The following is a 103,070-nucleotide window of genomic DNA, read 5'->3' on the forward strand; positions in this document are numbered from 1 at the left end:
GCCGGGGCATGGGCTGGCGGGCGGCTGTCGAGAGCTCGCGGACCATGCGGTAGAGCTGTGGTGCCTCGAATTCGCTGACGGGGCGGGCGCGCATGGCCCTGAGCGCCAGTTTGTCGCTGTTCCAGTACGCGTAGGCGTTGGTGCCGACGGCTACGAGGAGCGCGACGATCAGGCCCGTACGTCCGAAGAAGCTTCCGATGACGATGATGAGTGCGGACAGTCCCCCGAGGAGTACGGCGGTTTTCAGCCCGTTGTGCCGGCGGTGCACGGTACGCCCTCCAAGTGGTGCGGCAGGGGAACCCTTTGCTTGGTGGTCTCCACTCCCTCAGTGGAGCCTCCCGTACAGGTCAACGCCAGGCGAGGAGAGCTAGTTCCCCGGTGTGCGCGGCCGTGGGGCAGGGCCTGTCCGGCCAGGACGGCCCGATGGGACTCTGGGCCGAACGGGTCAGGGCCTGCCCGGGCGTGATGCGCCGGGCAGGCCCTGAGGGGCTGCGCACAGGGCCGTCCCTGCCGGACGGCTCAGCGCTGGGCAGGAAGTCCGGCGATGGCGAGGGCCTCGGGGTCCGGCTTGATCTCGCTGGTGCAGTGGGCGCAACGGGAGGCGATGGCCGGGATCTCGGTGTAGCAGCGGGGGCAGTCGCGCAGGGCGGCCTTGATGTCGACCTTCTCCTCCGTCCTGGAGAAGCGGTTCTGGACCTTCGCCATGGGGACGACGACGCCGAAGTAGAGCACCGCGGCCGTGATCAGGAAGGCGATGGCGGCGGCCAGGAACTTCCCGTACGGGAAGATGGCCCCCTCGATCGAGAACTGCGCCGAGCTGAAGTCGCCGACGGAACCGGTGGCGAGGCCGATCAGCGGGGTGATGAAGGCGGTGCTGAAACCGGTGACGACTGCGGTGAAAGCGGCTCCGACGGCCAGACCGATGGCCATGGAGATGACGTTTCCGCGCAGGATGAAGTCCTTGAACCCGTTCAGCACTGCTCTGGCTCCTCTGGGATAGGGGTGCGTGTGTGGGGATGTGCGGGCATGACCTTGCCCTGTGCGGACCGTCCCCGGCAAACCGATCTTGAGTACGTCAGAAGAGATTCACGGCGGCGAACCTGAGGATCGTCTGCGGAGCGCCGGAGAGCACGACACCGACGACGGCGGTGAGGGCGATCGCGAGCGTGACGGGTGCCGGGGCACGGTGCCCGGCGGGTGCGGGTACGGCGGCGTCCGCGGGTGCGGCCTCGTCCGCCGGGGCCTGGGCCGGGGCCTCTTCGGGGGCCCGGAAGAGCGCCGCGGTCCACTGCAGGTAGTAGTAGAGCGCGATCACCACATTGACGGCCATGACGACCGCGAGCCAGCCGAGTCCCGCGTCGACGGCCGCGGAGAAGACCGTGACCTTGGCGAAGAGGCCGACGATGCCGGGCGGCAGGCCGGCCAGGCAGAGCAGGAAGAACGCCATCGCGAGGGCGGCGAGGGGGCGGGTGGCGTACAGGCCGCGGTAGTCGGAGAGCCGGTTCCCGGGGTTCGTACGGGCGACGAGGGCGGCCACCGCGAAGGCGCCCAGGTTCACGACGGCGTACATGAGGGCGTACGCGACCGTCGAACCGATGTGCTCGTCGCTGGAGTACGCGGCGGCGGCGATCGGCACCAGGAGGTAGCCGGCCTGGGCGACGGACGACCAGGCGAGCAGGCGTACGGCGCTGCGGACGCGGGTGGCGTTCTGGCGCAGGGCAGCGACGTTGCCGATCGTCATGGTGAGCGCCGCGAGGACGGCGAGGGCCGGTCCCCAGACGTCCGCGTGCGCCGGGAACGCGATCACGGTGACGAGGATGAGGCCGGAGAAGCCGACTGCCTTCCCGACGACCGAGAGGTAGGCGGCGACCGGCAGGGGCGCGCCGACGTAGGTATCGGGCACCCAGAAGTGGAAGGGTGCGGCGGCTGTCTTGAAGGCGAAGCCGACCAGAGTGAGGACGACACCCGTCCGGGCGAGGGTGTCGAGCTGTCCCGGTACGTCGTCGAGCCGGGCGGCAATCTCCGTGAGGTGCAGGGTGCCGGTGGCCGCGTACACGAAACTGACACCGAGCAGCATGACGGCGGTGGCGACGACGGAGGAGAGGAAGAACTTCAGCGCGGCCTCGGAGGAGCGCCGGTCGCCGCGCTTGATGCCGACGAGGGCGAAGGCGGGCAGCGAGGCTACTTCGAGGGCGACGACGAGGGTGGCGAGGTCGCGGGCGGCCGGCAGGAGCGCGGCGCCCGACGCGGAGGAGAGCAGCAGGAACCAGAACTCGCCCGCGGGGAGTCTGCGTGTCTCGCCGAGGGAGAGCAGGGCGGTCAGCAGGGCGCCGCCGAGCACGAGGGCCTGGATGACGAGGGCGAAGTGGTCGGCGGTGTAGCTGCAGGGCCCGGTGGCTCCCGTGCCGGTGGTGGCCGCGGTCAGGCAGAAGGTGGAGCGGTCGCCGTCGCGCAGCGGGACGAGGAGGGCGAGTCCGGCGGCGAGTCCGGCCATGGTGACCCAGCCGAGGAGCGGTTTGCGTTCCGCGGGGAGAAAGAGGTCGGCGACCAGGACGATCAGGGCGGCGGCCGCCACGACGACCGGGGGCGCGATCGCGAGCCAGTCGATGGTCTGGACGAGGCTGGTGGTGCTGTCGGCCGCTGTGGTGACGACGGCTGAGGTCACGACTTGCCTCCTGCGAGAAGCTTCTGCACGGCCGGGTCGGTGAGGCCGAGGAGGACGGCGGGCCACAGGCCGGCGAGGACGGTGAGGGCGACGAGCGGGGTCCAGGCGGCGAATTCGTACGTCTGGACGTCGGCGAGCCGCTGCGGCTCCTCCGGCTTCTCGCCCATGCAGACGCGGCGTACGACGATCAGCATGTACGCGGCGGTGAGCAGGGTGCCGAACGCGGCGATCGACATGAAGGTGAGGAAGGCGGGGCGGCTGAGCCCGTCGGCGGGGTCGAAGGAGCCGAACAGGGCGAGCATCTCGCCCCAGAACCCGGCGAGCCCGGGCAGGCCCAGCGAGGCGACGGCCGCGAACGCGAGGAGGCCGCCCAGGCGGGGGGCCCGGCCGTAGAGCGCGGCTCCGGTGGCGCCGGAGAGGGTGTCGAGGTCTGCGGTGCCGTACCGGTCCTTGACCGCGCCGACCAGGAAGAACAGCAGGCCGGTGATGAGGCCGTGGGCGATGTTGGCGAAGAGCGCGCCGTTGACTCCGGTGGGGGTCATGCTCGCGATGCCGAGGAGTACGAAGCCCATGTGGCCGACGGAGGAGTACGCGATCAGGCGCTTGAGGTCGCCCTTGGAGCCGGGGCGTGCCAGTGCCAGGCAGGCGAGAGATCCGTAGACGATGCCGACCACCGCGAAGGCGGCGAGGTAGGGCGCGAAGGTGTGCATCCCGTCGGGGGCGATGGGCAGCAGGATGCGGACGAATCCGTATGTCCCCATCTTCAGCAGGACACCCGCCAGCAGGACCGAGCCGACGGTCGGGGCGGCGGTGTGGGCGTCCGGGAGCCAGCTGTGCAGTGGCCACATCGGGGTCTTCACAGCGAGCCCGAGGCCGATCGCCAGAACCGCGATGACCTGCACGGACGAGGTGAGCCCACGGCCGTTGTCAGTGGCGAGTGCCACCATGTCGAAGGTGCCGCTCTTCAGTCCGATGAGGAGCAGGCCCAGCAGCATGATCACCGAGCCGAGCAGTGTGTAGAGGATGAACTTCCAGGCGGCGGCCTGCTTCTGCGCACCGCCCCAGCGGGCGATGAGGAAGTACATCGGGATGAGCACCATCTCGAACGCCAGGAAGAACAGCAGCAGATCGAGGACGGCGAAGGTCGCGAGGGTGCCGGACTCCAGGACGAGGACGAGTGCGACGAAGGCCTTCGGGGAGGGGCCCGCGGGCGGCTTGAAGTAGCTGTGGAGCGCGCAGAGGAAGGTCAGCAGCGCGGTCAGCACGAGAAGGGGGAGCGAGATGCCGTCGATGCCGAGGTGGATGCGGACGCCGAGTGCCGGGATCCAGCTGATGTCCGTGGTGGCCTGCATCTTCGCCGGGTGGTCGTGGTCGAAGCCGGCGGCCAGCACGATCGCGGCGAGGAGGACCGCTCCGGTGACGGTCACGCCGTGGCGGAGCACGGCCTGGTCGGGGCTGCTGCCCTTCAGCCCGGGAGGGGCGGGCAGCAGAGCGGCGACGGCCCCGATGAGCGGGACGACGACGATGAACGCGAGAAGGAACTGCATCACGGATTCACTGATATCGATCACGGCTCACGACCCGGCGTTGACGTTGGCAAGAACGACGGCGGCGATCGCCAGGACCAGGGAACCCGCGAGCAGTGCGCCGAGGTAGGTCTGCACGTTGCCCGTCTGGGCGCGGCGGACGGCGGTGCCGAGCCAGCGCGCGCCGGTGCCGGAGCCGCGTACGTAGGTGTCGACGACCTCTCGGTCCAGGAAGCGGACGAGGCTCGCCGCGGCCCGGACGGGGCGGACGAACAGCGTCGTGTACAGGGCGTCGAGGTGGAAGCCCGCGGCGGCGTGGCGGTGGAGCGGGCCGAGCAGCAGGCGGCCGGGGTCGGCCGGGTCGGGGGCGTCCCCGTACGCGCCGTAGGCGGCGGTGTGCGCCGACATGGCCTGGGCCTCGACGAGGGCGGGTTCGGCGTCGGGGTGGGCGACGACCGTGCCCACGGGCGTACGGGCGGCGAGGGCCGAGGTGTGGCGCCAGGCACCGTAGGTGACGAGGCCGCCGACGAGGCCGGCGCCTGTGGAGAGGACGGCGGTGGTCAGGGACGGGGCGAGGCTGTGGCCGTCGAACCAGTCGGTGATCGCACCGACGGTCAGTCCGAAGGCGATGGTGGGGACGGCGAGGACCCAGAGGACCGCGGTCATCGCGACGGGCTGCCTGCCGTGGTCGGGGGCCTCGGCGCCGCGGCCCCGGAAGGCGAGGAGCCACAGCCGGGTGGCGTACGCGGCGGTGAGGACGGCGGCCAGCAGTCCGGCGACGAGGACGGTCCAGCCGGCGGCGGCCGGGGCGACGTGCCGGTCCCCGAGTGCGGTGTGCTCGGCGGCGACGAGGACGGCTTCCTTGGAGAAGAAGCCGGCGAACGGCGGGATGGCGGCGAGCGCGAGGAGGGCGACGGTCATCGTCCAGTAGGCGTCCGGGATGCGCTTCGTCAGGCCGCCCATGCGGGACATGGCGGCCAGCGAGTTGGTTCCGGCGGCGTGGATGACGACGCCCGCCGCGAGGAAGAGGACGGCCTTGAACGCACCGTGGGAGAGGAGATGGAAGACGGCGGCCCCGCGGTCGCCGACGGCGAGGGCGCCGGACATGTAGCCGAGCTGGCCGATCGTCGAGTACGCGAGGACGCGCTTGATGTCGTCCTGGGCGAGGGCGGCGATTGCCGACCCGATCATCGTGACCGCCGCCATCACGGCGAGGACGACGAGGGCCGCGCCCGACTGGGCGAAGACGGGAAAGAGCCGGGCCACGAAGTAGATACCGGCGGCCACCATCGTCGCGGCGTGGATCAGCGCGGAGACGGGGGTGGGGCCGGCCATGGCGTCGGGCAGCCAGGTGTGCAGGGGGAACTGCGCGGACTTGCCCGCGACACCCGCGAGGAGCAGCAGGGCGATGAGCGTGGGGTGGTCCAGGCCGCCGTTGGCGACGGCGCCCAGGATGCGGGTGATGCGGAACGAGCCGGTGTCGGCGGCGAGGGCGAACAGTCCGATCAGAAAGGGGATGTCGCCGAGCTTGGTGACCAGGAAGGCCTTGAGGGAGGCGGCGCGGGCCTCAGCCGTCTCCCAGTAGTGGCCGACGAGGAAGTACGAGCAGATGCCCATGATCTCCCAGCCGACCAGGAGCACCATCAGGTCGCCGGAGTAGACGACGAGGAGCATCGCGGAGGTGAAGAGGGAGACGAGGGCCGCGTACGAGGGGTAGCGGGGGTCGTCGCGCAGATAGGCGATCGAGTAGATCTGCACACAGGTCGCGACGAGCCCGACCAGGACGGCCACGAGGACCCCGAAGCCGTCGAGGTGCAGGGCGAGGTCGATCGGGACGGAACCGGTGGGGGTGAGCCGGGTGGCCGCGTCGATGGCCCGTCCGCCGCCCTGGCGGGAGGCGACGAGGACGGCGAGCACGAAGGCGGTGAAGGTCGGCAGTACGGCGAGGGGGCGTACGTAACCGGGAGCAAAGCGGAGCGCGCGAAGCCCCGTCCCGGGGCGGTGGCGGGAGACGGGTGGGCCCAGGAGGAGGCCTGCCGCGGCGCCCAGGAACGGAAGGAGGGGGACGAGGACGGCGAGGGTCGTGGTGGTCACGTGGTGGCCTCTGCCTTCTTTGCCTTCCCTGCCGGAGCAGTGGCCTGGTCTTCGGTGGCCTCGGTGACTTCGGCGCCTTCGGCCTCGTCGCCGGGGAGGGTTTCGGCGGCGTCGGTCTCGGCGGTGTCGCGGAGGCGGTCGACGTCCGAGCTGCCTCGGTTGCGGTAGACGGCGAGGACGATGGCCAGGCCGATGCCGATCTCGGCCGCCGCGATGGCGATGGTGAAGAGGGTGAGGGCCTGGCCGGAGTGCAGGGTGTCGCGGAGCCAGACGTCGAAGGCGACCAGGTTGAGGTTGACGGCGTTGAGCATCAGCTCGACGGACATCAGGACCAGGATCGCGTTGCGGCGGGCGAGCACTCCGTACAGCCCGGTGCAGAAGAGGAGGACGGCGAGCACGGCCGGATAGGCGAGGTGCATCAGCTCTGCTCCTTACCGCGCTTGCGGGACAGGACGATCGCCCCGACGAGGGCGGCGAGCAGCAGGACGGAGAGCGCCTCGAACGGCAGCACCCAGTGCCGGAAGAGGAAGGCGCCGGTCACCTCCGTGGAGCCCTGGGCCGGTCCGCCCAGGTCGATCCAGGTGGTGCGGAAGGCGTCGACGACGACCCAGACGAGCGTGCCGGCGGAGGCGGCCGCCACGCCGAGGGCCACCCAGCGGTTGCCCGAGTCGGCGTCCGGGGAGCGGCCGATGGGGGCCTTGGTGAGCATCAGTCCGAAGAGGAGGAGGACGACCACGGAACCGACGTAGATCAGTACCTGCACCCAGGCGATGAACTCCGCGGTGAGCAGGAGGTACTCGACGGCGAGCCCGCCGAGCGCCGCGACCAGCCAGAGGGCGGCATGCACCAGTTGCCTGGTCGTGACGGTGACGAGGGCCGCGCCGAGGGTGGCGATGCCGACGAGGACGAAAGCGATCTCGATGCCGGTCGGGGAGAGGAAGCCGGAGGGGGCGGAGTGGGCTGCGGCGGTTGCGAGTGTCACTCCTTCCCCTCTTCCTTCCGGTCCTGCTGGATCTGCTGGGCCGCTCGGGCCTGCTGGGCTTCCTGCGCCTCCTCGGCGCGCTGGGCTTCGAGCTTCTCCGCCGTCTTGCGGGCGGCGGCGATCTCCTTCGGCTCCTCGGCGCCCGGGTCGAGCGCGGGCGGTTCCGGCACCGTCCACATCCATGCGCGGAGCTTGTCGCGCTCATGGGTGAGTTCGAGGATGTCCGTCTCCGCGTACTCGAACTCCGGTGACCAGAACAGTGCGTCGAAGGGGCACACCTCGATGCAGATACCGCAGTACATGCAGAGCGAGAAGTCGATCGCGAAGCGGTCGAGGACGTTGCGGCTGCGCTCCCGGCCGCCCGGGACGGCGGCGGGCACCGTCTCCTTGTGGGAGTCGATGTAGATGCACCAGTCCGGGCACTCACGGGCGCAGAGCATGCAGACCGTGCAGTTCTCCTCGAACAGGGCGATGACTCCGCGGGACCGGGGCGGGAGCTCCGGCTGGACGTCCGGGTACTGGGCGGTGACCGTCTTCCTCGTCATCGTGCGCAGGGTGACGGCCAGGCCCTTGGCCAGACCGGAGCCGGGGATGCGGGGCCGGGAGGGCGGGAGCGACGCGGTCATCAGTTGATCGCCACCTTCACGATGCCGGTGAGCGCGATCTGCGCGAGAGCGAGCGGGATGAGCGTGGTCCAGGCGAGCTTCTGGAGCTGGTCCTCGCGGAGCCGGGGGTAGCTCACGCGCAGCCAGATGACGACGAAGGCGAGGACCGCGGTCTTGAGGAGCGTCCAGACCCAGCCGAGTCCGTCGGCGCCGAACGGGCCGTGCCAGCCGCCGAGGAAGAGGACGGTGGTCAGTCCGCTGAGCACGACGATGCCCGCGTACTCGGCGAGCAGGAACAGCGCGAAGCGGAGGCCGGTGTACTCGGTGTACGCACCGAAGATGATCTCCGAGTCGGCGACCGGCATGTCGAACGGCGGGCGTTGCAGCTCGGCGAGTCCGGCCACGAAGAAGACCAGGGCGCCGACGATCTGCCAGGGCAGCCACCACCACTCGAAGGCGTTGAGGATGCCCGGGAGGGAGACGGTGCCGGCCGCCATCGCGACGGAGGCGGCGGCAAGCAGCATCGGCAGTTCGTACGCGAGGAGCTGGGCGGCCGTACGGAGGCCGCCGAGGAGGGAGAACTTGTTGGCCGAGGCCCAGCCCGCCATGAGCGAGCCGAGCACGCCGACGCCCATCACCGCGAGCACGAAGAAGATGCCCGCGTCGACGACCTGGCCGACCGCGCCCTCGCTCGGGCCGATCGGAATGGCGACGAGCACGAGCAGGTACGGGAGCAGCGCGACGGCCGGTGCGAGCTGGAAGATACGGCGGTCGGCCCCGGCCGGGACGATGTCCTCCTTCTGCGCGAACTTCACGCCGTCGGCGACGAGCTGGGCCCAGCCGTGGAAGCCGCCCGCGTACATGGGTCCGAGGCGGCCCTGCATATGGGCCATCACCTTGTGCTCGGTCTGTCCCACGACGAGGGGGAGGACCATGAACACGGCGAAGACGATGACGAGCCGGAGGGCGACGTCGAGTACGTCGTTCACGCGGTATCGCCTCCGGCGGGACGGTCGGGGGTTTCGGTTTCGGGCCGCTCGGGGGCGGGGGGCGAGGGCGGAGTGCCGGGCTGTTCCGGGGCCTCCGGGGCTTCCGGGGCTTCCGGGGCTTCCGGAGTGTCTGGAACGTCCGGGGTGCCGGAGGCGCCGGGGGTACCCCGGTCCGCGGGCGGCTCGGGGGTGGTGTCGAAGGCCGGGCGGGCGTGGTGCCAGGGAGCGTCGGTGCTTCCGGTGCCCGGCTCCGCCGCCCCCGCCCCGGCGCTCGTCCCGGCCCCGGCGCTCGTCCCGGTACCTGTCGTCGGCTTCGTCGCTTCGCGCTGCTGGCTCGCCGAGCCCTGGGAGGCGCTGCGGGTGCGGCGCGGGGGTGCGGGAGGCGTGGTCCCGGCTCCGGCCGCCGGTGCGGCTGTCTCCGACCGCTGCCCGGCCGAGCCCTCGCTCGCGCTCCGGCTTCGGCGTACCGGACGGTCGCCCGCCGCGCGTGCGGCGCGCGCCGGGCGGGACGGGGCGGGCGGGAGCTGGCCCTTCAGCGGGCCCCACTCGTTCGGGTCGGGGACGCCGGGCGGCAGCATCGTGCGCCGCTTCGGGCCGCCGTGCTCCGACTCGCCCGGCTCCTTCGCGCCCGGCCAGGCCTTCGCGACGCGGGCCGCCAGGACGAAGTCCTTGCGCAGCGGGTGGCCCTCGAAGCCCTCGGGCAGCAGCAGCGGCACCAGATGCGGGTGGCCTTCGAAGCCGATGCCGAACATCTCGTGCGTCTCGCGTTCGTGCCAGGCGGCGCCCGCGTATATCCCGATGGCGGTGGGAAGGACGGCCGCCTCGTACGGAACGGTCGTACGGATCAGGAGACGGCGGATCCGGCCCTCGGCCAGGGCCGCGACGTGGACGCAGACCCGGAAGCCGGTGCCCGGTTCGTCGACCGCGCTCAGCCAGTCGAAATAGGTGCAGCCCAGCCGGTCGCGGGCCGTTTCGAGGGCGGCGGTCCAGGAGGCGGCCGGTACGTCGACGGTCAGCAGGTCGTACGCGTACGCGGCCGTCGCCTCCGCGCCGAAGAACTCACCGGCGGCGTCCGGCAGACGGTCGTAGGCGTCGGCGGCGTCGACAGGGGTGCCGGTCATGCGCGGTCCTCCCCCGGTGCCGGCGGGGCGGCGACCAGGCCGCTGCGCAGTGCGGTGGTGGAGGGACGGCTGCCGCCGCCCGTCGCGTACCGGTCGCCCAGCGACTCGCGGGCGATCTTCTCCTGGAGCTTGAGGATGCCCTGGAGGAGCGCCTCCGGCCGGGGCGGGCAGCCGGGCACGTAGACATCGACCGGAATGATCTGGTCGACGCCCTTCGTCACGGAGTACGAGTCCCAGTAGGGGCCGCCGCAGTTGGAGCAGGCGCCGAAGGAGATGACGTACTTGGGCTCGGGCATCTGCTCGTACAGCCGCTTGACGGCGGGAGCCATCTTGTCCGTCACCGTGCCGGAGACGATCATGAGGTCGGCCTGGCGCGGGCCGGGGGCGAACGGGATCACACCGAGCCGGATGAAGTCGTGCCGCGCCATGGAGGCGGCGATGAATTCGATGGCGCAGCAGGCGAGTCCGAAGTTGAAGACCCAGAGGCTGTAGCGGCGGCCCCAGTTCAGGACCACCTTCATCGGCTCGGGAGCCAGGCGCGACAGGACGCCGAGCCGCTTGGGCTCCGGCAGGAACGTCGGAACGGGCTGCGGTTCGGATCCCGCCGCGGGCTCCTGCACCGGTCCCGGCTGCGTCGTGGGCCGGTGCTCGGGGGGCGGAGCGCTCGTCACGTCCATTCGAGGACGCCCTTCTTCCATGCGTAAAGCAGTCCTACGGCCAGGAAACCGAGGAAGATGAACATCTCCACCAGAGTCGTCGCCCCGTATCCGGGTGCGGCGAATACGGTCGCCCACGGGAACAGGAAGATCGAGTCGACGGCGAAGATCACGTACAGGAAGGCATAAACGTAATAACGAACCTGGGTATGTGCCCATCCTTCACCCACCGGGTCCACGCCGCATTCGTACGTCAGGAGCTTCTCCGGTGTGGGAACCACGGGGCGCAGCAGCCGGCCCGCCCCGAAGGCGACGGCGACGAACAGCACACCGATCACGGCGAGCAGTCCGACCACGGAATAACTGTGGAAGTAGTCCGACGCGAGAACGGTCGATTCCGGCAGGTCCGCCACGTCCGTCCCTCGCTCCCTCAAACCCGTTCGACGATCTGTACGCACGGGAGTCTAGGCCCTGTTAAAGAGAGGGTAAGCAGCCGCGTCGGGCAACGGGTGGGGTTATCCCTACTTCACGCCACCCACGAGCCCCATGGCGTGCGCTGGGCACACCCGGCAGGCTGGGGCATATGACCATGAGCCCCCTGCCCGACAACGACCGTCCGCCGTCCGCCCGCTTCGCCCTCGATCGGTGGACGTGGAAGGAGATCGCCTATCTCCTGGCCAACTTCCCCATGGCTGCGGCCGGGTTTCTTTACGCAGTGTTCATGATCGGCGTCGGTGTGGCGCTCTCGGTCACGGTGGTCGGTCTGCCCTTCCTCGCCGCCGGGCTGCACGGTGCGCGGCTGATCGGCAGGGCCGAGCGGGGCCGGGCGCGGGCGATGCTCGGGGTGCAGATCGACGAACCCAGCCCGATGGAGCTGTCCCGCCGGGCACAGGGCTTCTTCCCCTGGCTGTGGTCGAGCCTCAAGGACCCGGTGGGCTGGCGGGCGGTGCTGTACTCCTTCATCCGGCTGCCCTGGGGGGTGCTGACCTGCGCCGTGACGTTGGTGAGCTTCTTCGTGCTGTGGCCGGTGCTCCCCTTCATCACGCGGTTCCTCTCGCATGCCGACCGGGCGATGGTGCGCGGGCTGCTCTCCCCCTCCGACGAGCTGGAGCGCAGGATCGCCGAGCTGGAGTCGGGCCGGGGGGTGGTCGTCGACACGGCCGCCGCCGACCTGCGCCGCATCGAACGCGACCTGCACGACGGCGCACAGGCCCGGCTCGTCGCCCTCGCCATGGGCCTGGGCCTGGCGAAGGAGAAGCTGACGGACGACCCCGAGGCCGCGGCCCGCATGGTCGACGAGGCCCACGGCGAGGTCAAGGTCGCCCTCCAGGAACTCCGCGACCTCGCCCGCGGCATCCACCCCGCCGTCCTCACCGACCGCGGACTCGACGCCGCGCTCTCCGCCATCGCCTCCCGCTGCACCGTCCCCGTCACGGTGGGGGTGGATCTGCCGACGCGTCCGGCGGAGGCGATCGAGGGGATCGCGTACTTCACGGTCTCGGAGCTGCTGCAGAATGTGAGCAAGCACAGCGGGGCGCGCTCGGCGTCCGTGGAGGTGTGGCGGTCGGCGGACCGGCTGCTGCTCCAGGTCACCGACGACGGGCGGGGCGGGGCCCGGATGGACGGCGGTACGGGCATGGCCGGGCTGGCCGAACGGCTGGGCGCCGTCGACGGCCTGTTCGTCCTGGACTCGCCGGCCGGCGGCCCCACGACCGTCACCGCGGAACTGCCCTGGCGGGACCGGGACGCCGACCGGACCACCCAGCACCCCTGAGAGCCTGTCGAGTGACCTCTGATCGGGCGGCCACGCCCTGGCACGCACGCACCAGACCGCGTCCGCTACCCGATCGAAGGTCACCCGACAGGCTCTGAGGGCTGCCCCGCGGGCCCGGCGGCACGTCCATCTGCCGGAGCCGTCCGGGCCCCTCGGGGGTGGGGAAAACCCCCGGTCGAAGAGTGATACCGCCCTCATGGTGCGCGGGCCCGCGCACCGACACCCTTGATGTACCAGCCGAACCCCCGGAACCCGGAACCGCGAAGCCGCCCCCGGAATCCGGAACCGTGAAACCGCCGGAGAAACCGGCTCCCCGAGACGAAACGGACAGCATCCATGGCCACGGCGTACGGACCGGACACTCGGGATCACCAGGGGTCCGGAGCCGGTTTCGGGGACCGTCCCCCGGTGAAGCACTTCTTCCCCGCCGCGCTGCGCGCGCCGCTGGAGGGCAGGACCTGGCGCGAGTTCGGCTATCTGCTGCTGAGCCTGCCGATCAGCGTGATCCTGTTCGGTCTCTCGATCGCCCTGACGGCGCTGGGTACCGGCCTGCTGATCACCTTTCTCGGCGTCCCGGTCCTGGCCGGCACGCTGGCGATGTGCCGCGGTTTCGGCGTACTGGAGCGGGCCCGGGCACGCGGGCTGCTGGGGCTGACCGTGGCCGAGCCGGCGCCGGTGCGCGGCAGGACCGGCGGTCTGATGCCCTGGGTGGGCGCGGTCCTGAAGAGCGGGGTGTCCTGGCGGCATCTGCTCTACGCGCTGCTGCACTTCCCGTGGGCGGTTTTCGCCTTCACCGTGTCGCTGACCTTCTGGTCGTGCGGGTGGGCCACCTTCACCTACCCGCTGTGGCAGTGGATCTTCCCGGCGGCCATCGGGACCGGCGGCATCCAGCTGTACGGCGACGACCACCACCAGATCTACCTCGACTCCCCCGTCGAGCTGGCCGCGACCAGCGTGTGCGGTCTGGTGGTCGTCCTCATCACCCCGTGGATCATCCGTGGCCTGACGAGCGTGGACCGGGTGATGGTGGCCGGGCTGCTCGGGCCGTCCCGGCTGGCGACGCGCGTCTCGGAGCTGGAGTCGGACCGGGGGGTGGTCGTCGACACGGCCGCCGCCGACCTGCGCCGCATCGAACGCGACCTGCACGACGGCGCACAGGCCCGGCTCGTCGCCCTCGCCATGGATCTGGGCCTGGCGAAGGAGAAGCTGACGGACGACCCCGAGGCCGCGGCCCGCATGGTCGACGAGGCCCACGGCGAGGTCAAGGTCGCCCTCCAGGAACTCCGCGACCTCGCCCGCGGCATCCACCCCGCCGTCCTCACCGACCGCGGACTCGACGCCGCGCTCTCCGCCATCGCCTCCCGCTGCACCGTCCCCGTCACGGTCGAGGTGGACCTGGCGTCCCGGCCCGCCCAGGCGATCGAGGGGATCGCGTACTTCACGGTCTCGGAGCTGCTGCAGAACGTGAGCAAGCACGCGCGCGCGACCAGTGCGTCGGTCGACGTGTGGCGGGTCGCGGACCGGCTGATGCTCCAGGTCACCGACAACGGACGCGGCGGCGCCGACATGTCGTCGGGCAGCGGGCTGGCCGGGCTGGCCGAACGGCTGGGCGCGGTGGACGGCGTCCTCGTCGTGGATTCCCCGCAGGGCGGTCCGACGCGGATCACGGCCGAGCTGCCGTGGCGCGGCTGACCGCACCCGCACGGGACCGCGACCGGAACCCCCAGGTCCGCGGCCCTCTCCACGCTCTCTCGTCCCCGGCCGCCGTACCGGCTCGAAATCGAGCCGGTACGGCGGCCGGGGACACAGCACTGCCGATACTGGGATGCTGGAGACGTACGAGCGGGACCAGCGAGCAGTGGGGGATAGAGCGTCATGGTGGAGGACAGGGTGCGAGTAGTCATCGCCGAGGATTCGGTACTGCTTCGGGAAGGGCTCACCCGGCTGCTGACCGATCTCGGGCATGACGTCGTCGCCGGAGTCGGGGACGCCGAGGCGCTGATCAAGACGGTGCACGATCTCGCGGGACAGGACGCGCTGCCCGATGTGGTGGTCGCCGACGTACGGATGCCGCCCACCCACACCGACGAGGGTGTGCGGGCGGCGGTGCGGCTGCGCAAGGACTATCCCGGGATCGGGGTCCTGGTCCTTTCGCAGTACGTCGAGGAGCAGTACGCCACCGAGCTGCTGGCCGGATCCAGCCGGGGTGTCGGGTATCTGCTCAAGGACCGGGTCGCCGAGGTCCGGGAGTTCGTGGACGCGGTGGTCCGGGTGGCGCAGGGCGGCACGGCGCTGGACCCGGAGGTCGTGGCCCAGCTGCTGGGCCGGAGCCGTAAGCAGGACGTCCTGGCCGGGCTGACGCCGCGCGAGCGCGAGGTGCTCGGCCTGATGGCGGAGGGGCGGACCAACTCCGCGGTGGCCAGGCAGCTGGTGGTGAGCGACGGTGCCGTGGAGAAGCACGTCAGCAATATCTTCCTGAAGCTCGGCCTGTCCCCCAGTGACGGGGATCACCGCCGGGTACTGGCGGTACTGACCTATCTGAACTCCTGATCGACTGACACTCTGTCAGGTACCTGGTGAGGGCCGGTGCGGAAGCGCCATGCCCCCCTGGCCGGCCGCCGCGGCGGCCGGCCAGGGGGCCTAGAACCAAAGAATGAGCGCACAGCGTCATCGTCGAACGGCTGGGGGGCTTGCAAAGCATGACAAACCGGTATCGAATCGCGTCTCAAAACGACGTCCACCATATGACCGGTCCAGGGAAGGCGACCCTTACCGTCGTAGGGTGGGCCTTGGGACCGTCGGCGGGCCGGCCGGTCCCGAGCCGCCGCCCCGAGGGAGGTCCAGTTCAGTGACCAGCCAGGTCAGTAGCCCAGCCGGACAGGCCGATGAGGCCAGCGAGGCGCTCGTCGGGGGACAGCGTGCCCCCGGTCCCGGTCATGCGGGCGCCGGCGAGAAGGAGATCCGCCGTCTCGACCGGGTGATCATCCGTTTCGCGGGTGACTCCGGAGACGGTATGCAGCTCACCGGTGACCGGTTCACCTCGGAGACCGCGTCCTTCGGGAACGATCTCTCCACGCTGCCGAACTTCCCCGCCGAGATCCGCGCCCCCGCAGGCACCCTGCCGGGGGTTTCGTCGTTCCAGCTGCATTTCGCCGATCACGACATCCTGACCCCGGGCGACGCACCGAACGTCCTGGTCGCGATGAACCCGGCCGCCCTCAAGGCCAACATCGGCGATGTGCCGCGCGGTGCCGAAATCATCGTGAACACCGATGAGTTCACCAAGCGCCCGATGGCGAAGGTCGGCTACGCGACCAGTCCGCTGGAGGACGGCTCGCTGGAGGCGTACAGCGTCCATCCGGTGCCGCTGACCACGCTCACGATCGAGGCGCTGAAGGAGTTCGGGCTCTCCCGCAAGGAGGCCGGGCGCTCGAAGAACATGTTCGCGCTCGGGCTGCTGTCCTGGATGTACCACCGCCCGACCGAGGGGACCGAGGCATTCCTTCGCGCCAAGTTCGCGAAGATGCCGCAGATCGCCGAGGCGAACGTGACCGCGTTCCGGGCCGGGTGGAATTTCGGGGAGACGACGGAGGACTTCGCCGTCAGCTACGAGGTGGCACCCGCCTCGCAGACCTTCCCGACGGGTACGTACCGCAACATCTCCGGGAACCTGGCGCTGTCCTACGGGCTGATCGCGGCGAGCCGGCAGGCGGATCTGCCGCTCTACCTGGGCTCCTACCCGATCACCCCGGCCTCCGACATCCTGCACGAGCTCAGCAGGCACAAGAACTTCGGCGTACGCACCTTCCAGGCCGAGGACGAGATCGCGGGCATCGGCGCCGCGCTGGGCGCCGCGTTCGGCGGGTCGCTCGCGGTGACGACGACGTCCGGGCCCGGGGTGGCCCTGAAGTCGGAGACCATCGGGCTGGCCGTCTCCCTGGAACTGCCGCTGATCGTCATCGACATCCAGCGCGGCGGCCCGTCCACCGGTCTGCCCACCAAGACCGAGCAGGCCGACCTGCTCCAGGCGATGTACGGGCGCAACGGCGAGGCCCCGGTCCCGGTCGTGGCCCCCAGGACCCCGGCGGACTGCTTCGACGCCGCGCTCGACGCCGCCCGGATCGCGCTGACGTACCGCACCCCGGTCTTCCTTCTCTCCGACGGCTATCTCGCCAACGGCTCCGAGCCGTGGAAGATCCCCGAGGTCGACGAACTCCCCGACCTGCGCGTCCGGTTCGCCACCGGCCCGAATCACGAACTGGCCGACGGCACCGAGGTGTTCTGGCCGTACAAGCGCGACCCGGAGACCCTGGCCCGCCCGTGGGCGATCCCCGGCACCCCCGGCCTCGAACACCGCATCGGCGGCATCGAGAAGCAGGACGGCAGCGGCAACATCTCCTACGACCCCGCCAACCACGACTTCATGGTCCGCACCCGGCAGGCCAAGATCGACGGCATCGAGGTCCCGGACATCGAGGCCGACGACCCCGACCAGGCGCGCACCCTCGTCCTGGGCTGGGGCTCCACCTACGGCCCCATCACCGCCGCCGTCCGCCGGCTGCGCGCCGCCGGACAGCCCATCGCCCAGGCCCATCTGCGCAACCTCAACCCCTTCCCGAGGAACCTCGGCGAGGTGCTGAAGCGTTACGAGAAGGTCATCGTGCCCGAGATGAACCTCGGCCAGCTGGCCACGCTCATCCGGGCCAAGTACCTGATCGACGCGCGCAGTTACAACCAGGTCAACGGTATGCCGTTCAAGGCCGAACAGCTGGCGACGGCTCTGAAGGAGGCCATCGATGCCTGACACCAACGAACTCCTCCAGCTGGTGCCCAAGGCCGAGGCCGAGCAGTCCATGAAGGACTTCAAGTCCGACCAGGAAGTCCGCTGGTGCCCCGGCTGCGGCGACTACGCGGTCCTCGCCGCCGTCCAGGGCTTCATGCCCGAGCTCGGCCTGGCGAAGGAGAACATCGTCTTCGTCTCCGGCATCGGCTGCTCATCCCGCTTCCCGTACTACATGAACACCTACGGGATGCACTCCATCCACGGCCGCGCGCCGGCCATCGCGACCGGACTCGCCTCCTCCCGCCGCGACCTGTCCGTCTGGGTCGTCACGGGCGACGGCGACGCCCTGTCCATCGGCGGCAACCACCTCATCCACGCCCTGCGCCGCAACGTGAACCTCAAGATCCTCCTCTTCAACAACCGGATCTACGGGCTCACCAAGGGGCAGTACTCCCCCACCTCCGAAGTCGGCAAGATCACCAAGTCGACGCCGATGGGCTCGCTCGACGCCCCCTTCAACCCGGTGTCCCTGGCCATCGGCGCGGAGGCGTCCTTCGTCGCCCGCACCATCGACTCCGACCGCAAGCACCTCACCGGTGTGCTGCGAGCGGCGGCCGACCACCCGGGCACGGCACTGGTGGAGATCTACCAGAACTGCAACATCTTCAACGACGGCGCCTTCGAGGTCCTCAAGGACAAGGACCAGGCACAGAACGCGGTGATCCGGCTGGAGCACGGGCAGCCGATCCGCTTCGGCGCGGACAACGACAAGGGAGTCGTACGCGACCCGGCCACCGGCGACCTCGAGGTCGTCGCGGTCACCGAGGAGAACCAGTCGCAGATCCTCGTCCACGACGCGCACGCCGCCAGCCCCACCACGGCCTTCGCACTGTCCCGCCTCGCCGACCCCGACACCCTGCACCAGACCCCCATCGGGGTGCTGCGCAGCGTCGAGCGGCCCGTCTACGACGCGCAGATGGCCGAGCAGCTCGACACCGCCGTCGAGAGAGACGGCAAGGGCGACCTGGCCGCGCTCCTCGCGGGCAACGACAACTGGACCGTCGTCGGCTGAACACTGCGGCTGCCCGATGCTTTCTCCGTCGCCGGACGGGCTGATTTTCGGCCCGTCCGGCGATTGCGTCCGGGGGCGTGGCCGGCCACCGCGCACCATGTGGCCATGACCCTGGACCGCCCCGCGTACCGCATCAAGACGCGTCTGCTCGGCAAGGCACTCACCACCGAGCGCATCAGCGAGGAGAAGCTGAACAACCGGACGGCGCTCGGGGTGCTCGCCTCCGACTGCGTCAGTTCGACCGCGTACGGCTCCGAGGAGATGCTCCGGGTCCTCGTACCCGTCGTCGGTGCCGCGGCCTTCACCCTGCTCATGCCGGTGACCGGCGCGATCCTGCTGGTGCTGCTGCTCCTGACGCTCTGCTACAGCGATGTCGTGATGATCTACACCCGGGCGGGCGGGTCGTACGTCGTCGCCCGGGAGAACTTCGGGCCGAACGTCGCGCAGATCGCCGCCGTGGCGCTGCTCGTCGACTACATCGTCACCGTCGCCGTGCAGGTCTCGGCCGGTACCAACGCCCTGATCTCGCTCGCCCATCTGGCCGGCGGCAGCTTCACCGGCCTGGACCATCTCCAGCTCCCGGTCTCCGTCGCCGTCATCGTGCTGCTCGCGTACGGGAATCTGCGCGGGGTCCGCGAGGCGGGCCGGGCCTTCGCGCTGCCCGCCTACCTCTTCATGGCCGCGGTCGGCCTCGTCCTCCTCGTCGCCGCGCTGCGCGGGCTCACCGGCGAACTGCCGCGCGCCGATCTGCACGCCGACGGGGTCGTGCCGCTCGGCACCCCGGGCAGCGGCTGGCTCTACGGCGCCTCGCTCTTCATCGTGCTGCGCTCGTTCGCCAACGGCGGCTCGTCCCTCACCGGGCTCGAAGCGATCTCCAACGGCATCTCCGCGTTCCGCGAACCCCAGGGCCGCAACGCCCGGCGCACCCTCATCGCCATGAGCGCGGTCCTCGGCACCCTGGTGCTGGGCGTCTCCACGCTGGCGCACTTCACCCACGCGGTCCCGTACATCGACGGCACCCCGACCGTGATCGCGCAGGAGGCCCATCTCGCGTTCGGCGACGGACCGGTCGGCACGGCCGGGCTGGTCTTCGTACAGCTGGCGACCGCGCTGATCCTCTACACCGGCGCCAACACCCCCTTCACCGGCTTCCCCTATCTCGCCAGCTTCGTCGCCGAGGACCGGTTCCTGCCCCGGGTGCTGACCCGGCGCGGGCACCGACTGGCGTTCTCCAACGGCATCATCTCGCTGACCGTCGTCTCGCTGGCGCTGCTGCTGGCGACCGGCGCCAGCGTGGACAGGCTGGTGGCGCTGTACGCGATCGGCGTGTTCACCGCGTTCACCATGGCCGGGGCCGGCCTCACCGCGTACCACCTGCGGCGCCGGGAACCGCACCGCAGGCTGAAGATCGCGGTCAACGGGCTCACCGCGGTCATCTCGGCCGCCGTGGTGCTGATCTTCGCCGTCACGAAGTTCACCGAGGGAGCCTGGCTGGTCGTGGTGGTCTTCCCGCTCGGGGTCTGGGCGCTGACGCGGATCAACCGCGAGTACCGGCACGAGGCGGCGGCGCTGCAGAGCATCCAGGCCCCGGGCGCCGACCGGCCGCGGTTCCGCCGCCATCTGGTCTTCGTGCTGGTCGAGACGCTCGACCTGGCGGCGCTGAAGGCCCTGCGGTACGCCCATGAGCTGCGCCCGGACGAGATCCGGGCGGTGCACTTCGCGATCGACGAGGCGTACGGCAGGCGGCTGGCCGCCCGGTGGGAGGCGACGGCCGCCACCTCCGTCTCCCTGGAGCTGGTGGAGTGCCCGGACCGTCGGCTGCGCCACGCGATGAAGGAGCTCGCGTCCCGCACGACGGAGGACGGGAACACCTGGCTGACGGTGCTGGTACCCCGGCGCACGTACAGCAACGTGCTCGGGAAGCTGCTGCACCGGGGCACGGGCGAGCAGATGGCGAAGACGCTGGCGCAGCTGCCGCACGTGGCGGTGACGATCCTGCCGTTCGACGTCTCACGGGCGCTGCGGACGCTGGAGGAGGGGCGAGCACCTCAGCCGGACTGACCGCCCGCCGGCTGTTCTCCGCCGGCCGGCCGTACGCCGGCGACCTGGCCCGGCCGATCGGCCGGCCGACGACGACGCTCGCCGAGACCGTCGCCACCGCGGTGGCCGGAGCGTGACTCCGGCCCCTCCTCCCCCTCACGCCTCAGAGGCCCTCTTGTCATGACCGTATGACGATACGGCTATGACATCGGGCCCTCCCGGCGCTACCGTCGTGCAGTCGACGGAGCGAGGGACGCGGAGCGCCGACACAGACACACCAGGAGGGGCCCGTGAAAGGGACGAATGAACAGCGGGCCGGACTGCTGTCCGGTATCGGCGCCTACGGCCTGTGGGGCATCGTCCCCCTGTTCTGGCCGCTGCTGAAACCCGGCGGCGCGATCGAGATCCTCGCCCACCGCATGGTCTGGTCCCTCGGGGTCGTCGGCATCGCGCTGCTGGTGCTGCGCCGCTGGTCCTGGATCGGCGAGCTGATCCGGCAGCCGAAGAAACTCGGCCTGATATCGGTCGCGGCGGCCGTGATCACGGTCAACTGGGGCCTGTACATCTGGTCCGTGAACAGCGGTCACGTGGTCGAGGCGTCGCTCGGCTACTTCATCAACCCGCTGGTCACCATCGGCATGGGCGTGCTCCTCCTCGGCGAACGGCTGCGCCCCACGCAGTGGGTGGCGGTCGGCACCGGTGTCGCGGCGGTGCTGGTCCTGGCGATCGGTTACGGACGGCCGCCCTGGATCTCGTTGACGCTGGCGTTCTCCTTCGCGACGTACGGCCTGGTGAAGAAGAAGGTCGACATGGGCGGCCTGGAGTCGCTCACCGCCGAGACCGCCGTGCTGTTCGTGCCCGCGCTCGGCTATCTGCTGTGGCTGGGCGCGCGGGGCGAGTCGACGTTCACCTCCGAGGGCCCCGGCCATGCGCTGCTGCTGGCCTCGACGGGCATCGTCACGGCCATACCGCTCGTCCTGTTCGGGGCGGCGGCGATCCGCGTGCCGCTCTCCACGCTGGGCCTGTTGCAGTATCTGGCGCCGGTCTTCCAGTTCGTCCTCGGCATCCTGTACTTCCACGAGGCGATGCCGCCGGAGAGGTGGGCCGGCTTCGCCCTGGTGTGGCTGGCGCTCACCCTGCTGACGTGGGACGCGTTCCGGACGGCGCGGCGGACGAGGGCTCGGGCGCAGACCGCCGCGGCACGGCTGGCGACCCGGCCGACGCGGCAGACACCACCGGCCGGGGATTCCGCTTCGGCCTCCCCCGGCGCAGCCCCGAGGCAGTGACCAGCACCCCGGCCGCCACCATCACCACCGGCACGACGAGCGCCGCCCGATAGGCCGCCAGGGCGGCTCCGGGCGAGCCGTCCGCACCTGCCGACGCGATCCCGTACACCGCCGTCACCGCCGAGATCCCGACGGGAGCACCGACACGAGATCGCTGCGGCCCGCGCCACCTACGACGCCCGCGAGACCGCCGCAGATATTTAGTTACCAGGTTGCTTTTTTAACTTGGTTGCGTTTCCCTGGAGATCCACGGAACGCAACCGAGGAGTCCGCATGTCCACACCCCCGCCCACCGCCCAGGTACTGATCGTCGGCTCGGGCCCGACCGGCCTGACCCTGGCCTGCGACCTGGCCCGCCGCTCCGTCGACGTACGGATCATCGACAAGTCACCGGAATTTCCGCGCAGTTCGCGGGGCAAGGGCCCCAACCCCCGCTCCCTGGAGGTCCTGGCGGATCTCGGGGTCGTGGACCGGGTCCTGGCGGCGGGCTCGGCTCCGCTGCCCATGCGCAAGTACCGCGACGGGCTGCCGGTCGCCGACGCCGACCCGTTCGAGGCGTCGCACCCGACGCCGGACGCCCCGTACGACCGGCCGTGGCTGATCGCCCAGTGGCGGCTGGAGGAGATCCTGCGGGACCGCCTGGCGGAGTACGGCGTGCAGGTCGAACTGGGCGCGGAGGCAACCGGGCTGGCGACGGGGCCCGACTCTGTGACGGTCGCCCTCGCCGACGGCCGGAGCCTCGCGGCGCGGTACGTGGTGGGGTGCGACGGCGGCCACAGCGCGGTACGCAAGCTGCTCGGTGTCCCGTTCGAGGGGAAGACGGCCGAGGAGCAGATGATGGTCTGCGGGGACGTGGAGGCGGACGGCCTCGACCGCGGCTACTGGCACCAGTGGTTCGACGAGGACGGCGCCGTGCTGCTGTGCCCGATCCCGGGTACGCGGTCGGGCTGGTGGTTCCAGGCCGGGCCGGAACGGGACCGGACGGGAGCGCCCGTACCGCCCTCTCTGGAGAGCTTCCGCCGGCTCTTCGCCAAGCACACCGGACTGCCGGGCAGCCACCTGTCGCGGGCCGACCTGCTGTCCACGTACCGGGTCAACGAGCGCCTGGCCGACCGCTACCGGGTGGGTCGCGTCCTGCTGGCCGGCGACGCGGCCCATGTGCACTCCATCGCGGGCGGGCTGGGCATGAACACCGGGATCCAGGACGCGTTCAACCTGGGCTGGAAGCTCGCCCGGGTCGTCACTGGCGCGGCGGATCCGGCCCTGCTGGACACGTACGAGGAGGAGCGGCTGCCGGTGGCCTCCTGGACGCTGGACATCACCTCCGAGCGCCTGCGGGCCACCCTCGAAGCGATCAGGCGGCCGGGCGGCGGCCTGGACACGGCGGTCACCGCGGAAACCACGGGCCTGACCCGCGGCTACCACTGGAGCTCGCTCTCCCCCGCGGGCTCCACCACCCGCCTGCGGGCGGGCGACCGCGCCCCGGACGCCCCCTGCCACGACGCCGGAACGGGCGCACCGGTCCGCCTCTTCGAGGCGTTCGCCGGACCGCACTTCACCCTGCTGGGCTTCGGCCCGGGCACGGCGGACGCGCTACGGGCGACGGAGGCGGCGTACGGCGACGCGGTGCGGGTGTACGGGGTGGGCGCGGACGGCCCCGCCGGCCTGACCGACGAGGCGGGCCATGCCCGTACGGCGTACGGCATCGAGCCGGGCACCGACACCCTCGTCCTAGTCCGTCCGGACAACCATGTGGGACTGATCGCACCGGCGGCGGACAGCCGGGCGGTCGGGGCCTACCTGGACCACCTGAGCGATACGGCATTCAGGCGGCTCTGAGCGCGTCGCGCCGGGCAATCCCGGAACTACTACCCGCTTATATTTTCCTGATATTTATGAGCCGATCCACGCACACGTCCGGGAACTCCCGCGTGCTCCTGCGCACCGCCGTCGCGGCCCTGTCCACGCTGTCCTTCCTCGCGTTCGGGACCTCACCCACCGCCCACGCGAACGCCGGCGTGGACCGGGCCCGCCCGCCCGGCCCCGATTCCCCGCACCGCGTCCACGTCATCGAGGCATGCCCGCAGCCCCACTCCCCCGGCCCCTGGTCCATGGCCTCGTGACCACGGGGATGGCCCTCCTCAGTCAGTCGCGGAGTGCCGGGCGCGGTGGGCCCGTACCTTGTGGAGGTTTCCGCAGCGCTCCATCGCGCACCAACGCCGCCTGCCCGGCCGGGAGGTGTCGACGAAGAGCAGCTTGCACATCTCGGAGCCGCATTCGCGGACACGGTCGGCGTACGGACCGGTGAACAGCTCCACCGCGTCACGGGCGACGGTCGACAGAAGGGCGCTCCCGGTGGCGTCAGGGGCCCACGCGAGGCGGCCGGAGCCGATGTCGACCCGGGGGACGAGCGGGGGCCCGGCCGCCACATCGTTCACCGTGGCGAGGTGGGCCGGGGCGAGGGGGCGGCCGTGCGCACGGGCGACGGCCAGAGTCCACAGGGCGGCGCGCAGTTCGTGCGCGCGGCGCAGCTCCGCCGCGCTCACCGAGAGGCACAGGCCATCCGGCAGCCGGCTCTCGCCCGCCCATCTCACCAGGTCGGCGGGGGTGTGCAGCACTTCGTACGCGGCGTACCGGGTGCGCACCACCTCGTGCGCCCGGTCCGACGCATACCCGCCGGTGGGCAGCAGCTCCAGGCACAGGGCGCCGGGATCGAAGCGGTAGGGGCGGCCCTCCGGTGTATGGAGGATCAGGCCCGGTGTGCCCTGCGCCGACTCGATCACGTAACCACTGTAGAAGGTTTCCATGACCCCGGAACAGAAGGGTGACAGCACGGAGCCCCGCCCTGAGCCACGGGGGCAAACCCGGCCTGGCATCAAGGACTTGGTGTGGGTCAGGATGGCCGGGTGAACGATGACATCGCACAGCCCGCTCTGCGTCCGGTCCGGGGAGCGGCGCGTTGCGCGGTCGCCGGCCTCGTCCTCGCCGGCGCCGCCTGGGCGGCGCGGGCCGTATGGCAGGTCCGGCTTGCCACTGCGGGGCTGCCGCCTTCCGGGCCGCCGGACCAGGGCGACGGCTGGCACCGCCCGCTGACCGGGCTGGAGGACGCCTACCACAGCGTCAGCACCCTGGGGGATGCGTCAACGCTCCTGTGCGCCGCCGCCTTCCTCGTATGGCTGTCGCGCATGAGGGACAACGCGCGCGTCCTTTCGGGCCAGGCGCCGCGCTACGCCTGGCCATGGGTCTACGCGGGCTGGATCGTCCCCGTCATGAACCTGTGGGTGCCCCGCGGGATCGTCGCGGACGTCCACCACCAGAGCGCCCCGGGCGAACCGCTGCCGCGGGCCGTGAACTGGTGGTGGGGGCTGTGGCTGGCCGGAATGGTGAGCGGACTGGGGCTGATGTCCACCGGCTCCACGGACGACATCATCGAGCGCGCCTACACGTCCGTGCGGCTCCTGTTGCTGGTCGACGCAGCCGTCGTGGCCGCGGCCGTGGCAGGCATCGTCGTGGTCCGTGCACTCACCGCCGTGCAGCAGGAACGCATGGCTGCGGCAACAGGGCACTGAGAAAGCCCTGCGGCACGGCACTGACCCGGCACTCCGGCGGAGACCACGGCGCTTCACCCGCCGCCGGACGGCGCCGCTCTCTTACTGAAGGAGCCTCAACTCTGTTCGCCTCCGGGGAGGTTGCGCAGACAGGCGTGCTCCGCGACGAAAGGCTCCCGGTGCCCGGGGAACTCCGGCGAACGGACCTACGGGTGAGGGCATGAGGCATCAGGCGGATACCTGACACCCGTACACCTCCCTGGTAGCGTCCACGGCATGTCTGCTGCTTCGTGCGCGGCCGCTTGCGCCGCGGTGACCAGGACGTCCCGCTAGCGGCGGGGCGTTCGACTCACCCACTCCTCCTGGACGTCCAGCCGCTTCGTGATCAGACCGGAGCGGCACATTCGTGCTGCTCGGAGCTTCCTCTGAGCAACGGAGCACCTGATGCTTCCAGGCATCCTTTCTTCACGCGGGCACAGCCCGTCCCCTGCACGCGCATGGCTGGTGCTGTGCGCGCTGTCCATGCTGCAGTTCTTCGTCGCGGTCGACGTGACCGTGGTCAACATCGCCCTGCCCTCGATCGGCGCCGACTTCGACGTCGACGGGCACGCTCTGACCTGGGTCGTGGTCGGGTACACGGTCGCCGGTGGCGGGATGCTGATGCTCGGTGGCCGACTGGGCGACCTGCTCGGGCGCAGGCGCGTACTGCTGCTCGGCAGCGGCCTGTTCGGCATCGCGTCGCTACTGGCGGGCCTGGCCCCCACGTTTGCGCTGCTGGTGGTCGCGCGCCTGCTGCAGGGCGCCGGTGAGGCCATCGCGCTGCCTGCCGCGATGGCCACCATCGTCCTGATGTTCCCCGAAGGTCCGCGCCGGTCGCGGGCCCTGAGCGTGTGGGCGGCGGTGGCCAGCTGCGGTCTCGTGCTCGGATTCTTCCTGTCCGGAATCATCACCGCCCACCTGGGATGGCGGTGGATCTTCCTGGCCTCGGTCCCGTTCCTCCTGGTCGTGCTGCCGGCAGCCGTCCTCCTGGTCGGGGGTGGCCGGCCCGTGGCCGAGGACGCCCCGCCGCTGGACCTTCCCGGCGCGCTGCTGCTGACCGCCTGCCCGCTGCTGTTCGCCTTCGGCGTGGTCGAGGCCGGTGAACCCGGAACGCCCGCATGGGTGGTCCCGGGGGCGCTGGCCGGGGCGGTGGCCGCCGGGGCCGGGTACGTGCGGGTCGAGGCACGCTCACGCAACCCGCTGCTGCCACGGCGCTTCTTCGCCAACCGCACGCGTGTGGCGGCCAACCTGGCCACGATGCTGCTGAGCGGGGCGTTGTCGACCTCGTTCCTGCTGTTCACCTTCTATCTGCAGGACCGGTTGGGCATCGGCCCGCTGGGAGCGGGCCTGACGATGCTGCCTCTGGCGGTCTCGCTGATCACGTTCTCCATGCTCGTGCCTCGTCTGCTGGGCCGCTGGGGAGCACGCGCATGTGTGCTTGCCGGCATCGGGTTCACCGCGGCCGCGATGGCCGCGATCGCGCTCGTCTCGGCCCTTGAGGCAGGCGGGGTGGCGATGGTCCCGGCCATGCTCCTGATCGCGGCCGGGATGGGGTTCGGCATCGTGGGGCTGCAGTACGTCGCGGTCAGCGGCGTCACCGAGGACGACGCCGGGATCGCCTCGGGCGTCCAGCGCGCGGCTGACCAGCTGGGCGGTGCGACCGGGGTGGCAGTCTGCGTCGGGATCGGGTTCGCTCCGGCCCTGCATTCCCTCGATCCGTTCCTGGTTGCCACCCTGCTGGCCTTCGTGGGGCTCGCGGCCGGTGCGGTCGTGGCCTGGCGCATGCCCGCGCCCACCCCCGCAGCGGACCTGCGGGAACAGACCGGGTGATCTACGCCCCGCCGGGGTGTGCCGCCCCGATTGCCACGGCGGCGCACCCCGGCGGGACTTGCCGGCGTTCGCCGTCGACGGCCCACGCACGCAACTCGGCCGGTGCGTCAGCCATGGACGGTCAACTGCCCGTCACCCGCGTGCACCTCGGCGAGGTACTGATCCGGGGCCGGTTTCACTCACACTCCGCCCCGGCTGCTTCTGAGGTTCCGTAAGGCGTTCTCGGCACTCAGCCGCTCGGCGGGGGTGAGCGCGCGGACCCACTCGGGTTCGGCTTCCCACTCGGGACCGCCACCGACCGGCCGCAGGGACCAGTACGGGCCGGCGAGCCCGCGGAACTCTCTCTCCCCGGTCACCGTTGCTCGCGTCTTTCACGAGCGTGCCGGGGTCCGGAACGTGGGGGGATTCCTGTCCGTTCGGGGGGGCCGGTCGGCGCGGCAGGGGCGGCTCTCCGGCGTACGGCGGATCAGGTCCGGTGTGCCCATTGCCGACTCGATCACGTAACCACTATAAAAGGTTTCCATGACCCTGCACTGGAAACTCGTCATCGACTCGTCCGACCCGCACGCCCAGGCCGCCTTCTGGGCCGAGGCCCTCGGCTACCTGGTCGAGGACAACAGCGAGCTGATCGACCGGCTGCTCGGCCTCGGGGCGGCCCCGGAGGCGGCCACGCTCCTGGTCGACGGCCGCCGGGTCTGGCGCGATCTCATCGCGGTCCGGCACCCGGACGATCCGTACGAGAAGGAGAGCGGAATGGGGCTCGGACGACGGCTGCTCTTCCAGCGCGTACCGGAGGCAAAGACCGTGAAGAACCGCCTCCACCTGGACGTGCACGCGGGACCGGACCGGCGCGAGGCCGAGGTGGAGCGGCTGGAACAGCTGGGCGCGACGGAGCTCCGCAGGGTGGCGGAGCCGGGGGGCACCTGGGCCGTACTCGCCGACCCCGAGGGCAACGAGTTCTGCGTCCAGTGACCGGCCCGGCCGGGTGAGCCGAGCGGGACGTACCACCGTCCGCGAAGATTCGGGGAATCCGGTCCGGCTCGCCGAGTACGGGCCCTGGCCACCAGGCCGGGGTCTCCCCGATGGCTCCGCTACCCGGCCATGGCCGCGCGCCTCACCGTCCAGAAGCGGTGGACAGCCCAGCCGATACCCAGCGCGGCGGCCGTCCAGACGATGACCTCGGCGACAACGCTCGCCGGGGTCGAGGCGAGATGCGGCCGGGACGGCAGCACGGCCATCTGCACGGCGGCACCCACCGGCACGGTCGACGCGGCGAGCAGGCCGATCAGTCCCGGCCGTCCGATGGCTGTACCCACCACACCCAGGACCGGCCCGAACAGCACACTCGCCGCCCACCACCTGACCATCTCCGTCGTGTACAAGGCCAGCGGTTCATCCTGGGCGAAGGCGTCCGTCACGTAGTACGCCCCCGTGGCCGCGATCAGCGCCAGGGCCCCGACCGACGCGCCCCGGACGCGCGTCCCGGCCAGTCGGCCCAACGCCACAGGCAGCGCGGCCCATGCCCAGCCGGCATCCATCAGCAGACTGAGCACCTTGGCGGCACCGGCCCAGACGGTGCCCACGAGCGGGGCGCCGAGCTCTGCGTACGGGGAGGAGAGCGCGTTGACGAGCGATGTGGCCGCCCCGAATCCCAACCCGACCAGGACACCACCAAACATCATTTTCATACTGATGGATTATTCAGCGTGTCCGGCGGCCTCCCGATCGGCGTGACGAACCATAGGGGCGAGCGGCAGGGCTTCCGCCCCGCACCCGCCCCCGCCGGGTTCAGTCACTTCAGGGAATCGCGGGGGCCGGAGGAGCCGGGGGCCATGGGATCCCGGCCAGCAGGGGCAGGATCTGCTCCTCCTCGTAATCCAGATGCGCGTTCAGTTCCCTGGACATCCTGTCCAGCTCCGTGCGGAAGCGCTCAGGATCCGCGATGCCGATGTCCGCCAGGAGTGCCGCCACCTCGCCCTGGATGCGCGCGACCGTGCGGTGTTCGTCGGCGAGGCGGGCGAACGTGTCGGTCAAGTGCGGGTGATGGCGGGCGATTTCGGGGAACAGGTGCGCGTCCTCACTGGTGTGGTGGAACTCCAGCGCATGGCAGAACGCCAGGCAGCGCTGCCTGATCTGGAGCCCCAGGTCCGGGGCCGGTGGTTCACCGGGGCCCCGGTGGGCCGCCCGTACGGCGAAGTGGGCGTCGGCCTCCGCCTTCACCTGACGCAACTGGCCCCGCAGCCAGGTGTGGACCTCCATGACCTTGTCGGCGAGGCTGTCGACCTCACCGGGAGCCTCCCAGCCGTCGGGGTCGGCGCGCTCCAGGACCACGACCGGCAGGGGCCGGGCGGTCCGGGCCTGGTAGTCGCCGTATCCGGGCGCCGCTCCCACGGCGTGCGCGAACAGTTCCTCGCGCCGCGCTCCCTCGGCCGGGACCGCGAGGGCCTCGAAGGTACGGGTGCCGAGCTCCACCCGTACCACGGGGTGGGCGAGCAGGTTGTGGTACCAGTCGGGGTGGGCCGGGGCCCCGAGGTTGGAACCAACGATCAGCAGTGAATCGCCGTGCCGGACGTAGCCGAGAGGGATGGTGGTCTCCCTCCCCGACCTCGCGCCCGTGGTCGTCAGCAGGAGGAGGTCGCCGCCCTCGAAGGGGCCACCGACCTTTCCTCCATTGGCGCGGAACTCCTCGATGACCAATTGATTGAAGGATGTGGGCATACGGATCTGTGTCTCCATGGGTCGCGGGTGCGGCCGGAGCCGCGGTGATCTGCGGGAACGGGTGATCGTGGTGCGCGTCCACGCTCCGGTTACGCGGGGCGGACGGCGCGGGGCGGTTGCGCACGGCGTGGGGCGGACGGCGCAGGGCGCGCGAGAGAGTGCGCAGCGCTGGAGGATCTGACGGCCGGCGACGACGTGCGGCGGCCGTGCTGTCGTTGCGTCAGATGCAGGGTGCGGAGCTGGAACTCATCGCGGACCCCTTGAATGAAGGGTGTTCGCCCGATCACCGGCCGGCCCACTGCTCTTTGGCCGGCGTCACGCGACACCGTTTTCATTACACGCAGTCGGCCGTCGCCTGTCAACGCGGACGTGTGCGCACCGGGCCGACCTTAGGCTTGATCCATGCCGATCCCACCCGCGTACGCCCTCGTCGCCACGGACCTGGACGGCACCCTGTTGCGCCGCGACGACACCGTGAGCCCCCGCACCCGTGCGGCGCTCGCGCTGGCCGCACGAGCGGGGGCCCGGCATCTCGTGGTCACCGGGCGGCCCGTGCCCGGCATACGGGGGCTGCTCGCCGGGCTGGGCTACCGGGGGCCGGCGGTCTGCGGGCAGGGGACCCAGTTGTACGACGCCGGGACCGGCCGCATCGTGCGTGCGGTCACCCTGGACCGGGAGGCCGCGGACACCGCACTCGGCAAGATCGAGGCCCGGGTGGGGCCGGTCCACGCGGCCGTCGACCAGGACGGTGCCGAGGGCCGGACGCTGATCGAGCCGGGATATCTGATGCCCCATCCCACCCTCCCCGCCCAACGCACCCGCCATCGCCGCGAGTTGTGGTCCGCTCCGGTCATCAAGGTGCTCATCCGGCACCCGGAGCTCACCGACGACGCGCTGGCCGAGGCCGCCCGTACGGCGGTCGGTGATCTCGTCTCCGTCACGCTCTCCGGCCCCGGCACCGTCGAATTGCAGCCGTACGGCGTCGACAAGGGCAGCGGGCTCGCGCTGGCCGCCGGGTTCCTGGGCGTGGACGCGGGTACGGCGATCGCCTTCGGGGACATGCCCAACGACCTGCCGATGTTCCGCGCGGCCGGGTACGGCGTCGCGATGGCCAACGCCCATCCGGACCTGCGGGCCGCGGCGGACGAGGTGACGTCGTCGAACGAGGGCGACGGGGTCGCCGAGGTGCTTGAGCGGGTGTTCGGCCGAGCGGGTGTCGGACCGGGCGGAGGTCCGACCGCGCAGAGGGCGGCCCGGCGGGCGTGACCGTACGGATCACGCCCTCGTTCCGTGGACGCCCCCCGCCTGCTGCCGCCCTCGGGCCGCCTTCCCGCCTCAGAGTCTGTCGGGTGGCCTCTGACCGGGCGGCCACGCCCTGGCACGCACGCTTCCCGCGTTGCCGCCCTCCGAAGAGCGCGGCTCCGGCGCCCCGAGCGCCCGCAGCACATGCGCGACCAGGGCCGCGATCGTCTCCTCGTCCTGCACGGGCTTGCGCAGCACATGGCGGTAGTAGACCGGGCCGTACAGCATCTCCACCGCCAGCGGAAGGTCGGCGCCCGGCGGAATCTGGCCTTGTTCCTGAGCCCGGCGCAGGCGGGCCACCGCCTCCTCGAACCGGGGATCGATCAGCTTCGAACGAACAGTTTCCGCCAATGCGTCGTCGTGGTGAACCTCGGAGAGGATCCCGGCGTACGCGGGCCCGAAGGGCGGCGTGGAGAGCAGCTTCACCGCGCCCGTCACATTGGCCCGCAGGTCGGCAGCGATGTCACCGGTGTCGACGAACGGCGTCGTACCGACCAGCGCGTCGGTGAACGCCTCCAGCATCACCGCGCTCTTTGACGGCCACCAGCGGTAGATCGTCTTCTTGCTGACGCCCGCTCTGGCCGCGATGGCCTCGACCGTGACCCGGCCGTACCCCTTCTCCGTGCACAGTTCGAGGGCGGCTGCCAGGGTCGCGCGCCGTGATCTCTCACTGCGGCGCAGTGAACTCGGCGATGTGATCATTCGGTGAGCATAGGTGTGTTTGAGCCAATCGTTATTGACAGTCCGTCGCCAAAAGTCGAACAATACTGAGGCGGAAACGGAACGTGCCGTGTCGTATCGTTCCTGTCATTCGCACCGGTCGTGCCGTTCGTGCCGCGACGAGCCGATCGGGGGACGGTTCGCCCGGCCGACGGCACGAGGGCGATGCGCCGTACATCAGGCGGTGATGTCCTTCGCCGTGAAACGCGCCCACGCCGCCGAGCCGAACACCGCCGCGTACAAACCTTGAAGTCCCAGGTTCTTGACCACCTCGTCCCAGTGGAGCGGGTCGCGCAGCAGGTCCGCGTACGACATCCAGTAGTGCGGGAAGAGATACGGATGGATGCCGCTCAGCTGCGGAATCGTGTCCACGATCTGCACGGTGATCAGCAGTCCGACGGTGGCGGCCATAGCCGCGATCCCGCTGCTGGTGAGGGTCGAGACGAACAGCCCGACCGCCGCGAATCCGATCAGTGACGCCGCGACCACCACCGCGATCAGCCCGGCCCGCAGCAGCCCCTCGCCGAAGCCGATCCGGGTGCCCGAGATCGTGGTGACCTCGCCGACGGGAAACAGCAGCGCACCCACGGCCAGCGCCGAGACCGCCACCGCCAGGGTCGCGGCCAGGCAGAACGTGAGGACGGAGACGTACTTCGTCAGCAGCAGCCGGGTCCGGCCCGCCGGGGCGACCAGCAGATAGCGCAGGGTTCCGGCGTTGGCCTCACCCGCGATCGAGTCGCCCGCCACGACCCCGACGGCCATCGGGAGGAAGACCGGGAGCGTCACCGCGAGGGCCGCGAAGACCAGGAAGAGGCCGTTGTTGGTGACCTGGGAGAGGAACGCGGGGCCTCCTCCGCCACCGGGCGGTCCGGGCGACGAGCCGTGGTTCGTCTCGATCCTCACCGCGATCCCGATCAGCACGGGAACGGCGGCCAGCACCCCGAGCAGCGCGAGAGTGCGCCAGCGGCGGAGTGTGGTGGTCAGTTCGGAGCGGAGGATGCCGAACGTCCAGAGCCGGCTGCGCGCCCTGCCCGGTCCGGTCGTCCCGGCCGCCCTGCCCGACCCACCGGACCCGCCCGGTCCGCCAGGCCCGCCCGGTCCACCAGGCCCGTCCGATCCGCCAGGCCCATCCGCCGCTGCGCGTGCAACCTCAGCCTGCGACATCGAAACCTTCTCCCGTGAGTGCGACAAAGGCGTCCTCCAGCGAGGCCCGTTCGACGCCGAAGAACCGCAGGCGTACTCCGGCGTGCACGAGCGCCGCGCTGAGATCCGCGAGTTCGACGTCGCCCGCCGGGGCCTCGGCGCTCACCCGGTCGCCGTCGACCGTGATGCCGGTGACGCCCCGTTCCTTGAGGACGCGGGCGGCGTCACCCGGGTCGGGGGTGGTGACGGCCAGCCGGCCGCGGGCGCCCGCGGCCAGCTCCGCGACCGGGCCCTGGGTGATCAGCCGCCCCCTGGCCATCACCGCGGCATGGGTGCAGACCTGCTCGATCTCGTCGAGGAGATGGGAGGAGAGGAAGACGGTGGTGCCCTCGGCCGCCAGTTCCCGGACCAGGGTGCGGATCTCGCGCATCCCTTGCGGGTCCAGGCCGTTGGTCGGCTCGTCCAGGACGAGCAGCCGGCGCGGCTGGAGCAGGGCGGCGGCGAGACCGAGGCGCTGCTTCATGCCGAGGGAGTACGCCTTGGCCTTCTTGCCGGCCGCCGCGGCCAGCCCGACCCGGTCCAGGGCCTGTCCGACGCGGGCCCGGCGGGTGCGCGGATCGGCGGCCGGGTCGGCGGAGTCGTAGCGCAGCAGATTGTCCCGGCCGCTCAGGAAGCCGTACAGGGCGGGCCCCTCGATCAGCGCCCCGACCTGTGGGAGCACGGAGCGGGCCGCGCCTGGCATGGTGTGGCCGAGGACCCGTGCGGTGCCGGAGGTCGGATCGATCAGACCCATCAGCATCCGGATGGTCGTGGTCTTCCCGGAGCCGTTGGGGCCGAGGAATCCGAAGACGCTGCCGCCGGGGACATCGAGGTCGAGACCGTCGACGGCGAGCTGGCCGCCGCGGTACCGCTTGGTGAGGCCCCGTGTCTCGATCACGGCACCGTCCCCGGCCACCGCCGCCGGTTCGGTCATGGTCCCGGGCTCTGTCATACGTACTCCCCTCGGTCGGGCAGGGACTGCGGGCCGCCCCGCCGTACGAAGGGTACGGCGGGGCGGCCGGGCGGTACCTGGAAGCGCGCGCGGCGCGCCCCGGCGTCAGGAGGCGCCGTCGGCCGCCTTCACCAGCGCGTCCGGCGTGACGGCACCGACGTACACCCTGCCGTCGTCCGTCATCAGCGCGTTGACCACGCGGGTCTTGAAGACCCGGCCCGAGCCGAACTTGCCGGAGACCTTGTCGCCCAGCGAGTCCAGGAACTGCTGCGCCTCGGCCGGAACGTCACCCGACTCCTTCGAGGGGAGCCCGGTGCCGCCCGGGGTCCTGATCTCGGCGATCGCGTTCCAGCCCTCGCCGATGACCTTCGCGTCCTTGGCACCGGAGCCCCCGGCGCCCAGTCCGTCGGCGCCCGGGAACATGCCCAGCCCCTCCGGCCCGTCGGCCTCCCGCTGCGCCTTCGCGTCGTCGCCCTCGGTCACCTCGGCGCCCTTGGGCGGGGTGAACGTGAACGAGGAGGCGGCCGGCTTCGCAAAGTCGACCTTGGTGAATCCGGCGTCGACGACGGCCTTGCCACCGCTGCTCGAAAGCAGCGTGAACTTCAGCGGCACACCGTTCTGCGCGTCGACCGCGACCGTGACCGAGCCGATCGTGGAGCCGCTCTCCTTGGGCTTGATGACCAGCTTGTACGCGTCGCGTCCGGCGACCCTCGCCGTGCCGTCGACCGTCACCGACGTGGTGGGACCCGCGGCCTTCAGCGCCTGCTCGGCGAACGCCTTCGGCGTCGTCGGCACGGACTCGGGGGCCGGGGCCGAGTGCTCGGCCTTCTTCCCGGAGTCCTGCCCGGCCCGGCCCCCGGTGGTGTGGTAGGCCTGGTTCGACTTGCTGTCGTACGCCCAGACCTGGTCCCCGTTGTGGATCAGGCTGTACTCCGCCGCGTTCTCCAGAATCGACACCCGCTGCTTGTCGGGGCCGTCGACGGCCACCCGCAGCGTGTGCGTGCCGGACGCCAGCTCCGTCATCTTCGCCTGCGGGTCGGCGGTCGAGCCGCCCTTGCCGCCGTCGTCGCCGCCCTGGGCGAAGGAGCCGGCCAGACCGCCGAGCGACGGAATGCCGAGGTCCGTGCTGATCTTCACCGTGCCGGAGAGCCGCTCGGTGTCCGAGGCGGCAATCTTCTCGATGAGCTGCTGCGCGGTGATCTTCGGCAGATCGGGGTCACCGGTGCTCGCGAGCGCCGGGACGAGCCCGATGGTCGCGGCCGCCACCCCCGCCACCGAGACCGGGACGATGTAGCGCGCCGCCCTGCGGCGGCCGCCGGCGGTGCCCCTGGTCCCGCCGTTGCTCTCCACGCTGTCGTTCGGTGCCATATGTGCCCTACCTCCGTGGTCGGCGGCTTCCGTCCGGATGCACTCGTCCACTCCGTGCCGCCGTTCTCACCGTTTTGTTCAGGAGTGGTTGTTCTCCATCTGACCAAAACGGCGGCCCGGAATCGTCACCCCCGGGGAGCAACTCCGCCTACCTCTCCGGGATGACACCACGCGGGCAGACCCCTCCCGTTCGTAGGGGTACCGCCCGGAGGGGCTCAGCCCGCCCGGTGCACCACCGCGTCGCACATCTCCTCCAGCGCGGCCTTCGCGTAGCACTCGGGCAGCGGTGCCAGCGTCGCGCGGGCCTCCTCCGCGTACCGGACGGTGTCCCGCCGGGCCTGGTCCAGCGCCGGGTGGGCACGCAGCCTGCGCAGCGCCTCGGCGTGCCGGGCGTCGTCGCTCAGGTCGCCCTTGAGCAGCTCGACGAGTTCCAGGTCGTCCGGCTTGCCGTCGGCCGCCGCCCGGGCCCGCAGATGGAGCACGGGGAGCGTCGGGATGCCTTCGCGCAGGTCGGTGCCGGGGGTCTTGCCGGACTCGTGGGAGTCGGAGGCGATGTCGAGCACGTCGTCGGCGAGCTGGAAGGCGACGCCGAGCCGCTCCCCGTACTGGGTGAGGATGTCGACGGCCGGTTCGTCCGCACCGGCCATCATCGCGCCGAACCGGCAGGCCACGGCGATCAGCGAGCCGGTCTTGCCGCGCATCACGTCGAGGTAGTGCTCGACCGGGTCGCGCCCGTCGCCCGGACCCGCGGTCTCCAGGATCTGGCCGGTGACCAGACGCTCGAACGCCTCCGCCTGGATGCGTACGGCCTCCGGGCCGAGATCGGCCAGTATGTGCGAGGCGCGGGCGAAGAGGAAGTCGCCGGTCAGGACGGCCACCGAGTTGCCCCAGCGGGTGTTGGCGCTGTCGACGCCCCGGCGTACGTCCGCCTCGTCCATCACATCGTCGTGGTAGAGCGTCGCGAGGTGCGTCAGCTCGACGACGACGGCAGCGGGCACGACGCCCGGCGCGTCGGGGTCGCCGAACTGGGCAGCCAGCATCGCCAGCAGCGGCCGGAAGCGCTTGCCCCCGGCGCGCACGAGATGCTGCGCGGCCTCCGTGATGAAGGGCACGCCGCTTTTCGTGGCATCGAGCAGCCCCGACTCGACAGCAGCCAAGCCGGCCTGGACATCGGCCTCAAGAGCGTGGTCCCGCACGCTCAGTCCGAACGGCCCGACGACGGTCACGAGGGGATCTCCTGTCTGCTGACGATCACACGGAATGTCGATGTGTCGCTGTCATCACTCAAGTCAGCGTATCCGGTCCCCTGTGGATCACCGTGGGCGCCTTCCCGCCACCGCCGGTATGTTCGGGATCAGCTCATACGATCAGGAGTTCTCCCTTTGTCCCACACGGCCACCGACACCGAACCGACCCAGCCGCCCGCCAGCGACGACCATGCCTTTTTCGGCCAGCCACGGGGCCTGATGACCCTGTCCGGGCTGGAGGTCTGGGAACGGTTCTCGTTCCTCGGCATGCAGGCGATCCTGGTCCTCTACTTCGCCGATACCGTCGCCCGCGGCGGCATGGGCATGGACGCGGGCACCGCGGCGTCCGTCTCCGCCGCCTACGGCACCCTCGTCTACCTCGTCTCCGTGGCCGGCGGCTGGCTGGCCGACCGGATCCTCGGCTCGTACCGCGCCGTCCTGTACGGCGGAATCCTCATCGCCTGCGGGCATTACGCCATGGCGGTGCCCACCGACGCCATGACGTGGACCGGCCTCGGTCTGATCAGCGCCGGAACCGGTCTGCTCAAGCCCAATGTGGCGACCATGGTCGGCAAGCTCTACCGCACCGCCGACGAGCGCCGCGACGCCGGCTTCGCGCTCTACTACATGGGCATCAACATCGGGGCGTTCCTCGGCCCGCTGGTCACCGGCTGGCTCGGGGACCACGCGAGCTGGCACTGGGGCTTCTCCGCCGCCGCCGTCGGCATGACGCTCGGCCTGATCCAGTACGTACTGGGCCGGCGTCACCTGGCCGGCCGAACGCACAGCGCCGAATTCGCGCTGGCGCCGGAGCCGATGCGCCGTGCCGTACGGCTGATCGTGGCCGGTGCCGTCGTGGTCGCCGCCGTCGCCACCGCGCTGGCCCTGGCGGGCTGGCTGACCATGGGCCGCCTCGTCGACCTGCTCACCCTCATATCCGTGATCGCACCGGTCGTGTATTTCGCGGTGATGTTCCGCAGCCCGCGCGTCACCGCCGAGGAGCGTGGCAGGCTGCGCCCGTACGTGGTGCTGTTCCTGGCCTCCGTCGTCTTCAACTTCATCCTCTTCCAGGCGTACTCGACGATGATGCTGCTCGCGTCGACCAACGCCCGTACCGAGATCCTCGGCTTCCACTTCCCGGCGAGCTGGTACGCCTCCGCGCTCGGCGCCTTCGAGGTCGCGCTCGCCCCGGTGGTCGCCGCCGTCTGGGCCCGGATGGGCCCCCGTCAGCCGCACGCCTCCAACAAGATCGCGATCGCAGTGATCCTCGGTGGACTGTCCTTCCTGCTGATGGTGCTGCCGACCTCCGGGCACACCGGCGACACCTACCGGATGGCCGCCTGGTGGATCGTCGGCTCGTACCTGCTGCTCGGTCTCGGCGACATCCTGCTGGAGACCTCCGGCATGTCCGCGACCACGAAGCTCGCGCCCAAGGCGTTCGCCAGTCAGACGATGGCGCTCTGGTTCCTCTCGCTGGCCCTCGCCAACGGCATCCAGGCCCAAGTCGTGAAGCTCTACGGCGAGGTCTCCAACCCCGCCTACTTCGGTGTCAATGGCGCGATCGCGGTGGTGGCCGGTGTGGCCGTCATCGCCGCCGCACCCTGGCTCAAACGCACCATGCACCCCATCCACTGAGGTACCGCCATGCACATCCGCACCACGTTTCCGTATGACACCACCCATGAGGACGTCTCCATCCCGCTGCCGGACGGTACCCGGCTGTACGCCCGGATCTGGCGCCCCCTCACCGACGAACCCGTCCCCGCCCTCCTCGAATATCTGCCGTACCGGCTGAGCGACTGGACGGCGCCGCGCGACTGGCAGCGCCACCCCTGGTACGCGGGCCACGGCTACGCCTCCGTCCGGGTGGACGTGCGCGGGCACGGCAACAGCGAGGGCCTGCCGGGCGACGAGTACGACGCGACGGAGCTGGCCGACGGGGTCGCCGTCATCCACTGGCTGGCCGAGCAGGAGTGGTGCTCCGGGCGGGTCGGCATGTTCGGCATCTCCTGGGGCGGCTTCAACTCCCTCCAGATCGCGGCACTGGCCCCCGAGCCGCTGAAGGCGGTCGTCACCGTCTGCTCGACCGACGACCGCTACGACAACGACGTCCACTACATGGGCGGCTCGGTCCTCGCCGTCGACATGCACGCCTGGGCGGCCACCATGCTGGCCTTCGTCTCCCGTCCGCCGGACCCGGCACAGGTCGGCGAGGGGTGGAAGGACATGTGGCTGAAACGGCTCGAAACGGTCGACCCGTTCATCCACACCTGGCTGGCGCACCAGACCCGCGACGACTACTGGAAGCACGGCAGCGTCTGCGAGGACTACTCCGCGATCCAGGCACCCGTCCTCGCGGTGGGCGGCTGGCACGACCCGTACCGCGACACGGTCCTGCGGCTCGTCGAACATCTCGACCCGGAGAAGGTCCGCGGGCTGATCGGCCCCTGGTCGCACCAGTACCCCGACCGCGGCCTGCCGCCGGGCCCGTCGATCGGCTTCCTCCAGGAGACGCTGCGCTGGTGGGACCAGCACCTGAAGGACAAGGACACCGGCGTGATGGCCGAGCCGCTGCTGCGGTCCTGGATCAGCGAGTCGCACCGCCCCGCCACGGTCTACGAGTCGCTGCCCGGCCGCTGGGTCGGCGACACCGCCTGGCCGTCCCCCAACGTCTCGGCCGTCGCGTACGCCCTCCGGGGCGGCCCGCAGATCGTCGACTCGCCGCAGCAGACGGGGCTGGACGCCGGACGGTTCTTCCCGTTCGGCAACGACGCCGACCTGCCGCCCGACCAGCGCGACGAGGACGCCAAGTCGGTCTGCTTCGAGTTCCCGGTCAAGGACGCCCCGATCGAGATCCTGGGCCGCCCCCGGGTCACGCTGCGCCTCCGGATGGACGTGGCGCGCGGCCAGGCGATCGCCCGGCTCTGCGACGTCGCACCGGACGGCTCCTCCACCCTGGTCACCCGCGGCGCGCTCAACCTCTCCGCCCGGCACGGCCGCGACCACGTGGACGACTGGCCGGTGGGCCGGTCCGAGGACGTGACCTTCGACCTGAACGGCATCGGGCACACCTTCCCGCCCGGCCACCGGATCAGGCTCGCGGTCTCGTCCTCGTACTGGCCGTGGATCTGGCCGCAGGCCGGATCGGTGGGCTTCACCCTCGACGCCGACGGCAGCTTCGTCGAACTGCCGGTGCGCCGGCACACCGAGGACCCCGCGATCCGGTTCGAGGAACCGGAACAGTCGGAACCGCTCGGCGTCGTCCACCCCGTGACCCTCGACGAGCAGCGCCCCGAGCGGCTGGTGGTCCGCGATGTCGCCAAGGGCGAATGGCGGCTGGAGGTCGACCCCCGCTACGGCGGCACCCGTATCTACCCGGACGGCCTCGAATTCACCGAGGACGCCCTGGAGACGTACACGATCCGGGAGGACGACCCGCTCTCCGCACGCACCCGCTCCGACTGGGCGATCCGGCTGCACCGGCCGGAGATGGCGTGGGACGTCCGGATCGAGACCCGCTCCGAAATCAGTGCGGACGAAACCGACTTCATCACGTCCAACGAGGTGGTGTGCAAGGACGGCGGCGAGGTCGTCTTCCACCGCACCTGGGAGAAGCGGATCCCCCGCACGGCGGGCTGAACCGCCGCCGTGCCCCCGCATCGCCGGGGGCACGGCGGAACTTTCCGGGCATCAGGAGCAGTTGGGACACTCCCGCGGGGTGGCGGCACCGACGTAACGTGTCCCCCAAGCGACCTGGAAAGCGAGGCAGCAACACATGACCGAGCAGAGCAGCCCGCTCGATCTGGCCGAGGGCGACCCCTTCGGTCCGCACAACCTTCCCTACGGTGTGTTCTCCACCCCCGACCACCCCGAGGACCGCCGGGTCGGTGTCCGCATCGGCGACCACGTACTGGACGCCGGAGCCGCGGCGCACGCACTCGGCTCGCCCTACGCGCAGCTCCTCGCCCAGCCGGACCTGACCGCGCTGCTGGCCGCGGGCCGCACCGCCTGGCGGGATGTCCGGCGGGCCCTGACCGCCTGGGTGACGGTCCCGGCACACCGCGCGGACATCGAACCCCTGCTGCACCCGGTCGGGTCCGTGACGCTCCATCTGCCGTACGAGGTCGCGGACTACGTCGACTTCTACGCGAGCGAACACCACGCCACCAACGTCGGAAAGATCTTCCGGCCGGACGGTGACGCGCTGACGCCCAACTGGAAGCACCTCCCGATCGGCTACCACGGCAGGTCCGGCACGGTCGTCGTCTCCGGCACGGACGTGGTGCGCCCCTCCGGCCAGCGCAAGACACCGTCCGACGCGGCCCCCGTCTTCGGCCCGTCCGTCAAGCTCGACATCGAGGCCGAGGTCGGCTTCGTCGTCGGAGTCGGCTCCGAGCAGGGGCGCCCGGTCCCGCTCGGCGACTTCCGCGAGCACGTCTTCGGGCTCTGCCTGCTCAACGACTGGTCGGCGCGGGACATCCAGGCCTGGGAGTACGTCCCGCTCGGCCCGTTCCTCGGCAAGTCCTTCGCCACGTCCGTATCGGCGTGGGTGACACCGCTGGAAGCCCTGGAGGCGGCCCGGATCGCGCCCCCGGCCCGCGACTTCCCGCTGCTCCCCTACCTGGAGGACGCGGGCGAGGACGAGGCCGGCGGGCTCGACCTGCGGATCTCCGTCGCGATCAACGGACAGCCGGTCGCCGAGCCGCCATTCGCCACCATGTACTGGACGGCGGCCCAGATGCTGGCCCAGATGACGGTGAACGGGGCTTCCCTGCGCACCGGCGATCTGTACGGCTCCGGCACCGTCAGCGGCGCCGAGCCCGGACAGCGCGGCTCGCTCCTGGAACTGACCTGGAACGGCCGCGACCCGCTGGACCTCCCGGACGGCAAGCGGACCTTCCTGGAGGACGGCGACACGGTGACGATGACGGCCTGGGCGCCGGGGCCGGACGGGACCCGGGTCGGACTCGGCGAGGTCACGGGACGGATCGTGCCCGCGCCGTGAGCCCCACTCCCCCCGAGCCCACGCTCCCCGAGGAACTGCTCCTGCTCGCCCTGGACCCGCAACGCGGCAAGCCGTACTGCCGAAACCGTTTCCTGGAGTACGGGGTGGCGGGCGCGGTCCTCGCGGAGCTGGAGCTCCACGGCCGGATCGCCGAACAGCTCGGCCGGATACGGGTGATCAGCCCGCTCGCTCCCCAGGACCCGCTCCTCGCCCAGGTCCTGGGAAGCCTGCCGGCCCCGGGCAGGGGCGGGCTCGCGGGCGGCGTCGGCGCGAAGGGGTGGATCCGGCGGACCGGCCGGTACGTCGAGGAGCTGTGCCTGGAGCATCTGGTGGGCCGCGCAGTCCTGCGCCGGGAGACCCACCGGTTCCTCGGTCTGCTCCCCTACCACCGCCACCCGGCGGCGGACCCGGCCCTGTCGGCCGCGGCCCGGGACCGCTTCGCGGCCGCCGAGGCGGCCGGCTTCCCGGACCGGCGCGGCCGCACCCTGGCCGCGCTGGTCTCGGCGACCGGCCTGTCGGACACGGTGGCGCAGGGCGGCCGGCGCAGCCGTTCGGCCATGCGCGACCTGGTGCGCGACGAGTGGACCGCGTACGCGGTGCGCCAGAACGTACGCCAGGACAAGGCGAACCAGGGCGGGGGCGGCGGTCGAGGCGACGGAGGCGACGGAGGCGGGGACGACTGACCGGGGTAGCGGAGGCGGGGGCGACGGACCCGGGTAGCGGACGCGGGGGCGACAAACCCGGGCGGCGGAGGCGGGGCGACTGACCCGAACGGGGTGGCCGGGGACAGTGAAGACCTGGTCAGGGGGGCCGGGGCGCCCGACGGTCAGCAGTGCGCCGGTCGTTCACACGTTTGGGGGAGCCGCACCCCGTTCCCGGCGGATACGCTGAAAGGTCCCGCGAGACTCTGCGTCATGGGAGCACTGATGAGCATCGAACCCGAGGCCCCCGAGCCGCGGTGGGCGGTTCCGCCCGTGGGCGGCTGGACCGCCGATGACCTGGACACACTCCCGAATCTGCCTCCGCACACGGAGCTGATCGACGGGAGCCTTGTTTTCGTGAGTCCGCAGACCCTTTTCCGTTCACGAGCGGTCAGCTTCTTCGAGTGGCAGTTGCAGTCGCTGCTGCCGCCCGACCTGGAGGTCGTGCGCGAGTTCACCATCGACATCGACCGCTACAACCGGCCCGAGCCCGATGTGATCGTCGTGGACGGCGAGATCATCCAGGACCCGAACCAGACCCGCTTCCCCGCCGAGTCCGTACGGCTGGCGATCGAGGTCGTCTCCCCGGAGTCCCTGACCCGGGACCGCGAGACCAAGCCCGTGAAGTACGCGCGGGCCCGGATCCCGCACTTCTGGCGGGTCGAGAATCACGACGGCCGGGCCGTGGTCTACGTCTTCGAGCTGGAGCCGGCCACCGGTGCCTACACCTCCACCGGGATCTTCCACGACCGGATGAAGGTCTCCGTCCCCTTCCCGATCGATCTGGATCTCACCGCCATCACCCCTCGCCGCCGGGGAGCGGACGCGCAGTAGCTCCGCCGCCGCCCGGCCCCGACCGCTCATTCGTACTCGGGCGGTTCCTCGTCCCAGCCCCACTCCGGGCCGGCGTCGGGGACCGTCACGGATGCGGCCGGGCGCGGGGCGGGAACCTGCGCCGCCGGGGCCGCGGGGGCCGGTTCCGCAGGGGTCGGCTCCCCGAACGACGCGAGCACCTCCAGCACCCCCTCCCCGTACGTGGCCAGCTTCTTCTCGCCCAGGCCGCTGATGCCGCCCAGCGCGGCCACCGAGTCCGGCCGCACCGTGGCGATCTCGCGCAGCGTCGCGTCGTGGAAGATGACGTACGCCGGGACGCCCAGCTCCTTCGCCTGTGCGCCGCGCCAGGCCCGCAGTGCTTCGAAGACCGGGACGGCCTCGGGGGCCAGCTCGGCAGCGGCCGCCGAGGACTTCGCCTTGCGTTCGCTCTTCGTGGAGCGCGACGCGGGCTTCGGCGCCTCCTTGCGCAGCAGCACCTCGCGCTCCCGGCCGAGGACGGAGCCGCTCTCCTGGGTCAGCACCAGCGTGCCGTACTCGCCCTCGACCGCGATCAGCCCCTGCGCGAGCAACTGCCGTACGACTCCGCGCCATTCGGCCTCGGCCAGCTCCTCGCCGATGCCGAAGACCGAGAGCTGGTCGTGGTCGAACTGGATGACCTTCGCCGTCTTGCGGCCCAGCAGGATGTCGATGATCTGGCCCGCACCGAACTTCTGCCCGCGCTCCCGCTTCAGCCGGACCACGGTCGACAGCAGCTTCTGCGCGACCACCGTGCCGTCCCATGACTCCGGCGGGGTGAGGCAGGTGTCGCAGTTGCCGCAGGCCGCGGCGGTGGGCTCCTGGCCGAAGTACGTCAGGAGCTGGGCGCGGCGGCATCCGACCGTCTCGCACAGGGCCAGCATCGAGTCGAGGTGGGAGGCGGCGCGGCGCCGGAACGCCTCGTCGCCCTCGCCGCCCTGGATGAGCTTGCGCTGCTGGACGACGTCCTGGAGTCCGTACGCCATCCAGGCCGTGGACGGCAGCCCGTCGCGCCCGGCGCGGCCGGTCTCCTGGTAGTAGCCCTCGACCGATTTCGGCAGGTCCAGGTGGGCGACGAAGCGGACGTCCGGTTTGTCGATGCCCATGCCGAACGCGATCGTCGCGACGACGACCAGGCCCTCCTCGCGCAGGAAGCGGGACTGGTGGGCGGCGCGCGTGCCGGCGTCCAGACCGGCGTGGTACGGCACGGCCTCGACGCCGTTGCGGCAGAGGAACTCGGCGGTCTTCTCCGTCGAGTTGCGCGAGAGGCAGTAGATGATGCCCGCGTCCCCGGCGTGCTCCTCCTTGAGGAAGGAGAGCAGCTGCTTCTTCGGATCGGCCTTCGGTACGATCCGGTACTGGATGTTGGGCCGGTCGAAACTGGCGACGAAGTGCTTCGCGTCGGGCATGCCCAGGCGCTGGGTGATCTCCTGGTGCGTCGCGCCGGTCGCGGTCGCGGTCAGGGCGATGCGCGGTACGTCGGGCCAGCGCTCGCCGAGGACGGAGAGGGCCAGGTAGTCCGGGCGGAAGTCGTGGCCCCACTGGGCCACGCAGTGTGCCTCGTCGATCGCGAAGACGGAGATCTCGCCGCGGGAGAGCAGGCCGAGCGTGGTGTCCAGGCGGAGCCGCTCGGGGGCCAGATAGAGCACGTCGAGCTCACCGGCGACGAACTGGGCCTCCATCGAGCGACGCTCGTCGAAATCCTGCGTGGAGTTGATGAAGCCGGCCCGCACACCGAGCGCCCGCAGCGCGTCCACCTGGTCCTGCATCAGTGCGATCAGGGGCGAGATGACGATGCCCGTACCGGCTCTGACCAGGGCCGGGATCTGGTAGCAGAGGGACTTTCCGCCACCGGTCGGCATGAGCACGACGGCGTCCCCGCCCGCCACCACATGGTCGACGATCGCCTCCTGCTCGCCGCGGAACGCCTCGTACCCGAATACCCGGTGCAGCGTCTGCCGCGCGTCGCTCTCGGTCACGTCCATGGTCCCGCCCGTCACGCTCATCGCTCTGTCCCCCGAGATCCCGGGTCCGTCCCGTTCCGCCCTGCTGCCGTCCCCTGCCACGATAGGCGCCGCCTACGACAACGCCGGACGGGCTTGACTTCTCTCAGGCCCGTCCGGCGTTGTCCCGGCTGCGTACCGGCTGTGTGCGTGTGCGCTACCTCACGAAGACTCCGGCCTGGCTCGCCAGGTCCAGGAAGTACTGCGGGGCCAGGCCCAGCACCAGCGTGACCGCGACGCCGACCGCGATCGTGGTCATCGTCAGCGGGGACGGGACGGCGACCGTCGGGCCGTCGGCCTTCGGCTCGCTGAAGAACATCAGCACGATGACCCGGATGTAGAAGAACGCGGCGATCGCCGAGGAGATCACACCGACCACGACCAGGCCGGCCGCGCCGCCGTCCGCCGCTGCCTTGAACACGGCGAACTTCCCGGAGAACCCGGAGGTGAGCGGGATACCGGCGAAGGCGAGCAGGAACACCGCGAAGACCGCGGCGACCAGCGGCGAGCGCCGGCCGAGCCCCGCCCACTTCGACAGATGCGTCGCCTCGCCGCCCGCGTCGCGCACCAGGGTGACGACGGCGAACGCGCCGACCGTCACGAAGGAGTACGCGCCGAGGTAGAAGAGGACCGACGAGATGCCTTCCGGGGTGGTCGCGATGACACCGGCGAGGATGAAGCCGGCGTGGGCGATCGAGGAGTAGGCGAGCAGCCGCTTGATGTCGGTCTGGGTGATGGCGACGATCGCGCCGCCCAGCATCGTGATGATCGCGACCGCCCACATGACCGGGCGCCAGTCCCAGGCGAGGCCCGGCAGGACCACGTACAACAGGCGCAGCAGCGCACCGAACGCGGCGACCTTGGTGGCCGCTGCCATGAAGCCGGTGACCGGGGTCGGGGCGCCCTGGTAGACGTCCGGGGTCCACATGTGGAACGGGACGGCGCCGACCTTGAAGAGCAGACCGGTCAGGATCATCGCGCCGCCGATCAGCAGCAGCACGTCATTGCCCATGGTGTCGGCGAGCGCCGGGTCGATCTTCGTGACGGAGCCGTCGACCACGTTCGCGATGGTGGCGTACGAGACGGAGCCCGCGTAGCCGTAGAGCAGGGCGATCCCGAAGAGCAGGAACGCCGACGAGAAGGCGCCGAGCAGGAAGTACTTCACCGCGGCCTCCTGCGACAGCAGCCGCTTGCGGCGGGCGACGGCGCAGAGGAGATAGAGCGGGAGGGAGAAGACCTCCAGGGCCACGAAGAGCGTCAGCAGGTCGTTGGCGGCCGGGAAGACCAGCATGCCGGCCACCGAGAAGAGGACCAGCGGGAAGACCTCGGTGGTGGTGAACCCGGCCTTGACCGCGGCCTTCTCGCTGTCGCTGCCGGGGACCGAGGCGGCCTGTGCGGCGAAGGAGTCGACGTGGCTTCCGTGCGCGGCGGGGTCGAGCCGGCGCTCGGCGAAGGTGAAGACGGCGACCAGCGAGGTCAGCAGGATGGTGCCCTGCAGGAACAGCGTCGGACCGTCGATCGCCAGGGCGCCCATCGCGGCGATGTGCGCCTTCGTCGTGCCGTATCCCCCGGCCGCCAGGCCGACCACCGCGGCGAATGCCGCGGCGAGGGCGACGACCGTCAGGAAGACCTGCGTGTAGTAGCGGGACCGGCGCGGCACGAAGGCCTCGACGAGTACGCCCACGACGGCGACACCGATCACGATGAGGACCGGGGTCAGCTGGGTGTACTCGATGACCGGTGCCTTGAACCTCTCGGCCGGGGCCACCGATGTCGCCCCGCCCACCGTCGTCCACAGGCTGTGGACAGCTGTTGCGCTCACTTGGCGGCCTCCACCTCAGGCTGGGGGTCCTTCTTCTGGACGTCCGACATGGTGTGCTGCACCGCCGGATTGACGATCTCCGTCAGCGGCTTCGGATAGACCCCCAGGAAGAGCAGCAGCGCGATCAGCGGCAGGACCACCACCAGCTCCCGGGCCTTGAGGTCCGCCATGCCCTGGACCTTGGCCTTCACCGGGCCCGTCATCGTCCGCTGGTAGAGGACGAGGACGTACAGGGCGGCGAGCACGATGCCGGTCGTGGCGACGATGCCCGCCGCCGGATAGACGCTGAACGTGCCGACCAGGACCAGGAATTCACTGACGAACGGGGCGAGCCCGGGCAGCGACAGGGTGGCCAGAGAGCCGATCAGGAAGGTGCCGGCCAGGATGGGCGCCACCTTCTGCACCCCGCCGTAGTCGGCGATGAGCCGCGAACCGCGCCGGGTGATCAGGAAGCCCGCCACCAGCATCAGCGCGGCCGTCGAGATCCCGTGGTTGACCATGTAGAGCGTGGCGCCCGACTGGCCCTGGCTCGTCATCGCGAAGATGCCGAGGATGATGAAGCCGAAGTGCGAGATCGACGCGTAGGCGATCAGCCGCTTGATGTCGCGCTGGCCGACGGCGAGCAGCGCCCCGTACACGATGCTGATCAGCGCCAGGACGACGATCACCGGCGTCGCCCACTTGCTGGCCTCCGGGAAGAGCTGGAGGCAGAAGCGGAGCATCGCGAAGGTGCCGACCTTGTCGACGACCGCGGTGATCAGGACGGCGACCGGAGAGGTCGCCTCGCCCATCGCGTTGGGCAGCCAGGTGTGCAGCGGCCACAGCGGGGCCTTCACCGCGAAGGCGAAGAAGAACCCGAGGAAGAGCCAGCGCTCCGTACTGGTCGCCATGGAGAGCGATCCGTTGGCCCGCGCCTCGGCGATCTCGGAGAGCGAGAACGTCCCCGCGACCACGTACAGCCCGATCACTGCGGCCAGCATGATGAGGCCGCCGACCAGGTTGTAGAGGAGGAACTTCACGGCGGCGTAGGAGCGTTGCGCCGCCGCGTTCTCGTCGCTGCCGGTGTGTGCCCGGTCCCCGAAGCCGCCGATGAGGAAGTACATCGGGATGAGCATGGCTTCGAAGAGGATGTAGAAGAGGAAGACGTCGGTGGCCTCGAAGGAGAGGATCACCATCGCTTCGACCATCAGGATCAGGGCGAAGAAGCCCTGGGTGGGCCGCCAGCGCGAGGACGTTGTCTCCAGGGGGTCGGCGTCGTGCCAGCCGGCCAGGATGACGAAGGGGATCAGCAGGGCGGTGAGCGCCATGAGCGCCACCCCGATGCCGTCCACGCCCAGTTCGTACCGGACGCCGAAGTCCTTGATCCAGGCGTGCGATTCGGTGAGCTGGTAGCGGGCGCCGCCGGGCTCGAAGCGGGCGAGCGCGATGCCCGCCAGGAGGAGCGTGGCCAGCGAGAAGAGCAGCGCCAGCCATTTGGCCGTGGTGCGCCGTGCGGCGGGGACGGCGGCGGTGGCGATCGCACCGATCGCCGGAAGGGCCGCCGTCGCTGTCAGGAGGGGAAAGGACATCGTGATCAGACCGCCCTCATCAGCAGGGTCGCGGCGATGAGGACCGCCGCACCGCCGAACATCGAGACCGCGTAGGAGCGGGCGTAGCCGTTCTGCAGCTTGCGCAGCCGGCCGGAGAGCCCGCCCATCGAGGCGGCCGTGCCGTTGACGACGCCGTCGACCAGGGTGTGGTCGACGTACACCAAGGAGCGGGTGAGGTGCTCGCCGCCGCGGACCAGGACCACGTGGTTGAAGTCGTCCTGGAGGAGATCGCGGCGGGCAGCCCGGGTGAGCAGCGAGCCGCGCGGGGCGACGACCGGTACCGGCTTGCGTCCGTACATCGCCCAGGCGATCGCGACACCGACGACGAGCACCACCATGGTGGCGGCCGTGACGGTCGTGGCGCCGACCGGGGCGTTCCCGTGGCTGTGTCCGGTGACCGGCTCCAGCCAGTTCAGGAAGCGGTCACGGAAGGAGAAGAGGAATCCGGCGAAGACCGAGCCGAACGCCAGGACGACCATGGGGATGGTCATCGATTTCGGGGACTCGTGCGGATGCGGCTCGCGGCCCTCCGCGTCCGGCTGCCAGCGCTTCTCGCCGAAGAACGTCAGCAGCATCACGCGCGTCATGTAGAACGCGGTGATCCCGGCGCCCAGCAGGGCCACCGAGCCGAGGATCCAGCCCTCGGTGCCGCCCTTGGCGAAGGCCGCCTCGATGATCTTGTCCTTGGAGAAGAAGCCGGACAGGCCGGGGAAGCCGATGATCGCCAGATAGCCGAGGCCGAAGGTGACGAAGGTGACCGGCATGTACGTCCGCAGGCCGCCGTACTTCCGCATGTCGACCTCGTCGTTCATGCCGTGCATGACTGAACCGGCACCGAGGAAGAGCCCGGCCTTGAAGAAGCCGTGCGTCACCAGGTGCATGATCGCGAAGACGTAGCCGATCGGGCCGAGCCCGGCGGCCAGGATCATGTAGCCGATCTGCGACATCGTCGACCCGGCGAGGGCCTTCTTGATGTCGTCCTTCGCGCAACCGACGATCGCACCGAAGAGCAGCGTGACCGCGCCGACGACCACGACGGCCAGCTGCGCGTCCGGCGCCGCGTTGAAGATCGCGCCGGAGCGGACGATGAGGTAGACACCCGCCGTCACCATGGTCGCGGCGTGGATGAGGGCCGAGACCGGGGTCGGGCCCTCCATCGCGTCACCGAGCCAGGACTGCAACGGCACCTGGGCCGACTTGCCGCAGGCCGCGAGCAGCAGCATCAGACCGATCGCCGTCAGCTTGCCCTCGCTCGTCTCCCCGGTCGCCCCCAGGACGGGACCGAAGGCGAACGTGCCGAACGTGGTGAACATCAGCATGATCGCGATCGACAGGCCCATGTCGCCGACCCGGTTGACCAGGAATGCCTTCTTGGCGGCCGTGGCCGCGCTGGGCTTGTGCTGCCAGAAGCCGATCAGCAGGTACGACGCCAGACCGACGCCCTCCCACCCGACGTACAGCAGCAGGTAGTTGTCCGCGACGACCAGGATCAGCATCGCCGCGAGGAACAGGTTCAGATAGCCGAAGAAGCGGCGCCGGCGCTCGTCGTGCTCCATGTAGCCGATCGAGTAGATGTGGATCAGGGTGCCCACACCGGTGATCAGCAGCACGAACGTCATCGACAACTGGTCCAGCTGGAAGGCCACATCGGCCCGGAAGCCCTCGACCGGAATCCAGCTGAACAGCTTCTGGTGCAGCGCCCGGTCCTCCGCGCCCTTCCCCAGCATGTCGAGGAAGAGGACGACACCGATGACGAACGACACGGCGGCGAGCAGGGTGCCGAGCCAGTGTCCGGACCGGTCCAGCCGTCGGCCGCCGCAGAGCAGGACCGCCGCTCCGAGCAGAGGCGCCGCGACGAGCAGCGCAATCAGGTTCTCCACGATTCAACGTCCCCTTACAGCTTCATCAGGCTGGCGTCGTCGACCGAGGCCGAGTGGCGGGAACGGAACACCGACACGATGATCGCGAGTCCGACCACGACCTCGGCGGCGGCGACGACCATCGTGAAGAAGGCGATGATCTGCCCGTCGAGATTGCCGTGCATCCGGGAGAAGGTCACGAACGCGAGGTTGCAGGCGTTGAGCATCAGCTCCACGCACATGAACACCACGATCGCGTTCCGCCGGATCAGCACCCCGGCCGCACCGATGGTGAACAACAGGGCGGCGAGATAGAGGTAGTTGACCGGGTTCACTTGGCGGCCCCCTCGTCTTCGTTGTCACGGCCGAGGCGCTCCTCGGAGCGCTGCTCCAGCGCCTTGAGCTGGTCCAGCGACTCGCTCGACACATCGCGGATCTGACCGCGGCCGCGCAGCGTCTGCATGACGGTGAGCCCGGACGGTGTGCCGTCCGGAAGCAGGCCCGGGATGTCCACCGCGTTGTGCCGGGCGTAGACACCGGGGGCGGGCAGCGGCGGCACCTGCTTGCCGCGTACGCGCTCCACGGACATCTCCCGCTGGGTCTTCGCCCGTTCGGTGCGCTCCTTGTGGGTGAGCACCATCGCGCCGACCGTCGCCGTGATCAGCAGGGCGCCGGTGATCTCGAAGGCGAAGACGTACTTGGTGAAGAGGAGGCTGGCCAGTCCCTCGATGTTCCCGCCGTGCTCGGCGTTGGCGGTGGAGAGCCCGTTGAAGCTGTTCAACGAGGCGTTGCCGATGCCCGCGATCAGCAGGACGCCGAAGCCGATCCCGCATCCCGCGGCCAGCCAGCGCTGGCCCTTGAGGGTCTCCTTCAGCGAGTCGGCCGCCGTGACACCGACGAGCATGACCACGAAGAGGAACAGCATCATGATCGCGCCGGTGTAGACGACGATCTGGACGACGCCCAGGAAGTAGGCGCCGTTGGCGAGGTAGAAGACCGCCAGGACGATCATGGTCCCGGCGAGGCTCAGCGCACTGTGCACGGTCTTCTTCATCAGTACGGTGGACAGCGCGCCGAGCACGGCGACGGTGCCCAGCAGCCAGAACTGGACGGCCTCGCCGGTCGAGGTCTGGGAGGCCGCCGCGGCCAGGCCGGTCATGCGCCCACCTCCCGCGCCGAGCCGTTGTCCGCGCGGTCGCCGTCCGACGGCTTCTCGCCCTTGGAGACCGCGACCTGACGCTCCGTACCCGGGGCAGCCTCGGTGACGAGACCTCGGTAGTAGTCCTGCTCGTCCATCCCGGGGTAGATCGCGTGCGGGGAGTCGACCATGCCCTCCTCCAGGCCGGCGAGCAGCTCGTCCTTGGTGTAGATGAGGCTCTCGCGGCTGGTGTTGGCGAGCTCGAACTCATTGGTCATCGTCAGTGCCCGGGTCGGGCACGCCTCGATGCACAGACCGCAGAGAATGCAGCGCGCGTAGTTGATCTGGTAGACGCGGCCGTAGCGCTCCCCCGGGGAGTAGCGCTCCTCGTCGGTGTTGTCCGCGCCCTCCACATAGATCGCGTCCGCCGGACAGGCCCAGGCGCACAGCTCGCAGCCGATGCACTTCTCCAGACCGTCCGGGTGGCGGTTGAGCTGATGCCGGCCATGGAAGCGCGGCGCCGTCACCTTCCGCGTTTCCGGATACTGCTCGGTCAGCCGCTTCTTGAACATGGCCTTGAAGGTCACGCCGAAGCCGGCGACAGGGTTCTGGAACTTCTCGCCCGAGGGCTCTGATGACTCAGACACCGTCAGCCTCCTTCCCGTCACTCGAATTTCCGTCACTCTGAGTATCCGACCCGCCACTGACAACGAGCTCCCGCTCGCCCCGCGGCCTGCGGCGCGGCACCGGGGGCAGGGTCTGTCCGGGCAGCGGCGGCACCGGGAATCCGCCCGCCATCGGGTCGAACGCCGGCCCCGGTCCGGCTTCCGCCTGGGCGGCCCGGCCCTTCTTGTCGCGGAAGATGTCGGCGACGAAGGAGATCAGCAGGACCACGATCACGGCTCCGGCCACGTAAAGCACGATCTTCGTGAAGTCGTACCCCTCGTTGCGCAGCGCCCGCACCGTCGCGACCAGCATCAGCCAGAGCAGGGAGACCGGGATCAGGACCTTCCAGCCGAGCTTCATCAGCTGGTCGTAGCGGACCCGGGGCAGCGTGCCGCGCAGCCAGATGAAGAAGAACAGCAGCAGCTGGACCTTGATGACGAACCAGAGCATCGGCCACCAGCCCTGGTTCGCGCCCTCCCAGAAGGTGCTGATCGGCCACGGGGCCCGCCAGCCGCCCAGGAACAGGGTCGTGGAGACCGCCGAGACGGTGACCATGTTGACGTACTCGGCGAGCATGAACATCGCGAACTTGATCGACGAGTACTCGGTGTTGAAGCCGCCGACCAGGTCGCCCTCGGACTCCGGCATGTCGAACGGGGCCCGGTTGGTCTCACCGACCATCGTGACGATGTAGATGATGAAGGAGACCGGCAGCAGCAGGATGAACCAGCGGTCCTGCTGCGCCTCCACGATCTTCGAGGTCGACATCGACCCGGAGTAGAGGAAGACCGAGGCGAACGCGGCGCCCATCGCGATCTCGTAGCTGATCATCTGTGCGCAGGAGCGCAGGCCGCCGAGGAGCGGGTACGTCGAACCCGACGACCAGCCCGCCAGCACGATGCCGTAGATCCCGACCGAGGCGACCGCGAGGATGTAGAGCATCGCGATGGGCAGGTCGGTGAGCTGCATCGCCGTACGGTGCCCGAAGATCGAGACCTGGTTGTCGGACGGGCCGAACGGGATCACCGCGATCGCCATGAACGCCGGAATGGCGGCGACGACCGGCGCCAGCACGTACACGACCTTGTCGGCGCGCTTGACGACGACGTCTTCCTTCAGCATCAGCTTGATGCCGTCGGCGAGGGACTGGAGCATGCCCCAGGGACCGTGCCGGTTGGGCCCGATGCGCAGCTGCATCCAGGCGACGACCTTGCGCTCCCACACGATGGAGAAGAGCACGGTCACCATCAGGAACGCGAAGCAGAACACCGCCTTGATGACGACGAGCCACCACGGGTCGGTGCCGAACATCGACAGATCGTCGGCGGCGAGTACGGCCCCGTGCGGTGCCGCGGCCAGTTGAGCGAAGGCAGTCACGCCCCCACCTCCGGTGTGATGTCGGGAGTGCCCGGTCCGGCGGGGCCGATCCGGACCAGACCGCCGGGCCGGGCGCCGGTGTCGGCCGGGACGCCCCGCCCGACGGAGTTCAGCGGCACCCAGACCACCCGGTCCGGCATGTCGGTGACCTTCAACGGGAGTTCGACGCTGCCCGCCGGGCCGGTGACGGCCAGCAGGTCGCCGTCCTTCACGCCCGTCTCGGCCGCGGTGGCGGCGGAGAGCCGGGCGACCGAGGCGTGCCGGGTGCCGGCCAGCGCGTCGTCGCCCTCCTGGAGCCGGCCCAGGTCGAGCAGCATCCGGTGGCCGGCGAGGACCGCCTCGCCGGCGCCGGGCCGGGGCAGCGGCCGTGCCGGCTCGTCCGGGTCGGCGGCGTGCGCCCCGGCCCAGCCGCCGAGCCGGTCCAGCTCACGGCGTACGGACTTCAGGTCCGGCAGCGCGAAACGGCTGGGTTCGCCGGCGCCCGTGGCGTCGGCCAGCGCATCGGCCAGCATGTGCAGCACCCGCGCATCGGCCGGTGCGAGCGTCCGCGTCATCTGCTCGGGCTTCAGCGCCGCCTCGAACATCCGGGCCCTGCCCTCCCAGTTGAGGAAGGTCCCGGCCTTCTCGGCCACCGCGGCGACCGGGAGGACCACATCGGCCCGCTCGGTCACCTCGCTGGGCCGCAGCTCCAGCGAGACCAGGAAACCGACCCGGTCCAGGGCTTCCAGGGACCGTGCCGGGTCCGGCAGGTCCACGGGCTCGACCCCGGCGACGAGCAGCGCGCCCAGTTCACCGGTGGCCGCGGCCTCCAGGATCTGGCCGGTGTCACGGCCGAAGCGGGACGGGAGTTCGGCGACGCCCCAGACGGCCGCCACCTCGTCCCTGGCCCGCGGGTCGGTCGCCGGACGGCCGCCGGGCAGCAGCGACGGGAGCGCGCCCGCCTCCACCGCGCCGCGCTCGCCGGCCCGTCGCGGAATCCACACCAGGGCGGCCCCGGTCGCGGTCGCGGTCCGCACCGCGGCGGTGAGCCCGCCCGGCACGCCCGCCAGCCGCTCGCCGACCACGATCACGGCGCCCTCGCCGCGCAGCGCCTCGGCCGCCGCGGCTCCGTCGCCGTCGAGCCCGACGCCGCCCGCGATCGCGTCCAGCCACTCGGTCTCGGTGCCGGGGGCGGCGGGGAGCAGTGTGCCGCCCGCCTTCGCCAGCCCGCGTGTGGCGTGCGAGGCGACGGCGAACGTGCGCTGTCCGTGCTTGCGGTTCGCCTTGCGCAGCCGCAGGAAGACGCCGGGCGCCTCCTCCTCCGACTCGAACCCGGCCAGCAGCACCGCCGGGGCCTTCTCCAGCGAGGTGTATGTGACACCCGTGTGGTCCAGGTCCCGGCCGCGCCCGGCGACGCGGGCGGCCAGGAAGTCGGCCTCCTCGCCGCTGTGCGTCCGGGCCCGGAAGTCGACGTCGTTGGTGTCCAGCACGACCCGGGCGAACTTGCCGTACGCGTACGCGTCCTCGACGGTCAGCCGTCCGCCGGTCAGGACGCCGGCCCGGCCGCGTGCGGCGGCCAGTCCGGTGGCCGCGGCGGCCAGCGCCTCGGGCCAGCTCGCCGGTTCCAGGACGCCGTCCGCGTTGCGCACCAGCGGAGTGGTGAGCCGGTCCCGCTGCTGTGCGTAGCGGAAGCCGAAGCGGCCCTTGTCGCAGATCCACTCCTCGTTGACCTCGGGGTCGTTGGCGGCGAGCCGCCGCATGACCTTGCCGCGCCGGTGGTCGGTGCGGGTCGCGCAGCCGCCCGCGCAGTGCTCGCACACCGACGGCGACGACACCAGGTCGAAGGGCCGGGAGCGGAACCGGTACGCGGCCGAGGTCAGCGCCCCGACCGGGCAGATCTGGATGGTGTTCCCGGAGAAGTACGACTCGAACGGGTCGCCCTCGCCCGTACCGACCTGCTGGAGCGCGCCGCGCTCGATCAGCTCGATCATCGGGTCGCCGGCCACCTGGTTGGAGAACCGGGTGCAGCGCGCGCAGAGCACGCACCGCTCACGGTCCAGCAGCACCTGGGTGGAGATCGGCACGGGCTTCTCGTACGTCCGCTTCCTGCCGTCGAACCGCGAGTCGGCGTCGCCGTGCGACATCGCCTGGTTCTGCAGCGGGCACTCGCCGCCCTTGTCGCAGACCGGGCAGTCCAGCGGGTGGTTGATGAGCAGCAGCTCCATCACACCCTTCTGCGCCTTCTCGGCGACCGGCGAGGTGAGCTGCGACCGCACCACCATGCCGTCGGTGCAGGTGATGGTGCAGGACGCCATCGGCTTGCGCTGGCCCTCGACCTCGACGATGCACTGGCGGCAGGCGCCGGCCGGGTCGAGGAGCGGGTGGTCGCAGAAGCGCGGGATCTCGATGCCGAGGAGTTCGGCGGCCCGGATGACCAGGGTGCCCTTGGGCACGCTGATCTCGATGCCGTCGATGGTCAGCGTGACGAGGTCCTCGGGCGGGACGGCCGCCTCGCCGCCCCCGGAGGGCGCACTCGTGGTGACTGTCATGCGTTCACCCCCTGGTGAGCGTTCTTGTCGTCGGCCCAGGCGGTCGACCTGGCGGGATCGAAGGGGCAGCCCCGGCCCGTGATGTGCTGCTCGTACTCCTCGCGGAAGTACTTCAGCGAGGAGAAGATCGGCGAGGCGGCGCCGTCGCCGAGGGCGCAGAAGGACTTGCCGTTGATGTTGTCGGCGATGTCGTTCAGCTTGTCGAGGTCGGCCATCTGTCCCTTGCCGGCCTCGATATCGCGGAGCAACTGGACCAGCCAGTAGGTGCCTTCGCGGCACGGCGTGCATTTGCCGCAGGACTCGTGGGCGTAGAACTCGGTCCAGCGGGTGACGGCCCGCACGACGCAGGTCGTCTCGTCGAAGCACTGGAGCGCCTTGGTGCCGAGCATGGAACCGGCGGCGCCGACGCCCTCGTAGTCGAGCGGCACATCGAGGTGCTCGTCGGTGAACATCGGGGTCGAGGAGCCGCCCGGGGTCCAGAACTTCAGCCGGTGGCCGGGGCGCATGCCGCCGCTCATGTCGAGCAGCTGGCGCAGCGTGATGCCGAGCGGGGCCTCGTACTGGCCGGGGCTCGCGACATGCCCGCTGAGCGAATACAGCGTGAAGCCGGGGGACTTCTCGCTGCCCATCGACTTGAACCACTCCTTGCCCCGGTTCAGGATCGCGGGAACCGAAGCGATGGACTCGACGTTGTTCACCACGGTGGGGCAGGCGTACAGACCGGCGACCGCGGGGAAGGGAGGCCGCAGCCGGGGCTGGCCGCGTCGCCCTTCGAGCGAGTCGAGCAGTGCGGTCTCCTCACCGCAGATGTACGCGCCCGCGCCCGCGTGCACGGTGAGTTCCAGGTCGAGCCCCGAGCCCAGGATGTCCGTCCCGAGGAAGCCCGCCGCGTACGCCTCGCGCACGGCCTCGTGCAACCGCCGCAGTACGGGGACGACTTCACCCCGCAGATAGATGAAGGCGTGCGAGGACCGGATCGCGTAGCAGGCGATCACGATGCCCTCGATGAGGGAGTGCGGGTTGGCGAAGAGGAGCGGGATGTCCTTGCAGGTCCCGGGCTCCGACTCGTCGGCGTTGACCACCAGATAGTGCGGTTTGCCGTCGCCCTGGGGGATGAACTGCCACTTCATCCCGGTGGGGAATCCCGCGCCGCCGCGGCCGCGCAGACCGGAGTCCTTGACGTAGGCGATGAGTTCGTCCGGGGACATGGCGAGGGCCTTGCGCAGCCCCTCGTATCCCTCGTGGCGCCGGTAGGTCTCCAGGGTCCAGGATTCCGGCTCGTCCCAGAAGGCGGAGAGGACGGGGGCGAGCAACTTCTCGGGGTTGCTCCCGTTCCCGTTGCCGTTGAGCTCGGCGGCCAAGGTCATCACTTCCCCTCCTCTGCGGCGGGACCGGCCGTGCGGTCCTGGTCCTGCGGGGTGTCGGCGCGGGCCGGCTCGCCGCGCGGGGAGACGACCTTCGGATGCGGCTCCTCGCCCCTGGCGAGCCGGAGTCCGGTCAGCGAGGCGGGGCCCGCGCCGCCGGACGCCTCGACGGCGCCGGGGCGCTCGTCGGGGAAGCCGGCCAGGATCCGGGCGGTCTCCTTGTACGAGCAGAGCGGGGCGCCGCGGGTGGGTTCGACGGTGCGCCCGGCGATCAGGTCGTCGACCAGGCGGGTCGCGCTCTCGGGCGTCTGGTTGTCGAAGAACTCCCAGTTGACCATCACCACAGGGGCGAAGTCGCAGGCCGCGTTGCACTCGATGTGTTCGAGGGTGACCTTGCCGTCCGCAGTTGTCATATCGGGTCCGTCGTTGCCGACGCCGAGGTGCTCCTTGAGCCGGTCGAAGATCGCGTCTCCGCCCATCACCGCGCACAGGGTGTTGGTGCAGACGCCGACCTGGTAGTCACCGCTCGGCTTGCGCCGGTACATCGTGTAGAAGGTGGCGACCGCGGTGACCTCGGCGGTGGTGAGGCCGAGCAGCTCGGCGCAGAACGCCATGCCCGTACGGGAGACGTACCCCTCCTCGGACTGCACCAGGTGCAGCAGCGGCAGGAGCGCGGAGCGGCTGTCGGGGTAGCGGGCGATCACCTCCTTCGCGTCGGCTTCGAGCCTGGCGCGCACCTCGGCCGGGTAGGCGGGGGCGGGGAGCTGCGGCATCCCCAGACTGACTTCCTGACGTGCTTCGGTCACCGGTCGACGCCTCCCATCACGGGGTCGATGGACGCGACGGCGACGATGACGTCGGCGACCTGGCCGCCCTCGCACATCGCCGCCATGGCCTGCAGATTGGTGAAGGACGGGTCGCGGAAGTGGACCCGGTAGGGGCGGGTGCCGCCGTCCGACACGACGTGCACGCCGAGCTCTCCCTTGGGCGACTCGACCGCGGTGTACACCTGTCCGGCCGGGACCCGGAAGCCCTCGGTCACCAGCTTGAAGTGGTGGATCAGGGCCTCCATGGAGGTGCCCATGATCTTCTTGATGTGGTCGAGCGAGTTGCCGAGCCCGTCCGGGCCGAGCGCGAGCTGCGCGGGCCAGGCGATCTTCTTGTCGGCGACCATCACCGGTCCGGGGGCGAGCCGGTCGATGCACTGCTCGATGATCCGCAGCGACTGGCGCATCTCCTCCAGCCGGATGAGGAAGCGGCCGTAGGCGTCGCAGCTGTCGGCGGTGGGGACGTCGAACTCGTAGTTCTCGTATCCGCAGTAGGGGTCCGTCTTGCGCAGGTCGTGCGGGAGTCCGGCGGAGCGCAGGATCGGGCCGGTGGCGCCGAGTGCCATGCAGCCGGTCAGGTCGAGATAGCCGACGTCCTGCATACGGGCCTTGAAGATCGGGTTGCCGGTGGCGAGCTTGTCGTACTCCGGCAGGTTCCTCTTCATGGTCTTCACGAACTCGCGGAGCTGGTCGATCGCGCCGGGCGGCAGGTCCTGGGCGAGTCCGCCGGGCCGGATGAACGCGTGGTTCATCCGCAGGCCGGTGATCAGCTCGAAGAGGTCGAGAACGAGTTCACGGTCGCGGAAGCCGTAGATCATGATCGTCGTGGCGCCGAGCTCCATGCCGCCGGTGGCGATGCACACCAGATGCGAGGAGATCCGGTTGAGCTCCATCAGGAGCACGCGCAGGACGGTGGCCCGGTCGGGGATCTGGTCCTCGATGCCGAGCAGCTTCTCGACGCCCAGGCAGTACGCCGCCTCGTTGAAGAACGGCGTCAGGTAGTCCATGCGCGTCACGAAGGTGGTGCCCTGGGTCCAGTTCCGGAATTCGAGGTTCTTCTCGATGCCGGTGTGGAGATAGCCGATGCCGCAGCGGGCCTCGGTGACGGTCTCGCCGTCGATCTCCAGGATCAGCCGGAGCACCCCGTGCGTGGACGGGTGCTGGGGGCCCATGTTGACGATGATGCGCTCGTCGTCGGACTTGACCGCCGACTCGACGACCTCGTCCCAGTCGCCGCCGGTGACTGTATATACAGTCCCCTCGGTCGTCGCCCGGGCATCCGAAAGGGGCGTCCCGGAGGGACTCGCCGAGGGGGGGCGGCCGGGCGACGGGTGGGAGTGGGGAGTAGACATCAGGAGTACGACCTCCGCTGGTCCGGAGCCGGGATCTGGGCGCCCTTGTACTCGACGGCGATGCCGCCGAGCGGATAGTCCTTGCGCTGCGGGAAGCCCTGCCAGTCGTCCGGCATCATGATCCGGGTGAGGGCGGGATGCCCGTCGAAGACGAGCCCGAAGAAGTCGTAGGCCTCGCGCTCGTGCCAGTCGTTGGTCGGGTAGACGTCGACGAGGGACGGGATGTGCCGATCGCTGTCCGGGGCCGAGACCTCCAGGCGGATCAGCCGGCCGTGCGTGAGCGAACGCAGGTGGTAGACGGCGTGCAGCTCACGGCCCTTGTCGCCGAGGAAGTGGACACCGCTCACGCCCGTACAGAGCTCGAAGCGCAGCGCCGGGTCGTCGCGCAGGGTCCGGGCGACCCGGACGAGATGCTCGCGGGCGATGTGGAAGGTGAGCTCGCCGCGGTCGACGACGGTCTTCTCGATGGCGTTCCCGGGAAGCAGGTCCTGTTCCTCCAGGGCCCCCTCCAGCTCGTCGGCCACCTCGTCGAACCAGCCGCCGTACGGGCGGGACGTGGCGCCGGGCAGGCTCACCGTGCGGACGAGGCCGCCGTAACCGGAGGTGTCGCCGCCGTTGTTGGCGCCGAACATGCCCTTGCGTACGCCGATGACCTCGCCGGTCTCGTCGCGCGGTGCGGGCAGGCCGCTGTCGTTCTGCTCGTCGTGGTTCGGGTTCTCGCTCACCGCAGCAGCCCCTTCATCTCGATCAGGGGCAGTGCCTTGAGAGCCGCGTCCTCCGCCTCGCGGGCGGCCTCCTCCGCGTTGACCCCGAGCTTGGAGGTCTGGATCTTCTGGTGGAGCTTGAGGATCGCGTCCATCAGCATCTCGGGCCGCGGCGGGCAGCCCGGCAAATAAATATCAACCGGGACAATGTGATCAACACCCTGAACAATGGCGTAATTGTTGAACATTCCGCCCGACGATGCGCAAACCCCCATGGAGATCACCCACTTGGGGTTGGGCATCTGGTCGTAGACCTGCCTCAGGACGGGCGCCATCTTCTGGCTGACCCGCCCTGCCACGATCATCAGGTCCGCCTGTCGTGGCGATCCGCGGAAGACCTCCATACCGAAACGGGCCAGGTCGTAGCGCCCGGCCCCGGTCGTCATCATCTCGATGGCGCAACAGGCGAGGCCGAAGGTGGCGGGGAAGACGGAGGACTTCCGCACCCAGCCGGCGGCCTGCTCGACAGTGGTCAGTACGAAGCCGCTCGGCAGCTTCTCTTCGAGTCCCATGGTGTGCCCCTCAGCCCCTCAGTCCCATTCCAGGCCGCCGCGACGCCATACGTACGCGTAGGCGACGAAGACGGTGAGCACGAAGAGCAGCATCTCCACGAGCCCGAAGATCCCCAGGGCGTCGAAGGTGACCGCCCAGGGATAGAGGAAGACGATCTCGATGTCGAAGACGATGAAGAGCATCGCCGTCAGGTAGTACTTGATGGGGAAGCGGCCGCCTCCGGCCGGAGTGGGGGTGGGTTCGATCCCGCACTCGTACGCTTCGAGCTTTGCCCGGTTGTACCGCTTGGGGCCGATAAGCGTGGCCATGACCACGGAGAAGATCGCAAACCCTGCCCCGAGGGCGCCGAGCACGAGGATGGGCGCGTAGGCATTCACGCTCCTCGCTCCTTCCAGTCGTCCTTGACCGTTGGACCGCATCGGGCAACCGGCTCGCCGCCTCACCAAGATCGTGCGCATGTGAGGCAGTTCACAAGCCCGACTGCCCCGCATCCTATGCCCGCCATCCTGTGATCTGCGACACGGGGTAGTACACCGAGTTTGTGATCTCCGCCACCCGGCGAATGATCATGAAGCCGGAGGAGGGTCGATCTTCATACGCAAAGCGGCTATGCGGTCACGAGACGTGACATTTGAGGTTCTTATCGCTGGTCAAAGCGCTCTTGCATTAACAATGAGACGCCTCTACATGCAAATTAGCAATGGACAGCGATGCATGATATGGGGATCTCTCTCATTCCGGACTCACCCGCGCGAGGGGCCCACGTCGAGCGAAGTGGACGCGTGCCCACATTCACGATCTTCCGGACGGAAGACCGACCACCCGCCGATCCGCCCGGACCGCACGCGCGAACGCACGCACGGACCCCGTCCGCGGACCCACTCACGAACCCGTCCGCGGACCCACTCACTGACCCCACTCACAGACCCGTCCGCGGCCCCACTCACGGACTTCACTTGCGGGCCTCGGGCACGGGTCCGGCCCGAAGATCGTCCACGCCCCGGCCGCACGACCGCCGCACGACGATCACGCCGCGACCTGCTGTGACCTGCGTCACTCCATTGAGGCTTCAATAAAAGCGGGCTTGGCCAACGGTGCGAACGGATGGTAGGTGACGGGCAATTAGGGCATATTGCCGAAAGTCCGTGATCACAGCGTTGATCAAGCGTGCCCGGTTTGCCCGTTGCGGCGTCAATAAGAGCCGCCAGAAAGCGGATTCACGGATTCCGGACGTAACTGTGTCGTAACACACGTTTCTTGATGAGAGCCCCGAGGCCCTGATAGCGCTAGTACCCATGTCCCACACCGCTCACATACCCAGCCACCGGAAGCCCCGCCGAAACGCCCCGAAGACGGCGCTGCGGGCCGGAGTTGCCGGTGGCGTCCTCAGCACCATCGCGGTCGCAGCCGCCGCCGGCCCGGCCCAGGCCGAGCCGGTGACCCAGACCATCGAGATGCCCACCATCACCTCCGGGCTCTCCACCGCCGTCGCCGCGTCCGCCGAGGCCACGCAGCAGGTCGCCCAGGACCTGCAGACGCAGGCCCAGGAAGACGCCGCGGCCGCCACCGCCGCCAAGGCCGCCAAGAAGGCCAAGGCCGAGGCGGTACGCAAGGCGGAGGCCAAGAAGAAGGCGGAGGCGGCCGCCAAGGCCAAGGCCGAGGCCGCCCTGCGCGCTTCCCGCGCCGAGGCCCGCACGACGCTCAGCGCGTCCTCCGGCTCCTCCACCAACGTGGCCTCGACGACGTCTGCCTCTTCTTCTTCCTCTTCTTCCTCCTCGTCGTCGAGCGCGACCGGCTCCGCCGCGTCCGTCCTCGCCTTCGTGAAGGCCCAGGTCGGCGACGCGTACGTGTCCGGCGGCACCGGCCCCAACTCGTGGGACTGCTCCGGTCTCGTCCAGGCCGCGTTCCGCTCGGTGGGTGTCGACCTGCCGCGCGTCTCGCAGGCCCAGTCCACCGCGGGCACCCAGGTCTCCCTGAGCAACCTCCAGCCGGGCGACATCCTGTACTGGGGCGGCGCGGGCAGCGCGTACCACGTCGGGGTGTACGTGGGCGGCGGCCAGTTCGTCGGTGCGCAGAACTCCAGCACCGGTGTGGTGCAGCGCCCGCTCTCCTACGACCCGCCGTCGGGCGCGGTCCGCGTTCTCTGATTCACAAGCGCGCGTGAGCGCGCGCAGGCGCGTATGAAGACGGCGAAGGGCCGTCGCTCCCCCCGCTCGGGAGCGACGGCCCTTCGCCGTGCCCGGCGCCGCTCGGGACGCGCCCAGCACACATCAGTGGGGCCAGGACCCACTCATGCACACTGGCCAGGAACGGTGAACCACACTGTCCCCGAGCGTGGCGACCGCCCCACCTGGGCGGTGGGGAGAACCCCACCACGGCACGCGGTGCTGGCACCCCGATGAATTCGGGGGACCGCTTTACTGCCCGTATCGCCTGCTGAGCGGACGATGGTTGCATGCAGCAGAAGCAGGCCCATTCGCCCGGTCGCGGTCGCGATCCATTCATAGACATCATCAGAGCACTATGCGTGCTGGCCGTGATTTCCCAGCACTGGCTCATGCCCGTACTGGCCTATGAGAATGGGCATTTGAGCACCGGGAATGCTCTCGCGAGTCCCGGCTGGTGGATTGTCACATGGCTGACACAGGTCATGCCCATGGTGTTCTTCGCCGGTGGGGCCGCGAATTTCTTCTCGTTCCGGTCGGCGAAATCGGTGAACACCTGGCTCCGGAGCAGAATTGCGCGTCTCCTGGTGCCGGTCATACCCCTGGCAGCCGTGTGGCTGCTGCTGCCCCACGCGTTGATCGGCGCGGGAGCGCCTGAGCAACCGGTGCTGATGGCGGGCAAAATAGCCGGGCAGCTGCTCTGGTTCCTCGCCGTCTACGTGCTCGTGGTCGCGCTCACACCGGTGATGTTCCGGTGGTACCGCCGGTACGGATGGCGCGTGATCGGCGTGCTCGCCTTCTGTGCGCTGGTCGTCGATGTGCTGCGCTTCGAGGTCGGCCCCGCGATCGGTTTCGTGAACGCCCTGTTCGTCTGGCTGGCGGCCCACCAGTTCGGCTTCCACTACGCCGACGGCGGCCTGCGCATGCGGAGCGGGTGGGCATCGGCGGGTCTGGCCGCTGTCGGCTTCGGCCTCACCGCCGCCGCTGTGTTCTTCGGCCCGTATCCGGCATCCATGATCGGAATGCCCGGGGCCCCGGTCTCCAACATGAGCCCGCCGACCGCGCTGATGCTGTCGCTGACGATCGGGCAGCTCGGACTCTGGCTGACGCTCAAGCCGGTCATCACACGGTTCGCCGAACGTCCACTGGCCACCTCCGTTCTTCAATGGTGCGGAACCCGCTTCATGACCCTGTACCTCTGGCACATGCCCGCACTCGTGATGACGGCGGGAATCGCCATTGTCGGACTCGGCTTCTCGACACCGAAGCCCGGCAGCGCGATGTGGTTCGCGGTGGTACCACTGTGGGTCGGCGTTTCGGGAATCTTCCTGGCGTGCTTCACGAGAATTTTCGGCCGGTTCGAATTCCGTCGCCGCTCCGGTGCGGCATCGGACATGAACCTCGGCAAGGTTGTTGTCGCGGCCGTCCTTTCCGCCGGCGGCCTCCTCGGACTTGCCGCACAGGGGTTCATTTCCCCCGGAAATCCACTCGGTCCGGTGCTCTGGGTGCTGCTGGTGCTGGCCGGGCTGCTCGTCGTACGGGAGAAGAACGCCCCGAAGGCCGTTGTCGCGCAGGTTTCTCGCACGGTGCCCGTTCAGTCGGCCGTGCGTCATGAGGACGCGCGGAACGGAGATGCCCGGAATGAAGATGCCCGGGTTCTCGCCCGGCAGGGCAGCGGGTGACGGTCTCGCGCCCCGCATGCGAGTCGGGGCGCCTCAGCGTCCGGAGGCGACGAGGGTGAACCACACCGCCTTCGAGTGCGGCGACCGTGCCCCGTACGCGGTGGTCCCCCACCGAGCGGCGAGCCCGTCCACGAGGACGAGCCCCCGGCCGCCCTCGTCCACCCCGGCATCAGGTGCGGGGGTGCGCGGGGGCGGCGGTGTGGGCAGGCGGCCGGGCTCGTCGTCCGTCACGTACACCGTCACCTGCCGGTGGTTGACGGTGACCTCCACCCGGACCTGCGGCGAGTCCGTGTGGCAGTACGCGTTGGAGACGACCTCGCTCACGCAGAGCCGCGCGTCGTCGACGAGGCCCGGGTGCCCGGTGGCACACAGCACCGTCGCCACGAAGTCCCGCACGATCTTGGGGGCGGTGGGGGCGTTCGGCACGACGAGCCGGTATCGCTCGCCGCGCTGGGGGAAGTAGGGGGCTGGTGGCGGAGGGGCGGTTACGGAGGTCATGCCGAGGTCTCCCAACTCACGTGTCCGTAGTCCCGGTCCGTGTCATCGGCCGCGGGTACGCGCGGGGCGCGTTCAACTGGCTGACGAGCGGCTGCACTTCGGACCGGCAAGGCGGTACTGCACCCTTCGCACCGTAGGGGGCAACTATGCTCCGGAGCAACAATGTCGCTTTCCTTCACACGACTGGGTGAACGAGAGCCATCGCTGCCAGCGGTCCTGCAAAACTGTGTGCAGACAGGAGAGGGTGGACATGCCGCCGAGGGACAACCCGACTGCCCGCCAGGCCCGCTTGGGCGGCGAGCTGAGGAAGTTGCGTGAGCGAGCCGGCAAGACCGCTCGCGAAGCTGCCGGAATGATCTCCGCCGACCAGGCGAAGATCAGTCACATAGAGGCGGGCCGCACGGGTATCGGCGAGGACCGCATCCGTCGCCTGGCCAGCTTCTACGCCTGCGACGACAGCGCGCTAATCGAGGCACTCTGCACCATCTCGCGGGAGCACCGCGGCCAGTTCTGGTGGGACGAGTACCGCGGCGTACTCGCACCCGGCTTCCTGAACATCGCGGAACTGGAACACCATGCGACCCATATGCGTTGCCTTCAGTCCGTGACGATGCCTGGGCTGCTCCAGACGCCCCAGTACGCGCGGGCGCTGTTCGAAGGGGTCCTGCCCAAGTTGCCCGAGGACGAGGTGGAAGCGAGGGTCGAACATCGCATGCGTCGGCAAGCCGTGCTCGACCGCGAGGTGCCGCCGAAGTTCGACGTCATCGTTCACGAAGCCGGTCTCCGCATGAGAGTCGGCGGCCGGGAGGTCGCACGCGGACAACTGGAACGCCTTGTGGAGGCAACGGACAGGCCAGCAGTAACGGTCCGCGTGATCCCGTTCGCCAGCGAACAGTTCGTGGAGGTGACACAGACCGTCCTGTACGCGGGCGGGGTCGTACCGCAACTCGACACCGTCCACATCGACGCCCCGTTCGGCGGCGTACAACTGGACGCCGTGGCAGACCTGAACCGGTACGGCATGCAACTCGACTTCGCTCAGCGGGTCAGTCTCGCGCCCGAGGAGTCGCGGAGCTTCATTCACCACATCGCGCGGGACCTGTGATAATCCGCAGCATGAACGCAGACATCGAATGGCAGAAGTCGTCGTTCTCCGGCGGCGGCGGGGAGCAGTGCGTCGAGGTGGCACGGCACGCCGACGACATCCTGATGCGCGAGAGCGACGATCCGAGCGTGGTGGCCACCATGAACCGGGCCAAGTTCGCTGCGTTCATCCAAGGCGTCAAGGCAGGCGGGTTCGACCACTTCGTTCAGTAGGTCTCCATCGGCAGCCCCCGTCCGGCAGGCGGGGGCTGCCGTATGCCCGGATCACCCGAGACGCATACTTGCCCCGGAGCACGCTTGCCCCAGCGCCATGTGTGACGCTACCGTCACCGTACGTCGCCGATGCCGATCCGTTTCAGGAGCCGGCCCCACGCGCGGCGTCATAACTCCCCCGTGCCCACGGCCAGTTGGAGCCGGGCGACCCCACGTGCTGCGATCGGACAGTCGACCATGCGTACACTCCCGCACGCCCACACCCACTCCCCCGCCCCGTTGGAGATGCGCGCCGAACACGGCTACCGGTTCGAGGCCCTCCGCTACGGCTCCGCCACCGGCTTCCGGCCGGAACCGATCGACCTCCGCATCGTCGCCACTCCCCAGGAAGCCATCCGCGCCATCCGGATCCAGCTCCGGGCCACCCACCTCTTCGGTCTCACGCCCCGTGAGCTGGCCCGCGCGCTCCACTGGGCCGACCAGGGCGGCTGGACACAGGCGCTGGCCGCACTCCATCGCGGCGAGCCATGCGGCTTCGTCCTCCTGCTCCGTAAAGGGCGCCACCTGGAGTGGAACGTACGTCCCCTGGCCTACCTCGTCGGAAAAACCGAGTGCGTTAGGGTCGACGGGGCGCAGTGAGTGACCACTGTCTGTTCAGAAAACGGCTGATCCGGGCCGGAATGTGGAGTCGTTCATGCGGGATTACTTGCTCATGCTGTTCATCACGGCAGCGGTAACCCTTCTCCTGACCGGTCCGGTACGGAAGTTCGCCATCGCCGTCGGGGCGGTGCCCGAGATCCGGGCGCGTGACGTCCACCGCGAACCCACTCCGCGCCTCGGTGGCATCGCCATGTTCGGCGGGCTGCTGGCCGGATATCTGGTGGCCTCGCACCTCCCGCACCTGGAGGAGATCTTCACCCAGAGCTCGACGCCCCGGGCGCTGCTGTCCGGTGCCGCGCTGATCTGGCTGCTGGGGGTGCTCGACGACAAGTGGGAGCTCGATTCACTGGTCAAGCTCGGCGGGCAGTTGCTGGCCGCCGGTGTGATGGTGTTCCAGGGACTGACGATCCTCTGGCTCCCCGTGCCGGGCACCGACGGGTTCTACCTCGCCGACTGGCAGGGCACCCTGCTGACCGTGGGACTGATCGTCTTCACCATCAACGCGGTCAACTTCGTCGACGGGCTCGACGGACTGGCCGCCGGGATGGTGGGCATCGCGGCGACGGCGTTCTTCCTGTACGCCTACCGGCTCTGGTACGGCTACGGGATCGAGGCCGCCGCGGCCACCACGCTGATCTCCGCGATCCTGGTGGGCATGTGCCTCGGCTTCCTGGTCCACAACACGCACCCGGCCCGGATCTTCATGGGGGACTCCGGGTCCATGCTGCTCGGGCTGCTCATCGCCGGGTGCGCCATCTCCGTCACGGGCGAGGTCGATCCGAGCCTCCTCAAGCAGACCGTCGACGGTACGTCCGGGTCGGCCGCGATGGTGCCGGTCTACATTCCGCTGCTGCTGCCGCTGTCCGTCATCGCGCTGCCGGTCGCGGACCTCGTGCTCGCCGTCGTCAGGCGTACGTGGAACGGACGGTCCCCCTTCTCCGCCGACAAGGGACACCTCCACCACCGGCTGCTCCAGCTCGGACACTCGCAACGCCGGGCCGTGCTCCTCATGTACTTCTGGTCGTCGCTGTTCTCGTTCGGGATCGTGGCCTACTCGGCGCGGGGCGCCAAGTCCTGGATGCTGTTCGCCGTCGCGTTCGTCTGCGGACTGGGTGTGCTTCTGCTGCTCCAGCCACGCTACGAATCCGGCCTGGCCCGCCTGCTGGGCCGGGTACGGCCGCGCAGGTCCGGGAGCCGCGTGGTCGCCACCGGCGGGAAGCGCACCGGGGCCGACGACCACCGCACACGCGTGGACGCCGGCCACCGGGACGGCTGACGGGCGGCCCGAGGGCGGTGGAGAACACCGGGTGGCGGCTCGGGGCCTCGGACCCGATTCGAGCGAATGCCGAACCCGCGCCCGCCTTGCCCGGCCACCGGGTTTGCGCCCCTATGCTGAGGGGTGTGAGCTGCTGTTGGTTTGTTGTGTTGAAGTGAGTTGTGGTGAGCAGGGGTGGGTCCTGGTGGCGGGTTTGTGGGGTGGGAACGGGGGTTCTGGGGTCGAATGGGTGACCTTGGGGGCTGGTGCTCGTTGGGCTGGGTAGCGGGTGTCCGGTCTTGGGGGAGGGGGTGTTGTGGTGGGTGGTGTGCGGGAGTTGGCGGCGCCGTTCGTGGTGGCCGGGCCGTGCGGGGTGGCGGTCCGGGACCGTCTCAAGCACCTCACGCCCTGGGACGAGGAGGTTCTGCGTGCGGTCGGTGAGCACCAGGGCCGTCTGGCTTCCCGTGACCTCAGGGCCCGTTGTGCGGATGGACTGGAGCACAGCAAGGAGACCTGGGCGTCGCGCAAGCGGGACCTGACCGCCCGGTCGTCGTCGCGGATCGCCGGTGCGATCACCAAGGCCACCCATGATCAGTGGGCGCTGGCGCGGCGTTGCCAGGCGGCGCACGTCCAGACGCTGGAGGCCGGGATCAGGACGCTGCGGCACCGCCTGTCCCTTCCCCTCGGCGCGCCGGGAACGAAGCGGGCCCCGGGTGGTTACCGGTCCAGGGGTGAGTGGTTCCACAAGTCCCGCCGTCTCACGGCGCTGGAAGCCCGGCATGATGCTGCGGTCCGTGACCGGCAGGCCGGGCGGGTCCGGGTCGTGCGGGGCGGCAAACGTCTTCTCAACACCCGCCACCACCTCGCCGACGCCCACCTCACCGAGGAGCAGTGGCGGGAGCGCTGGGAGGCGGAGCGCTGGTTCATCGCCGCCGACGGTGAGTCCGGGAAGCGGTTCGGGAACGAGACGATCCGCGTCACCCCGGACGGCGAAGTATCGATCAAGCTGCCTGCCCCGCTCTCCCACCTGGCCAACACCAAGCACGGCCGGTACACCCTCGCCTCGACCGTAAGGTTTGCGCACCGGGGCGTGGAGTGGGCCGACCGCGTCACCGCGAACCGGGCCGTCGCCTACCGCATCCACCTCGACACCGGCCGTGGCCGCTGGTACCTCACCGCGTCCTGGCAACGCCCCGTCGTCCAGACGATCCCGCTGGCCACCGCCCGCGCCCGGGGCATGATCGGCGTCGACACCAACGCCGACCACTTCGCCGCCTACCACCTCGACCCGCACGGCAACCCCACCGGCGAGCCCCGGCGCTTCTTCTACGACCTGTCCGGCACCACCGCCCACCGCGACGCCCGGATCCGCCACGCGCTGACCCAGCTCCTGCACTGGGCCAGACAAACCGGTGCGGGTGCGATCGCCATCGAGGACCTCGACTTCACCACCGAGAAGACCCGCGAGAAACACGGCCGCAGGAAGCGGTTCAGGCAGCTGATCTCCGGCATCCCGACCGGCAAGCTCAAGGCCCGGCTGGTCTCCATGGCCGCGGAGCAGGGCCTGAGCATTGTCGCGGTCGACCCCGCCTACACCAGCGTGTGGGGGGCCCAGCACTGGCAGAAGCCACTGGCCACCCCGCACCGCAGAATGTCCCGTCATGATGCCGCCGGCATCGCGATCGGACGACGCGCCCTCGGACACCCGGTCCGGCGTCGGACGGCACCGCCCCCACACGACCGGAGAGATCGTGCGGGGCATCGGACCGCCCAGGCCGGACCAGGCACCCGGGGGCGTGAGGGAACCCGCCCACCCGCCACGGACCACGCCCCCAAAGACGTGCCGCCGAACGGGACGAGAAAGCGGCAACCCAGCGCATCCAACACCGTTCGGGACGCGCCCAGCACACATCAGTGGGTCCAGGACCCACTCATGCACACTGGCTAGGAACGGTTCGTAAGTCCAGAGGGCCGAGTGGTGCCGCTCTCCACAGGACAGCAGGGCTACATCGCCGATCCGCGTACCGGCAAGCTCGCGCCCGTAAGGGAGGGGCAACTCTTCTCGCCGACGCCGGCCGACTACGCCCAGCAGCCAAGGTAATGAATGCGGCAATGCCCCCTCGAATTCGCCCCATCGGTGGGGGCATTGCCGTTTGTGGCGCGTGCCGGACGACCTGAAGCGCTCCAAGTACTCAGGGCAATCGCCCGACGTAGTAGCGTCTGCCTTACCTAAGTCTCCGTTCCGCACGCCCGGTTCATCCCTTGGTCGCGCACCCGCAGACTTTCGGGGGACGCCCGCACCCGCACCCGCTCAGCAGACTGGCAGCACCACACGAACCGCCGAGCATCAGGGGAGCCAGAGTGCATCGCGACGAGCGCAGCAGGGAAATCAGCCGGGCGAGGTTCCTGGCCGGGGCCGGGGCGATCGGGGCCGCGGCGGCCACCGGACCGCTCCTGGCCGGCGCCCCCGCCTCGGCCGCCGCAACCGGCCGACGGGACGGAGGCGGTAACGGCAAGGGGCTGACGCATCGGGGGATCTGCTACACGATCGGCGCGGGTGAGACCCCCGGCACCGCGTGGAGCACCGCCCGCATGCGCGCGGATCTCCGTGCCGTCAAGGACGACCTGCACGCCACATCGATCGAGGTGACGGGCGACGGCGTCGACCGTCTCAACGCCACCGCGTCGGAGACCGCCGAGCGCGGCCTGCACATCTGGCTCCAGCCGACCCTGGGCGACCGCCCCGCGTCGGAGATCCTCGACCACCTCGCGGAGACCGGCCGGCACCTGGAGCAGTTGCGCCGCCAGGGCGCGCGGGCCGCCCTGAGCGTGGGATGCGAGTTCTGGCTGTTCGTACCGGGCATCGTGCCCGGCGACAACGCACAGGAACGAATCCGCAATCTGATGGCCGGCACCTACGACCCGGAGCAGATGATGCGCCGCCTGTCCGCGTTCACGGAACGGGCCGCCACGGTCGGACGGTCGGTCTTCGGCGGCAAGCTGTCGTACGCGGCCGCGCAGAACGACGAGGTCGACTGGGACCTGTTCGACATCGTGGGCATCGACTACTACTCGTACTTCCCCAACCGCGCGGACTATGTGCGCGAGCTGCGCCGGTACCCGCGCTGGGGCAAGCCGCTGGCGATCACGGAGTTCGGCACGTGCACGTACGCGGGAGCGCCCCAGCAGGGCGGCATGGGGTGGGACACGATCGACTGCACCAAGCAACCGCCGGGGAGGGCGGGGCGCCGCTGACGCCCCGCCGTCCGGAATGGCCGGCCTCGACAAGTCGCCTTCCCCCGGCCGGTCACCGGATCAGGCCTTCGGGGCCACCTTCGACAGGCCATTGATGATCCGGTCCATCGCGTCGCCGCCCGTGGGGTCGGTCAGGTTGGCGAGCATCTTCAGGGTGAACTTCATCAGCAGGGGGTGCGTCAGACCACGCTGGGTGGCGACCTTCATGATCTTCGGGTTGCCGATCAGCTTCACGAAGGCGCGGCCCATCGTGTAGTAGCCGCCGTAGGTCTCCTTGAGGACCTTCGGGTAGTTGGTGAGGGCCAGTTCGCGCTGGGCCGGGGTCGCGCGGGCGTGGGCCTGGACGATGACGTCCGCGGCGATCTGGCCCGACTCCATGGCGTACGCGATGCCTTCGCCGTTGAACGGGTTGACCATGCCGCCCGCGTCACCGACGAGCAGCAGGCCCTTGGTGTAGTGCGGCTGGCGGTTGAAGGCCATCGGGAGGGCGGCACCTCGGATCGGGCCCGTCATGTTCTCCGGGGTGTAGCCCCAGTCCGCCGGCATCGAGGCGCACCACGCCTTGAGGACCTCGCGCCAGTCCAGCTCCTTGAAGGCGGAGGAGGAGTTGAGGATGCCGAGGCCGACGTTGGACGTGCCGTCGCCCATGCCGAAGATCCAGCCGTAGCCGGGCAGCAGCCGGTCCTGGGGGCCGCGGCGGTCCCACAGCTCCAGCCACGACTCCAGGTAGTCGTCGTCGTGGCGGGGCGAGGTGAAGTACGTACGCACGGCCACGCCCATCGGGCGGTCCTCGCGGCGGTGCAGGCCCATGGCCAGTGACAGCCGGGTGGAGTTGCCGTCGGCCGCGACGACGAGCGGGGCGTGGAAGGTGACCGGGGTCTTCTCCTCGCCGAGCTTCGCGTGGACGCCGGTGATCCGGCCGGTGCGGTCGTCGACGATCGGGGCGCCGACATTGCAGCGCTCGTACAGCCGGGCGCCCGCCTTCTGCGCCTGGCGGGCCAGTTGCTCGTCGAAGTCGTCGCGCTTGCGGACCAGCCCGTAGTCCGGGTACGAGGCGAGATCCGGCCAGTCCAGCTGGAGACGCACGCCGCCGCCGATGATGCGCAGCCCCTTGTTGCGCAGCCAGCCGGCCTCTTCGGAGATGTCGATGCCCATGGAGACGAGCTGCTTGGTGGCGCGCGGGGTGAGGCCGTCGCCGCAGACCTTCTCCCGGGGGAAGGCCGTCTTCTCCAGGAGCAGGACGTCCAGCCCGGCCTTGGCGAGGTAGTACGCGGTCGTGGATCCGGCCGGGCCTGCCCCGACGACGATCACATCCGCACTGTGTCCGGAGAGGGGCTCGGTCACGGTCGGATCTCCCGAAGGCTCGAAATCGCGTGCCGCGCGGCACCTGTCCCATGCAGTCTATGGGGCCCGCCGGACAACCTTCCGAAGGGCTCCCCGATGTCGGCCGGGCCCTTTGCCGCCCCTCCGTACGGCAGTGCACGGAGGGAGCGGAACTGCCCCGTCCCGCCTCCCGGTTCCCGTCGACCGGGGAGTCAGGGAGCGCTGCTTCAGGGACGTACGCCCCGGTGCAGCGCCACCACGCCGCCGGTGAGGTTGCGCCAGGCGACCTTCGACCAGCCGGCCCGCTGGAGCTTCGCCGCGAGCCCGGCCTGGTCGGGCCAGGCGCGGATCGATTCGGCGAGATAGACGTACGCGTCCGGGTTGGACGACACCGCGCGCGCGACCGGCGGCAGGGCCCGCATCAGGTACTCGGTGTACACCGTGCGGAAGGGTGTCCACGTCGGGTGCGAGAACTCGCAGATCACCACCCGGCCGCCCGGCTTGGTCACCCGGTACAGCTCGCGCAGCGCCGCGTCCGTGTCCTGGACATTGCGCAGCCCGAAGGAGATCGTCACCGCGTCGAAGGTCTCGTCGCGGAACGGCAGCCGGGTGGCGTCGCCCGCGGTGAAGGGCAGCCAGGAATTGCGCTTCTTGCCCTCCTGCAGCATGCCGAGGGAGAAGTCGCAGGGCACGACGTACGCGCCCGTCGCGGCGAAGGGCAGCGACGACGTCGCCGTGCCCGCGGCCAGATCGAGAACCTTCTCCGCAGGGCGGGCGTGCACCGCCTTCGCGACCTCCTTGCGCCACAGCCGGGCCTGGCCGAGCGACAGCACATCGTTGGTGAGGTCGTAGTTCGCCGCCACGTCGTCGAACATCGAGGCGACTTCGTGCGGCTGCTTGTCCAGGGAGGCTCGGGTCACCCACCCATTCAAGCAGCCCGGTCCGCGGTGCTTCGCGCCGGTCGTGACTCGCGCCCGGACGGATGAAACCGATCGGGTCCACCAGCAGTCAGTACAAGGGGGAGCACAGAGCCATCAGGAACCAGGGGGGACCAGATGTCCGCACAAGGTGCGCGCCGGCGGTTCCGGCCGGAGGGCGGCGGGAAACGGCTGATGGTCGCCGTTGTCGTCCCGGTGGCACTGGTCTGCGCCGCCGTCGCGCTGGCGGGGAACCGGTCGGACACCGGCGGTACCGAGAAGGCGGCCGGGCCGTCCGCGTCCGGGAGCCCGGCGGCGGGTATCGGCACATTCACCGTCGCCCGCGCGGGCGCCTCGAAGCCCTCGGGTGCCGACAAGAACGCCCCGGGCGCCGACAAGGGCAAGAGCAAGAGCAAGGACAATGCCTACCGGGTCGAGGTGGAGGACGGTTCGGGCGTCGACCCCGACCGGGCCGCCGCCGAGATCGCCCGCATCCTCGCCGCGCCGCGGGGCTGGTCGCACCATGGCGAGCACACCTTCCGCCAGGTCGCCGAAGGTCCGGCGGGACTGGTCGTACGGATCGCCACCCCCCGGACCACCGACGCCATCTGCGGGCAGAGCGGCCTCGACACCCATGGCGAGGTCAACTGCCGGGTCGGCACCGACGTCATGGTCAACCTCAAGCGCTGGCAGCAGGGATCGCCCGAATTCCACGGCCCGCTCGCCGACTACCGGGCCCTCATCATCAACCACGAGGTCGGACACTGGCTGGGTCACGGTCACGAGACCTGTCCCGGCAAGGGCCGCCCCGCCCCCGCGATGATGCAGCAGATCTACGGTCTGAAGGGGTGCGTCTCCAACGCCTGGCCGTACGACGCCGAGGGCCGCTACCTGAGCGGCCCGTCGGTACCGTGACGGCCCCGGCCTCACTGACAGCCGCGGTCTCGCTGACGGCCCCGGTCTCAGCTGAGGCGGAAGACCAGCCGTCCGCCGAGCACCGTCGCCGTGCAGCTCCCGGCGCCCGCGGTGCGCAGCGCCGCCGGGTCACGTACCGCGAACACCGCCAGATCCGCGGGTCCGCCGACGGCCAGGGCCGCCGCGAACGCGTCGGCCGGATCCGGGACGGACGCCAGCGGGTCGAGCGAGACGGGTTCGGCCGCCGGGCCCGGCGCGTGGACGCGCAGTCCCGAGCGGGCGACCGCGGTGCGTACGGCGGGGCGGGTGAAGGGGCCACGGACGGCGGTCGTGCCGTGCCGCAGCATGCGTTGCAGCCCGCGCCGGGCACTCGCGCCCCAGCGGGCGTCGTCCATGGCGAGTGCGGTGAGGGCGTCGCCGGTGAGCGGTTCGCCGCCGAGCGCGTCCGCCTCGCGCGGATCCGGGTGGTAGGCGGCCTCCAGCAGCGCCGGGGCCCCGGCGTTCAGCAGTCCCGGGGTGATCAGGCCGGACCACCGCCGGATCCGGGCCCGCGGAAGGTCGGCGATCAGCCCCGCGTACGCGCCGACGGCGACGACCACGCCGCCGTCCACGGCCACGGAGTCCACCCCGTCCGGGGCTCCGTGCACCGCGTCGGCGGTGTGAATCGTCAGCACCGGCGGGCTAGTTGGCGTCGAGGAGCTTCAGCTCCGGGTGTGCCGTGCCGCCCTCGATCGCGGTGGACGAGATGTGCGAGACCACTCGCTCGTCGACCGGGTCGTTCGCCGGGTCGTCGTGCACGACGAGGTGCTCGTACGTCGTGGCGCGCTGCGCCGGGACCCGGCCCGCCTTGCGGATGAGGTCGATGATTTCGAGGCGGTTGGAGCGGTGCCTGGCACCGGCCGAGGAGACGACGTTCTCCTCCAGCATGATCGAGCCGAGGTCGTCGGCGCCGTAGTGCAGGGACAGCTGGCCGACCTCCTTGCCGGTGGTCAGCCAGGAACCCTGGATGTGCGCGACGTTGTCCAGGAAGATCCGGGCGATGGCGATCATCCGCAGGTACTCGAAGAGCGTGGCCTGCGTCCGGCCCTTCAGCTTGTTGTTCTCGGGCTGGTACGTGTACGGGATGAAGGCGCGGAAGCCGCCCGTCCGGTCCTGTGCGTCGCGGATCATCCGCAGGTGCTCGATGCGCTCGGCGTTGGTCTCGCCGGTGCCCATCAGCATGGTGGAGGTGGACTCGACACCGAGGCGGTGCGCTGCCTCCATGATCTCCAGCCAGCGCTCCCCGGACTCCTTGAGCGGGGCGATCGCCTGGCGCGGCCGGGCCGGGAGCAGCTCGGCGCCCGCGCCCGCGAAGGAGTCGAGACCGGCGGCGTGGATGCGCTGGATGGCTTCCTCCACGGAGACCCCGGAGATCCGGGCCATGTGCTCGACCTCGGAGGCGCCCAGCGAGTGGATGACCAGCTGCGGGTACGCCTTCTTGATGGCGGAGAAGTGCTCCTCGTAGTACTCGACGCCGTAGTCCGGGTGGTGTCCGCCCTGGAACATGATCTGCGTGCCGCCGAGTTCGACGGTCTCCGCGCAACGGCGCAGGATGTCGTCGAGATCGCGGGTCCAGCCCTTGGCGGTGTCCTTGGGCGCGGCGTAGAAGGCGCAGAACTTGCAGGCCGTGACGCACACGTTCGTGTAGTTGATGTTGCGCTCGATGATGTACGTCGCGATGTGCTCCGTACCGGCGTAACGGCGTCGGCGTACGGCGTCGGCGGCCGCGCCCAGCGCGTGCAGCGGCGCCGACCGGTAGAGGTCGAGCGCCTCCTCCGGAGTGATCCGACCGCCCTCGGCGGCTCGGTCGAGGATGGGCTGAAGGTCGGCCTTCTCGGTCACCGGGCTGTCACCTTTCGGCGGTTTTTCAACGGATCTACGGACCGGTTCACCCTACGCCAGCCCCTGTCGGCGTCAGCTGCCGGACCGGCTGAGCGTCCCGTACGGGAGCCCCCCCGCCCTCTCCTCGGACCGGAAGCCGAGGGTCCCGTCGGCGGCCCGTGTGAAGTGGACATCGGCGGTGGTGGACGTGCAGAGGGTCGGGTCGCCGGGGCGCGTGGGATCGGCTCGTTCCCGGAGCGTCAGTTCCTTCTCCGTGCCGGAGGAGAGGCGGGCGACGCTGTTGCAGCGGACGGTCAGTCCGAGAGCGGAGACCTCCGTGGTCATACGGACCACGTCCGCGCCCTTCTTCCCGGCGGTGAACACGGCGGTGAGCGTGCCGTGTGACTGCCCGTTGGTCTTCTCGGTGAGCGGGCCCTTCCAGGTACCGATGAACTCCTTCGGGACCTCGGTGACCTGGCCCGCGCCATCGGCGCCACCCGTGCCCGAACCGGTGGGCAGCGAGGGTTTCGCGGAGGGTGTGGTGGCCGTCGGGGTGTTGCTGACAGCGCCGCCCTCGGCGTTGTTCCGGTCACCGCCGCCCGGCATCAGGTCGAAGAGGAACGCGCTGCCCACGGTCACGGCGGCGAGCGCGCCCGCCACGGCGAGGGCGACGGTGCAGCTCAGCCGTCGGCCGCGGTGTGCATCGGGGCGGTCCGGGCCGGAGTCCGCGCCGACGGTGACGGAGAAACGGGCGTCCGGTGTCCGCTGCCCGGACGACCCGGACGACCCGGCGGGCCCGGATGATCCCGACGGCCCGGATGATCCCGACGGCCCGGATGATCCCGACGGCCCGGATGATCCCGACGGCCCGGCCGCGCCGGCCGTCCCGGCGCTCGCGGGCCAGGAGGGCGGCGCGTCCGGCCGGGGCGGCCGGGCCGGTCCGTGCGACGGGGACGACTCGAACGGCGGGCCGAACCCACCGCCCGCTCCACCCGCGCCGCCCGCGCCGTCCGGGCCGTTCCCGCCCTCCGCACCGTGGGCGCCGCCGGCGCCCCACGCCGCACCGCTGAACGGCACCGGCCCCGACTGCACCGGCGCGTCCTGCGGCTCCAGGTCCAGCAGCGCGACCGCGGCCCGGCTGACCTCGCGCACCAGGGGGCCGGGCAGCCAGCCCGCCGCCACCAGCGTGGCCGCTCCGCCCGGTGCCAGCCGCCGGGCGAGCTCCGTCGGGGTCGGCCGGTCCTCCGGATCCTTCTCCAGGCATCCGGTGACGATCTCCCGCAGCTCCCCGTCCAGCTCTCCCAGCTCGGGCTCCTCGTGCACCACCTTGTAGAGCAGCACGGCCGAGGAGTCGCCGAGGAAGGGGGCGGCACCGGTCGCCGCGTACGCGAGCACCGCGCCGAGCGAGAAGACGTCGGCCGCACCCGAGATCTCCACGCCCCGGATCTGCTCCGGTGCCATGTATCCGGGCGAGCCGACCGAGACCCCGGTGGAGGTGAGCGAGGCGGTGGCACCGATGGCGTGGGCGATGCCGAAGTCGATGAGCCGGGGGCCGTCGAGGGCGAGCAGCACGTTGGACGGCTTCACATCACGGTGGATGAGGTCCTGGGCGTGCACCGCCGCGAGGGCCTCCCCCAGTCCGGCGCCCAGCGTCCGCACCGCGTGCTCGGGCAGCGGCCCGTGCTCGGCGACCGCGGCGGAGAGCGGCGGCCCGGCCACGTAGCCGGTGGCGACCCACGGAATGGGCGCGTCCGGGTCGGCGTCCAGGACCGGCGCCGTCCACTGCGCCCCGATCCGCCGGGCCGCGTCCACTTCGCGCCGGAAGCGGGCCCGGAACTGCTCGTCGAGGGCGAAGTGGGGGTGCACGACCTTGACCGCGACCGTGCGACCGCCCGCGCTGCGCCCCAGATAGACCCGGCCCATGCCGCCCGCACCGAGCCTGCCGAGCAATCGGTAGGCACCGATGGTCAGCGGTTCGCCGGCTTCCAGCGGCTGCATATGTGGACTCCCCCTGTGGACCGGCCGGACCTCCGACCGAAGCCTAGGCGGCGAAGGTCATCGGGGCACAGGGGAAACCATCCGCCGATTTCACCCCCAAGGGAACGAACAACGGCTTTCGATCCAACAAAAGGCGTGAATGCGTCGTTCACTCGAGCGATTCCGGTACACGACCAGGACTCACCCCGGACACCATCCGGGAATCGACTATTCGGTGCGTATTAACCCGAATCGATTCGATAGCCGGGCCGGGAGAAGGAGCGGAGAAGAGCCGGAGAAGAACCGGAGAAGACCGGCGAAGGAGTAAGGGCCGGGAGAAGGGGCGGGAAGCGGTATCCGACCGGAGGTACGGAATTCACCTATATTCCGGCTCCCGGCCCATTCCGGTGTCCGGCACACCCAGCACCCGTCCCGCCCCGCCCCACCTTGTCCCGCCCCGCCCCGCCGTCCGGTCAGCCGCCGAGCAGCTCGACCTTCACGTCCGCCGGGAAGCCGGTCGTCGGACCGACCCGGCGCGCGAACTCCTGTACGCCCGCCAGCTGGTCCGGGCCGAAGCGGAAGTCCAGGGTCGTGAAGTACCGCTCCAGCACCTCCGCGTCGAAGGCCTCCCAGCGCGCCGCCTGCTCCGCGACCTTGGTGACCTCCTCCAGGGAGACGTCCCGCGAGGCCAGGAAGGCTTCGTGCACCTTGCTCACATGGTGGGGCTCGGCCGCCAGGTAGTCCTTACGGGCCGCCCAGACCGCGAAGACGAACGGCAGTCCCGTCCAGTCCTTCCACATCTGGCCCAGGTCGTGGACCTGGAGGCCGAGCCGGGGCGCGTCGTGCAGGTTGGCGCGCAGCGCGGCGTCGCCGATCAGCACGGCGGCGTCCGCCTCCTGCATCATCACGCCGAGATCCGGCGGGCAGGCGTAGTAGTCCGGGCTGACCCCGTACCGCTCGGCGAGCAGCAGCTGGGCCAGGCGCACGGAGGTGCGCGAGGTGGAGCCGAGGGCGACCCGGGCCCGGTCCAGCTGCTCCAGCGGTACCTGCGACACGATCACGCACGACATGACGGGCCCGTCGCAGCCCACCGCGATGTCCGGGAAGGCGACCAGGTCGTCGGCGTTGCGGAGGAACTCGACCAGCGTGACGGGGCCGATGTCCAGATCCCCCCTGACCAGCTGCTCGCTGAGCTTCTCCGGGGTGTCCTTCGAGAGCTCCAGGTCGAGCAGGGTTCCGGTCCTCGCCAGTCCCCAGTACAGGGGGAGGCAGTTCAGGAACTGGATGTGGCCGACGCGCGGCCTGCTGCGACGGCCGTCGTCTGCGACGGTTGAGACGGTTGAATTGTCCACATCGGGAGGCTAGACCCGCGGTGTCGTGCGGACGGCACCGGGTACGCGCGGCGTTGCCCCCGCACCATCCCCGCACCATCCCCCGGCGTGTCCACCGAACCCTTGCCGTACCCCTCGAAGCCACCCTCCTGACGCCTTCACGACACCCTCCGGGACACCCACTTCGTCAGGTCATCGCCACGGCAATCAAACATCCGGGTGAAGTGATCTTTCCCTCTACCCTTCCCTACACGCTGCGTGCTAGGCTCGACGCAAGTTGCAGTTTGGTTTCCCTTGCAGTACAGAGCCTGCGGAGCATGTAACCCGCAGGCTTTTGTAGTTTTCAGACTTGTTTGCAGGTTCTGGAGCAGGGCAACCCTTTGGCCCAAGGAGGGCTTATGGCTACCGGAACCGTCAAGTGGTTCAACGCTGAAAAGGGCTTCGGCTTCATCGCCCAGGACGGCGGCGGCCCGGATGTCTTCGTTCACTACTCCGCGATCAACGCGTCCGGGTTCCGCTCCCTCGAGGAGAACCAGGTCGTTAACTTCGACGTCACTCAGGGACCCAAGGGTCCGCAGGCTGAGAACGTCACCCCGGCCTAGTTGCCCGGGTCGGCCGATCGCGGCCGGCTAGCAGTACCCAAGGAGCCCCGCTCCTCCGCTTCGGCGGGGAACGGGGCTCCTGCCTTTTCCACAAGGCGGACACCGGGGCGCTTCGGCGTCACGACACCGCGGCGCTTGACCTTGACACCGTGTGAACCAGTGCAGTGGAGCCATCATGTTCACCATCGGAGACTTCGCCCGGTACGGACGGGTGTCGGCCCGCATGCTGCGCCACTACGACGCCATCGGGCTCCTGCACCCCGACCGCACCGACCCTGCCACCGGTTACCGCTTCTACGGCGCCGCCCAGCTCGCCCGCCTCAACCGCATCATCGCCCTCAAGGACCTCGGCTTCACGCTCCAGCAGGTGCGGGCCGTCCTCGACGAGCAGGTGGGGACGGAGGAACTGCGCGGGATGCTGCGGCTGCGGCGGGCGGAGCTGGAGGAGGCCATGGCGGCGGCAGCCGCGCGGCTGGCGCAGGTCGAGGCGAGGCTCCGGTCGATCGAGAGCGAGGGACATATGTCTGCGGACGATGTAGTGGTCAAGAAGGTCGCGGCGGTACGGATCGCCGAGTTGACCGGCACCGCGGCGAGCTTTGAACCGGAGGACATCGCTCCGGTGATCGGGCCGCTGTACGACCGGCTCCTCCCGCTGCTGGGCGCGGCGGGCGTCAGCCCGAGCGGCCCCGGGATCGCGCATTACGAGGATGCCCCGGAGGGCGGCGGCGCGGTCGTCGTCCACGCCGGGATGACGGTCTCCGCCCCGCTCGGCCCGCTCGGGGACACCGGGATCACGGTGGTCGAGCTGCCCCCGTTCGAGGCGGCGACCGCGGTGCACCGGGGGTCGATGGACGGCGTGCTGCCGACGGCCCAGGCCCTGGCCCGCTGGATCGACGTCAACGGCTACCGGTCGACGGGGTACGCCCGCGAGATCAGCCTGGAGTGCCCCGAGGACCGGGACGAGTGGGTGACGGAACTCCAGGAGCCGGTCACCAGGGTCTGACCCTTCCGAGGTCCCGCGGGCCGGACAGGAAGGCTTCGTGCACCTTGCTCACAGGGTGGGGCCCGGCCGCCGGAAGGAACGTGACACCTCGGCCTCCGGGTGCCACGTTCTTCCGCACCCCGCCTCCACCTCCGGCCGGCCGGGGCCGAGGAGCACCCACCGAAGGAACGTGGCGCCCCGGCCTCCGGGGGTCACGTTCCTTCGCACCCCCTCCCCTATTCGCCCTCCCCTATCGCCCTCCCCCGGGCCCCGCCCACAGCCCGTCATCCGTCAGCCCCAGCAGGTCGATCGCGTTGCGGCGCACGATCCGGTCCACGACATCGGCGGCCAGATGCCCCATCTGCGCCTCACCGACCTCGCGCGACTTGGGCCAGGTGGAGTCGGAGTGCGGGTAGTCCGTCTCGTACAGGACGTTCCCGACACCGATCGCGTCCAGATTCCGCAGCCCGAAGGCGTCGTCGAAGAAGCAGCCGAAGACATGCTCGGCGAACAGCTCGGACGGCGGGCGGTGGACCTTGTCGGCGACGCCGCCCCAGGCCCGGTTCTCCTCCCAGACCACGTCGGCGCGTTCCAGGATGTACGGAATCCAGCCGATCTGCCCCTCCGCGTACATGATCCGGAGGTTCGGGAAGCGTTCGAACTTGCCGCTCATCAGCCAGTCGACCATGGAGAAGCAGCAGTTGGCGAAGGTGATGGTGGACCCGACGGCGGGCGGGGCGTCGGCCGACGTGGACGGCATCTTCGAGGACGAGCCGATGTGCATCGCGATCACCGTGCCCGTCTCGTCACAGGCCCGCAGGAACGGGTCCCACTCGTCCGTGTGAATCGACGGCAGCCCGAGATGCGGGGGTATTTCGGAGAACGCCACCGCGCGCACCCCGCGCGCCGCGTTCCGCCGGACCTCGTCCGCGGCCAGCCGGGCGTCCCAGAGCGGGATCAGGGTGAGCGGGATGAGCCGGCCCCGCGCCTGAGGACCGCACCACTCCTCCACCATCCAGTCGTTGTACGCCCGCACCCCGAGCAGCCCCAGCTCGCGGTCCTTCGCTTCGGTGAAGGTCTGGCCGCAGAAGCGCGGGAAGGTGGGGAAGCAGAGGGCGGACTGGACGTGGTTGACGTCCATGTCGGCGAGCCGGTCGGGGACCGAGAACGAACCCGGGCGCATCTGCTCGTACGTGATGACCTCAAGTCTGATCTCGTCCCGGTCGTAGCCGACCGCGGTGTCGAGCCGGGTGAGCGGGCGGTGCAGATCCTCGTACACCCACCAGTCGCCGACCGGACCGTCGTCACCCTTCACACCCATCACGGGTGCGAACTTTCCACCCATGAAGGTCATTTCCTTGAGCGGTGCGCGAACGATCCGCGGGCCGCGGTCGAGGTACTTGGACGGGAGCCGGTCCCGCCAGACATGAGCGGGCTCCACCGTGTGGTCGTCCACCGAGATGATCTTCGGGAAGGTCTCCATGCCTTCCACGGTAGCGTTGATCTGACGAACCGTCAGCTATCCGTACCGGCCCCCGTTCCGCAATCGTTGTCGAGGGCTTGTGCAGAGCGTCACCCACTGCTGACGTTCCCGCCCCTGACAAGGCAGACTGTTGAGCGCGATACCAGCGGTACCGAGCAATCCGGATCCACCCGCACCGGACCGGCACATGAGCGGGCATTCCGAAACAGACAGCACCAGCACGATCGGCAGGACCGGCGGGGCGAGCAGGGCAGGGGGCAGCAATGGACCGTGACGACGGGCCGCGCATGCATGTTCCGGAGCAGCGCGCTCCGGGGCAGCGACCGGCCGACGGCACCGGCCTGCGCTTTTCCGTGCTCGGCCCGGTACGGGCCTGGCGGGGCGGCGAGACGCTGCCGTCCGGTTCGCCGCAGCAGCGCGCCCTGCTGACCGCGCTGCTCCTGCGCGGCGGACGCACCGCCACCGCCTCCGAACTCATCGACGCCATCTGGGGCGAGGACCCGCCCTCGCAGGCACTCGCCGCGGTACGCACGTACGCCTCCCGGCTCCGGAAGGTCCTCGACCCGCAGACGCTGGTCAGCGACGCCGGCGGGTACGCGATCCGGACCAGACGCGACGCCCTCGACCTGACCACCGCCCAGGAGCTGGCGGCGGAGGCGGAGAAGGCCCGGGCCGGCGGCGACCGCGGCCAGGCCCGCACCCTCTTCAACGAGGCACTCGGCCTGTGGGACGGCGAGGCCCTGGCCTCCGTGCCCGGCCCGTACGCCGAGAACCAGCGCACCCGGCTGGAGGAATGGCGGCTCCAGCTCATCGAGACCCGCCTGGACCTGGACCTGGAGGTCGGCTGCCACGCGGAGGCGGTCTCCGAACTGACCGCGCTCACCGCCGCGCACCCGCTGCGCGAACGGCTGCGCGAACTCCTCATGGTCGCCCTGTACCGCAGCGGCCGCCAGGCGGAGGCGCTCGCGGTGTACGCGGACACCCGCCGGCTGCTCGCCGACGAACTGGGCGTCGACCCGCGCCCCGAACTCTCCCAGCTCCAGCAGCGCATCCTGCAGGCCGACGAGGAGCTGGCCCGCCCGGCCGACGAACCGGCCCCGGCCCCCGCACCGCTGCGCCCCGCCCAGCTCCCGGCCACCGTCCCGGACTTCACCGGCCGCGCCTCCTTCGTACGCGATCTGGGCGACCGGCTGGCGACCGCCGAGGGTTCGGTCATGGCCGTCTCGGCGCTGGCCGGCATCGGCGGCGTCGGCAAGACGACCCTCGCCGTGCACGTGGCCCACCAGGCGCGCCAGCACTTCCCGGACGGCCAGCTGTACGTGGACCTCCAGGGCGCCGGCGCACGGGCGGCGGAGCCGGAGACGGTGCTCGGCGCGTTCCTGCGCGCCCTGGGCACGGCGGACTCGGCGATCCCCGACTCGCTGGACGAACGCGCCGCGCTCTACCGCTCCACCCTCGACGGCCGCCGCGTCCTGGTCCTCCTCGACAACGCCCACGACGCGGCCCAGATCCGCCCCCTCCTCCCCGGCACCGCGGGCTGCGCGGCCCTGGTCACCAGCCGCGTCCGGATGGTCGACCTGGCCGGCGCCCATCTGGTCGACCTGGACGTGATGTCGCCGGAGGAGGCACTCCAGCTGTTCACCCGCATCGCGGGCGAGGAGCGCATCAACTCCGAGCGCGAGGCCGCCCTGGACGTGGTCGCCGCCTGCGGCTTCCTCCCGCTGGCCATCCGCATCGCCGCCTCCCGCCTGTCGGCCCGCCGCACCTGGACGGTTTCCGTCCTGGCCGCCAAACTCGCCGACGAACGCCGCCGCCTGGACGAACTCCAGGCCGGCGACCTCGCGGTGAAGGCCACCTTCGAACTCGGCTACGGCCAGCTGGAGCCAGCCCAGGCCCGCGCCTTCCGCCTGCTGGGCCTGGCGGACGGCCCCGACATCTCCCTGGACGCGGCGGCGGCCCTGCTCAACCTGGAGGCCCACACGGCGGAGGACCTGCTGGAGGCCCTGGTCGACACCAGCCTCCTGGAGTCGGCCGCCCCGGGCCGCTACCGCTATCACGACCTGGTGCGCCTCTACGCGCGTTCCTGCGCGGAACGGGACGAACAGTCGCCGCAGGAGCGCGAGTCGGCGCTGTCACGGCTGCTGGACTTCTACCTGGCGACGGCGGCGGGGGTGTACGCGCTGGAGCGGCCGGGGGACCGCGCTGTCGCCCACCTGGTGGCCACCGAGTACCCGGGGCTCGTGTTCACCGACGGGCACGAAGCGGTGGACTGGCTGTATGTCGAGGCCGATTCGCTGCTGGCCTGCGCCCATCAGAGCGCTTCGCGCGGGATGCTGCGGCGGGCCGTCGATCTGCTGTGCGCAGCCAAGGACCTGGCGGAGTCGGGGGCGAACTCACGTCAGTACGAGACCACGGGCGCGGCCCTGCGCGACGCGGCGAAGGCCGCCGACGACCCTCGCTCCGAGGCACGGGCCCGCGCCTCGCTGTCGACCGTCTACCTCGTCTCCGGCCGTTTCGCCCTGGCCGACGAGGAAGCCCTGCACGCGATGGCACTGGCGAAGAGCACCAAGGACCCGATCCCGGCGTGCTGGGCGCCCAACGACCGCGGCATCATCGCGTTCTACCAGGGCCGGCACGCGGAGGGCGAGAAATTCCTCCAGGAAGCCATAGACAATTACCGCGCGGACGGAAACCTGGTCGGTGAGGCGTCGGCGCTGTGCAACCTCTCGCGCATCCACGTGAACATGAACCGCACGGCGAGCGCGGTCGAGCTCGCCCAGCGGGGCACAGCCATCTTCGACGAGACGGGGCTGAGCCTGCGCACGGCCAACGGCCGTTTCGCGCTGGGCATCGCGCTCACCCAGGCCGGAAGGCCGGTCGAGGCCCTGAAGGAACTCGACGAAGCACTGCACGTGTTCCAGGGGAACCGGCAACGGCTCTGGGAGGGTTCGACCCACTACCGCATGGCAGAGGCGCATCTGGCCGACAGGCGCCCCGCGCAGGCGGCTCAGCACGCGGAACAGGCGCTGGCCCTGCGGGTCATCGGAGGCGAATGGATGCGGGGCAACGTCCTGATTACTTTGGGACACGCGCTCGAACGCCTCGGCCAGATCGACCGGGCCCATGCATGCTGGACCGAGGCACTGGCCATCCACGAACAGTTCGGAGCCGCCGAGGCGGACGAGGTACGGGCCCTGCTCACCCCGGTCAGCACTACTGCCTGAGCCACCGCCACCGGCACGGAACCGTCGGCGTTCATCGAACGTTTATCGCCACTCGTCACTCTTTAACCCATCGATCCGTCGCGTCGGGGGGCAGACGGGTTGCACGGGGGGCCACACCGCTAGGGTGAGCGGCCCTGATACGCCCGTCCGGCGGCCCACGGGGGAGTCGCCGGACGGGCACCGCCGACCGAGCAAGCAAGATCTCTGGGAGTTGACAGGCATGAGCGACGCACTGAAGCCCAAGACCGGTGCCGCGACTACGCAGGAGAACCACGCCGGCAGCCCGAGCAAGGGTGACGGCACCATCAAGCCGCTGGAGAACCACGCGGGCCTCGTGAGCGACGACATCACGACTCTGGAGAACCACGCCGGCAGCACGCCGAAGAACCTTCTCAAGACGCAGGAGAACCACGCGGGCTCCGAGAAGGCCTAGAGGTTTCCGTTCGGATCGGGCCGGACCTCGCGAGCCCGGCGTGATCCGAACGAGAGGCCCGAGGTCGTAAAAGCCTCACTGGGCGGGGGGAGCGGCCGCGGCGGCGCGGAGGGGGAGCCGTCGCGGCCGCCGCATGTCCGCGGAGCCCCGGGGCGGCCCGGCCCGTCAGGACTCCCGCCCCCGCAGCTCCCCCTTCAGTACCTTGCCGCTCGCGTTGCGCGGCAGCACGGGCAGGAACTCCACCGCCCGCGGGACCTTGTAGTTCGCCATTTCCCGCCTCGACCAGGCGATCAGGTCGTCGGCCGTCGCCGTCGCGCCGGGCCTGCGGACCACGTACGCCTTGCCGACCTCGCCCAGGCGGGGGTCCGGGACACCGATCACCGCCACGTCGGCGACGTCCGGGTGCAGGCCGAGGAGCTGCTCGATCTCGGCGGGGTAGGCGTTGAAGCCGCCGACGATGAACATGTCCTTGATCCGGTCGGTGATCCGGAGGTTGCCGTTCTCGTCGAGGACGCCCACGTCACCCGTGTGCAGCCAGCCGTCGGAGCTGATCGTCGCGGCCGTGGTCTCCGGGTCCTCGAAGTAGCCCCGCATCACGTGGAAGCCGCGGACCAGGACCTCGCCCGGGGTGCCGGGGTCGGCCAGGACGCGGATCTCCGTCCCGGGGATCGCCCGGCCCGATGTCGAGGCGATCGTCGCGGCCGGGTCGCCGCGCCGGCACATGGTGACGATGCCGCTCGCCTCGGAGAGGCCGTACGCGGTGAGGACCGTCGCTATGGAGAGCTCGGTGCGCAGGCGTTCCACCAGGCGCAGTGGGACCACCGCCGCGCCCGTCACGACCAGACGGAGGGCGGAGAGGTCGTGGGCGTCCCGGGCCGGGTGGTCCAGGAGGGACTGGTGGAGGGTGGGCGGGCCCGGCAGGACCGAGATGCGTTCGGCGGCGATGTTCGCCAGGACCGTGTCCACGTTGAACACCGGCTGCGGAACCATCGTGGCGCCCCGCATCAGGCACGCGATGATGCCCGCCTTGTAGCCGAAGGTGTGGAAGAAGGGGTTCACGATCAGATAGCGGTCGCCCTCGCGCAGATCCGCCAGCTCGCTCCAGATCGCGTAGCAGCGCAGGGTCTGGGCGTGGGTGATGACGGCCCCCTTGGGCCGGCCGGTGGTGCCCGAGGTGTAGATGATGTCGGAGGGGTCGGTGGGGGCGATGGCGTCGGCCCGGGACCGGACCGCCGCGCCGGACACCCCCTCCCCCGCCGCCAGGAAGTCCTTCCAGGTCACGTAGTCGTCGGGGGCGCTGTCCGCCAGCACCACCACCCGTTCCAGGTGCGGGAGCCGTACGTCGGCCCGGCGCAGGGACGCCACGTACGACGTGCCGAGGAAGGTACCCGTGATGAAGAGGAGTTTCGCCCGGCTGCGTTGCAGGACGTACGCCGCTTCCGTGCCCTTGAAGCGGGTGTTGAGGGGGACGAGGACCGCACCGGCCGTGACGGCACCCAGTGCGGAGACGATCCAGTCCAGGGTGTTCGGGGCCCAGACCGCGACCCGGTCCCCCGGCTCGACGCCCGAGGCCAGGCAGGCGGCGGCGGCCCGTTCGACGCGGTCGCCGAGTTCGGTGTACGAGATCCGGGTCCGGCCCTCGACGACCGCCTCCCGGTCCCCGTACCGCCGCGCCGCCGCCCGGATCAGCTCCGGGATGCTGCCCCACTCCTCGTCGCCGCGCATCGGTCGCCCTCTCTGACGCAGTAGCTGACTATCCGTCAGATTAGCTGTAGCCTCAGCCGCTGTCAGCAGTCATGACGGTCTCGGAGGTGGCGGTGGCGGCGCTCAAGGACGTGACAGCGATAGCCGGCATAGGGCAGACGCGCTTCGCGAAACAACTCCCCGAATCCGAGAAGACCTTGGCCTGCCGGGCCATCGTCGCGGCGCTCGACGACGCGGGCATCGCCGCCTCGGAGGTGGACGCCTTCGCCTCGTACACGATGGAGGAGACCGACGAGGTCGAGATCGCCAAGGCCATCGGGGCGGGCGATGTCACCTTCTTCAGCAAGGTGGGGTTCGGGGGCGGCGGCTCGTGCGCGACGCTCGCGCATCTCGCCGCCGCGGTGGCGACCGGACAGGCCGGCGTCGGGGTCGCCTGGCGGTCGCGGAAGCGGGGGTCGGGGCCCCGGCCCTGGAAGAACACCGCCGTGCAACTGCCCACCCCCGCCCAGTGGACCCGCCCGTACGGACTGCTGCGGCCGGCCGACGAGATCGGCATGCTGGCGCGGCGGTACATGCACGAGTACGGGGCGACCCGCGACCATCTCTTCAACGTCGCCCTCGCCTGCCGCAACCGCGCCAACCAGAACCCGGACGCGGTGATGTACGAACGGCCGCTGACCCGCGACATGTATATGACCTCCCGCTGGATCAGTGAGCCGCTCTGCCTCTTCGACAACTGCCTGGAGACGGACGGCGCGCTGGCCTGCGTCATCGTCTCCGCCGAGCGGGCCCGCGACTGCCGGCAGAAGCCGGTCTACATCCACTCCGTCGCCCAGGGGCTGCCCGCCCAGCACCACGGCATGGTCAACTACTGGAACGACGACCCGCTCGCCGGACCCGCCTGGACGGCCGCCCGGCAGCTCTGGAAGCAGGCCGACTTCGGCCCCGACGACGTGGACGTCGCCCAGATCTACGACGCGTTCACCCCGCTCGTTCCGCTCTCCCTGGAGGGCTACGGCTTCTGCGGGCGCGGCGAGGGGGCCGCGTTCACCGAGGGCGGCGCGCTGGAGAGCGGTGGGCGGCTGCCCGTCAACACCGGGGGCGGCGGACTCAGCGAGGCGTATGTGCATGGCTTCAACCTCATCAACGAGGGCGTGAAGCAGCTGCGCGGCGTCTCCACCGCCCAGGTCCCGGACGCCGCGACATGCCTGGTCACCGCCGGTGAGGGCGTGCCCACCTCCGCCGTACTGCTGAGGAGTTGAGGAGCCGACATGGATGCTGCCCTGCTGATGCCCGTCGTGGACGAGGACGGCGCCCCCTTCTGGGAGTACGCGGCCCGCGGCGAACTCCGCGTCCAGGCGTGCGCCGCCGCGGAGTGCGGACGGCTCCGCTTCCCGCCCCGGCCGTGCTGCCCGCACTGTCAGTCCTTCGCGAGCGAGTGGCGGCCGATGAGCGGGCGTGGCCGCATCTGGTCGTACGTGCTGCCGCATCCGCCGCTGCTGCCCGCGTACGCGGCGCAGGCCCCGTACAACGCCGTCGTGGTCGAGCTGGCCGACGCCCCCGGGATCCGGCTGGTGGGGAATGTGGTGAGCGGTCCACAGGCGCCGCTGGACTCGGTCGATCCGGGACGGCTGCGGATCGGGGCGCCGGTGCGGGCGGTGTTCTGCCCGGCCGGTTCCGGCGCGACACTGGTGCGCTGGCTGCTGGAGAGGTGACCGGCGATGACGCTGCGGACGGAGACGGATAAGGAGACCGGGGTCGCGCTCGTCACCCTCGACCGGCCCGAGCGGCTCAATGCGATCGACCTGGCGACGGCCGCCGAACTGGCCGCCGCCTGGCGGGCGTTCCGCTTCGACGACGGGGTGCGGGCCGTCGTCGTCACCGGAACGGGCGGCCGGGCCTTCTGTACGGGGATCGACCGGGACGTGGCGGTGCCGCAGCCCTCGTCCCCGTACACGATCGACGATCCACTGATCGCGATCGGGCCGAAGGCGAACGACCTGTGGAAGCCGGTGATCGCGGCCGTGGAGGGGATGGCCTGCGGCGGGGCGTTCTATCTGCTGGGCGAGGCGGAGTTCGTCATCGCGTCCGAGGAGGCGACGTTCTTCGACCCGCACACGACGTACGGCATGGTCAGCGCGTACGAGGCGATTTCCATGGCGCAGCGGATGCCGTTCGGGGAGGTGGCCCGGATGTCCCTGATGGGCACGGCCGAACGGGTCACGGCCCGGCGGGCGTACGAGACCGGGCTGGTCAGTGAGGTGACCGCGCCCGGCGGCGCGGTGGAGGCGGCGCTGCGGGCGGCGGCGGTGATCGCCTCGTACCCGACGGGGGGTGTGCAGGGGACGGTACGGGCGGTGTGGTCCGCGAAGGAGGCGGCCAGGGCGCAGGCCATGGCCCACGCCCCGCACCTGATCGCACTCGGGAACCTGCCGCCGGAGCGGCAGGCCGAGCTCTTCCGGGGGCGGGGCGTGGGCGCGTTCCGGACGCGCTGACGTCGGTGGCCAAGCTCAGTCGCTGAGCTCGGCCTCGACCCGGCACTCCTTCACCCGGGAGACCTTGCGCGGGCTGTCCATCCGCACGGAGACGGTCTTCGTCTCGCCACCCGTGACAGCCACGTTCGCCTCGCCGGTGTCGACGGTGGTGCCCCGCGCGTCGAGGAAGGCCACATCGACCTCGTAGGTGTGCGATCCGGCGGCGTTCGCCGTGAGCCTGACGGTGGAGGTGGTGACGGCCTTGCGCTTGCCCTTGCGGGGCTGGGCGCAGCGGAAGACATACGCCTGGGGCGCGTCCGAGGCGTCGGCGCTCGGGGTCGGCGTCTCGTAGCCGGTGCTGCCGGAGGAGCCGCTCGACGAGCCGTAGTCGTTGTCGTTGTTGTTGTTGTAGTTGTTACTGCCGTGGTAGCTGCCGTTGCTCTTCTCGGAGTTGGAGCAGCCGCCACCACTGCTGCTGCTCGACCCCCTGCTCTTGCCGCTCCGGCCGCCGTGGCTGGAGGTCGAGAAGCCGGTGAGTGCGAGTACCACCACGATCAGTACCGCGGAAAGCTTTATGTGCTGCCGCATCATCGATGCAGCCCCCCTTGTTTTCTTGTCCGTCTCTGCTGTTGTCGAACGACCGCGCGACACCGTAGCGCAGGGATGCGGCGGCCGGAGGCCCGGCGTAGCGTCGGTGACGGGAGCGGTATTGATCCGTGATGCAGGTCCGCGCACCCGCAGGAGGCCGATGTGATGATCCGTGACGTCCTCGGCTCGGGCCTCGCTGTCGCCGGAGCGGCGGCGGCCGTGCGGAGCCCCTTCCTTCACTGGTACGGCGGCCGTTTCGGGCGTCAGTACCGGATCGATGAACTGTTCACCGGTCTCACCGGCGCCCGGCCCGGCCCGCTGGGTTCCGGACCGCTGGGTTCCGGCCCGCTGGGTTCGGTGCTGCTCGCCTTCCTCTTCGCCGCTCTGCTGACGGTGGTCGGCGTGGCGCTGCGGTCGCGGCTGCTGGTGGCGGCCGCAGGTGTCGTGACGCTCGGGTTCACCGTGCTGTGGATGGTGCGCCAGGGGGAGGCCACGGGCAGTCTGACGGTCGCGGGCGACGGTTCCGGGCTGCAGTGGGGGGTGGTGTACGCGGCGGGCGGCGCGGTGCTGATGCTGCTGGGCGCAGTGGTGATGCCGGGGCGGCACGGTGGTGGGCAACCTGCCCGCGGGCACCATGACGAGCCGTACGCCGCGCCCGGTTCGGAGAACCCGGACAGGTGGCCGCCGACGCAGGAACCGGGGCCTTCCGTGCAGACGAGTCCGTTGCCGGAGCCCGAGCCGGACCCGTACGCGGGACCGCCTCCGGAGCGGGGGCCGGAAAGCCGGCCGGAGGACCGGGACACGACCCCGCACCCCGCCGTACCGGACGAGGGCCCCGGCCCGGAGCGGCCCCCGCACCACTGAGGCCCCGCGCCGCCGAGGCCCCCGTGCGTCGAGGGGCCCGTCCTCGGACGCCGGACGGGCCCGACGGGGCGAGGCACTACGTCCGGGGGCGGTTGCCCGTGCCCGTTCCCTTCAGCGCGTCCAGCGCGTACACGCAACGGTCCTTGCTGCACGCGTACACGACACCGCCCCGGGCCACCGGCGAGCCCGTGATCTCGCCGCCCGTCGCCAGCTTCCAGCGGAGTTGGCCACCCATCGCGTCCAGGGTGTAGAGGACGTGGTCGGCGGAGCCGAAATGGACCCGGCCGTCGGCGACCACCGGGCTTCCCACCACCTCGCCACCCGCCGCGAACCGCCACTTCGGGGTGCCGGTGACCGCGTCGAGCGTGTACAGCGCGCTGCCGCTGCCGACATGGACGTTCCCGGCCGCCACCAGGACCGGTTCGATCGACTGCCGGGCCTCCGTGGCGATGCGCCAGCGGTCCTTGCCGGTCGCGGCGTCGATCGCGTACACCGTGCCGAGGTAGTCGGCCAGGTACACGCCGCCGCCGGCGACGGCGGGCCCCGGCACGAATGCGGGCGGGGAGAGGAAGACCGCGGGCGACTCGAAGTGCCAGCGGACATGGCCGGAGGCGTTGTCGACGGCCAGGACCCGGGCTCCCGCGCTGACGTACACGCAACCGTCCGCCGCCGAGGTCACCCGGACCGGCACACCGCCGCAGGAGGCCGCGTCGCCGATGGGGTACGACCAGCGCTCGACGCCGGTGCGGGCGTCGACGGCACGCAGCCGGGCGTCCTGCCAGAGGTAGACGGTGCCGTCGTGGAGGACGGGCCCGTCCTCCGGCGTCTCGAAGTCGGTCTGTACGCCGCCGCTCTCCCACAGCTTCTCGCCCGTGGACGCCTCCCATGCCTGGACGCCGCCGCCCCGGGTTCCGGTGACGACGGTGCCGCGGTCGGCCTTGAGGGAGTACACCCAGGCGTCGGTCTGCAGCCGCCACCGCTCGGCGCCGGCCGCCGCGTCCAGGGCGTACAGCGACGGCCCGTCGGAGGCGTGGATGCGACCGTCCTCGACGGCCATCACCCAGGCCACGTCCCGGGTCTTGAACTGGCGCCGTCCATTGCCCACGTCCAGGGCATGGACCTCGAACGACGTGACGTAGAGGAGGTTCCCGGCGACGACGGGCGTCCCCCAGACGTCGTTGGACATCCGGAACCGCCAGGGCCGCCAACGGTCGGGGGCCGGAGGTGCGGCCTCGGGGGTGTGCACGGGGCCAGGCAGCGGGGCGGGCGGGGCGGCGGGCGGGGCGGCGGGGGCCGCGCCGTTCACCCCGACGGGCGGGCGCACCCAGCCGGTCGCGTGGCCGGCGTCCGCGGTGGCCGTGGCGGTGGCCCGGACGTCGTGGGCGCGCGGGCCGGGACCGATCGGCACCTTCGCCCCGGGCAGCCGCACCGGGCCGCCCCCGTCGGGCAGGTGCGCCGGCGCGGCGAGCGGCGGGCGCGGGGCCGCGTCGCTGCGCCAGGCGGTGTCCCGGCCGGTTCCGGGCGGCTGCTGGGGCGGTGGCGGCACCGGGACCGGTGCGGGTGCGAGCGCGGGCGCGGGTGCAGGGGCGGGTGCGGGTGCGGGCGCCGCGGCCCTGCGGCCTCCGCCGCGGCGCTGCTCGATCATCGCGGTCGCCGAGGTCGGCAGCCAGGCCGAGGCCGTGCCGCTGTCGTCGCCGCCGGAGGCGAAGAGGTGCGGGGCGAGCTGGGCCTGCAGATCGGCGGGGGTGGGCCGCAGCCCGGCGTCCGTCTGCATGCAGGACTCGATCAGCGGCCGCAGCTCGTCGGGCAGGCCCTCCAGGTCGGGCCCCTCACGCAGCAGCATGAAGACCGTCTCGACGGGGTTGACGCCGTGGAAGGGCGCGTGCCCGGTGGCGGCGAAGACCAGTGTCGAGCCGAGCGAGAAGACATCGCTGGCACCGGTGACGCTGCGCGAGTCCCGCGCCTGCTCGGGCGACATGTAGGCGGGCGTGCCGACGGCGACGTTCGTCATGGTCAGCCGGGTGTTGGAGACCCCGGACGCGATCCCGAAGTCGATCACCCGCGGGCCGTCCTCGACGACGAGCACATTCGACGGCTTCATGTCGCGGTGGACGAGGCCCGCGCCGTGGATCGACTGGAGCGCCTCGGCGATACCGGCGGCCAGCCAGCGCACCGCCTGGACCGGCATGGGCCCGCACTCATTCACTATCTCTTCGAGCGAGGGGGCGGGCACATAGGCGGTGGCCAGCCACGGCACGGCGGCCCGGGGGTCGGCGTCCACCACCGCGGCCGTGTAGAAGCCGCTGACGGCCCGGGCGGCCTCCACCTCACGCGTGAAGCGGACCCGGAACAGCTGGTCCTCGGCGAGCTCCGTACGGACCGTCTTGATCGCCACCCGTCGGCCCGAAGCCGAGCGGGCGAGATAGACCAGCCCCATGCCACCGGCCCCGAGCCGTCCCAGCACCTCGAACGGGCCGATCCGTCTCGGGTCGTGCTGCGTCAGCTGCTCCACCACTTGCCCTGCCACCTCCCCGTACGGGCCTCAGGAACAGAAGCCCGCGAAAACCCGCCCTGTACGGCGTCTCACCACTGGGCACTGGCACCACCCGGCGGTGCGCACCCCGATTGTTCCTGGCTGAGGCCCCGGTTGCGAACCCGGGGGCGGACCGGGGTGTCATAGCTCACTCTGTCCCCTTCCCGGACAGAGGGGGCTGAAGTACGGCGAACACGGCTCCCTGATCGTCCTGGAGGACCGCCGTCCGCCCGTACGGGATGTCGAAGGGCGGCGCGGAGATGCGGCCGCCGAGGCGTACGGCGTGCCCGGCGGTGGCGTTGCAGTCCTCGACCGCGAAGTAACTCAGGAAGTAGCTCGGCATCTCGGCCGGGAAGGCGTCGGTGATGACGCTGCGCCCGCCGATCGCGGTGTCCGGTCCCGGTTCAGTGCCCGCCGGGGACCACATGCGGAAGTCGGCACCGGACTCGGCCGCACCTGATTCGGCCGCACCGGCTTCGGAAGCGCCGGCTTCGGAAGCGCCGGAGGTATTCGAGGTGCCCGAGGTGCCCGAGGTGCTCAGATCGGTGCCCTGGAAGCCGAATACCTCCTCGTAGAAAGCATCGACGCGGTCCTTCTCCCGGGTGTAGACCTCGGTCCAGCAGAAGGAACCCGGTTCGTTCTGCTTCTGGAAGCCCTCGCGGTCACCGGCCTGCCAGAGCCCGAAGACCGCTCCCCCGGGGTCGGCCGCCTGGGCGAGCACTCCGGCCCGGCCGGCCCGGACCGGGTCGGTGATCACCTGGCCGCCCGCCGCCCTGATACGGGCGACGGACGCGACGATGTCGTCGGTGGCGAAGTAGACGCCCCAGGCCGTGGGCATCCGGCCGTCCTGCTTGGCCGCGAGTGCGGCGACGAGCTTCCCGTCACTGAAGGCGTCCGCGTACGGGCCGTCGCCGGCCCGGAAGGTCCAGCCGAACAGCTCACCGTAGAAACGCTTGCCCGCTTCGAGGTCGGGAAGCTGCACATCCACCCAGCACGGCGCGGATTGCGCGAATGCGGCCATGGGCCCGGGTCCTTCCGTCGCGGTCGTACGCGGTGGTTCATCGCGCGTGGCGGTGACGCTCGTCACAGCAAACGTAACCGGCAGTGGCGTGCACCGCGCCCCGAATCTTCCGCACCGAACTAACTTTCGACAGAGAAGTTCCCTGCTCACGGCATCACGGAAAGTTATCCACCGAAGTTATCCACAGGCTGTTGATAAGACTTATCGCCCTGTGGATCGCGTACGTCGATATCCGGCCACTCCCCCGCCCCGCCTGCGGCGCTCCCCATTTGCAGTCGGCCGAATCGCGCTCCGACCCCCCCTCGGTAAGCTGACGGCATGACAGGACAAGTACGCACCGTCGACGGCCGCGTGGCCGGTCGACGCGGACAGGCGACGCGGCAGAAGCTGCTCGATTGCCTCAGCGAGATGCTCAGTTCCTCGCCGTACCGGGACGTCAAGGTCATCGACGTCGCCCGGAAGGCGGGGACTTCACCCGCGACCTTCTACCAATACTTCCCCGACGTCGAAGGCGCCGTCCTCGAAATCGCCGAAGAAATGGCCAAGGAGGGGGCCGGGTTGACCGAACTGGTCGCAGGCCGCTCCTGGGTCGGCAAGGCCGGCTGGCAGACCGCCGAAGAACTCGTCGAGGGATTCCTCGACTTCTGGCGACATCACGACGCGATCCTGCGCGTGGTCGACCTCGGGGCGGCCGAGGGCGACAAACGGTTCTACAAGATCCGCATGAAAATCCTGAACTCGGTCACCAACTCCCTTACGGAATCGGTGAAGGAGCTCCAGGCCAAGGGCAAGGTCGACAAGGACGTGAGTGCCGCCGCGATGGCGGGTTCGCTGGTCGCGATGCTGGCCGCGGTCGCCTCGCACCAGAAGGGCTTTACGACCTGGGGCGTCAAGCAGGCCGAACTCAGGCCGAACCTCGCACTGTTGGTGCATCTGGGCATCACCGGCAAGAAGCCGACGAAGTAAGGCCGCACCGGGCCCCTTCCCCGCACTGGGCACCGCGCGGCCATTCCGGGCGCCCCAGGTCCTGTCTCGCCGACGGCGGACCACGCATGTGGTCCGCCGTCGGCGCACCCGAACCGTTCCGGGGGTCACCCCAACGGCCGCCCCCGGCCACGGTTTTCGCGCACCGCGCACCGCGCACCGTGCACCGGTTCGCGCGCACCGCGCGCCCGCACCGTCGGCCCGCGCCACCCGCACCACCCGCGCGCCCACACCGCCTGCCGCACCACCCGCGCGCCCGCACCGACTCCACGTGCCGTTCCCGCCCGGCGTCCGGCCCATCAGCCCGTGACGTCGTCCCGCCGCTCCAGCCTGAAGAGCCGGATCTCCCGCTCGACCCGCGCCTGGTACGCCGCGTAGGGCGGCCAGAACTTCAGCGCCGTCCGCCACACCGCCTCCCGCTCCGCGCCCGTCAGCAGCGTGGCGCGCACCGGAATGTCCCGGCCCTGCCAGTTGACGACGGCCTTGTCCGGACCGGCCAGCAGATTCGCGGTCCAGGCCGGGTGCCCCGTCCGGCCGAAGTTGCTGCCCACCAGGATCCAGCTCCGCTCCGTCCCGTTCCCCCTTCCTCCTCCCGCCCCGCTCTCCGCCCCGCTCTCCGGCATGCAGGCCAGCGGAGTGGTCCTGGGCCGACCGCTCCTCGCACCCGGCACCGTCAGGATCAGCCCGGGCAGCATCCGGGCGCTGAGCAGCACCTTGCCCCGTGTGAGCCGGTGCACCGTACGGTCCATGGCGGGCACGACATGCGGGGCGATCCTCGCGAACGTGCGGGTCGAGGAGACTTTCTGGATCAGCCGGACGCCGGGCGCCATCAGACCGCCACCCGCCCGGCAGGTCCCGGGGCGGCAGGTCCCGGGGCGGCGAAGAGCCCGGCCCGTTGCGCCGCGTGGTCGCGGAGCCGGTGGACGGGGCCGAAGAGCAGCTCGTCGGCGGCGGCCCGCTTGAAGTACAGATGCGCCTCGTGTTCCCAGGTGAAGCCGATGCCGCCGTGCAGCTGGACGGCCTCCGCGGCGGTGATCCGCAGCGCCTCCAGGGCCTGGGCGAGGGCGAGGCCCCCGGCGGTGGCCGGGTCCCAGGCCGCGTAGTACGTCGCGGAGCGGGCCGCCTGCACCCGTACGTACAGATCCGCGAGGCGGTGCTTCACGGCCTGGAAGGAGCCGATCGCCCGGCCGAACTGTTCGCGCGCCTTGACGTACTCGACGGTCCGCTCCAGAGCGCTCGCCGCCGCCCCCACCGCCTCCGCCGCGAGCAGGACGGCGGCCCCGCGTCCGGCCGAGGCGAGGGCGCCGGTCACGTCCGCGGTGTCGTCCGCGCCGAGGAGCTCGGCCTCGGTGTCACGGAGTTCCACGCGGGCCAGCGGGCGGGTCTCGTCCAGCGAGGTCCGGCGGGCGCGGACGAGATCCGCCGCCGTGTCCGGGCGGACCAGGAAGAGGAGCGTACGGCTGCGCGGGAAGCCGCCGGTGTGGGCCGCGACCAGGAGAAGCCCCGCGCTGTGCCCGTCGAGGACCTGGGCGGCCTCCCCGTACAGCCGCCAGCCCGCCCCGCCGCCGACCGGCCTCGCCTGGACACCGCCCGCCCGTCCGCCACCCGCCCAGGCGCCGCCGGTGGGGTCACCGGTGAGGCCGAGCGCGGTGGTGAGCGAGCCGCCGGGGACGGCCAGCGTCGCGGTCAGCCCGCCGGTGGCGAGGCGCGGCAGCAGGGCGGTGCGCTGGGCCTCGGTGCCGAGTGCGGCGATCAGGGGCGCGGCGAGCGCGGCGGTGGCGATCAGGGGCGACGGCAGCAGGGCGCGGCCGGTCTCCTCGCAGGCGACGGCGAGCTCGGCGAGGCCGCAGCCGACACCTCCGTACTCCTCCGGGAGTGCGAGCCCGGGCAGTCCGAGGTCCTGGGCGAGCTGCCGCCACAGGGCCGCGTCGTACCCGTCGGCGGTCCGTACGGCGCTCCGGACGTCGTCGGGGCCGCTGCGTTTGGCGAGCAGTTCGCGCACGGTGCGGCGGATCTCGTCCTGTTCCGCAGTGAAGGCGGCATCCATCGTCGGGCTCCTTCTCCTCAGGGACCTTCGGCCTCTGATCTGACGGCCCGTCATGCTAGGGGTGAATCTTCGAGATGCCCAGAGCCGCGCACCCGGGCAGCCACCCGTCGATCCACCCGAAGGTCCCGGGCCCCGAGCGCGGCGCACCGGGTGGTCCACTCCACACACATCTGATGTACCGTCAGATTCATGCCTTCTTCCCACCGCAAGGTCGCTGTCGTCGGCATATCCCTCGCCGACTGCGGACGCGTCGACGAGGCCACGCCGTACGCCCTGCACGCACAGGCCGCCCGCCGGGCACTGGCCGATTCGGGCCTGGACCGGTCCGTCATCGACGGCTTCGCCTCCGCCGGGCTCGGCACGCTCGCCCCGGTCGAGGTCGCCGAATATCTGGGGCTGAAGCCCACCTGGGTCGATTCCACCGCGGTCGGCGGCTCGACCTGGGAGGTGATGGCGGCCCATGCGGCGGACGCCGTCGCGGCGGGTCACGCCAATGCCGTACTGCTGGTGTACGGGTCGACGGCCCGGGCGGACATCAGGGCGGGCCGCCGGACGTCCAACCTCTCCTTCGGGGCGCGCGGGCCGCTCCAGTTCGAGGTGCCGTACGGCCACTCGCTGATCGCCAAGTACGCGATGGCCGCCCGCCGCCATATGCACGAGTACGGGACGACCCTGGAGCAGCTCGCCGAGGTGGCGGTCCAGGCGCGGGCGAACGCGGCGGCCAACCCGGACGCCATGTTCCGTGACCCGATCACCGTGGACGACGTGCTGTCGGGGCCGATGATCGCGGACCCGTTCACCAAGCTGCACTGCTGCATCCGCAGCGACGGCGGCTGCGCGGTGCTGCTGGCCGCCGAGGAGTACGTGCCGGACACGGCGAAGGAGCCGGTGTGGATCCTCGGTGCCGGTGAGCACGTCTCGCACTCCACGATGTCCGAGTGGGACGACTTCACGGTCTCCCCCGCGGCGGTCTCCGGCCGGCTGGCGTTCGAACGGGCCGGGGTGCGTCCGGCGGACATCGACCTCGCCGAGATCTACGACGCCTTCACCTACATGACGCTGGTGACGCTGGAGGACCTCGGATTCTGCGCGAAGGGCGAGGGCGGTGCGTTCGTGGAGAAGGGCCGGACCGGCCTGACGGGCGAGCTGCCGGTCAACACGGACGGCGGGGGCCTGTCCGCCTGCCACCCCGGGATGCGCGGGCTGTTCCTGCTGGTGGAGGCGGTACGGCAGCTGCGCGGCGAGGCGGGCGGGCGCCAGGTGCGCAGGCCCGGCGGCCGGCTGCCGGAGCTCGCGGTGGCATCGGGGACGGGCGGCTGGTTCTGCTCGTCGGGGACGGTGGTGCTGGGGCGGGGGTGAGAGCTCGGACGGGAGGGATGAGGCCCGGACGGGGGTGAGGGCTCGGACGGGAGGGATCAGGGCCCGGACGGGGGTGAAGGCGCGGACGGGGATGAGGGCCCGGACGGGAGGGGTGAGGGCCCGAGCGCGGGCCCATGCGCTGCAATGGGTCCATGAACGATGCACAGAGGACCGGAGTACCGGGGCCCGACGCAGCGGATACCGGTGCGCGGCAGAGCTTCCTGGACCTGCTCCACGCCCAGCGCGTCTGGGACGTGGACCTTCCCGCGTTCGACCCGGCCACCGCCCCCTCCACCCCGCTTCCCCTCTTCCACACCTGGTTCGCCGAGGCCGTGGCCGCCGGGCAGGCCGAGCCGCACACGATGTCGCTGGCCACCGTCGACGCCGAGGGCCGGCCCGATGTGCGGACGCTGATGCTGCACGACGCGGACGAGCGCGGCTGGCACTTCGCCACGCACCGCACCAGCGCGAAGGGCCGCCAGCTCGCCGCCCGCCCGCACGCCGCCCTCGGCTTCTACTGGCCGGTGCAGGGCCGGCAGGTACGGGTGCGGGGGCCGGTCACCGAGACGAGCCGGGCGGAGAGCCTGGCCGATCTGCACGCCCGTTCGACCGGAGCGCTGGCATCGGCGCTGACCGGTTCGCAGAGCGAGGTCCTCGGCTCGCGGGAGGAACTGGCCCGGACCGCCGACGCCGCCTGGGAACGGGCGCGGGCCGAGCCGGACGCGGAGGTCGCGAGCTGGACGCGGTACGTGGTCGAGCCGTCGGAGGTCGAGTTCTTCCAGGGCGACGCGGGGCGCAGGCACGTACGGCTGCGCTACCGCCGGGACGGCGCGGACTGGACGCGGGAGCTGCTCTGGCCGTAGAGCACGAGAACTGCTCCGGCCGCAGGACGCGGGAGCCGTTCCGGCGGCCGCAGGAGGGTCAGCGGGCGCAGGAGCCCGATATCAGCTGTTCCATCGGGTCCTATTCGGTTTCAACACGCCTTATTCGGTTTCAACGGTGAAGGGGCACTATGGGAGAGAGGTGGAGAGACAGGTCCTGTTGAGGGCTGGAGGCACCGATGAGCCGAACCCCTTCCCGCTACGCCGCGGACCGCGGTCTGACCACGCGCATGGTGACCACCATGTTCCTGATCGGTCTGCTGTACGTGGTCCTGGTCGGCGTGCTGCTCGCCGTACTGCGCGGCGCCTGGCCGATCATTCTGATCCTCGTCGGCGGCATGTTCATCGCGCAGTTCTGGTTCAGCGACCGCATCGCGGCCTTCAGCATGGGCGCCCGGGAGGTGACCCCCGAGGAGGCGCCGGAACTGCACGGCACGGTCGACCGGATCTGCGCACTGGCCGACATGCCCAAGCCCCGGGTGGCGATCGCCCAGAGCGACGTGCCGAACGCCTTCGCCACGGGCCGGGGCGAGAAGACCGCCCTCGTCTGCGCCACCACCGGTCTGCTCCGCAGGCTGGAACCGGAGGAGCTGGAAGGCGTGCTCGCGCACGAGATGTCGCATGTCGCGCACCGCGACGTGGCCGTCATGACGATCGCCTCGTTCCTCGGTGTGCTCGCCGGCGTGATCACGCGCGTCGCCCTGTGGGGCGGCCTCTCCCGCGGCAGCAGGAGCAATGACCCCGTAGGCATCGCGATCATGCTGATCCCCCTGGCCAGCGCGGTCGTGTACTGCCTCAGCTTCCTGCTCACCCGGCTGCTCTCGCGCTACCGCGAGCTCTCCGCCGACCGTGCCGCCGCCCTGCTCACGGGCCGCCCCTCGGCGCTCGCCTCCGCGCTCACGAAGGTGACCGGTCAGATGTCCCGCATCCCGACCGAGGACCTGCGCAAGGCGGAGCCGTACAACGCCTTCTACTTCGCCCCGGCGTTCTCCTCCAAGGAGAGTCTCAGCCGGCTGCTCTCCTCCCACCCGACCCTCGAACAGCGCCTCGACCAGCTGGCCCGCATCTCCGCCGATCTCGCCCGTCCGTAAGGAACGTCCATGGGCCTCCTCGACACCATCCTGGGCCGCAGCAAACCGGTCCGCCCCGACCTCGACCAGCTCTTCGCCGTGCCCTCCGCCGCCCTCACTCTCGAAGCGGGCGCCGGTTTCACCCCCACCGGCCTCGGCTCGGTCTGCTTCGCGGGCGTCGAGGGCGGCACCTTCGCCCGCATCCAGCAGGACGTACGCGAACTGCTGGACGCCGACACCGGCCGGGGCGGCATCCCGGTGGAGTTCAGCCAGGACACGTACGGCTACACCTGGCTGCTCACCCGTCGGCCGACCGAGGACACGGCCTCCCTGGTCAACGATCTGCACGCGGTCAACACCCTGCTCCAGGACGGCGGTTTCGGGCCGCAGCTGCTCTGCTCGCTGGTCGGGTTCCGGGACGAGCGGAACCGTCCGCTGGCCCTGGTCTACCTCTACAAGCGCGGCACGTTCTACCCTTTCGCCCCGCTGCCCGGCGGCGGCGAGAAGCGGGACAACCAGCTGGAGTTGCAGGTCAGGGCGGTACTCGGGGACGATCTACGGATGGAGAAGGATCTGGCCCGGTGGTTCCCGGTGTGGGGGGCGCCGGGGCTGTGACGCGGGCGGGCCGGTGGCAGCCCATGAAGACAGCGGCCACACGGCCGACACGTACATGGTTCCCGCACCGGGCCGCCCCAGAGCCTGTCGGGGGGGGGGGGGGGGGGGGGCCCGGGGGGGGGGGGGGGGGGGCCCCCCCCCCCGCGCCCCCCCCCGGCGCCGGCGCGGCGGCGCGGCGCCCCCCCGCCCCCCCGC

General features: G+C 70.7%; 89 protein-coding genes and 2 pseudogenes (1 of these 91 running past the window's edge). 41 read left to right on the top strand and 50 right to left on the bottom strand.

Annotation, left to right across the window (positions count from 1 at the left end; genetic code table 11):
* The 12 genes from htpX (ACF08M_RS09370) to ACF08M_RS09425 form a co-directional block, all read right to left on the bottom strand.
* Window positions 1–268 carry the beginning of a zinc metalloprotease HtpX gene (gene htpX / locus ACF08M_RS09370; protein WP_392184616.1) on the bottom strand. 596 nt of this gene lie to the left of the window's left edge, so only the first 268 of its 864 coding nucleotides appear in the window; its start codon is at window positions 266–268; its stop codon lies beyond the left edge, outside the window.
* A gap of 251 nt (window positions 269–519) precedes the next feature.
* Window positions 520–978 (bottom strand): large conductance mechanosensitive channel protein MscL, encoded by a 459-nt coding sequence (gene mscL, locus ACF08M_RS09375; protein WP_392184617.1) that lies wholly within the window; start codon window positions 976–978, stop codon window positions 520–522.
* 97 nt (window positions 979–1,075) lie between these two features.
* Window positions 1,076–2,665, bottom strand: coding sequence for an NADH-quinone oxidoreductase subunit N (locus ACF08M_RS09380; protein WP_392184618.1), 1,590 nt, complete (start codon window positions 2,663–2,665; stop codon window positions 1,076–1,078).
* A complete protein-coding gene (locus tag ACF08M_RS09385; protein ID WP_392184807.1) occupies window positions 2,662–4,212 on the bottom strand; it encodes a NuoM family protein in 1,551 nt (516 codons plus the stop codon). Before ACF08M_RS09385 ends, ACF08M_RS09380 begins: the two co-directional genes overlap by 4 nt.
* A 27-nt stretch (window positions 4,213–4,239) precedes the next feature.
* Window positions 4,240–6,285 (bottom strand): NADH-quinone oxidoreductase subunit L, encoded by a 2,046-nt coding sequence (locus ACF08M_RS09390; RefSeq protein ID WP_392184619.1) that lies wholly within the window; start codon window positions 6,283–6,285, stop codon window positions 4,240–4,242.
* Window positions 6,282–6,704: an NADH-quinone oxidoreductase subunit NuoK gene (nuoK, locus tag ACF08M_RS09395; RefSeq protein WP_392184620.1), complete on the bottom strand. Its 423-nt coding sequence runs from the start codon at window positions 6,702–6,704 to the stop codon at window positions 6,282–6,284. Before nuoK (ACF08M_RS09395) ends, ACF08M_RS09390 begins: the two co-directional genes overlap by 4 nt.
* Entirely contained in the window at window positions 6,704–7,267 is a 564-nt protein-coding gene (locus tag ACF08M_RS09400) for an NADH-quinone oxidoreductase subunit J (protein ID WP_392184621.1), read from the bottom strand. The genes nuoK (ACF08M_RS09395) and ACF08M_RS09400 overlap by 1 nt, the downstream gene beginning before the upstream one ends.
* The gene (locus ACF08M_RS09405) at window positions 7,264–7,893 is read right to left on the bottom strand and encodes a NuoI/complex I 23 kDa subunit family protein (protein WP_392184622.1); all 630 of its coding nucleotides are present in this window, start codon (window positions 7,891–7,893) and stop codon (window positions 7,264–7,266) included. The genes ACF08M_RS09400 and ACF08M_RS09405 overlap by 4 nt, the downstream gene beginning before the upstream one ends.
* Entirely contained in the window at window positions 7,893–8,861 is a 969-nt protein-coding gene (locus ACF08M_RS09410) for an NADH-quinone oxidoreductase subunit H (RefSeq protein WP_392184623.1), read from the bottom strand. Before ACF08M_RS09410 ends, ACF08M_RS09405 begins: the two co-directional genes overlap by 1 nt.
* The gene (locus tag ACF08M_RS09415) at window positions 8,858–9,982 is read right to left on the bottom strand and encodes an NADH-quinone oxidoreductase subunit C (RefSeq protein WP_392184624.1); all 1,125 of its coding nucleotides are present in this window, start codon (window positions 9,980–9,982) and stop codon (window positions 8,858–8,860) included. Before ACF08M_RS09415 ends, ACF08M_RS09410 begins: the two co-directional genes overlap by 4 nt.
* On the bottom strand, window positions 9,979–10,659 hold the full coding sequence (gene nuoB, locus ACF08M_RS09420) for an NADH-quinone oxidoreductase subunit NuoB (RefSeq protein WP_392184625.1): 681 nt from the start codon (window positions 10,657–10,659) through the stop codon (window positions 9,979–9,981). Before nuoB ends, ACF08M_RS09415 begins: the two co-directional genes overlap by 4 nt.
* Window positions 10,650–11,051, bottom strand: a complete 402-nt coding sequence (locus ACF08M_RS09425; RefSeq protein WP_037689408.1) for an NADH-quinone oxidoreductase subunit A — start codon at window positions 11,049–11,051, stop codon at window positions 10,650–10,652. The genes nuoB and ACF08M_RS09425 overlap by 10 nt, the downstream gene beginning before the upstream one ends.
* Before the next feature lie 170 nt (window positions 11,052–11,221).
* On the opposite strand from ACF08M_RS09425, the gene ACF08M_RS09430 reads away from it, so the two are divergent.
* From ACF08M_RS09430 to ACF08M_RS09470, 9 genes are all read left to right on the top strand, one after another.
* Window positions 11,222–12,412, top strand: coding sequence for a sensor histidine kinase (locus tag ACF08M_RS09430; protein ID WP_392184626.1), 1,191 nt, complete (start codon window positions 11,222–11,224; stop codon window positions 12,410–12,412).
* Window positions 12,413–12,748: 336 nt separating this feature from the next.
* Entirely contained in the window at window positions 12,749–14,104 is a 1,356-nt protein-coding gene (locus ACF08M_RS09435; protein WP_392184627.1) for a sensor histidine kinase, read from the top strand.
* Window positions 14,105–14,287: 183 nt separating this feature from the next.
* Window positions 14,288–14,962: a response regulator transcription factor gene (locus ACF08M_RS09440; RefSeq protein ID WP_305137553.1), complete on the top strand. Its 675-nt coding sequence runs from the start codon at window positions 14,288–14,290 to the stop codon at window positions 14,960–14,962.
* Window positions 14,963–15,260: 298 nt separating this feature from the next.
* Window positions 15,261–17,216, top strand: coding sequence for a 2-oxoacid:acceptor oxidoreductase subunit alpha (locus tag ACF08M_RS09445; protein ID WP_392184628.1), 1,956 nt, complete (start codon window positions 15,261–15,263; stop codon window positions 17,214–17,216).
* Window positions 17,209–18,267 (top strand): 2-oxoacid:ferredoxin oxidoreductase subunit beta, encoded by a 1,059-nt coding sequence (locus ACF08M_RS09450; protein ID WP_392184629.1) that lies wholly within the window; start codon window positions 17,209–17,211, stop codon window positions 18,265–18,267. Before ACF08M_RS09445 ends, ACF08M_RS09450 begins: the two co-directional genes overlap by 8 nt.
* A 105-nt stretch (window positions 18,268–18,372) precedes the next feature.
* Complete coding sequence (locus tag ACF08M_RS09455) at window positions 18,373–20,328, top strand: APC family permease (RefSeq protein ID WP_392184630.1); 1,956 nt, start codon at window positions 18,373–18,375, stop codon at window positions 20,326–20,328.
* A gap of 269 nt (window positions 20,329–20,597) precedes the next feature.
* Window positions 20,598–21,593, top strand: a complete 996-nt coding sequence (gene rarD, locus ACF08M_RS09460) for an EamA family transporter RarD (RefSeq protein ID WP_392184631.1) — start codon at window positions 20,598–20,600, stop codon at window positions 21,591–21,593.
* Between the two features lie 273 nt (window positions 21,594–21,866).
* The gene (locus ACF08M_RS09465; RefSeq protein WP_392184632.1) at window positions 21,867–23,432 is read left to right on the top strand and encodes an FAD-dependent monooxygenase; all 1,566 of its coding nucleotides are present in this window, start codon (window positions 21,867–21,869) and stop codon (window positions 23,430–23,432) included.
* Window positions 23,433–23,488: 56 nt separating this feature from the next.
* On the top strand, window positions 23,489–23,716 hold the full coding sequence (locus ACF08M_RS09470) for a hypothetical protein (RefSeq protein ID WP_392184633.1): 228 nt from the start codon (window positions 23,489–23,491) through the stop codon (window positions 23,714–23,716).
* A gap of 18 nt (window positions 23,717–23,734) precedes the next feature.
* Here the strand turns inward: ACF08M_RS09470 and ACF08M_RS09475 are convergent, their stop codons facing one another.
* Window positions 23,735–24,400, bottom strand: coding sequence for a CGNR zinc finger domain-containing protein (locus ACF08M_RS09475; RefSeq protein WP_392184634.1), 666 nt, complete (start codon window positions 24,398–24,400; stop codon window positions 23,735–23,737).
* A gap of 99 nt (window positions 24,401–24,499) precedes the next feature.
* On the opposite strand from ACF08M_RS09475, the gene ACF08M_RS09480 reads away from it, so the two are divergent.
* Window positions 24,500–25,162 carry a DUF4328 domain-containing protein gene (locus ACF08M_RS09480; RefSeq protein WP_392184635.1) on the top strand — a complete coding sequence of 221 codons (663 nt, stop codon included), beginning with the start codon at window positions 24,500–24,502 and terminating at the stop codon, window positions 25,160–25,162.
* Window positions 25,163–25,657: 495 nt separating this feature from the next.
* Window positions 25,658–27,010: an MFS transporter gene (locus ACF08M_RS09485; RefSeq protein WP_392184808.1), complete on the top strand. Its 1,353-nt coding sequence runs from the start codon at window positions 25,658–25,660 to the stop codon at window positions 27,008–27,010.
* A gap of 179 nt (window positions 27,011–27,189) precedes the next feature.
* Here the strand turns inward: ACF08M_RS09485 and ACF08M_RS09490 are convergent.
* Window positions 27,190–27,451, bottom strand: a pseudogene (locus tag ACF08M_RS09490) (hypothetical protein).
* Between the two features lie 81 nt (window positions 27,452–27,532).
* On the opposite strand from ACF08M_RS09490, the gene ACF08M_RS09495 reads away from it, so the two are divergent.
* Window positions 27,533–27,982 carry a VOC family protein gene (locus tag ACF08M_RS09495; RefSeq protein ID WP_392184636.1) on the top strand — a complete coding sequence of 150 codons (450 nt, stop codon included), beginning with the start codon at window positions 27,533–27,535 and terminating at the stop codon, window positions 27,980–27,982.
* 119 nt (window positions 27,983–28,101) lie between these two features.
* Here ACF08M_RS09495 and ACF08M_RS09500 read toward each other — a convergent pair whose 3' ends face one another.
* Window positions 28,102–28,698 (bottom strand): hypothetical protein, encoded by a 597-nt coding sequence (locus tag ACF08M_RS09500; RefSeq protein ID WP_392184637.1) that lies wholly within the window; start codon window positions 28,696–28,698, stop codon window positions 28,102–28,104.
* Window positions 28,699–28,807: 109 nt separating this feature from the next.
* Window positions 28,808–29,728 (bottom strand): nitroreductase/quinone reductase family protein, encoded by a 921-nt coding sequence (locus ACF08M_RS09505; RefSeq protein ID WP_392184638.1) that lies wholly within the window; start codon window positions 29,726–29,728, stop codon window positions 28,808–28,810.
* Window positions 29,729–30,130: 402 nt separating this feature from the next.
* On the opposite strand from ACF08M_RS09505, the gene ACF08M_RS09510 reads away from it, so the two are divergent.
* A complete protein-coding gene (locus tag ACF08M_RS09510; protein ID WP_392184639.1) occupies window positions 30,131–30,994 on the top strand; it encodes an HAD family hydrolase in 864 nt (287 codons plus the stop codon).
* Window positions 30,995–31,063: 69 nt separating this feature from the next.
* Here the strand turns inward: ACF08M_RS09510 and ACF08M_RS09515 are convergent, their stop codons facing one another.
* From ACF08M_RS09515 to ACF08M_RS09535, 5 genes are all read right to left on the bottom strand, one after another.
* Window positions 31,064–31,732, bottom strand: coding sequence for a TetR/AcrR family transcriptional regulator (locus ACF08M_RS09515; protein WP_392184640.1), 669 nt, complete (start codon window positions 31,730–31,732; stop codon window positions 31,064–31,066).
* Between the two features lie 195 nt (window positions 31,733–31,927).
* Window positions 31,928–32,914: an ABC transporter permease gene (locus tag ACF08M_RS09520; protein ID WP_392184641.1), complete on the bottom strand. Its 987-nt coding sequence runs from the start codon at window positions 32,912–32,914 to the stop codon at window positions 31,928–31,930.
* The gene (locus ACF08M_RS09525; protein WP_392184642.1) at window positions 32,901–33,884 is read right to left on the bottom strand and encodes an ABC transporter ATP-binding protein; all 984 of its coding nucleotides are present in this window, start codon (window positions 33,882–33,884) and stop codon (window positions 32,901–32,903) included. The genes ACF08M_RS09520 and ACF08M_RS09525 overlap by 14 nt, the downstream gene beginning before the upstream one ends.
* Before the next feature lie 105 nt (window positions 33,885–33,989).
* Entirely contained in the window at window positions 33,990–35,252 is a 1,263-nt protein-coding gene (locus ACF08M_RS09530) for an outer membrane lipoprotein carrier protein LolA (RefSeq protein WP_392184643.1), read from the bottom strand.
* 215 nt (window positions 35,253–35,467) lie between these two features.
* Window positions 35,468–36,478 (bottom strand): polyprenyl synthetase family protein, encoded by a 1,011-nt coding sequence (locus ACF08M_RS09535; protein WP_392184644.1) that lies wholly within the window; start codon window positions 36,476–36,478, stop codon window positions 35,468–35,470.
* A 156-nt stretch (window positions 36,479–36,634) separates the two neighbouring features.
* On the opposite strand from ACF08M_RS09535, the gene ACF08M_RS09540 reads away from it, so the two are divergent.
* The 5 genes from ACF08M_RS09540 to ACF08M_RS09560 all read left to right on the top strand — a co-directional run bounded on the left by ACF08M_RS09540 (window position 36,635) and on the right by ACF08M_RS09560 (window position 43,039).
* Window positions 36,635–38,134, top strand: a complete 1,500-nt coding sequence (locus tag ACF08M_RS09540; protein WP_392184645.1) for a peptide MFS transporter — start codon at window positions 36,635–36,637, stop codon at window positions 38,132–38,134.
* 9 nt (window positions 38,135–38,143) lie between these two features.
* Window positions 38,144–40,138, top strand: a complete 1,995-nt coding sequence (locus ACF08M_RS09545) for a CocE/NonD family hydrolase (RefSeq protein ID WP_392184646.1) — start codon at window positions 38,144–38,146, stop codon at window positions 40,136–40,138.
* 136 nt (window positions 40,139–40,274) lie between these two features.
* A complete protein-coding gene (gene fahA / locus ACF08M_RS09550) occupies window positions 40,275–41,504 on the top strand; it encodes a fumarylacetoacetase (protein WP_392184647.1) in 1,230 nt (409 codons plus the stop codon).
* Complete coding sequence (locus ACF08M_RS09555; protein ID WP_392184648.1) at window positions 41,501–42,187, top strand: GPP34 family phosphoprotein; 687 nt, start codon at window positions 41,501–41,503, stop codon at window positions 42,185–42,187. Before fahA ends, ACF08M_RS09555 begins: the two co-directional genes overlap by 4 nt.
* A 243-nt stretch (window positions 42,188–42,430) precedes the next feature.
* Window positions 42,431–43,039 (top strand): Uma2 family endonuclease, encoded by a 609-nt coding sequence (locus ACF08M_RS09560; protein WP_392184649.1) that lies wholly within the window; start codon window positions 42,431–42,433, stop codon window positions 43,037–43,039.
* 26 nt (window positions 43,040–43,065) lie between these two features.
* On the opposite strand, the gene recQ is transcribed toward ACF08M_RS09560, so the two are convergent.
* The 15 genes from recQ to ACF08M_RS09635 form a co-directional block, all read right to left on the bottom strand.
* Window positions 43,066–45,060, bottom strand: coding sequence for a DNA helicase RecQ (gene recQ / locus ACF08M_RS09565; protein WP_392184650.1), 1,995 nt, complete (start codon window positions 45,058–45,060; stop codon window positions 43,066–43,068).
* A gap of 154 nt (window positions 45,061–45,214) precedes the next feature.
* A complete protein-coding gene (nuoN, locus tag ACF08M_RS09570; protein WP_392184651.1) occupies window positions 45,215–46,879 on the bottom strand; it encodes an NADH-quinone oxidoreductase subunit NuoN in 1,665 nt (554 codons plus the stop codon).
* Window positions 46,876–48,447 carry an NADH-quinone oxidoreductase subunit M gene (locus ACF08M_RS09575; protein WP_392184652.1) on the bottom strand — a complete coding sequence of 524 codons (1,572 nt, stop codon included), beginning with the start codon at window positions 48,445–48,447 and terminating at the stop codon, window positions 46,876–46,878. The genes nuoN and ACF08M_RS09575 overlap by 4 nt, the downstream gene beginning before the upstream one ends.
* Before the next feature lie 5 nt (window positions 48,448–48,452).
* Entirely contained in the window at window positions 48,453–50,348 is a 1,896-nt protein-coding gene (gene nuoL / locus ACF08M_RS09580) for an NADH-quinone oxidoreductase subunit L (RefSeq protein WP_392184653.1), read from the bottom strand.
* A 14-nt stretch (window positions 50,349–50,362) separates the two neighbouring features.
* The gene (gene nuoK, locus ACF08M_RS09585) at window positions 50,363–50,662 is read right to left on the bottom strand and encodes an NADH-quinone oxidoreductase subunit NuoK (protein ID WP_093543641.1); all 300 of its coding nucleotides are present in this window, start codon (window positions 50,660–50,662) and stop codon (window positions 50,363–50,365) included.
* On the bottom strand, window positions 50,659–51,486 hold the full coding sequence (locus tag ACF08M_RS09590) for an NADH-quinone oxidoreductase subunit J (protein WP_392184654.1): 828 nt from the start codon (window positions 51,484–51,486) through the stop codon (window positions 50,659–50,661). The genes nuoK (ACF08M_RS09585) and ACF08M_RS09590 overlap by 4 nt, the downstream gene beginning before the upstream one ends.
* Window positions 51,483–52,112: an NADH-quinone oxidoreductase subunit NuoI gene (nuoI, locus tag ACF08M_RS09595; RefSeq protein ID WP_392184655.1), complete on the bottom strand. Its 630-nt coding sequence runs from the start codon at window positions 52,110–52,112 to the stop codon at window positions 51,483–51,485. Before nuoI ends, ACF08M_RS09590 begins: the two co-directional genes overlap by 4 nt.
* Window positions 52,105–53,508: an NADH-quinone oxidoreductase subunit NuoH gene (nuoH, locus tag ACF08M_RS09600; RefSeq protein ID WP_392184656.1), complete on the bottom strand. Its 1,404-nt coding sequence runs from the start codon at window positions 53,506–53,508 to the stop codon at window positions 52,105–52,107. Before nuoH ends, nuoI begins: the two co-directional genes overlap by 8 nt.
* Window positions 53,505–56,036 carry an NADH-quinone oxidoreductase subunit G gene (locus tag ACF08M_RS09605; protein ID WP_392184657.1) on the bottom strand — a complete coding sequence of 844 codons (2,532 nt, stop codon included), beginning with the start codon at window positions 56,034–56,036 and terminating at the stop codon, window positions 53,505–53,507. The genes nuoH and ACF08M_RS09605 overlap by 4 nt, the downstream gene beginning before the upstream one ends.
* Window positions 56,033–57,406: an NADH-quinone oxidoreductase subunit NuoF gene (gene nuoF / locus ACF08M_RS09610; protein WP_392184658.1), complete on the bottom strand. Its 1,374-nt coding sequence runs from the start codon at window positions 57,404–57,406 to the stop codon at window positions 56,033–56,035. The genes ACF08M_RS09605 and nuoF overlap by 4 nt, the downstream gene beginning before the upstream one ends.
* Window positions 57,403–58,173, bottom strand: a complete 771-nt coding sequence (gene nuoE, locus ACF08M_RS09615; protein WP_392184809.1) for an NADH-quinone oxidoreductase subunit NuoE — start codon at window positions 58,171–58,173, stop codon at window positions 57,403–57,405. The genes nuoF and nuoE overlap by 4 nt, the downstream gene beginning before the upstream one ends.
* Window positions 58,174–58,202: 29 nt before the next feature.
* Window positions 58,203–59,579, bottom strand: a complete 1,377-nt coding sequence (locus ACF08M_RS09620; RefSeq protein WP_392184659.1) for an NADH-quinone oxidoreductase subunit D — start codon at window positions 59,577–59,579, stop codon at window positions 58,203–58,205.
* The gene (locus ACF08M_RS09625) at window positions 59,579–60,304 is read right to left on the bottom strand and encodes an NADH-quinone oxidoreductase subunit C (protein WP_392184660.1); all 726 of its coding nucleotides are present in this window, start codon (window positions 60,302–60,304) and stop codon (window positions 59,579–59,581) included. The genes ACF08M_RS09620 and ACF08M_RS09625 overlap by 1 nt, the downstream gene beginning before the upstream one ends.
* A complete protein-coding gene (locus ACF08M_RS09630; RefSeq protein WP_189546875.1) occupies window positions 60,301–60,855 on the bottom strand; it encodes an NADH-quinone oxidoreductase subunit B family protein in 555 nt (184 codons plus the stop codon). Before ACF08M_RS09630 ends, ACF08M_RS09625 begins: the two co-directional genes overlap by 4 nt.
* Window positions 60,856–60,873: 18 nt before the next feature.
* A complete protein-coding gene (locus tag ACF08M_RS09635) occupies window positions 60,874–61,233 on the bottom strand; it encodes an NADH-quinone oxidoreductase subunit A (protein WP_003992243.1) in 360 nt (119 codons plus the stop codon).
* Window positions 61,234–62,151: 918 nt separating this feature from the next.
* Between ACF08M_RS09635 and ACF08M_RS09640 the strand changes: the two genes are divergently transcribed.
* Entirely contained in the window at window positions 62,152–63,003 is an 852-nt protein-coding gene (locus ACF08M_RS09640) for a C40 family peptidase (protein ID WP_392184661.1), read from the top strand.
* A gap of 308 nt (window positions 63,004–63,311) precedes the next feature.
* Window positions 63,312–64,703 carry an acyltransferase gene (locus tag ACF08M_RS09645; RefSeq protein ID WP_392184662.1) on the top strand — a complete coding sequence of 464 codons (1,392 nt, stop codon included), beginning with the start codon at window positions 63,312–63,314 and terminating at the stop codon, window positions 64,701–64,703.
* Between the two features lie 33 nt (window positions 64,704–64,736).
* Here the strand turns inward: ACF08M_RS09645 and ACF08M_RS09650 are convergent, their stop codons facing one another.
* Window positions 64,737–65,201, bottom strand: coding sequence for an ATP-binding protein (locus tag ACF08M_RS09650; protein WP_392184663.1), 465 nt, complete (start codon window positions 65,199–65,201; stop codon window positions 64,737–64,739).
* A 250-nt stretch (window positions 65,202–65,451) separates the two neighbouring features.
* Here ACF08M_RS09650 and ACF08M_RS09655 point away from each other — a divergent pair, with 250 nt between their 5' ends.
* The 7 genes and pseudogenes from ACF08M_RS09655 to ACF08M_RS09685 all read left to right on the top strand — a co-directional run.
* Window positions 65,452–66,306, top strand: coding sequence for a helix-turn-helix domain-containing protein (locus ACF08M_RS09655; protein WP_392184664.1), 855 nt, complete (start codon window positions 65,452–65,454; stop codon window positions 66,304–66,306).
* A gap of 11 nt (window positions 66,307–66,317) precedes the next feature.
* Window positions 66,318–66,518, top strand: a complete 201-nt coding sequence (locus tag ACF08M_RS09660; RefSeq protein WP_392184665.1) for a DUF397 domain-containing protein — start codon at window positions 66,318–66,320, stop codon at window positions 66,516–66,518.
* A 237-nt stretch (window positions 66,519–66,755) separates the two neighbouring features.
* Window positions 66,756–67,157, top strand: coding sequence for a hypothetical protein (locus tag ACF08M_RS09665; RefSeq protein ID WP_392184666.1), 402 nt, complete (start codon window positions 66,756–66,758; stop codon window positions 67,155–67,157).
* A gap of 55 nt (window positions 67,158–67,212) precedes the next feature.
* Window positions 67,213–68,454 carry an MraY family glycosyltransferase gene (locus tag ACF08M_RS09670; protein ID WP_392184667.1) on the top strand — a complete coding sequence of 414 codons (1,242 nt, stop codon included), beginning with the start codon at window positions 67,213–67,215 and terminating at the stop codon, window positions 68,452–68,454.
* 298 nt (window positions 68,455–68,752) lie between these two features.
* Window positions 68,753–70,381, top strand: a complete 1,629-nt coding sequence (locus ACF08M_RS09675; protein ID WP_392184810.1) for an IS200/IS605 family accessory protein TnpB-related protein — start codon at window positions 68,753–68,755, stop codon at window positions 70,379–70,381.
* Window positions 70,382–70,411: 30 nt separating this feature from the next.
* Entirely contained in the window at window positions 70,412–70,534 is a 123-nt protein-coding gene (locus ACF08M_RS09680) for a hypothetical protein (protein WP_392184668.1), read from the top strand.
* A 287-nt stretch (window positions 70,535–70,821) separates the two neighbouring features.
* A pseudogene (locus ACF08M_RS09685) lies at window positions 70,822–71,667 on the top strand (abortive phage infection protein); the annotation flags it as partial.
* A gap of 81 nt (window positions 71,668–71,748) precedes the next feature.
* On the opposite strand, the gene ACF08M_RS09690 reads toward ACF08M_RS09685, so the two are convergent.
* Both ACF08M_RS09690 and ACF08M_RS09695 read right to left on the bottom strand, forming a co-directional pair.
* Entirely contained in the window at window positions 71,749–73,032 is a 1,284-nt protein-coding gene (locus tag ACF08M_RS09690; protein WP_392184669.1) for a geranylgeranyl reductase family protein, read from the bottom strand.
* Between the two features lie 206 nt (window positions 73,033–73,238).
* Window positions 73,239–73,931, bottom strand: a complete 693-nt coding sequence (locus ACF08M_RS09695) for a demethylmenaquinone methyltransferase (RefSeq protein WP_392184670.1) — start codon at window positions 73,929–73,931, stop codon at window positions 73,239–73,241.
* A 135-nt stretch (window positions 73,932–74,066) separates the two neighbouring features.
* On the opposite strand from ACF08M_RS09695, the gene ACF08M_RS09700 reads away from it, so the two are divergent.
* Window positions 74,067–74,843 carry a DUF3152 domain-containing protein gene (locus ACF08M_RS09700; protein ID WP_392184671.1) on the top strand — a complete coding sequence of 259 codons (777 nt, stop codon included), beginning with the start codon at window positions 74,067–74,069 and terminating at the stop codon, window positions 74,841–74,843.
* 47 nt (window positions 74,844–74,890) lie between these two features.
* Here the strand turns inward: ACF08M_RS09700 and ACF08M_RS09705 are convergent, their stop codons facing one another.
* The 4 genes from ACF08M_RS09705 to ACF08M_RS09720 all read right to left on the bottom strand — a co-directional run bounded on the left by ACF08M_RS09705 (window position 74,891) and on the right by ACF08M_RS09720 (window position 80,032).
* Window positions 74,891–75,517, bottom strand: coding sequence for a hypothetical protein (locus ACF08M_RS09705; protein ID WP_392184672.1), 627 nt, complete (start codon window positions 75,515–75,517; stop codon window positions 74,891–74,893).
* A 7-nt stretch (window positions 75,518–75,524) separates the two neighbouring features.
* Window positions 75,525–76,724 (bottom strand): cyclic dehypoxanthinyl futalosine synthase, encoded by a 1,200-nt coding sequence (mqnC, locus tag ACF08M_RS09710; RefSeq protein WP_392184673.1) that lies wholly within the window; start codon window positions 76,722–76,724, stop codon window positions 75,525–75,527.
* Window positions 76,725–76,796: 72 nt separating this feature from the next.
* A complete protein-coding gene (locus tag ACF08M_RS09715; RefSeq protein ID WP_392184674.1) occupies window positions 76,797–78,701 on the bottom strand; it encodes a serine/threonine-protein kinase in 1,905 nt (634 codons plus the stop codon).
* A gap of 452 nt (window positions 78,702–79,153) precedes the next feature.
* On the bottom strand, window positions 79,154–80,032 hold the full coding sequence (locus tag ACF08M_RS09720) for a menaquinone biosynthetic enzyme MqnA/MqnD family protein (protein ID WP_392184675.1): 879 nt from the start codon (window positions 80,030–80,032) through the stop codon (window positions 79,154–79,156).
* A gap of 377 nt (window positions 80,033–80,409) precedes the next feature.
* On the opposite strand from ACF08M_RS09720, the gene ACF08M_RS09725 reads away from it, so the two are divergent.
* Together ACF08M_RS09725 and ACF08M_RS09730 are read left to right on the top strand one after the other, a co-directional pair.
* Complete coding sequence (locus tag ACF08M_RS09725) at window positions 80,410–80,613, top strand: cold-shock protein (protein WP_003967102.1); 204 nt, start codon at window positions 80,410–80,412, stop codon at window positions 80,611–80,613.
* A 175-nt stretch (window positions 80,614–80,788) separates the two neighbouring features.
* The gene (locus ACF08M_RS09730) at window positions 80,789–81,616 is read left to right on the top strand and encodes a MerR family transcriptional regulator (protein WP_392184676.1); all 828 of its coding nucleotides are present in this window, start codon (window positions 80,789–80,791) and stop codon (window positions 81,614–81,616) included.
* A gap of 229 nt (window positions 81,617–81,845) precedes the next feature.
* Here the strand turns inward: ACF08M_RS09730 and ACF08M_RS09735 are convergent, their stop codons facing one another.
* Window positions 81,846–83,078, bottom strand: a complete 1,233-nt coding sequence (locus ACF08M_RS09735) for an amidohydrolase family protein (protein ID WP_392184677.1) — start codon at window positions 83,076–83,078, stop codon at window positions 81,846–81,848.
* 263 nt (window positions 83,079–83,341) lie between these two features.
* Here ACF08M_RS09735 and ACF08M_RS09740 point away from each other — a divergent pair, with 263 nt between their 5' ends.
* Together ACF08M_RS09740 and ACF08M_RS09745 are read left to right on the top strand one after the other, a co-directional pair.
* Complete coding sequence (locus ACF08M_RS09740) at window positions 83,342–86,302, top strand: BTAD domain-containing putative transcriptional regulator (RefSeq protein ID WP_392184678.1); 2,961 nt, start codon at window positions 83,342–83,344, stop codon at window positions 86,300–86,302.
* Window positions 86,303–86,522: 220 nt separating this feature from the next.
* Window positions 86,523–86,735, top strand: a complete 213-nt coding sequence (locus ACF08M_RS09745) for a hypothetical protein (RefSeq protein ID WP_392184679.1) — start codon at window positions 86,523–86,525, stop codon at window positions 86,733–86,735.
* A gap of 165 nt (window positions 86,736–86,900) precedes the next feature.
* Here ACF08M_RS09745 and ACF08M_RS09750 read toward each other — a convergent pair whose 3' ends face one another.
* Window positions 86,901–88,460, bottom strand: a complete 1,560-nt coding sequence (locus tag ACF08M_RS09750; protein ID WP_392184680.1) for a FadD3 family acyl-CoA ligase — start codon at window positions 88,458–88,460, stop codon at window positions 86,901–86,903.
* A 92-nt stretch (window positions 88,461–88,552) separates the two neighbouring features.
* On the opposite strand from ACF08M_RS09750, the gene ACF08M_RS09755 reads away from it, so the two are divergent.
* From ACF08M_RS09755 to ACF08M_RS09765, 3 genes are read left to right on the top strand one after another with little or no spacing between them, the layout of a single operon-like run.
* Window positions 88,553–89,701: a lipid-transfer protein gene (locus tag ACF08M_RS09755; RefSeq protein WP_392184811.1), complete on the top strand. Its 1,149-nt coding sequence runs from the start codon at window positions 88,553–88,555 to the stop codon at window positions 89,699–89,701.
* Between the two features lie 9 nt (window positions 89,702–89,710).
* Window positions 89,711–90,154 (top strand): Zn-ribbon domain-containing OB-fold protein, encoded by a 444-nt coding sequence (locus ACF08M_RS09760; protein WP_392184681.1) that lies wholly within the window; start codon window positions 89,711–89,713, stop codon window positions 90,152–90,154.
* Between the two features lie 6 nt (window positions 90,155–90,160).
* A complete protein-coding gene (locus ACF08M_RS09765) occupies window positions 90,161–90,934 on the top strand; it encodes an enoyl-CoA hydratase/isomerase family protein (RefSeq protein WP_392184682.1) in 774 nt (257 codons plus the stop codon).
* 15 nt (window positions 90,935–90,949) lie between these two features.
* Here the strand turns inward: ACF08M_RS09765 and ACF08M_RS09770 are convergent, their stop codons facing one another.
* Complete coding sequence (locus tag ACF08M_RS09770; RefSeq protein ID WP_392184683.1) at window positions 90,950–91,504, bottom strand: hypothetical protein; 555 nt, start codon at window positions 91,502–91,504, stop codon at window positions 90,950–90,952.
* A 162-nt stretch (window positions 91,505–91,666) separates the two neighbouring features.
* Here ACF08M_RS09770 and ACF08M_RS09775 point away from each other — a divergent pair, with 162 nt between their 5' ends.
* Entirely contained in the window at window positions 91,667–92,365 is a 699-nt protein-coding gene (locus ACF08M_RS09775; protein WP_392184684.1) for a hypothetical protein, read from the top strand.
* A 76-nt stretch (window positions 92,366–92,441) separates the two neighbouring features.
* Here the strand turns inward: ACF08M_RS09775 and ACF08M_RS09780 are convergent, their stop codons facing one another.
* Window positions 92,442–94,877, bottom strand: a complete 2,436-nt coding sequence (locus ACF08M_RS09780; protein ID WP_392184812.1) for a serine/threonine-protein kinase — start codon at window positions 94,875–94,877, stop codon at window positions 92,442–92,444.
* A 169-nt stretch (window positions 94,878–95,046) separates the two neighbouring features.
* Window positions 95,047–95,919: a VOC family protein gene (locus ACF08M_RS09785; protein ID WP_392184685.1), complete on the bottom strand. Its 873-nt coding sequence runs from the start codon at window positions 95,917–95,919 to the stop codon at window positions 95,047–95,049.
* A 318-nt stretch (window positions 95,920–96,237) separates the two neighbouring features.
* On the opposite strand from ACF08M_RS09785, the gene ACF08M_RS09790 reads away from it, so the two are divergent.
* Window positions 96,238–96,885: a TetR family transcriptional regulator gene (locus tag ACF08M_RS09790; protein ID WP_392184686.1), complete on the top strand. Its 648-nt coding sequence runs from the start codon at window positions 96,238–96,240 to the stop codon at window positions 96,883–96,885.
* Window positions 96,886–97,202: 317 nt separating this feature from the next.
* Here the strand turns inward: ACF08M_RS09790 and ACF08M_RS09795 are convergent, their stop codons facing one another.
* Window positions 97,203–97,733, bottom strand: a complete 531-nt coding sequence (locus tag ACF08M_RS09795; protein WP_392184687.1) for a nitroreductase/quinone reductase family protein — start codon at window positions 97,731–97,733, stop codon at window positions 97,203–97,205.
* Entirely contained in the window at window positions 97,733–98,950 is a 1,218-nt protein-coding gene (locus tag ACF08M_RS09800) for an acyl-CoA dehydrogenase family protein (RefSeq protein ID WP_392184688.1), read from the bottom strand. The genes ACF08M_RS09795 and ACF08M_RS09800 overlap by 1 nt, the downstream gene beginning before the upstream one ends.
* A gap of 189 nt (window positions 98,951–99,139) precedes the next feature.
* On the opposite strand from ACF08M_RS09800, the gene ACF08M_RS09805 reads away from it, so the two are divergent.
* The 4 genes from ACF08M_RS09805 to ACF08M_RS09820 all read left to right on the top strand — a co-directional run bounded on the left by ACF08M_RS09805 (window position 99,140) and on the right by ACF08M_RS09820 (window position 102,875).
* Window positions 99,140–100,309: an acetyl-CoA acetyltransferase gene (locus ACF08M_RS09805; protein WP_392184689.1), complete on the top strand. Its 1,170-nt coding sequence runs from the start codon at window positions 99,140–99,142 to the stop codon at window positions 100,307–100,309.
* Window positions 100,310–100,461: 152 nt separating this feature from the next.
* Window positions 100,462–101,172: a pyridoxal 5'-phosphate synthase gene (locus ACF08M_RS09810; RefSeq protein ID WP_392184690.1), complete on the top strand. Its 711-nt coding sequence runs from the start codon at window positions 100,462–100,464 to the stop codon at window positions 101,170–101,172.
* Window positions 101,173–101,369: 197 nt separating this feature from the next.
* Entirely contained in the window at window positions 101,370–102,281 is a 912-nt protein-coding gene (gene htpX, locus ACF08M_RS09815) for a zinc metalloprotease HtpX (RefSeq protein ID WP_392184691.1), read from the top strand.
* Between the two features lie 9 nt (window positions 102,282–102,290).
* A complete protein-coding gene (locus ACF08M_RS09820) occupies window positions 102,291–102,875 on the top strand; it encodes a hypothetical protein (RefSeq protein ID WP_392184692.1) in 585 nt (194 codons plus the stop codon).
* The last annotated feature ends 195 nt before the right edge of the window (window positions 102,876–103,070 follow it).

It is taken from the genome of Streptomyces sp. NPDC015032 (genome assembly GCF_043080425.1).
Lineage (GTDB): Bacteria > Actinomycetota > Actinomycetes > Streptomycetales > Streptomycetaceae > Streptomyces.

Coding starts and splice junctions, on each gene's coding strand:
- ACF08M_RS09385 (WP_392184807.1), bottom strand. CDS start 4,212: ATGCAGTTCCTTCTCGCGTTCATCGTCGTCGTCCCGCTCATCGGGGCC.
- nuoK (WP_392184620.1), bottom strand. CDS start 6,704: ATGCACCTCGCCTATCCGGCCGTGCTCGCCGTCCTCCTCTTCTGCACC.
- ACF08M_RS09405 (WP_392184622.1), bottom strand. CDS start 7,893: ATGACCGCGTCGCTCCCGCCCTCCCGGCCCCGCATCCCCGGCTCCGGT.
- ACF08M_RS09415 (WP_392184624.1), bottom strand. CDS start 9,982: ATGACCGGCACCCCTGTCGACGCCGCCGACGCCTACGACCGTCTGCCG.
- nuoB (WP_392184625.1), bottom strand. CDS start 10,659: ATGGACGTGACGAGCGCTCCGCCCCCCGAGCACCGGCCCACGACGCAG.
- ACF08M_RS09430 (WP_392184626.1), top strand. CDS start 11,222: ATGACCATGAGCCCCCTGCCCGACAACGACCGTCCGCCGTCCGCCCGC.
- ACF08M_RS09435 (WP_392184627.1), top strand. CDS start 12,749: ATGGCCACGGCGTACGGACCGGACACTCGGGATCACCAGGGGTCCGGA.
- ACF08M_RS09440 (WP_305137553.1), top strand. CDS start 14,288: ATGGTGGAGGACAGGGTGCGAGTAGTCATCGCCGAGGATTCGGTACTG.
- ACF08M_RS09450 (WP_392184629.1), top strand. CDS start 17,209: ATGCCTGACACCAACGAACTCCTCCAGCTGGTGCCCAAGGCCGAGGCC.
- ACF08M_RS09455 (WP_392184630.1), top strand. CDS start 18,373: ATGACCCTGGACCGCCCCGCGTACCGCATCAAGACGCGTCTGCTCGGC.
- ACF08M_RS09465 (WP_392184632.1), top strand. CDS start 21,867: ATGTCCACACCCCCGCCCACCGCCCAGGTACTGATCGTCGGCTCGGGC.
- ACF08M_RS09470 (WP_392184633.1), top strand. CDS start 23,489: ATGAGCCGATCCACGCACACGTCCGGGAACTCCCGCGTGCTCCTGCGC.
- ACF08M_RS09475 (WP_392184634.1), bottom strand. CDS start 24,400: ATGGAAACCTTCTACAGTGGTTACGTGATCGAGTCGGCGCAGGGCACA.
- ACF08M_RS09495 (WP_392184636.1), top strand. CDS start 27,533: ATGACCCTGCACTGGAAACTCGTCATCGACTCGTCCGACCCGCACGCC.
- ACF08M_RS09500 (WP_392184637.1), bottom strand. CDS start 28,698: ATGAAAATGATGTTTGGTGGTGTCCTGGTCGGGTTGGGATTCGGGGCG.
- ACF08M_RS09505 (WP_392184638.1), bottom strand. CDS start 29,728: ATGCCCACATCCTTCAATCAATTGGTCATCGAGGAGTTCCGCGCCAAT.
- ACF08M_RS09510 (WP_392184639.1), top strand. CDS start 30,131: ATGCCGATCCCACCCGCGTACGCCCTCGTCGCCACGGACCTGGACGGC.
- ACF08M_RS09515 (WP_392184640.1), bottom strand. CDS start 31,732: ATGATCACATCGCCGAGTTCACTGCGCCGCAGTGAGAGATCACGGCGC.
- ACF08M_RS09520 (WP_392184641.1), bottom strand. CDS start 32,914: ATGTCGCAGGCTGAGGTTGCACGCGCAGCGGCGGATGGGCCTGGCGGA.
- ACF08M_RS09525 (WP_392184642.1), bottom strand. CDS start 33,884: ATGACAGAGCCCGGGACCATGACCGAACCGGCGGCGGTGGCCGGGGAC.
- ACF08M_RS09530 (WP_392184643.1), bottom strand. CDS start 35,252: ATGGCACCGAACGACAGCGTGGAGAGCAACGGCGGGACCAGGGGCACC.
- ACF08M_RS09545 (WP_392184646.1), top strand. CDS start 38,144: ATGCACATCCGCACCACGTTTCCGTATGACACCACCCATGAGGACGTC.
- fahA (WP_392184647.1), top strand. CDS start 40,275: ATGACCGAGCAGAGCAGCCCGCTCGATCTGGCCGAGGGCGACCCCTTC.
- ACF08M_RS09560 (WP_392184649.1), top strand. CDS start 42,431: ATGAGCATCGAACCCGAGGCCCCCGAGCCGCGGTGGGCGGTTCCGCCC.
- recQ (WP_392184650.1), bottom strand. CDS start 45,060: ATGAGCGTGACGGGCGGGACCATGGACGTGACCGAGAGCGACGCGCGG.
- ACF08M_RS09575 (WP_392184652.1), bottom strand. CDS start 48,447: ATGTCCTTTCCCCTCCTGACAGCGACGGCGGCCCTTCCGGCGATCGGT.
- ACF08M_RS09590 (WP_392184654.1), bottom strand. CDS start 51,486: ATGACCGGCCTGGCCGCGGCGGCCTCCCAGACCTCGACCGGCGAGGCC.
- ACF08M_RS09605 (WP_392184657.1), bottom strand. CDS start 56,036: ATGACAGTCACCACGAGTGCGCCCTCCGGGGGCGGCGAGGCGGCCGTC.
- nuoE (WP_392184809.1), bottom strand. CDS start 58,173: ATGCCGCAGCTCCCCGCCCCCGCCTACCCGGCCGAGGTGCGCGCCAGG.
- ACF08M_RS09620 (WP_392184659.1), bottom strand. CDS start 59,579: ATGTCTACTCCCCACTCCCACCCGTCGCCCGGCCGCCCCCCCTCGGCG.
- ACF08M_RS09630 (WP_189546875.1), bottom strand. CDS start 60,855: ATGGGACTCGAAGAGAAGCTGCCGAGCGGCTTCGTACTGACCACTGTC.
- ACF08M_RS09640 (WP_392184661.1), top strand. CDS start 62,152: ATGTCCCACACCGCTCACATACCCAGCCACCGGAAGCCCCGCCGAAAC.
- ACF08M_RS09645 (WP_392184662.1), top strand. CDS start 63,312: ATGCAGCAGAAGCAGGCCCATTCGCCCGGTCGCGGTCGCGATCCATTC.
- ACF08M_RS09650 (WP_392184663.1), bottom strand. CDS start 65,201: ATGACCTCCGTAACCGCCCCTCCGCCACCAGCCCCCTACTTCCCCCAG.
- ACF08M_RS09655 (WP_392184664.1), top strand. CDS start 65,452: ATGCCGCCGAGGGACAACCCGACTGCCCGCCAGGCCCGCTTGGGCGGC.
- ACF08M_RS09660 (WP_392184665.1), top strand. CDS start 66,318: ATGAACGCAGACATCGAATGGCAGAAGTCGTCGTTCTCCGGCGGCGGC.
- ACF08M_RS09665 (WP_392184666.1), top strand. CDS start 66,756: ATGCGTACACTCCCGCACGCCCACACCCACTCCCCCGCCCCGTTGGAG.
- ACF08M_RS09670 (WP_392184667.1), top strand. CDS start 67,213: ATGCGGGATTACTTGCTCATGCTGTTCATCACGGCAGCGGTAACCCTT.
- ACF08M_RS09700 (WP_392184671.1), top strand. CDS start 74,067: ATGTCCGCACAAGGTGCGCGCCGGCGGTTCCGGCCGGAGGGCGGCGGG.
- ACF08M_RS09715 (WP_392184674.1), bottom strand. CDS start 78,701: ATGCAGCCGCTGGAAGCCGGCGAACCGCTGACCATCGGTGCCTACCGA.
- ACF08M_RS09725 (WP_003967102.1), top strand. CDS start 80,410: ATGGCTACCGGAACCGTCAAGTGGTTCAACGCTGAAAAGGGCTTCGGC.
- ACF08M_RS09730 (WP_392184676.1), top strand. CDS start 80,789: ATGTTCACCATCGGAGACTTCGCCCGGTACGGACGGGTGTCGGCCCGC.
- ACF08M_RS09735 (WP_392184677.1), bottom strand. CDS start 83,078: ATGGAGACCTTCCCGAAGATCATCTCGGTGGACGACCACACGGTGGAG.
- ACF08M_RS09740 (WP_392184678.1), top strand. CDS start 83,342: ATGGACCGTGACGACGGGCCGCGCATGCATGTTCCGGAGCAGCGCGCT.
- ACF08M_RS09745 (WP_392184679.1), top strand. CDS start 86,523: ATGAGCGACGCACTGAAGCCCAAGACCGGTGCCGCGACTACGCAGGAG.
- ACF08M_RS09750 (WP_392184680.1), bottom strand. CDS start 88,460: ATGCGCGGCGACGAGGAGTGGGGCAGCATCCCGGAGCTGATCCGGGCG.
- ACF08M_RS09760 (WP_392184681.1), top strand. CDS start 89,711: ATGGATGCTGCCCTGCTGATGCCCGTCGTGGACGAGGACGGCGCCCCC.
- ACF08M_RS09765 (WP_392184682.1), top strand. CDS start 90,161: ATGACGCTGCGGACGGAGACGGATAAGGAGACCGGGGTCGCGCTCGTC.
- ACF08M_RS09770 (WP_392184683.1), bottom strand. CDS start 91,504: ATGATGCGGCAGCACATAAAGCTTTCCGCGGTACTGATCGTGGTGGTA.
- ACF08M_RS09775 (WP_392184684.1), top strand. CDS start 91,667: ATGATCCGTGACGTCCTCGGCTCGGGCCTCGCTGTCGCCGGAGCGGCG.
- ACF08M_RS09785 (WP_392184685.1), bottom strand. CDS start 95,919: ATGGCCGCATTCGCGCAATCCGCGCCGTGCTGGGTGGATGTGCAGCTT.
- ACF08M_RS09790 (WP_392184686.1), top strand. CDS start 96,238: ATGACAGGACAAGTACGCACCGTCGACGGCCGCGTGGCCGGTCGACGC.
- ACF08M_RS09795 (WP_392184687.1), bottom strand. CDS start 97,733: ATGGCGCCCGGCGTCCGGCTGATCCAGAAAGTCTCCTCGACCCGCACG.
- ACF08M_RS09800 (WP_392184688.1), bottom strand. CDS start 98,950: ATGGATGCCGCCTTCACTGCGGAACAGGACGAGATCCGCCGCACCGTG.
- ACF08M_RS09805 (WP_392184689.1), top strand. CDS start 99,140: ATGCCTTCTTCCCACCGCAAGGTCGCTGTCGTCGGCATATCCCTCGCC.
- ACF08M_RS09810 (WP_392184690.1), top strand. CDS start 100,462: ATGAACGATGCACAGAGGACCGGAGTACCGGGGCCCGACGCAGCGGAT.
- htpX (WP_392184691.1), top strand. CDS start 101,370: ATGAGCCGAACCCCTTCCCGCTACGCCGCGGACCGCGGTCTGACCACG.
- ACF08M_RS09820 (WP_392184692.1), top strand. CDS start 102,291: ATGGGCCTCCTCGACACCATCCTGGGCCGCAGCAAACCGGTCCGCCCC.